Raw genomic sequence first — 94,230 nt, forward strand, 5'->3', positions numbered from 1 at the left:
AAGGGTGGCAGGTAATAGTTAAATTGCGGCTGGCGAGATTTTTATACGTGCCTTAAGGCATAATGCTGGTAAAGTGCCCTTATAGGGCTTAAGAAAAACCACCAGCTAAGCTGGTGGATATTTATTTATTAATTTCTCTTATTAAACTTGAAAACGTTAAGTATTAAGGATTTTATAATCAAACGTTGAATATGAAAAGGAAATCAAATATAAAAAAATTATAGCCCTAAGACAAGCTATTTTCTCTTTTGGGTAGTCATTACAAAAAAAGTTAAAATAAGGGTTGAAAAGTATACTTTTTTAGTATACAATAAAACTATACGGTTCAGGTATACTTTAAAAAATATTTCAGAAATATAATTTATACAGTAAAACCTATTGATTTAGGTGCCTTTCAAAGGTAGAAGCTTTTGATGACATGCCTAAACTAAGGAAGTTTACTAGCTACAATTTATTAAACCGTGTTAATTAAAGGGGAGGTGTATTTATGTTTTTTAAGACTAAAGAACAACATGAAAATTTGAGGAAAAAAATTAGAGAGTTTGCTGAGGAGGAAGTTAAACCTATTGCATTTATGTTGGATCAGGAAAATAAATTCCCTTCAGAAGCAGTTAATAAGTTAGCTGATATGGGTATGATGGGAATTCCATATCCCAAAAAATATGGTGGAGCAGGGCTAGATGTAATCAGTTATGCAATTGCTGTTGAGGAATTATCAAGAGTAGATGGAGGTACAGGAGTAATTCTTTCTGCTCATACATCTCTGGGTGCATATCCAATTGCTGCCTATGGAACAGAGGAGCAGAAGAAAAAATACTTAATTCCATTAGCAAAGGGAGATAAACTTGGAGCATTTGGTCTTACTGAAGAAAATGCTGGTAGTGATGCTGGTGGTACAGAAACTACTGCTGTCTTAGAGGGAGATTACTACATTTTAAATGGTGAAAAGATTTTTATTACTAATGCAGGAGAAGCTGATATTTATATTATTTTTGCAGTTACTACTCCTAACATAGGTACTCGTGGTATTAGTGCTTTTATTGTGGAGAAGGATTGGGAAGGATTTACTTTTGGAAAACATTACGACAAGATGGGTATCCGTTCTTCTGCAACTGGAGAATTAGTTTTCAACGACGTGAAAGTTCCTAAAGAAAATTTACTAGGAAAAGAGGGAGACGGTTTCAAGATTGCTATGTCTACTCTAGATGGTGGCCGTATTGGTATAGCATCTCAAGCTCTTGGTATCGCTCAGGGAGCTTATGAAAATGCTCTAGAGTATTCAAAAGAAAGAATTCAGTTCGGTAAACCAATTTGTCATCAACAGACTATTGCTTTTAAATTAGCAGACATGGCAACAAAACTTAGAGCAGCTAGATTACTTATTTATAGTGCAGCAGAACTAAAAGAAAATCATGAGCATTATAGTATGGAAGCTGCTATGGCAAAACAATATGCTTCTGATGTTTGTCTTGAAATTGTAAATGATGCTCTTCAAATATTTGGCGGAAGTGGATACATGAAAGGTATGGAAGTTGAGCGTGCTTATAGAGATGCTAAGATTTGTACAATATATGAAGGAACTAATGAGATTCAGCGTTTAGTTATCGCTTCTAGCATCATAGGTAAGATGCCTAAGAATGAGGGCTCAAATAAAATTTCTCAAAATCAACCTGCTACAGGATATCGTAAGAAAGTAATTTTCAAAACAGGAACTGCTGAAGAAAGAGTTAATGCTCTTGTAGAAGCGCTTAAGGCAGATGGCTATGATTTTACAGTTGGTATTCCTTTAGATACACCTATTAATAAAGCTGAAAGAGTAGTTAGTGCCGGTCTAGGTATAGGGGAAAAAGAAAATATGAAGCTTATAGAAGAATTAGCAGTTCAAGCTGGTGCAGCTATAGGTTCTTCTCGTCCGGTAGCTGAAACTCTTAAATATGTACCATTAAATCGTTATGTTGGTATGTCAGGTCAGAAATTCAAAGGAAATCTTTATATTGCTTGCGGTATTTCAGGAGCAGCTCAGCACTTGAAAGGTATAAAGGATGCTTCTACAATTGTTGCTATAAATATTAATGCTAATGCTAAAATTTTCAAGAATGCAGACTATGGTATTGTAGGAGATATAATGGAAATATTACCATTACTCACTGCTGCTTTAGATAATGGAGAACCAAAGAAGGAAGCTCCACCAATGAAGAAGATGAAGAGAGCAGTTCCGGAAAAAGTTGCTCCAACTTGGAAATATCATGTATGTAATGGATGTGGTTACGAATACGATCCTGGTGTAGGTGATCCAGAAGGTGAAGTAGCTCCAGGTACACTTTTTGAAAATCTACCTGAAGAGTGGACTTGTCCTGCTTGCGGTGAAGAAAAAGATGTGTTTATAGAAGTATGATGTTTATAAATAAGTGAATATAATAATATGTTTTTAATGTAAAGGGGGATTAAATGTATGTATTGTGTTAGAAATATAACTGAGGATCTTTATTGGGTTGGTGGCAATGATCGTCGCCTTGCCCTATTTGAAAATATTCATCCTATCGAAAAAGGGGTTTCTTATAACTCTTATCTACTTTTAGATAAGAAGACAGTACTCTTTGATACTGTGGACTGGTCAATTTGCCGTCAGTTCCTTGAGAATATTAAAACAGTTTTAGGTAACAGAACTTTAGATTATATGGTAATTAACCATATGGAGCCAGATCATGCAGCATGCATTGAAGAGATTATTCTTCGTTATCCGGATGTAAAGATTATATGTACTGAAAAAGCTTTCATGTTTATGAATCAATTTGGTTTTGGTGTAGATGGAAAAGTTATAGAAGTTAAAGAAGGCGACACTATGTCTTTTGGAAAACATAAAGTTGTATTTGTGTCTGCTCCAATGGTACATTGGCCAGAAGCTATGGTAACATACGATACTACTAATGGTGTGCTATTTTCAGCTGATGCTTTCGGATCTTTTGGTGCTTTAGATGGTAAGCTATTTAATGATGAAGTTAACTTTGACCGAGATTGGATTGATGAAGCAAGAAGATATTATACAAACATTGTAGGTAAGTATGGTCCTCATGTTCAATCTCTTTTAAAGAAGGCAAGTAGTATAGACATTAAGACTATTTGTCCCCTACATGGACCAGTATGGCGTAATGATTTGGGGTACTTTTTAGATAAATATGACAAGTGGAGTCGTTATGAACCTGAAGAAAAAGGTGTAATGATTGTTTATGGAACAATGTATGGAAATACAGAGGCAGCTGCCAACGATTTAGCAACGAGATTAGTGAAAAAGGGAATGAGTAATGTAGTTATGTATGATGTTTCAAAAACTCATGTTTCCTATTTGATTTCTGAGACGTTTAAATATAGTCATGTGGTTCTTGCTTCTGTAACTTACAACTTGAAGATTTATCCACCAATGCTAAACTATATAACAGATATGAAGGCATTGAATCTTCAAAAACGTACTTTTGCCCTTATAGAAAATGGTTCATGGGCTCCTCAATCTGGTAAATTGATGCGTGAACTTTTAAGTGATATGAAAGAAATGACTGTTTTAGATAATGAGATGTCAGTAAGCTCCAGTATGAAAGAAGAAGATGGAGACTTAATGGATTCTCTTGCTGATAGCATTATAGAGTCAATGAAGTAGAGAAATTTGGCTTCCCAATGCTAGTTTTTAATTATGCAACTTCCTCAAGCAGTTAATAATACGAATTTAGGATCAATTCATGGATAAAATCCATGAGTTGATCCTTTAATGTTTAGAAGTAAATAGTTATCATTATGGATTTTAAATAAAGAATATAGTCAACTAGAGTATTAATGAGTATGAAATATAAAGTAAGGATAGATTGACATAAGAACATGTGTTTGATACTATAAGTTATAAATTATTTTAATAAATAAGGAGGATACTAATGGATATGGATACAAAACATAGAAAAATAATACAAATTGTTAAAGACAAATTAACTTGTTCAGCTCATAATCTAGATCATGTATTTAGAGTTTATAATCTTTGCCTGTTACTTTCAAAATATGAGAAAGATGTTGATTTAGAGATTTTGATTCCAGCAGCATTATTACACGATATAGCAAGAGTAGAAGAGAGCGAGGATAAAACAGGAGAAATTGACCATGCTGTTTTAGGAAGTAAAATTGCTGAGGATATATTAAGAAAATTAGAATATGAAGAAGAAAAAATCCAAAAGATAAAGCATTGCATTGTAGCACATAGGTTTAGAACTGGAAACGAGCCTAATACAATAGAAGCAAAAATACTTTTTGATTCAGATAAGCTTGATATTATTGGTGCGACTGGAATTGCTCGCTCTTTTATGTTAGCAGGACAATTTGGACAAAGATTAACAGTAGATGAGTCACTTGATGACTATTTAAATAATAACACTGTAGAAAATGGTAGATTAAAAGATGTTTCTAAACATACACCTTTTATTGAATATGAAGTAAAATTAAAAAAAATTCCTCATAAACTATATACACAAAAAGCAAGAGAAATGGGAAATGAAAGGCTAAAGTTTATGGAAGAATATTTTAATAGGTTAAAATTAGAAATAGAAGGTACTGAATAGAATTAGTTTATAAAGAAAGTTTTCAAATATACTAAGTTAGAGTATTTTTATTCAAATAACAACTAAATTAATTATTGTAAAATTAGTTTTGTTTGAATCCATTAAAATCGAATTAAAGAATAAATCTCTATGGATGATAATGTTCATCTTTAGAGATTTTTTTAATCTAAAGAGGAATTTATATAATGAGAATAAATTATTTTTTCTTGAGAAAAATAAACATTAATTACATATTAAGAACAAAAGCTATATTAATGGAATTATTCCTACAATAGACAATAGAAAATTTATTAATAAAAACATATTTCAATTTGAAAATTTTATATAACATAGAATGCACGGGAGGAGGAAGGTATGCTAAAAAGGCTACTTACAAAAATGAAATATAAGAATTTAAATAAAATGCATAATTCCTTAAATAATTCTTCAAGAATTAAAGCTGTTAACCAAATTGAACCTATTCCAGAATCTATGATACAGATTAAAGAAAAATTGAATCAAGTATTTTCAGATACTAATGATTTTATTACGAGAGAAATTACTTTGTGTAATAAATTTAATACAACTATTTTAGTTATATATATTGATGGAATGGTTAATATAGAGCTACTTGATGAAAATATCTTAAAGCCTCTAATGAATGAAAAAGTAGATTCATATTTTCAACAAGAATTCACATCAAAGGATAGTAATATAAATATTCTAAAAAAAAATGTTTTAACTTGCAGTCAGATTGAAGAGATAAAGGATTTTAAACAAATTATAAATAAGATTCTAGAAGGTAATGTTATCTTATATGTAGATGGTACCACAGTTGCATTAAGTATAAATTTGATAGAAGTAAAATCTAGAGATATTTCTGAACCTTTAACAGATCCTGTTATTCGTGGCCCAAGGGAAGGTTTTACGGAACTTTTGAGTACTAATAAAGTTATGATACGTAGAATAATTAGAAATCCTAATTTGAAATTCGAGGATATAACTTTAGGACAACAGACAAATACAACAATCACAATATGTTATATTAAAGGGATTACTAATGAACAGATAATAGAAACTTTACGAAAAAGATTAAAGAATATTGATACTGATGCGATATTAGAATCTGGTTATTTAGAAGAGTTTATTGAGGATGCTCCTTTTAGTGTATTTCCAACTGTTGGAGCATATGAAAAGCCGGATGTTATTTGTGGAAAGATCTTAGAAGGAAGGGTAGCCATCCTTTGTGATGGTAGTCCATTTGTTTTAACTGTTCCGTATTTATTGATTGAATCAATTCAGACTTCAGAAGACTATTACATTAAGCCAATTGTTGCTACTTTTTATAGAATAATTAGGATTATTGGTTTGTTTATTTCTATAAACTTACCTGCTATGTATCTTGCTTTAATTTCTTTTCATCAAGAAGTTATACCCTTTAAACTATTATTAACAATAATTTCCTCAAGACAGAAAGTCCCCTATTCCGCATTTACTGAATCATTTTTAATGTTACTGACATTTGAGATATTACGAGAATCAGGAATACGGATGCCTAGACCAGCAGGGTCAACAGTTAGTCTTGTTGGAGCTTTGGTGCTTGGTCAATCTGCAGTGCAAGCAGGCCTGGTCAGTACGCCTATGGTTATTGTTACTGCTATTACAGCTATTGGAGGCTTTATGTCAGGTTCTTTACTGGGAGCTATTCCAATCATACGATTAATATTATTGATTGTATCTAATTTCACGGGATTATTAGGAATTATGGTTGTGAATATTATGATTTTAATTCATTTAAGCTCAATAAGATCTTTTGATGTTCCTTATTTATCTCCATTTTCATCATTTAGTGGAACGGAATTAAAAGATACAGTGGTCCGTTTACCATTATGGGCTATGATTACTAGACCAAGGTCTTTAACCTGGGGAAAGATGAATAATGTAAAATACAGAACAAAAAATAATTTCCCTAAGAAAGAAGAATGAGGGATATGTTATGCGATGCAAAAAAATTAAATTATTTATAATTTGTTTAATGTTTTTTGTTCTTTCAGGTTGCTGGAATAATAAGGATTTAAGAGAAATGGGGATAGTTGTAGGAGTTAGTCTTGAGAAAGTAAACAATGACGAAATAGAAATTACTATACAGTTAATTGAGCCAACTTTAGATGAAAAAGGGAAACAAGGAAGTAAGCATAAAACATGGCGTTCACTGTCTGCTCGAGGAAAAACTGCATTTGAAGCAAACAGAAACTTATTAACAAAGGTGAACAAACAATTAAATTATTCAAATATTCAGGTGATGATCATTGGAGAAAAACTTGCACAAGATGGTATAGGGGATATTTTAGATTTTTTTCAGAGAGTTCATGAAATAGATAAAAGAGAAATTGTACTTATTTCAAAAGGAATAAACCCTAAAAAATTACTTAATATAGAGCCAGCAGAAGAAGATGCTTCTGCCTTAGAAATTATTCAAATAGTAAAAAATACTTCTAAATTGGCATCCATAAGAAAAACAACTATACATGATTTAATACTAAATGTTGCTGAAGAAAATAATTCTGTAATTGGTATGGTGAAAATTTTAGAAGTAAATGAAAAGTTGACAACGGAAAATTTAGATTTTATGGGAGCGGCAGTTTTTAACAAGGATAAACTAGCTGGGTGGTTAAGTCCAAGTGAGAGTTATGGTTTTTCCATTATAGATAATAAATTTAAAAACCCAATTATAAATGTCTTAAATCCACTAAATTCTGATAAAAAGGTAACAATAGAAATTACCAAATGTGTGACTAAAAAAAGTGTATTATTTAATAATACTAAACCTATCCTTTGTGTAGAAGTAAGTGCAGAGGGGAAAATGGTGGAACAACATGGAAAGGGAGATTTAACTTCAGCTAATAAAATTAAGGCTTTAGAATTAGAAACTGCAGAAGAAATAAAAAAAATAGTTGATAACTCAATAAAGAATGCTCAAGAAAACTTACATATTGATATTTTTGGTTTTAGTAAAGTTATTCATAGCAAAGATTTAACCTATTGGAGAGAAGTTAAAAATAATTGGGATCAAGTATTTTGTGATTTGCCTGTAGATATAAAAGTACAATATAAAAATAAGGAGATGGGATTTATAAAGAAGCATATATGACAATAAAGATTTAGATATATAGTTCATAAGTAAATATATTTTTGATTGGAGAAGATATATGAAGAAATTTGAAAAAATATCTGCTTTTCAACTATTTTTATGGATGTTAACTTTTACTTTTGGAGATATGTCTATTATAAATCCTGCTGTAGGCTATGGGGCAGGGCAAGATAGTTGGATAGGATTTGGTATTGGTTGGATTTTAGGAATTTTTATAATGCTAATGTATATGACAATAATTAAATTAAATCCATCTAAAACTATTATTGAGATTTTAAAAGATTGTTTTGGTAAATGTTTAGGAATTATGTTAGGGATCTGTTATATTATTTACTTTATGTATGCTAATTCTTTAGTAGTAAGAGAGTTTGGTGAATATATATATATAATAAATTATCCGGATACTCCCATTCTGTTTATTATGGCATCATTAGTTTTTTTAGTTTCTTTTGCAGTTAAAAAAGGACCGGAAAGTATAGCTAGAGTATATGGAATCCTTGTTTATGTATTTATTTTTTTTGTTATAATGGTGTCTTTATTATTAATACCCCATATACAGTTGACGAACATTTTTCCTATGTTAGAGAATGGATGGTACCCCATTTTTAGGAGTAGTATATCCTCAGTTGCATTTCCTTTTGGAGAATTGGTAATTTTTATGATGATTTATGATAATGTTAATAATAATGAAAATATAAAGAAAGCTGCCTTTTCAGCTATGATGATAGGAGGAAGTATTATATTTATTACTATATTGCGTGACATAATGGTTTTAGGACCAAGTTTATTAGAAAACTTAACTTTTCCTGGGCAGACATCATCGGAATTAATACCTGATCCTATGAATATTTCACCTCTTATTGCTATTAATTTAATAATTGGAAGTAGTGCAGAATCATCAACTTATCTTTATGCTTCAACGAAGGGAATTGCTCAATTGTTAAATTTGAATGACCATAGACCATTTGTGTTTCCTATGGCTATATTGTTGCTTATTTTATGTATGTGGAATTATCACGATATTTTTCAATTTTTTAATAGTGTATCAGAAGTATATGTTTATTTTGCTATACCTTTTCAAGTAATCATTCCATTTATTATTATGATTATTTCATTGATTAAGAAAAAAAATTTAAGTCAAAACATTTAAAGAAATAAGAGGAGTTGTATTAAAGAATGTCTGATAATGTTGGTATCAAAATATTTGGAGTGATTTTTCTATTAATAATCATAGTGTTGGCTGATTTTAATGATTTACTAAATCCAAATTATCCACAAAAAGCTAGAGTAGTTTACTTTTCTATAATTGCTATAAATTTAATTGTCAGTATACTTTTAATTAATGGGGTGGAAATAATTAGTCCTGGAATGGTTTTAGAAAAAATAGTAAGGCTTTTTGTACCAGGGAGACCGGTTCAATAAATTCAATCTATACATATATTTTATAAAACTTACCATATTTATTTAAAACTATAAAAATTGAACTTTTTATAAAGCTATATCGTATTAAGGATGAAGGGGGGATAAACTTGGTACTAAGTGATGAAGAATTAATTAATGAAATTCTTAAGGGAAACCAATCGGCTATGGAAGTACTTATAAATAGAAATTACAAATTAGTGTATGCGTTTGTATATAGAAACATAGGAACATACCATACTGCACTGGACTTGACTCAAGAGAGTTTTATAAAAGTTATGAAAAACCTAAGAAGTTTTAAAAGTTATAAGGGAAATTTTCAACCTTGGCTTTTAAGAATTGCTTTAAATGTTTGTAAAGATTATTGGAAAAGCGCTTATGTTAAACATAGTGCTGTTGATGATAGCTGTTTAGAACAAGCTTATGAAGAGGAAAATGTTATAAATTATCTAGAAAAGGTTGAAGAAAGACAAGAAATTAAAAATGCTATGATGCAATTACCAGAAGAACAAAGAGAAGTAATTATATTAAGATACTATAATGATTTAAAAATAAAGGATATAGCTAGTATAGCAAAAATAAATGAATCTACTGTAAAGTCTAGATTGAGGCTTGCCATAGGAAAGCTTAAAACATTACTACAAAGGGGGGATAATAGTGAAAAAAGCAAGAAAACTATTTGAGGATAAGGAGTTTTTAGATATTTCAGATGAAGAAATTGAAGAACTTATATGTAAATTTAATAGCTATAGTATTGAGTATCCTACTCAGAATCAAATAGATAAATGTATAGAAAATTTAAGTGTTTATGTTCCTAAAAAGAAAAGTTTAATACAGTGGTTTGAAAAACTATTATTGAGAGGGCAAATACAAATAACTTATATAAATAAATTATATTGGCTTATAAGTATCTTAATATTTTTAACAACCTTTAAATTGGCTATAAATATGAATACTAATCCTTATAAAATTATTATGCTAATAAGTCCCATTCCTTTGTTATTGGGATTTATAGAAATTTTTAAAGGAAAAGAAAATAATATGCTAGAGCTAGAATTAAGCTTTAAAATTTCAGGTAAACAAATAATACTTAGTAGAATTATAATAATAGGAATTTTCAACATTATTTTAAATACTGCTATGAGTATATTGTTTTTTCAAAGTGGAATAGATGTACAATTATTAAAAATTAATATCTTTTGGATGGTTCCTTTTGTTTGGATAAATCTTATAGCATTTGTTATAGCAAAAAAATTTAGAGGACATTATGTATCATTAGGGGGTATAAGTTTTTGGATTTTATTAGTATCTATTTTGTCTAAAAATGAAGACTTTATAGAAAAAATTATGTATTTGAATATAGGGGTTTATATTGCTATGGCACTTGTTGGAATGTACTTATACTATAGGGTTCTAAAGAAGTATATGAAAACAGAAGCAAAAGATTTTGAATATGAAAAATAAGATAAGTATTATGTAAGTTATTTTATGATACTAGAAGAAGATTTTTATAAGTAAATTATGACTTTTAATAAAGAAGTAATTTAATAGGAGATAATTATATGAAACTTAAAATAGATAATTTAACTAAAAAATATTCAGACAAGGTAGCTGTAAAAGACTTTTCTATAGAGATGACTGAAGGTGTTTATGGACTTTTAGGTCCCAATGGAGCAGGGAAAACCACATTAATGAGGATGATTTCTGATGTACTTAACCCTACTAGTGGAAAAATTTTAGTGGATAATATAGACAAAAATGATTTAGGAGAAAATTATAGAGACTTATTAGGATATTTACCTCAGGATATGGGATACTATAAGAATTTTACAGCAGAAAGGTTTTTAAAGTATGTGGCAGCCTTAAAAGATATTGATAAAAAAATAGCTAAAAAGAGAATAGAAGAGCTTTTAAAAGTTGTTGGGCTTATAGATCATAAAAATAAAAAAATAGGTAAATTTTCTGGTGGTATGAAACAAAGATTAGGTATAGCTCAAGCATTATTAAATAACCCTCAAATTTTAATATTAGACGAGCCTACATCAGGTTTAGATCCTAAAGAAAGAATACGTTTCAGAAATTTAATTTCAGACATATCCAAAGATAGAATTATTATTTTGTCTACCCATATTGTTGGGGATATAGAGTATATTGCAAAACAGGTTATTTTAATAAAAGATGGACAACTTATTAAAGCTTCAACAGGAGATATACTTCTAAAAGAAATGCAAGGGAAAGTTTGGAAAGTAGAAGTGGAGGAAAAAGATATAGTTAAGTATGAAGAGAGGTATCAAGTAGTAAATATTATGAGAAAAGGAGACAAAGTCCAGCTTAGGATATTAACTAATCATAAGCCAGAAGAAAATGCTATAGATGTTGAAGCTAATTTTGAAGATATGTATATGCATTATTTTAATGAAAAAATAGAGTAGATATTATTAATAATATCAAATTAAATTTTAAAATCATATGAAGTTATTATAAGAATTCCTAGGAGTTTTACTCTTTAGATATTTTCTATGGGTATTTTAAAGAAGATATGAGATTAGAATGGATGGATATAGGATAAAACAGAGATTGTATTAATTATAAAAAATTAGCTTTACAAATTACATAATAGGAGGATTATAGATGGAGTTATTGAAACAGGAGTTATATAAAATATTTTCTAGAAAGTATTTATTTTTAATACTAGCTTTAATGCTTTTTCTAGCTCATGGATATACTGTAGCTATGATATTTCACCAAGGTAATAAAACAAATATACTATACGATTATACAAAACCTTTTGAAGGAAAAATAACCAAGAAAAAAGAAGAAAAGATATCTGATCTTCTTAAAATTAATAAAGGCAAAAATAAAGATAAACAAATTACAGAGGTATATGAAACTATATGGCATAGTTATAACGAACAAAAAAGGCCAAGATTTGTAGCTATATCTGATGTTTTAAGAAAGGCTGACCCACTTTTTTATAATGAAAAGCTGGATAATAGATTACATGATTTTAAAGGATATAAATTAGATGAATTAGATAATAATTTAAAAGAACTTAAAAAAGCAGGGAAAGAAAATACTTATGAATATAAAAATAAGAACGTTGCTAATAATATGTATAAAAAACTTTCAGATCCTAAATTTTTTTATGTGGATAGTTGGGAATATATAGTCACCTTTACGAATAATTCAAATTTGAAGATCATAGTTATAATGCTCTTACTAGGGGTTTCTCCCATTTTTTCAGAGGAATACAAAACTAGAGTATCTACAATAATTTTATCTAGTAAAAAAGGTAGAAGCAAGTGTGTTACAGCAAAGATATTGGCAGCTATTATATATGCTATATTTGTAGCTTTTATATGTAATTTTATAAGTACTATTTTAATAACTAAACTATATGGAATAGAAGGATTTAATGCACCTATGCAATGTTTATTTAATTTTAGTTGTTCCCCTTATAATTTTACTATAGCACAGTTTAACCTTGCTTTATTTTTTACAAGCATACTTGGAGCTATATTATTTGTAATATTGATACTATTGATATCTAACATTACCAAATCTTCTATGATGACTTTCTTTATTTCTGGATTTATATTTGTATTTCCAATGTTATTAGAAAAGTTTGTTAGCATGATTGATGTTTGGTGGGAAAAACCTTTGATAAGTCTAAGTATTACACAAATTCTTAGTGCTACAAAAATATATGAGGTATTCAGTACAATTAATATATTTGGACATCCTTTAATTTACCCATATTTTATTTTAATCTATTCTATAGCATTAGGAATGTTATTAACTTATTTTTTACAAAAGAGATTAAAATATGAAGAGGTAAAATAATTTTATATGAGAAATGTAGATGTATCCAAGTTACATTGTAGAGATTATATTATAATTAAATAATCATAAAAATGGTTTTGGTTTAATATGTGAATTGTTATGTATATATTGTGAAATGCTTGGATAAAATACAATAAAATAGGCAAAATAATTTAATTTTATAATTATTTAAATTAACATAGTAGGATAAACTTTTATAGAAAGGGTGCAATTGTACTTGAGCAATATAAATACAATTGGTGTAAGTATACCAAGAAAAGAAGCTCTTGACAAAGTTACAGGAGTAGCAAAATATACTGATGATACAAACTATTTTGGTATTTTGCATGCAAAAATACTCACGAGTCGTTATGCACATAGAAAAATTAAATCAATTATGTAATTGCCAAGTATTAATATATAATAGTTCTTTGGAATATAGATAAAAATTATACATTTTTCTAAATTCTTAGGATATAATACTAATTTTTATGTTTAATTATCCATATAATTTATAAAATTAAAAATAAATCAAAGGCACATTTTTTCCTGTTATAGAGGAAAAAATGTGCCTTTGATTATGTTTACACTAAAGATATCATAAAGTCAACATTAAGTTAAAGTATAGCTAAAAAATTAATATATATTGTGGGGGAAAAGAAATGTATCCAATTAAATTTGAAAATTTATATTATTATAAAATTTGGGGAGGAAGAGGCTTTGAAAACTTTAGAGATAATTTACCAGATGGATATATAGGAGAAAGCTGGGATGTAGCATGTCATAAAAATGGAATTAGTGTTGTAGCTAATGGAGCCTTAAAAGGAAAACGTTTTGATAAGGTTATTAAAGAATATGGTCACTCTTTAGTTGGTACAGAAGTAAGTATAGAAAAATTCCCTTTACTAGTTAAACTAATAAATGCCAGAGAAGATTTATCTGTTCAGGTTCATCCCAATGATGAGTATGCTAAAAAATATGAAAATGAATATGGGAAAACAGAGGCATGGTATGTAATAGAAGCAAAACCAGGTGCGAAACTAGTTCTTGGAACAAAGAACTGTTCTAAACAACAATTTGCAAAGGCTATTAAGGAAGAAAAAAGTGATAAATATTTAAATGTTGTTGAAGTTAAAAAAGGAGATTACTTTTTTATAAATAGTGGATTAGTACATGCTATAGGAGAAGGGTTAATAATTGCAGAAATACAACAAAATTCAGATGTTACTTATAGAGTATATGATTATGGACGAGGAAGAGATGTTCATATTGAAAAATCATTAGATGTAATAAATTTTGATCTTGAAGCAAAAAAAATTTCAAAAAATCAAGTGGAAGAATTTGATGGATTTTCTAGAGTAATATTATGTGAGAATGGGTATTTTGGAATGGAAAAGTATAGTATAAGAAAAAAATTAAAAGATAATAGTGATGTGAAAAAGTTTTTTATTATAACTTGTGTTGAAGGAAATGGCAAAATTATATTAAATAATTTAGAAGAGAAAATAAAAAAAGGTGATAGTTATTTGATCCCAGCTACTTTAGGAAAATATTTTATAGAGGGCAAACTTGAAATTATTAAAACATATCCAAACTAAATCTATAAAATAATTAAAGAAATTTAATAATTAAATAGAATGGTGCAAAGGTGATTTTAATATGATAAGTAATTTTAGATTACAAAAAATTCTAGATATATTTATAGATACCAATAGGGTAGTTACAGGAAAAGAATTGTGTACTAAATTGGGAGTTTCATCTAGGACTATTAGAAGTGACATAAAAGAGTTAAATGATATATTAGAAAATCAAGGAGCAATAATTTCTTCGAAAAAATCAAGAGGATATAGTATAGAAGTTTTTGAAGAAGAGCGGTTTAATAACTTTTTACAAACTATTGATAGAAATGACAACGATAATGATATAGAAGGTAGGGCTGAATCTGTAATAATACGGCTATTAATAAATGAATTAAAAGGTATAGAAGGAATTACTCAGATAGAATTAGCAGATGAGTTATATGTAAGTATATCATCAATAAAAAATGATATAAAGTTAGCTAAAAGCATATTAATAAATTTTACTTTAGATATTGAAAAGATAGGTAATAAGGGAATAAAAATCAGTGGTGATGAAGAAAGTATAAGATGTTGTATAAATAGATATATTTTTTCTAATAATGAGCTAAAAGAAAATTTGAATTTATTATTTAAGGAAAGTTTAGGTGATAAAAATAAGCTATTTGTAAATAGCATACTAAAAGACAATATATCAAAGTTTAAATTTAGATTTTCCGATATAGCTTATAGAGATATAGTATCGTATATAAAGATAATATTGGTAAGAAATTATAAGAATAAAACCATTAATTATGATAAAGCCACAATAGAAAAGTTGAAAAATGAACCTAAGTTTAAGATGGCACAAAGTATTTGTGAAGATATAGAAAAAATAGTTGGAATCAAGATATTAGAAAATGAGGTTTTATATCTTACTAAGCATATTATAGCCAGTAGTTCTATTGGAATTGATAACGAAAGTGGAATAAATTCTTTAGAAAAACAAGATGAAATTTTAATAGATATACTAGCTTCTATTAATAATATATTCAGTATAGATTTTACTAAAGATAGTATGCTTATAAATTTTTTAGGCCCACATCTTAAGGCATCTATTAATAGAGCTAAATATGGGATTAAAATAGAAAATTCAATGCTGAGTTTGATAAAAAACAACTACCCATTGGCTTTAGAACTTGCCGTATTGGCAAATAGTATTATTAAGCGGAAAGAGGGTTTTGACTTAACAGAAGATGATATTGGGTTTATAGCACTACATTTTGCAGCAGCTCTTGAGAGAGTAAAGTATAAAAATAAGACTACTGTTAAGAATGCCATAATAGTTTGTACTACGGGAGTTGGAACTTCATTGCTACTTAAAGTTAAATTAAAGACACATTTTAAGGATAGATTAAACATAGTAGATACTATTCCATGGTACGAATTTAATGACAATATATTAAACAAAGTAGATTTAATAATATCTACTATTCCTTTAGAAAATAAGTGTGATAAAGTAATTCACATTAAAAGATTATTAGATGATGAGGAAATAAAAATGATGGAAGATAAATTATACAATAATAATTTAAATAAAAATGGATTTATTACAAAATTTAATAAAAATTTATTTTTTATAGATGTTGAAGTTAGTGATCGTGATAGTCTGCTAAATTTTGTGACAGATAAGTTAATTAAAAGTAATTATATTACTGAAATTGTAAAGAAAGAGGTATTTAAACGTGAAAAATTAGCTGGCACTGAAATAGGAAATTTAGTAGCTATACCACATACAATGCATAAAGATATTAAGGAATCTTTTATATCAGTATCAATACTAAAAAAGCCAATAGATTGGGATAAAGATAAAGTGCAATTGGTTTTACTTATAGGTATGGCAAATAGTTATAATAATAATTGGAAATTATATTTGGAGAAGTTATATAAAAATATTATAAATATAGAGATAGTACAAGAAATGATAAAAGCTCGTACTTTTGAAGATTTAAAAAAGGTAATTGATAAGTTTTGATAAAAGAATAAGGCACTATATTGCCACTATAATAGGAAAAAGTCTGCCTGTGAATGCGTTTACAGTAAACGTATAATAAAGATAGCAAATAAAGCATATAGAAAAATTAATTTTATAGGTGGGGGAGATGAGAATATGAAATTATTAGCAGTAACATCATGTCCAGTTGGCATTGCTCATACTTATATAGCAGCAGAAAAACTAAATAAGATGGCAGAAAAAATGGGAGTAGAAATCAAAGTTGAAACTCAAGGATCAACTGGTGCAGAAAATGTAATAACAGAGGAGGATATTAAAGAAGCAGATGGTATAATTATTGCAGCAGATAAAGCAGTTAGTTTAGAAAGATTTGCAGGAATGGCAATGATAGAGTGTCCAATAGCTAAAGCTATAAAAGAACCAAATACTTTAATCCAAATGTTCTTAGATGGAAAAGTAGAAAAGAAAAAAGTAAAAACTATGAAGAGTGTTGATGAAGCTAAAACGGAATTAAAAGCTAAGCAACCTGGTTTTTATAAACACTTAATGGGTGGCGTTTCATATATGATTCCAGTTGTAGTTGTTGCAGGATTATTGATAGCAATAGCATTAGCATTTGGAGGGCAACCGACTAAATCGGGGCTTGTAATACCAGATGATTCAATATGGAAGAAGGTAGAAATGATTGGTGGAGCGGGATTTACATTTATGGTACCAGTGCTTTCTGGATTTATTGCTTACTCAATAGCTGATAGACCAGGTTTAGCGCCAGGATTAATTGGAGGATATATAGCAGTAAATGGTTCTTTCTATGGATCAGAAGCAAATGCCGGATTTTTAGGTGGTATAATAACAGGTTTTTTAGCAGGATATGTGGCTAAAGCATTAAAATCAATTAAAGTTCCAAATATAATTAAACCAATAATGCCAATAATTATAATACCAATAATATCAACCCTAGTAACAGGATTAGCATTTATATTAATTTTAGGAGGACCAATAACCGCAATATTTGAAGGATTAACTAAATTCTTAGCTGGGTTATCAGGAGCAAGTTCAATAGTGTTAGCTACTATATTAGGTGCTATGATTGCATTTGATATGGGTGGTCCAGTAAATAAAACAGCATTTTTATTTGGAGTTTCAATGATAACTGCAGGTAATCCAGAAATAATGGGTCCAATAGCAGCAGCAGTAGCAATTCCACCAATAGGAATGGGTATTGCAACATTTATAGGTAAAAAGTATTACAGTGAAGATGAAGCTGATGCTGGTAAGGCAGCATTTGCAATGGGGCTTTGTGGAATAACAGAAGGGGCAATTCCTTTTGCATCAATGGATCCTATAAGAGTTATACCTTCACTAATAGTAGGTTCAGTAGTTGGGGCTAATATAGCTGTATTAGGAAAAGTTGCAGATAGAGTACCTCATGGAGGACCAATAGTTGCTTTAATGGGAGGGATTGATAGCATAATAATGTTTTTGGTGGCAATAGTAGTAGGATCAATAATAACAGCTTTAATGGTTAATGCTTTAAAAGGAATAAAAATGAAGAAGAATAAAATGGCTTAATTAGTGCATATTTAAAGGAGACATAAAAATGAGTAAACTATTTGATGTAAAGTACATGGATTTAGATTTAGAAACAACTGAAAAATTTGAAACGATAAAACATTTATCCAATTTAATTAGTGAAAGACTAATAGACTTAGATAAATATGTGGAAGATGTTAAAGCAAGAGAATCAATGTCAACAACTGGAATAGGAGATGGTGTAGCAATACCACATGCAAAATCAACATGGGTCAAAGAACCAACAGTTGTTGTAGGGAAAAGCTCTAAAGGAATAGATTGGAAAAGCTTAGACGATGAGCCTGTAAATATAGTATTTTTAATAGCTGTCCCAGAAGGAGAGGGAAATGAACATCTTAAGATTCTCCAAACATTAGCTGTGAGTCTAATGGATGATGAGTTTAAAGAAAAGATACAAAATGCAACAGATAAGAAGAGAATAGAAGAGTTATTAATTAAAAAAACAAATAGTTAATTGATTTTAAAAGTCTCTAACTTGTAAAGGGTTGGAGACTTTTTTGTATACCTATTTTATAAATTTGAATTCCAAATATTGTTTGTTGACAATTTTCATTGATTAGAATAAAATAGTTCGCATAGAAACTATTTTGTTTGCGTGCAAACTATTTTACATATAATGATGGGAGATGAGATTATGAATAATAAAAAAAATCTCATATTTAAAGTAAAAAAGAGAACTTTACTATTAGTAGGAGGAGTAGTTTGGGGAGGGATTTGCAGGACTGTTTTTCTTAATAAGTTCATTAAAATTTGAAAATATTAAATTAAAGTACAGAAATTAAAATTGGAGGAAATTTGATATGAAATACGATTCATTTGAAATAGCAATGCTTATAAAAGAAATATATGCAAGCACAATGGGAATAGTTAGTGATAATTTAAAAGATAGTGGGTTTACTCATCAGCAAATTATGGTTATTAAATTAATTGCACATAATGGACAGGTTAATATATCTCAATTATGTGATGAAATGTTTTTAGCCAAGGGAACTGTATCTGGTATAGTGACAAGATTAGAAAGTGCTGGATATGTGAAAAAAATTAAAAATGAAAATGACAAAAGGAATACTTATGTTACATTTTCAGATAAAGGATTAAAATTTGCAAAGGAATTTAGAGAAGAAATCAACAAAAGCTTTGATAAAATATTTAGTAATTTTACAGATGAAGAAATAATGGAATTAAAAAATAACTTATTAAAAATAAAAAATAAAATCAAAGGATGAAATTAAAAATGGATGGAAAATTAATTTTTGCAATTATTACAATAACTTTAGCTCTAGTATTTTATACTGTAGGTGTGTGGTCTGAAAGAAAATCAAATACATTAAAAAAATGGCATGTAATCACATTTTGGGCAGGGCTAGTTTTTGACACTACTGGTACATTAACTATGGGTAGAATTGCAGATTTAGGCGGTATACAAAAATCTATCACTGAACTTGCCATACATGGAATAACAGGGTCATTAGCCATAATATTAATGTTATTTCATGCACTATGGGCAACAAAGGTATTATATCGGAATGATGAAACTAAAAAAGCTACATTTCATAAATTTAGTATAACGGTATGGTTTATTTGGTTGATTCCTTATTTTGTTGGAATGGTTATAGGAATGTCTTAATTTATATAAGTGGAGTTTTGATGTATAGTTTTTAATTGATAAAATTGCATAATTATACAAGTACATAACTTTATGCAATTTCTTCAATTATGTAATTTACTACTATTTACTATAGCAACTAAGGCTATACTCATTAACAAAATACTTAATGTTTTTTTCATGTTGTTCACTCCTTTTCTATATACAAGTGTAAAGGAGTAGTGTCTCATAGTTTTCTATTAGTTGTTACAAAGTTGTAAACTGTTAGTAAAGTTGATATGAGTAGGATTTAACTTAGAGTTTTCTTCTGTTTACTTTAAAAAACTCCTTTATTATACCTAAAATGGAAATTGACCATTTGTTTTATAATATTTACTATAAATATATAGTTTAGGAAATTACATAATTAAAAACTAAATTTCAATGGAGATATAAGGTTTGGAAATTATGCAAATTTCTTAGGTAAATACAGAGGTTAACTCTTCTATAAAAGTACTTAAGGAGATGTAATAATGGAAAAATTATTTTTGAAAAAATTTTTAAAAAGCATATTCTCAGACACCTTTGAAGTACAATTCTGGGATGGAACTACTGAAAAGTTTGGTGAAGGCGATACGAAATTTAAGATACTAATAAATGAACGTTTATCTAAAAGTGATATTTTAAGAGATCCATTTTTAACTTTTGGTGAAGCATATATGAATAATGCTATAGATTTTGAAGGTAATATTCAACAAATTATAGAGTCTATATATAGAAATAAAGATAGTTTTCTACACAAAGCCTCTATATTTGCAAAATTATATAGAATCACTCCACACTCTATAAAAAATAGTAAAGAGGATATACAATATCATTATGATTTAGGAAATGATTTTTATAAATTATGGCTAGATGAAACTATGAGCTATTCTTGCTCTTATTTTAAGTCACCTGAGGACTCACTATATGAAGCTCAACTAAATAAAGTTGCTTATATTTTAAAAAAGTTAAATTTACATCCAGGACAAAGGTTATTAGATATAGGTTGTGGATGGGGAGAGCTTATAATAGATGCTGCGAAAAAATATGGAGTTAAAGCGCTTGGAATAACTTTAAGTAATGAACAATTTAATAAAGTAAATGAACGAATAAAAGAAAATAATCTTGAAAATCAAGTGGAAGTTAGATTGATGGATTATAGAGAATTATTAAAAACAGGAGAAAAATTTCATAGAATTGTCAGTGTAGGTATGATAGAACATGTTGGTCGAAAAAATATACCTATTTATATGAACAATGTAAGTGAATTATTAGAAGAAAATGGAATTTCTTTACTCCATTGTATAACAGCTCAAGTAGAAGGAGAAGCTAATGAATGGATTAAAAGATACATATTCCCTGGTGGATATATACCATCTATAAGGGAGTTGGTTTATAATATGGCAGAAAATGATTTACATTTAGTAGATTTAGAAAGCTTACGTCTACATTATTGTAAAACCCTAGAATGTTGGGCTAAAAACTTTGAAAATTGCTTGGATAAAGTTAGAAAAATGGGATTTGATGATAATTTCATTAGGATGTGGAGATTATATCTAAATTCTTGCGCTGCTTCATTCCACTATGGAGTAGTAGATTTACATCAATTCTTATTTACAAAAGGACTAAATAATGAAATACCTATAACAAGAGAGTATTTATATAAATAAATATAGTTTTGTATAGCCTTATTAAATGAGGAATTTGAATAAGTTACAAACTGTATAGCGAAATGCAAGTTTCATTATTCACTATTAACAAAAGAATAGTAAAGACACCCTTTTTATGTTTGATTTAATTACTTAGCTATTATTAAAAGGGAGTCTTTTTCTATTTTTTGATTCAAAATATTCTATATTAATTGCATACTAATTATAAATTTATAGTTAATAATAAATATAATTTATAAAATTGAGAATAATTAAGAGGCACATTTTTCCCTATTATAGAGAAAAAATGTGCCTTTGCTTATGACTACATTAAGGATATCATACAGTCAACATTAGGTTAAAACATAGCTAAAAAATTAATTAAGAAGTATGAAAATAAATATGGAAAAGCGGAGGTGTGAGGTGTGGTATGTCATAGAAGCAAAGCCAGGTGTAAAATTGATTCTTGAAACGAAGAATTGTTCTAAAGAATAATTTGAAAAGGCCATTAGAGAAGAAAAGAGTGAGGAATATTTAAATACTGTGGAAGTTAAAAATTGAAGGCTCTATTTTTTATGCATAAAGAAAATTCGTACCTGAATTAGAATTATTAGAAATCTACATAATTATTACATAATTTATTGATAAAATTAAGCAGTGAGAGAATGAAAACTTTGAAAAAGCCAAAAAAATATCAGCTAGGGATTAATTTCTCTAGCTTTTATTATAAAAATAAGTAAGTTAATCATAATAGAATTAAAGGGGAAATTTTTTAACTATAGAAGAGGTGAAAATATGGAGGAAATAAAAAGAATACTAGTTGTAGATGATGAAGAAAAAATTTTAGAAGTAGTAAAAGCTTATTTAAATAAAGAAAAATTTCAAGTTGTAACTGCTAAAGATGGTGAGAAGGCGCTAAAGTTATTTAAAAATGAAGAGTTTCATTTAATTATATTAGATTTAATGTTACCCAAAATTTCAGGAGAGAAAGTATGCAATAGAATTAGGGCAGTTTCGGATATACCTATAATTATGCTTACTGCCAAAGTTGATGAGGATGATAAAATTGAAGGGTTAGCCATAGGAGCAGATGACTACGTAACAAAGCCTTTTAGTGCTAGAGAATTAGTAGGAAGGGTTAGAGCTTTACTAAGAAGAGCTTATCGTGACAAAAATCCAATGGCAGAATATTTGATTTTTAATAATGGGGATTTAGAGATTGATATAAAAAGAATGAAAGTAAAGAAAAAAGGAGAGTATGTATTTTTAACTCCAAAAGAATTTAAAGTTCTTGTGGCATTATTAACTAACCCATGTCAAGTGTTTACACGAGAGCAGTTAGTTATAAAAGCTTTTGGTATAGAATACGAAGGGTTTGATAGAAATATTGATACTTATATAAAAAACATTAGAAAGAAGATAGAAGAAAATTCAAAAGAGCATAAATACATATCCACTGTTTATGGTGTTGGATATAAATTTGAAGGAGAGCAATAAAATGACTCTAGTAAAGAGACTATCGTTAGGAGTTTTACTTGCTATAACAATTTCTATATCAATAACTGGTTTGATTTCAAATTACATGATTGATAAAAAATTTGATCAGTACTTAGTTGATGAGCACGAAACTAAGGTTAATAAAATAAGGTCAATTATTTCAGAATTATATAGTGAACAAAATGGTTTTTCAGATTTAAATACATCAGAAATCTTTAGATATGCTGCGCTAGAAGATTTATATATAGAGGTTAGAGATAAATTTAATAAACGTATTTTAGCTACAGATACTATGAATCTTTATCATAAAAAAATGATGGAATCTATGATGCCTAACACTTCTAATTTAAAGTTAGGTGAATATATAGAAGAAATATATGATTTAAATAAAAATGGAAGTAAGATTGGCACTATTATAATTGGATACTTTGGAGTATCAAATTTAACTTCAGGAGGGTTAGAATTTAAGTATACATTGAATAAATCCTTCTTTGTATCAATTTTTATAGCACTAATTATAGGATTATGTATAAGTATTGTTATTGCTAAACAATTGGCAACGCCATTAGTGAAAATAACAGAAGCCTCGAATGAAATGAGACATGGAAATTTAGAGGCACGTGTTAATATAAAAACAAATACTAAAGAAATAGGTGAGTTATCAAATTCTATAAATTATTTAGCAGAAACTTTACAGCAGCAGGATAGATTACGTAAAAGACTTACATCAGATATGGCCCATGAAATTAGAACGCCTCTTACAACTTTAAAAACTCATATAGAAGCATTGATAGACGGAATATGGGAGCCTACTAAGGAGAGATTTGAAAGTTATTATGAAGAGATTGAAAGAATGATAAAGTTAGTTGAAAACTTAAGGAACATTGCTAGATTAGAAGAAACAAACCTGAATTTAAATAAAACAAAATTTAATATATCTAGTGAAATAGAAAAGGTAATAGAATCATTCAGACCATCATTTCATAAGAAAGGAGCACAAATTATTTCTAAAGTAGTTCCAAACTCATATGTTAAAATGGACAGAGATAAGTTAAAGCAGATTATGTATAATTTAATTTCAAATGCCTATAGGTTTATAGATGATGAAGGAACTGTTAAAGTATCACTAAAACATATAAAAGAATATTTGGTTATTGAAGTTAAGGATAATGGTTTAGGTATTTCAGAAGAAAACCTACCTCATATATTTGAAAGATTTTATAGAAGTGATGTGTCAAGAAATAAGGAAACTGGTGGTACAGGAATTGGATTAACCATAACAAAAGCATTTGTAGAGGCACACGGAGGTATTATAGATGTTAAAAGTAAACTAGGAAATGGAACTGTATTTACAATTAAATTTCCAAAGAACTGATTTATGTATAGATATGAAGATTTTAATAGTTAAGCTTATGTACTTTTAGTGGTAAATTATTTTGTAAGAAAACATTTTAGTAAAAATAATATTCTAAATATAATCTCCTTAATTGCTCCATAATTCTTTACTATAATGAAATTGTAAAAAAGAGACACACAATAATTAGAATAATAGAATATCAAAAATAATATTTTAGGAGGTACAGATTATGAATAAAAAATTTGTAGTATTAATGCTATCAGGAATATTGACTGTAGGAGGTTTAACAACAAGTTTGGTTTACGCTAATACTGTTAATAGTACTAATAATAATATAAAGAGTACACAAGTGCTAAAAAATAAAATTGAAAAGGATGAAGTTGAAAAAGATAAAATTGAAAAAGAAGAAAACAAAACATTTAATGATATGAAAAATATTATGACAAAAAATAGATATGAAAACATGGTTGATTATATGAAAAATAATGATTATGAGGCTATGAATAGATTTATGGATAATATGACAGATGAAGATTATCAAAATATGATTGAATTTATGAGGAAAAATGGTTATGAAAATATGGCTGATATGATGGAAGGTATTAGTAGAGAAGAAATGATAGAAATGCATGAGTCTATGGGTGGTTCTGTAGGATGTAATTCAGGTAATTTCAATATGATGAGTGATTCATAGTTATAATAAGTTATATCAAATATAGAGGATATTTTTCCCTCTGTTAAACAGATTCATAAAATTTTTAAAAATAAATATTATAAAAAAATCTATATTTAGAAATAAAATAAAAAAATCATCATATTATTGTACTGTACAAATAAAATAGGAGGGTACAGTATGATAAAAAATCAATTAATGAAATTAGTAGCAGGTTTTATGGCAGCTACATTCTCATTATCTCTTTTTACAACAAAGGTACAAGCAAAGAACATTGAAGATAAAAATACTAGAAATGAAGTTAGAGAAATCGTTAGCAAGGATTTAAAAAGAAAATTAATTGGATATTTTCCAGAATGGGCATATAAGAGCGAGGCTCAAGGGTATTTTAATGTAACCAATTTGCAATGGGACTCTTTAACTCATATTCAATATTCATTTGCAATGGTGGATCCATCTACAAATAAAATCAAATTAGGGGACGAACATGCAGCATTAGAAGAAGATTTTAAAAATTATGATTTGTCATATAAAGGGAAAAAGATAGAATTAGATTCTAATCTTCCATACAAAGGACATTTTAATCTACTACAAACTATGAAAAAACAGTATCCTAATGTTAATTTACTTATATCGGTAGGTGGATGGGCTGGAAGTAGAGGGTTTTATACAATGATAGACACAGATGAAGGAATTAATACATTTGCAGATTCTTGTGTTGATTTTATAAGAAAGTATAATTTTGATGGTGTTGATATTGATTTTGAATATCCATCTTCAACAAGTCAGTCAGGAAATCCAGCAGACTTTGATTTGTCCGAGCCTAGAAGAGCTAAATTGAATGAAAGATATAATATATTCATGAAAACATTGAGAGAAAAAATAGATATAGCTTCTAAGAAGGATAATAAAGACTATCTATTATCAGCTGCGGTTACAGCATCACCTTGGGTACTTGGTGGGGTTAAAGACAACACATATGCTAAATATTTAGATTTTTTAAGTGTTATGTCCTATGACTATCATGGTGGATGGAATGAATATGTGGAAAATTTAGCAGGGATCTATCCAGATCCAGCAGACAGGGAAACTGCTACTCAAATTATGCCAACACTTTGTATGGATTGGGCTTATAGATATTACAGAGGTGTTTTACCACCTGAAAAAATATTAATGGGAATACCATACTATACTAGAGGATGGGAGAATGTACAGGGAGGTAAAAACGGACTTCATGGATCAAGCAAAACTCCTGCAACTGGTAAGTATAATGTTTGGGGAGATGATTTAGACAATGATGGGAAGTTGGATCCAGCAGGGGCTAATCCATTATGGCATGTATTAAACCTTATGGAAAAAGACCCTAACTTAAAAGTATATTGGGATGATGTAGAGAAGGTTCCATATGTTTGGCAAAATCAAGAAAAAGTTTTCTTATCTTTTGAAAATGAAAAGTCTATTGATGAAAGATTAGCATATATCAAAAATAAAAATCTTGGTGGAGCTTTGATTTGGGTTATGAATGGTGATTATGGATTAAATCCTAACTACGTTGAAGGTTCAAGTGACATAAATAAGGGAAAATATACATTTGGAGATACTTTAACTAAGAGATTAAGTAATGGTTTAACTAATATGGGGTCATGTAATAAAACACCAGATGATTCTAATAATTCTTTAGAACCTCTAAATGTTTCGGTAAATTTTGATGGTAGTTATGATCACCCAAATTATACTTATAGTATAAAGGTTACAAATTATACAGATAAAGAAATCAAAGGCGGTTGGGAAGTATCCTTTGACTTACCAAAATCAGCATTATATAAATCTTCTTGGGGAGGACAGTATACTTTAAAAGATAATGGAGATTTTACAACAGTTACAATAAAATCTGGTAACTGGCAGAATATTAGCCCTGGTGCCACTGTTACAATTCAAGGAATGATAGGACTATGTTTTTCAGATGTTAGGAATATCACATTTAACGGAATGAATCCTGTAGGAGACAAAAAAATCACACAACAAAAATAATAAAGAGTCTATACTAAAATGAATTTTATACACAATATACGAAAGTAATATATGCTAAACAATGTAGTATCTTCATAAAGCCTTCAAAATATTTTGATATGATTGGGGTGTAAATTGATAATATGAAGAGGAAATACAAATGAAAAATAAATTTTTAGTATTAATTATTGGAGCTGGGATATTAGGAGCATCCTCTTTTACAGCATTTGCTACAAGGGGACACAAATACGAACAATGAATCTAATAATATATCTAATACCGAAGTGCAACCATGTTGTATACAAAATGCACAATGTTGTGTACAAGGAGCTTCATGTTGTAGATAATAATAAAAACATATTCTCTTTCTATTTGGAGAATATGTTTTTTATATGCTATATAAAATTATAAAATATGAGATAAACTATAATAATGGTTTAGTAAATTGTATAATTAAAATTAGATATATCATTTTAAAATTATTGAATTTTTTAATTAATAAATATATTTTAAGGGGAAACAAAATGAATAATAGTATTTTAGTTATTGAAGATGAAAAGAGTGTAGCAGATGTAATAGAAGCTTATTTAAAAAAAGAAGGTTATAAAGTTTATTGCACTTATAAAGGAATTGAGGCGATGGAAATATTTAAATCTAAAGAATTTAAGTTAGTAATTTTAGATTTAATGCTTCCAGATATAAGTGGTGAAGAAGTATGCAAAAGGATAAGAAGTATTTCAAATGTTAATATATTTATGCTTACAGCAAAGGGGACATTGACAGACAGAATTGAAGGATTAAATATGGGGGCAGATGAATATTTAGTAAAACCTTTTAGTCCAAGAGAACTTACAGCTAGAGTAAATGCTTTATTTAGAAGGTTAAATTCAGAGGTTAAATATGATAAATTAGTGTTTAATAATGGGGATTTAACAATTGATAAGAGTGCTAGAGAGGTTAAAGTAGAAGGAGAGCAAGTAAATTTAACACCGAATGAATTTGATATTTTGTATACTCTTGCTGTAAATAAAGGAAAAGTGCTAACAAGAGAACAGCTTATAGAAAAAGTATTTTCATCAGATTTTGATGGATTTGATAGAACCGTTGATGCACATATAAAAAATATAAGAAAAAAAATAGAAGAGGATTCTAAAAATCCTAAATATATAACTACTATTATAAAAGTAGGATATAAATTTATTGGAGAAAATTAAATGATAACAATTAGAAAAAAAGTCACTATATTATTAATTTCATGTTCTATCATAGGAATTTTTTTAGCTTCTATTATTGTTAATTTAACAGTAAATAATAAATTCAATAAATATGTATCAGATATACAAGATAAAAGGAATTTAAGAATTGTTGAATACTTTGAACAAGTATATAAGAAAGATGGAAAATGGACAACAAATTCAGGGGTCGAAGTTATGCATGAAGCTTATATGGGTAACTATTGTGTAACTTTATATGATAGTAATAGAAATGTAGTATGGGGAATGAATCCTAATGATATTAAATATAAAGAAAGTTTACAACATATGAAAAGTAAAGATAAAGGTGTTTATGAAACTAAAAATTTTCAAATAAAAAATAATGGAAAAATTGTTGGATATATAAGTGTTGGACAATATACGTCAGTACTATTTTCAGAAGAAGATTTAACATTTAAATATGATATTAATAAAGGAATTATTGCAAGTGGCTTATTTACTGTATTGATAATATTTTTAATAAGTATATATTTTTCAAAGCAATTTTCCAAACCTGTTAAAGAAGTTGCTAATATGTCTATGAAATTGTCAAGAGGAGATTTTAAATTTCGATCTACTACTAAAAGTAATATTGAAGAGCTAGAAAATTTAAGAACTAGTATTAATATATTAGGAGAAAAACTTAAATACCAAGATATGCTAAGAAGGAGATTATTATCAGATGTGTCTCATGAAATTAGAACTCCCTTAAATGTATTACAAAATAATTTAGAAGCTATGGTGGATGGGATTTTTCCAATAACTACTGAACGATTAAAATATCTTAATGATGAAGTTATTAGATTTACCAATTTACTTGGAAGTTTAGATATTCTTAAAGAATTTGAATGTAAAAGTATAAAGCTTAATTTTGAAAAAATTGATCTTAATGAAATTATATTATCTATTTGTGATGAGTTCAACATGATAGCTAAAAATAAAAACATTGATATAATTTGTGATGTAAAAAAAGATAAGAACTATGAGACTATAGGTGATAGAGATAAATTAAAACAGGTGTTTATAAATGTAATATCTAATGCTATTAAATTTAATAAAATCAATGGTTTTGTAAGAGTTAAATTATTTAAATATAAAGGAAATATAGTCGTAGAAATTAAGGATAATGGGGGAGGCATTAGTGAAGAAGATAAACCTTTTATATTCGAAAGGCTATATAGAGGAGATAAAAGTAGAAATGATATAGAAGGTAAGGGGATAGGATTAACTATTGTAAAAAATATAGTGGAATTACATTCCGGATATGTACATGTAGAAAGTAAAGAAAGTGAAGGTACAAAATTCACAATAATATTGAGTGCTTACACTAATTAATAATTATCTAAGATTGTTTTTTATTTTAGAAGATAGGTTTATATAATGGGAAATGGTGAATTAATTGAAAAATATATCTAAATGTTATATCATAGTAAATACAATTATTAATTTGTAAAAAATATATTTTGTAGCAAAGAATATAATATTGTGGAGGATAATTATGTACGAATCAGGGGAAAATTATTTAGAAACAATTTTAATATTACAGAATAAAAATGGTAGTGTAAGATCTATTGATATTGCAAGGGAACTTAATTTTAGCAAACCAAGTGTTAGTCATGCAGTAGGGTTGTTAAAAGAATCTAAATATATTGAAATGGATAGTAAAGGGTATATAAGTTTAACTGATATGGGACGTAAAAAAGCAGAAGGTATATATGAACGGCATCAGGTATTAACTAAATTTTTTGCTGAAATAGCAAAGGTATGTGAAGAGGTAGCTGAAAAAGATGCTTGTAGAGTTGAACATATTATTAGCGAAGAAACCTTTCAAGGAATTAAGAAATTTTTAGAAAAGTTTAATAGTCAAGTAATTAAAGATAAATTTTGAATGAATGGGTTGCTTTAAATAATATATAAATAGACTTGATTAAGTTTCGCTAATCAAGTCTATTTATCAGTGTTTTTAATTTTTAATATTTAAACTTTGATACATCTATTTGCATGTCTTCTGCTAGTTTGGCTAAAGAATTACTAGCATTAGCTAAATCTGAAATAGAAGCATTTTGTTCTTCTACTGCAGCTGCAGTTTCTTCTGTCCCAGCGGCAGTTTCCTCTGAAATAGCAGATAGATTTTCAATCATTGTAATAATTTCATTCTTTTTGTCTTTCATATTATTACCTGATTTATTTAGCTCTTCTACTACTTTTTTCATTTCATCAATGGCCATTGCAATACCTTCAAATTTCTCATTTGTATTTTCAACACTTTTAGTTTGTTCTTTTGTATTAGTACTTACTTTTTCCATACTTTGAACTGCTTTTTCCATCTGAATTGCTAGTTCTTTAATTACTAAAGCAATTTCGTCTGTGAAGGCATTAGACTGTTCCGCTAATTTTCTAATTTCATCTGCGACTACCGCAAAACCTTTGCCTGATTCACCTGCCCTAGCTGCTTCAATAGCTGCATTTAAAGCAAGTAAGTTAGTTTGAGATGCAATATTTTTTATCATTTCACTAGCTGCTTCAATTTTCTCTGCACTATTATTGCTATCAATAATAATTTTATAAACTTCCTTTGATATATTTTCACTATCCCTAGTTTTTGTTACTAAATTTTTTAATGTAGTTATTCCTTCATTTTTTAAAGAGTCTACTTTTTCTATTGAATTGTTTAAGATAACCATAATCTGTTGATCGTTTGAAATAAGTTCTCCAAGCTCATTTATATTCATAGCACCATTTTCGGTTTGTTTCGCCTGAGTTTCTGCAGTGTTAGCCATTTCCTCCATAGTTTTAGAAATTTCATTTGCTGCTTCTGCAGTTTGTTGGCTAGTAGAGGTAAGTTCTTCTGATGAAGCTGCTACATGTTCTGCGTTTTCTAAAGTTTTCTTAGCAAACTCCCTTAAATTTACAGTAATATTATTAAAAGCTCTTGCTAATAATCCAATTTCGTCTTCCTTTTCAACTAACTCTTTTGATATATCTTTGGTAAAATCTAAATCTGCCATTTTGTGTCCATATTTTTCAAGAGCCTTAATAGGTTTTACTATAGCTTTTCCTATTAGGAAGATTAATGCTGCAATAATAATTGCGCCTATTACATAGCAAATAATAAGTAAGTTTCTTATCATAGAAATTTTTTTATTAAACTCACTTTGATCTATTACTGCAGCAACAGACCAACCGTTAGATGATACAGGATAATAACCTACATATTTATTTTGATCTTTATAAGAATATATTCCTGTACCTTGCTTTTGAGCAACCATATTTTTCCCGATTTCACCCATTCCTCCATTTTCTTTTGTTATATTATTTTTTAAAACCATTTCTTTTGAAGGATGATATACTAATTCACCTTTTTTGCTTACTAGAAACACGAATCCAGTTTCACCGATTTTATATTTACCCATTATATTAGGTAATTCATCAAGGAGTATATCAACACCAACTACCCCTAAACTAGTTCCTTTTTTGTCATATATCACCTTTATAATACTAATTACCATCTTTCCGGTTACAGAATCTACATAAGGTTCCGTATAGAGTACCTCTTCAGGTTTTAATTTTAAAGCTTCCTTATACCAATCTTTTTCATTGATAATCCAATTTGCTGGAGAGTCCCACTGATCTTGAGTAACTAAATAGCTGGCATCATGTAATCCAATCCATACTAAAGAAACATTTTTGTCCGTCTCTTTTATTTGTTTTAAAGAGAGTATTACATCATTGTAATTTGGATGATTTCGAATTTTGTCTTTAGTCTTTGCATCATTCATAAGTTTTATAACATCTTGATTTGTAGCCATTTGTCTTACTAAAACCTCATTTTTTTTAAAGAACTCGTTGTTCTGATTAGCGGCAGATTTAGCTTCTGTCAAAAGGTTTTCATAATTCATTTTGGTTACAATATCTTTAGTTTTTAATTCTAAAAAAATACCAGAAACTACAAAGACAACGAATACTGTTGTAAGTATATACAACATCATTTTGACAAAAATACTTTTTTTGATAACGTTTTTAACATGCATACCTTTTCCCTCCTTCATATTGGTAAATCTTAAGTTGTTTTACCTTTTAAATAAGGTTTTTGTCAAACTATTTTATGTTATTTATATTATATATTAGAAAAAATACAAAATAAATAATTTTATTTAAAAATATGTCTATTTTTCGGTAATAATTTAAAATAAATAGTATTTTATGTTTTATTTCACGATAAATTACCTAAATAAAATAGAATATGTAATAAAATCTTGATTTAATAAAATTTTTTTATGAATAATTATATATAATTCTATATTATAGAAAAAAATATAAATATAAGATATAATGGTATCAATAATATTGTTGAAAAAAGCATTCTTACAAAATACGCAAAATATAAAGAATTTTAATATTTTTTGGAATGAAAAATTTTCAAAATGGTTGAATGATTAAAAAATATAAGATTAAAAGGGGAGATGTTATGTGAAATCATTAAAAACCAAATTAATAGTTATATTTACATTAGTTATATTTGCTTTAACAGTAGGATTAGGAGTTATATGTATGAATATTGTTAGCAATAATTTAACTAAGGATTGTTACAAGGACTTAAAAAATTTATCTGTGGAAAAAGCCAATTATATAAAATCTAAGGTTGATGGTCAAATATTTTATATAGAAGCTATAGCGCAGGATGACAAAATTATTAATGAGAATATTCCTTGGGAGGAAAAGGTAGCTTATTTTGAAAAAGAAGCTAAAAGAGCTGGATATATGCGCTTTGCTTTTGCTGATAAAAATGGGAATGCTACTGTATTTAATAAACAAAGGGATACTGTAAATGTTAAAGATAGGGATTATTATCAAAAAGCTATCTCAGGTAAATCAGCTATATCAGATGTTATTATAAGTGGTGTAACAAAAGAACCAATAGCTGTTGTTGCATCACCTGTTGTAAAAGATGGTAAAATTTATGGAGTTTTTTATGGGGTAAGAGAAGGAACTTTTTTAAATGATGTTATTAGTAAAATTAAATATGGACAAACAGGATTCGGGATTATTATAAATGATAAAGGAACAACAGTTGGACATGCTAATAAAGAACTTGTTTTAAAGCAAAGTAATACTATAGAAATTGCAAAAAAAGATACAGCTTTTAAAAGTTTAGCAGATTTGATACAAAATATAATTTCAAAGAAAGAAGTTGGTAATGGAGATTATAGTTATAAAGGAATAAAAAACTCAGTGGGGTTTTCTCCTATAGAAGGAACTTCGTGGACTGTGGTATTTGGAGTAGAAACATCTGAGGCATTAAGTGAAGTACAAGACATTAGAAATATTATTCTTATATTATCTATAATAATAATAACAATAGGAGGTATAATTACTTATTTTGTTAGTAAGACTATATCAAAACCAATTGTTGCTACAACAACTGCAATGAATAAATTAGCTAAACTTGATTTTATATATGATGAAAACCATCCGTGTTTAAAATATATAAATAACAAGGATGAAATAGGAAATATGGTAAATGCTATAGTGCAGATGGAAAAAAATATTAGAGAATTTATTCAAAATACTTCTTCAACAATACAACAAGTATCTGCTTCTTCACAAGAACTAACAGCTACATCACAACAATCAGCTACAGCTGCTCAAGAAGTAGCAAAGACTATAGAAGATATAGCAAATGGTGCAGGAAATCAAGCAAAGGATACAGAAACAGCAGCTTTAAGTGTAGAAGATATGGAAAGATTGCTAGAAGAAAATAAAGAATACGTAAAAGAATTAAATGATGCAGCAAAAAATATAGAAAAAGAAAAGGAAGAAGGCTTTAGTATATTAAAAGACCTTATTTCAAAGACAAAAGAAAGTAATGATGCATCAAAAGATATATATGAAACTATACTTAGTAATAATAAAAGTGCAGAAAAGATAGAAGAAGCTAGTATTATGATTCAATCAATAGCAGAACAAACAAATCTATTAGCTTTAAATGCAGCAATTGAAGCAGCACGAGCAGGTGAACATGGAAAAGGATTTGCAGTAGTAGCGGAAGAAATAAGAAAACTAGCTGAAGAATCTAATAACTTTACAGAGGAAATAAAAAAGGTAATAGAAGAATTAAAAGAAAAATCTCAAAATGCAGTAGATATAATAGAAGAAGTAAAAGGAATATCAGAGGCACAATCAGAAAGTGTAGGAAAAACAAAAGAAAAATTTGATAGAATAGCATCTTCTATAGAAGTTACTAATAATGTTATAGAAAAGTTAAATGAATCAGCGGGAGTTATGAATCAAAATAAAGATAAGCTTGTAGAAATAATGCAAAATTTATCAGCAATAGCAGAAGAAAATGCAGCGGGAACAGAACAATCTTTAGCATCTATAGAAGAGCAGTCATTAAGTATAGAGAAAATAGCAAATGCTAGTGAAAGATTAGCACACATTGCACAGGAATTACAGAATATTATTAATGAGTTTAAAGTGTGAACTTAAAAAGAGGATGTAGGTTAAAAAAACCTACATCCTCTTTACTTATTATAATTTACACAAATCTATGGACAGTTTAAAATTTAATTTATTTAATTTCAAATGGAACTCTTGTTGCTTGGCTAAGTACTGATCCGTTATCTGATTTTACATCTTTACTTATAAATAGAGTGTATTTTTTCCCTTTTATATAATTCTCTACTGGTGTAATTTTAATTGCTCCTGTTTCTTTATCAAAAGCTATTTTAGTTTCAACAAGAGTATTATCAGAATCAACTACAAATATATTTTTTCCGTTAAATGATTCTAATTTAAGATTTTTATTAAATCTTATTGTCCAAGTTTTATTAGTTTCAACTGATTTATTTTTAGGAGTATACTCTTTTTGTTCAGCTATTTTATTTTTTAATTTTTCCAAAACAGGACTTTGGAAATTTTTTAATTTTTCCACGTTATCAGAAATATCTTTTTTTAGTTTAACTATTCTATCAACTATTTTAGCATATTCTTCACTAGTTTTATCAAGTTTACCTGATGGAGAATTTAATTGTTTCTTTATTGATTCAATTCTATTATTTAATGAATTTAGTTTTCCAATAAAGCTATAGCCACATATATTTTCTTCTTCCTCAGTATTTTCTTCTGTAACATCTGATACTTCCTCATTTATAGCATCTTGATCTTCTTCGGTAACGGTTTCTGTATCTGTGTTTTCTAATATTGGATTTTCTTCACTAGTTGTAGTAACTACATCCTCTGTAGTTTGATTTTCTACTTCATTATTAAGTTCTTCTTGATCTACTGTAGCTTGGTTTTCGGATTCTTCAGTGATTATTTCTTGATTTACTGGATCTTGGCTTTCTACATCTTGATTAGTTTCTTCTTGATTTATTGGATCTTGGCTTTCTATATCTTGATTAGTTTCTTCTTGATTTATTGGATCTTGGCTTTCTATATCTTGATTAGTTTCTTCTTGATTTACTGGATCTTGGCTTTCTACATCTTGATTAGTTTCTTCTTGACTTACTGGATCTTGGCTTTCTACTTCTTGATTATTTTCTTCTTCATTTACTACATCTTGGTTTTCTGTATCCTGGTTAGTTTCTTCTTGATCGACCTCGTCTTGATTCTGTGCTTCTGTACTAAAATATTTATTAATTCTTTCTGACGTGTATTTGATATCCTTTTCAATTTTATCTAATTTAATATTTATTTTTTGTAATTCCATTGCCATTTTGTCATTCTTTTTCTGTTTAAGCATTTCCTCAGTTTTACTATTTTTCTGTTGAATTTTGGGCATTGGTTTTGCTGAAGCTATTGTAGAAAATGAGAATGTAAGTATTAATGCTCCGACAAATCCTTTTATTTTGACAATTTTTTTCATTTTATAACCTCCCTTAGTAATTATTAGTTAAAAAATAATTTACATTATTAATTATCGTTAAAAAAATTTTTAAATTTAATTATTTTTTAAAAATTAAATATATTTTTTAGTTTAATTAACTTTTATAAAATAACAATTTTGATTATTGTTACAATACCTAAAGGTAAAGAATATAAAAATCAAAAACAAAATACAAAACTTAACAGTCAATATAAGTAAGAATATGTAATTATATAAGATAAGAGTTAGAGTATAATCAACATATAAATTTATTTAGAATATCTCAATATTTTGTCAAGAGCTATTTTAGTAAAACAAAGCAAAATGAAGATATTGTCAGAAAAGTATAAAAATAGATAGATTTAAATGATTACATGAATTAAATTGAATTAAATCCAATTTTTATCATTTAATATACAATGTTATAATAAAAATTGTAATTAGGAAAACGATTAATTAATAAATTATAAATATTAATTAGTGTTTTAAAAGTTATGAAATGTTTCCCAAATATTATAAATATGTCAAGTGGAGTAATAAATAATTATAAAGGAGGAAACTTTTATGACAAATTGTAAAAAAAATAAGCTAAAAGGGTATATGGGGTGGATTCTATCTTTATTTATCTTGTTTAGCATTATTTCTGTGAGAGGGGGGGATGTTAAAGCCAGTGAGAATAATCAATCTAAAAAAAGAGTTGTAGCCTATTTTACAGAATGGAGTGTTTATGGAGGACATAATAATTACAAGATATCTGACGTGCCTTGGGATAAAGTTACTCATATAAATTATGCATTTGCAACCATAAAAAACAATAAGATTGCTTTGTTTGATAAATGGGCTGCTACCGAAATGAATTTTGGTGATGGTTGGGATTCACCTTATAATGGCAATCTTGGACAGATAAAAAAATACAAGAAGTTATATCCAAATGTAAAAGTGCTTATATCTATAGGTGGATGGAGTCAATCAGCCGGATTTAATGGTGTAGCAAAAACTCCAGAAAACAGAAAAATTTTTTCTGATAGTGTTGTAGAATTTATTCGTCAGTGGAATTTAGATGGAGCTGACATAGACTGGGAATATCCTACTTTTAAAAGAGAAGGAGATACTATAGATAATCCTAATGACCAAGGAACACCTTGGGCAGATGAAGGAGAAAAACAAACCTTTACACTTCTTTTAAAGGACTTAAGAGAAGCATTAAATAATGCTGGCAGAGAAGATAATAAATACTATGAACTTACTGCTGCAGTTGGATGTGGAAAAGATAAAATAGAGAAGACTGAACCTGAAAAATATTCAGAATATTTAGATTTTATAAACATTATGACATATGATATGAATGGTGCTTGGGAAAATGTAACAGGGCATCAATCACCTTTATATAAAAATCCTTATGATAATCATGAGAATCAGTTAGTAAGAGAGTATTATAATGTAGATACAGCAATGAAGTTATTTGAATCTTATGGTATACCAAAAGACAAACTTGTAGTTGGATCGCCATATTATTCTCGTGGATGGAAAGGCGTAAAAAATGACGGACCTATAAAGGAACTTCCAGGGTTATTTGCTACAGCAACTGGTGGAGCAAAAGGAACATGGGATGGTGGACGTGCAGCAGGATGCAATCCGTATCATTATATAAAAGGCACTTTAGAGAAAGATTCATCTTTTAAAAAATACAGAGACCCTTATTCAAAAGTTCCTTATTTATATAGTGAATCCAAAGGAGAAATGTATACTTATGAAGATGAGATTTCTTTAGGTGAAAAAGTTAAATATGTAAAAGATAACAATTATGGTGGAATAATTTTCTGGGAATTAGCAGGAGATGCGCCTCTAAAAGGAAGCAGTTTAACAGATGTCATTTATAAAGGATTTTTTGGAGGTGGAGATATACCTTCAGACGACAAATTACCTGAAGCGCCAGTATTATCTTTGAAAAATAATGATACCTATGGAAATTATGATATTAATATAGCTATACCAGCAGCTAGTAGAGGCGATAAAGTTAAGTTATATGAAAATAATGAATTGATTTTAGAAGAAAAGTTAAGTGATTCATCTTCTAAAGATATAATAAAAAATTTCAAGGAAAAGAAAAAAGGAACATATACTTATACTGCAGAGATTATCAATAAGTATGGTAGTTCTAAAGGCAACAGTATAGTAGTAGAAGTATTAGATCCTAATGCTTTAATTGCACCTGTTATTTCTGTAGATAAGGAAATTAACATAGGAAATTACAAAATATCTATAGAAGTTTTAGAAAATAATAAAGGTAACTTAATTAAACTATATGAAAATGGAGTAGAGGTTTTAAGCGAGAGTATTGATGGGTTAAATAAAAAAGTGTTTACTAAAGAATTCAAAGGTAAAAAAATAGGAGAATACACTTATAAAGCGGAGATAGTAGGAAAAGACAATAAGATAGAAAGTAATACTTTAAAAGTAATTGTAAAAGAAGATAATCCATCATCTAAAGAAAAACCAGCAAAACCAGTATTAACTCATGATAACTGGGAAAATAAAGATAGTTATAATATTACTATGAATATGTGGTGGGGAGTTAATGGAGACAAAATAAGATTATATGAGAATGGGGTTTTAGTTAGTGAAGCCAATTTAGTTTCTAATACTCCTCAAGCTCAGACGTATAGCTTCAAAGTAACTGAAAGAAAGACTGGTAAATATACCTACTATGTAGAGCTTATTAATGAAGCTGGTGCAACTAGAAGTGATGATTTAGTTGTAAATGTAACTGGAAAGTAATAAATAAAGTAGCTAGATTTAATATAAAAAGCTCTTAAGTGTAAAAATGCACTTAAGAGCTTTTATATTTTAACACACAATAATTGTTGTACTATCTAACAGCATAGTAACTAGATCTTACACAATAATATTGGTAAATTAACTAGCCAATATTATTAGCTGAGTTTATTTGTTCTATCCATGAAGGTCCAGATGGAGCAGGTTGTTTGTTTTCAGGAAGATGCTTTTCACAAACTCTTAGAAGTGTTAAGAAATCATACCTTAAAGATACATGGTCTCCACCCCAATGCTTAGAAAGTACATCATAAGCTTTTTTAACATCCTCTTTCATAGCATTCCATTCATCATCACTTGGTATGCTTCTTCCATAATATAATCTTAATTCTTTGAAGTAGTTTTCCATATCACTCCAAGTTATTTCAGCATCATAGAAGTTTTCTGTTTCTGAATCCATGGCTTTGATAACATTTTCGATATTTTCAATATGATTAGCAAATCCAGAGAGATTAAACTCTTTATTTATGTCAGAGGAGTTAATAAGCTGATCTCTATGCTCTGTGAATAATTTTCTTTGAAGTAAGCCATAAACACCTCTATTGTAAGCATTATCAACTAAAACGAATTCTGCCCAAGGATCTTTACATTGCTTTAAGCAACCTTTAAAATCATTATTTGGGATAGCATATAAAAGTTCTCTTGTCATTGTAAGACTCATGTAAGAAGACATAGCAGCATGCACATAAGATGGATCATCAGGTTCACCAGTTTTTAAAGTTACATAATTTCCGTGTTCTGCTGAATCAGGAAAATAATCAGGGTATTGTTTTTTTATTTCGTTAAAGTTACCTTTTTCTTGTTGAAAAGGACCATCTGGATGTTTCTTTTGAATCGGCCATGACCAATCTTCGCCATCAATTGTAACAATATTTTCTGTGTAACCGGACTTTAAGGGAGCTAGTCCACAAGTGAAGTTTTCTTTTATTGACAAACCAATCATAAAGTTTGGATTTAATCCAAAATACTCAGTGCCTGTACCAATTCCCATAGCTAAGTACTTAGAAGGCATCCAGATTCTTAAACCATCTACGCCATTTACAGGAACAGGCATTTTCTTTGGAAGTGGTAGTACAAGTTGAGTACTTGATGCTGGATTATCATACATAAGTTTATTTCCAGTATTAACTTTAACTTTAGGATTATAGTAATCATCTTTGTTAGATATTAAATCCTTTTCATTTAAATCAGGTTTATTTTTAGTAAAGCTTGCAGGAAGAGAAGCAAAAGTAGGATAAGAAATATCTCCTCTAATTAAGTTTGAATTAAAGTTTGTAGGTACTTTTGAAGAGTTTTTTTTGCCTTTAACCACAAATATTCTAGTAGTATCATAAGGTAAAAATCTTTCTTCTTGTTTTACATTAATAATTACCTTTTTACCATCTTGTTTAAAAGAGGCTGCATTAGAAATTGAGGTTATTTCATTATCAGTTTCAAAAGACATTCCCCATAAAGAAAAACTACTACCTTCCCATACATACTTTTTATTAGGATTTGAAACAAATACTGCCCACTCAAAATTGGTATCGTCTTCATTTAAAACAGTATATCCTACAGCAGGTTCTCCACTAGCAGATTCAGGTAGTGGAACTTCGATAGGCTTATCATTCTTAGTTACTTCATGAACTATAGTATTTTGGGATTTTGTAACACCAGCTGAATTTATAAGTTCAGCAGTATACTTATATGTTCCATTGCTTTTATCAGTAAATTTAACTTCAGCATGTTGGGCATTTGGTGAATTGTTTACAAGCTTAACTTCTTTGACTAATTTGCCATTTTCGTAAAGTTTCCAAACATCACCATTAGTACCATACCACAGATTCATTGAAATTGTGTAATTTGGAGAACCATCCCAGTTATCTTTAGAAATTTGGAAAGTAGCAGGAGCACTAGTTTCGGTACTTAAAATTTTTGAATTCCCCTTTAAAGTATTAAGTATATAAGAATTATCATTGGATGTAACTTGTGCTTTAGCATCTTTTTCCCATTGAGTTTTTTCTAAAGCACAAACAGGTGTAGATGCACCTAATAATATAGCTGCTGAAAGAGCTAAGGCATTTGCTTTCTTAACAGATTTAAATTTATTATTCAAAAAAAACACCTCCTTATATTACCTACATAGTAAATGTTTAGAATAATATTGTCAATATATAACATTAATGAAAATAATTTCTCGGAATAAATTAACTCTAATTAGCTAATTTATTTACAACCAAAAGTTATTTATTATAAAGGATGAGTAATAAATAAGAAAAAGAATATTGACAATATCCAATGTTGAATATAATATATAAATATACAATGTTGGATATTATGGAGGGTAAAATAAATGATTAAAGCATTTATATTATATTATTTAAGTATAAAGCCAACTCATGGATATGAGATTCAAAAATTCATTCAAGCTAATCATATGGATAGCTGGACTAAAATCCAGTCTGGTTCTATTTATTACGCTATTAATAAGCTTGAAAAAGAAGGGTTAATAGAGCTTTTAAAGAAGGAAAATATAGGAGCTAAAGAGAGAAAGATTTATAAGATGACTTCTAAAGGACAGTTAGAACTTCAACAATGTTTAAAAGAAGAACTGAATAAAGAAATTTATGATATAGGGTCAGATAAATTTATTATTTATCCTATCTTAAATGGTATTGAGAAAAAGGAAATCGTAGCACAGGTGCAAAGGCATATTAAATTATTAAAGGCGAAAAAGGAAAGAACTAGGGAATGGCAAAAAATTAAAGTAAAAGAACAAACCTTAAAAGTAGAGGCTGTTTGTTTTGAAATGATGTTATCAAGTTTAGATTATCAAATTAAGTGGCATGAAACACTACTCGAAGAAATTGATTCTTGTATGTTGTTAAGCAAACAAATTTCTGATTTTATTAAAGAAGTAGATTTTTCTACGGTAGAAGATATGGATAAAGTCATGAAGTGTTCTAACCAACAATTAGATATTGAAGGATTTAAACAGGAGATTCTTGATACATCAAATCCACAGAAAGCAGCTGAAAAACTTGAAGAGCTTATTAAAATGCTTAAAAAATAGAATTAACCTATCTAGAAAGTGAAAGCTAGATAGGTTAATCTTAAAGCTACGATATCCAACATTGGATATCGTAGCTTTAAGATTAACTATATTATAAAATAAATGGAGGGTTATAAATGAATATACTAATATTGATGGGAAGTCCACGTAAAAAGGATGGGTACAGTGTATGTAAACTAATAGAAAATAAGATTAATGAAAGAAATCAAAGAAATCAAACAAAATTTGAATATGTGTATTTAAAAAGTCTTAATATTGAAGATTGCAGAGGGTGTAGTTTGTGCTTTCATAAAGGAGAAAATTATTGTCCTATTGAAGATGATTTAAAAACAATAAAGCAAAAACTTATAAATGCTGATGGTATTATTTTTGTATCACCAGTATATGCGTGCCAAATAACAGGCTCATTCAAAAGAATGATAGAAAGATTTTCTTATTTGTTCCATAGACCAGAACTGGTTGGAAAACCTGCACTAACAATTGTAACAACAGCAGGAGGAGGTCAAAAAGCAGTAACAAAATATCTTAAAATGACAGCTTGTGGATGGGGATGTAATTTAACAGGTTCTATAGAAATTATTTCACCTATGTTTTTTAAGGAAGATGGCAACAATAGGCTTTTTAAGAAAAAATATTTTGACAAAAAATATAAAAATATTGAAAAGTTGACTACAAACTTTTATGAAACAATACAAAGTAAAAGATTACCTGTACCAGGCTTCTATGAAATTTATATGTTTAATGGTTTGAGAAGCAAGACATATACTTCAATGTTAGATTATAAATATTGGGATAGCAAAGGATGGCTAGATTCAACATATTACTATGATATAAACATTAGTAAAGTTAAAAAGTTGTTTGGTTCTTTTATAAATAAAATTATAAAATATATGTGGGAAAAGATGCAAAGTGAATAAATCTATATATGAGGCAAGTCTTTTATATCATTTTTAAAAATTATAATTTAATAAGCTTTTTTCTTTAAGGTTTTTGTAATTAATGATATTATATTTATATTATACTTGTTATTTAAAGGAATTGCATAATTGAACAAGTACATGACTTACACTACGTATTTCAAATTACTAATTATGCAGTTTATTTATTAAAAAAATAGTAACAGATTAAAATCAATACAATACAATCTAGACTTTATAAATATAATTAAAGTTAAAAGGAATGTGGTTAATTAATATGAAATTTATGGGATACAGGACATTAAAAACAGGTATAGGTAGTGTTATTGCTATGATTATTGCACAAAAACTTGGGATTGAATACGCAGCATCTGCAGGGATTATTACTATTTTGAGTATTCAAAGTACAAGAAAACAATCTATTGAAATGGCTTTAAAAAGAATATATGCTTGTTTTTTAGCTTTATTAATTTCATTTATCCTTTTTAAATTAATAGGCTATAATTATGTGGTTTTTGGTTTGTTTTTGTTAATTTTCATTCCATTAACAGCTAAATTTAATTTACAAGAGGGGATAGTTGTAAGTTCTGTTCTTGTAACTCATTTGCTTGTTGAAAAATCAGTTTCTTTATTTTGGATTAGAAATGAGTTGGCACTTATGGTTGTGGGGATAGGAGTTGCACTTTTATTAAATCTCTATATGCCAAATACAGAGAACAAAATTAAACAGGATCAAATTTATATTGAAGAAAAGATGAAGGAAATTCTTTTTCACATGGCAGAAGCTTTAAAAGAACATTATACATCAATAAAAGATGATGAATTATTTAGTGTTCTCGAAAAAAAATTAAAGTCGACTAGAAAAAGAGCATATAAAAATTTAAACAACTATTTTTTATTAGATGTAAGTTATTATGTACAGTACATAGAAATGAGGATAAAACAGTTTAAGACTATGAAAAGGATGAAAGCACATTTTCAACATTTTTTTATGACTTACGAACAAACTATTATGATTTCTGATTTTACAATAAAGGTAGCTAACTCAATATATGAAGAGAATACAGCAGAAAATTTATTAAATGATGTAGAGATATTGAGAAAAAGTTTTAAAGAAATGGCTCTACCTTCAACTAGAGATGAGTTTGAAAATAGAGCTATGCTTATTCAGTTCTTAAATGATATGGAAGAATTTATAAAAATAAAAAATGAATTTAGAGAGAATTTATTATAAATTTTTTCCCTTTGAGTGAATAACATCTTTATACCAATAAAAGCTATCTTTTTTTATTCTTCCTAAATCCATTAAATCATCATCAGTTCTATTTATATAGACAAATCCATAGCGTTTACGAAATCCACTAGTGGTACTTAATAAGTCCATAAAAGACCATGGACAATAACCAAATAATTTAACACCATCATTAATAGCTAAATTACATTGAGTTAAATGGTTTTTATAAAAATTAATTCTATATTCATCATGAATTTTATTATCATCTGTTAAAGTTTCAATACCACCTATACCATTTTCAGTGATTATAATGGGCAAATGATATCTATCATTTAAATCATTTAACAATACTCTTAATCCTATAGGATCCAATTCCCAATCCCAATCTGTTTTTTTTAGGTAAGGATTGGGGAAGCCCTCATAAAGACCAGGAATAATTTCAAAGGAAGTTGATCCTTTTTTTCCTTCAGTATTAAGAGTAACATCTCTATTTTCTGCATTTTCTGGCGCATATCCAACAACTCTGCTTTGGTAGTAGTTAATACCTAAAAAATCTGGTTTTGCAGATGCGATTAGTTCCATATCTCCATTTTTTATGGTTGGTGCAATGTTGTTTTCTTCCATGTACTTCCATACATTTTTTCGATAATATCCATGTACATAAAGGTCTGTAAATAGATAAGTACGAAAGTCATCTGCTTCTTTTGCAGCTTGAATATCTTCAGGTTTACAACTTTTAGGATAATTAGGTGAAATACCTATAGCAGGTCCAATTTGCCCTGTAGGAACAATTTCCCTAAAAAGCTTAATGGCTTTAGCATGTGCTAACATCATAATGTGATTCATTTCATATTTTTGTTTTTCTAGGGAAATTTCATTATTAAAAATCATTAGGTAGGGGAGAAGAAACATATTACTTTGTTCATTAATGGTAAACCAATATTTAATCTCCTGTCCCAAATTTTTAAAAAGAACTTCACAATAATAAGCAAAATCATCAATAATTTTTCTATTAGACCATCCACCATATTCTTCTTGTAAACAAAGTGGTAAATCAAAATGATAGATAGTTACTAAAGGTTCAATGCCATTATCTCTTAACTCTTTTACAAGCTGTTTGTAAAATTCAATTCCTTTTTCATTGACTTTACCTCTTCCGTTAGGTAACACACGTGGCCAAGATATAGAAAATCTATATGCTTTCATTCCGAGTTCCTTCATTAATTTTATATCTGCTTTAAAATGGTGATAATGATCAGAGGTTATGCTTGTATTTGCATAGTTGGAATTAATATTGGCATCCACAATCGACATGGTTTTCCCATCTTCCAAGTAAGCTCCTTCAAATTGATAGGCAGCTGTAGCTGCTGCCCATAAAAAATCATCTGGAAAGGCTCTAGGATTTTTATATCTCATCTTTATTTACTCCTTTTTACAACTAATCTATTGTCCACTTTCTAGTTTTTTCAAACGAGCATCATATTGTTTAAATAATTTTATAAAACGTCTAGCTGTATTCCATTCACTCATAACTACCATCAATGTATCTTGAGCATGATTAAAGAGTACAGAAGAAGGTATTTTTTCCCCCATAGCTTCTCCTTGGATAGCGTTTGTTTGGCTAGAATGAGAAAGGGAAATCTTTTTCTTTGCTTCATCCATTTTTTCATCAGCTTCATCAAAATTACCTTCTTCAACACTTATTAAAGCTTCTTCAATTATTGCTCGTGCATCTCCTGCATTTAAAATAATTTGCATACTTATTTGACTTAATTCTTCATAATCTAACATATGACTAAACCTCCCGGCTGTTTTTTATTACTCTTCTACTAGTTCTTTTTTTGTTTCTTGAATATCGTAAACCTTAAAGAATGGATACCAAATTATAAATGATGCTAAAATATTTGCAGCTAATAATAACAATCCTCTAAAATCAAAATTAACTAAATAGGTAGAAATCCCCACTGGTAAATACCAAAGTTGCATAACCTTAGAAGGTATTGTAACCATGCCCATATTTAAGACAATATAAGTTATAGATGGTATAATTAGTCCATTGAGCCACATTGGAATCATTAAAATAGGATTAAATGCAACTGGTGCACCAAATACCACTGGTTCATTAATATTAAAAAGTGATGGTATTATGGTTACTTTTCCCATAGCTTTTAGTCGTTTTGATTTTGCTACAAATAACATTAATAATACAAGTGTTAATGTCGTTCCCATACCACCTATCCATACCCAACCCATTAAAGTTTCAAAGGTGTGAATGTTTTGTGGTTGCAATCCTGTAGCAATATTTTGAGCATTAGCCTCAACTCCTGCAACCCATATAGGAAATATAATTGGATATAGAGCCCAAGGGCTTACTCCAAAAGAGTATAGGAATACACAAATAAATGTACCTAGAACAAATCCAGCAAAGCTTTGTCCGATTAAAGATAATGGCTGAAAAATTTTTAAAATAGCTGCATATAAATCAAAATGTAATTGGAAGGTAAAAATCCAACCTATAACAAGTAAAATTGAAATTGGAATAATTGTATCAAACCAAACAATAATGAAATCAGGTAAAGAACTTGAATCACTAAATAAGGATATTTTGCTAAATAGATACATAACTGCTCCTACTATAATTCCTACGAAAAGAGCAACGAACATTCCATTAGCACCTAATCTCTCAAAACTAAAGGTAATATTTCCCTCAGATAAATTTGGTTTTAATAACATTAAGAATAATGCTACACCTGTTAATGCTGAAACTAGTTTTCTATCATTTTTCTTTTGTTTTTCCATAATAAAATAAGGTGTTAAGAATACAATAAAAATACTCATTAATCCAAAAGAAAAAGATGAAATTGGCGAAAAATCAGGCATGTTAGGAAAATATTGATTCAGAATTGATATCATAGTTATTAGGGAGCCTACAAGAATTAAAGGTAATACTCCCATAATAGAGTCTTGAATAGCTGATACCCATGGATTTCGTGTGATTTTATTCATAGCTGGGGCAAATTTTTCGTTCATCCATTCAATAAATTTTTTCATAGTTTTGCTCCTTTCTATGGGTTATTTTTGTAGTAATTCTAAAATTAATTCTAAGGCTTTATCTCCATTTAAACTTCCATAAATCATTTGGTCAATCATTGCAACAGGCACATTATTAGCTTTACCTTTACTCATTAAGTCATCTTCCATATATTTTAAATGAGGGCCAAATAATAAAACATCAATATCACTAATATAATCATCTACTTCGGATTCACTACGTGCTTTAATATTAATTGATATACCTTTCTTTTTTGCTGCCTTTCTAATACTTTGAGCTAGAAATCCACTTGATGCTCCGCCACCACATACAATTAGAACGTTTTTTTCATTCATTATAATTCCTCCTTTAAAATCTTTAGTTTGTTTAATTTATTCTTTGATTTATTTTCTCATTTTATAGTGTTGTCATCAAATAAAAAAAATTCCTATAAGTAGGAACCTATTTAATAGTTTTATTATGAAGGATTTCTTGTAATGATTTTATATTTTTTAAATTGACAATGTTTATTCTATGATGTAATGTTAATATAATTAATTTTAAAGAAAAGTTAGGTGTTGTTATGAATAACGAGAGAGAAAAAGCATTCATTGATTTTCTATTTAAAAAAAAACAGTGGATAAAAGCAAGTGTGTTAGCGAATCATTTTGGTGTATCCTCTCGTACTATTAGAAAATATGTAAATGCTATTAATTTGAAATATGAAAAAAAAACTCTGATTGTTTCATCAAATTTAGGTTATAAATTAGATTATTATACTTATATGGAATATGGAGCCCGTAACTCCCAGATTTTAGATAAACCTCAAACTCCAGATGAACGTATGTATTATCTCTTAAATCAGATGGTTGTACACGGTGAGGGTGTTGATCTTTTTGATCTTTGTGATATTCTCTATGTTAGTATGCCTACTTTAGAAAACGATTTAAGAAAGTCAAAAGCCATTTTAAAAAGCTTTGATTTATCCTTCCATAGGGAAGGGGACTTAGTAATTCTTGACGGAGTAGAGCAAAATAAACGAAAACTTATGAGTCATATATTTTATGAAGAATCTAATAATAAATTTTTAAATTTAGAAACTATTGAGGAATTTTTTGGTTATAGCTTGGGGGAATTTAAACAAAAGATGATTGATATATTAAGTTCTTATAATCTTTATGTTAATGAATATGTTATAGGAAATATTCTTCTTCACATAATGATTTCAACTTATAGAATTAAGAATCATCTTAATATTCATAGTGAGTCTATTGAAGTTTTAAATAATAAAAGGGAATACAAAGCAGCAAAAGAAATAGCTAAATTTATTGAATCTGTTTTTGATGTAATCTATGATGAGTCAGAGATATACTATTTAACAGTATTACTTGTTGGTAAAACTACTATTTTAAGGCAGGATGTTCTAAATAAAGAGAATTTAACTGAGTATATTGAGCCTAAACAAATTCAATTGGTTAATGATATTCTTAAAGAAGTTTATGAAAACTATATGGTAGATCTTTATGATGATCAATTTTTAATAAGATTTATGTTTCATATCCATAATTTAATTAATCGTGCTTATCATAATCGGTTTTCAAAAAATCCTCTGACACAACAAATTAAATATACTTATCCTTTGATTTATGACTTGGCTGTATTTATATCTAACTATATTCAAAAGGAAGAACACATTACTATTAGCGAGGATGAAATTGCTTATATAGCTTTGCATATAGTTGCCTTTCTTGAACCTAAAAAGAGTAGTAATAAAAAAATAACAGTTACTTTAATTTATCCAGAGTATTACAATCTTCATAAGAATATGATAGATACTATTAATCATTATTTTGGTGCACAAGTTGAAATACAAAAGGTTTATAAAACTATTGATATAGATTATAAAAAAATAGATACAGATTTAGTTATCTCAACAGTGGAGTTAAATATTCCATTAGAAACAGATTTAATAATAGTACCACCATTTTTAACAGAAAGAGAAATTGATAATATTAATAATAAAATTTTGAATTTTAAAAGAAAAAAAGAGCAATTTTATTTAAAAAAGCAGCTTATCCAACTTTTTAACCCTCATATTTTTTATGAAAATTTATATTTAAATGATGCATTTGAAATGATTCGACATATTGGAAAGGGTATGGTTAGATATGGATTTGTAAATGAATCTTACATTGATGATGTAATTGAAAGGGAAAAGATGTCTTATACTGTATTTAATAATAATGTGGCAGTTCCTCATTCTATGCATATGAATGCATTAAAATCATCTATTTCTATAGTAATAAATCATAAACCTGTGAAGTGGGGAGAGAGTTATGTTCAAATTATTGCAATGATTGCTTTTAATAAGAAAGAACGTAATTTATTTGTAAACATTTTTGATAATTTTATTAGTATTATTTCAGAACCAGAAAATGTGGAACAACTTATACGTTCCACTGATTATAATACATTTATTAATACATTAGCTTCATTAATGGGCTAATTTAAGTTACATTGTTATTTTAAATAGCTTGTTGTTTCCTAAGTAAAACGCCTTATAAGCTACTTTCCAAGTAGTTTATAAGGTGTTTTTAGCGTTTACAAAACAATTAATTAAATACTTAGAGAAAATGCAACTTCATAAATTATAAAAAATTTTACAATATGGAAGTAAAATTATTGATAGTAAATTAGATAAGTAGTAAAATATACATAACTTAGTTATTCATTAACTAAGTTATGTATATTATTGCAGGTATAAATTATTTGGAGGCGAGTTATTTATGGACATAAAAGAAAGTATTCATGTAATAGGAGCTAGAGAAAAAAATTTAAAAAATATTGATATTGAAATACCCAAGAAAAAAATCACTGTCTTTACTGGAGTTTCTGGATCAGGTAAGTCATCCTTAGTTTTTGATACTATTGCTGCAGAATCACAAAGACAGCTAAATGAAACTTATTCTAGCTTTATCAGGCACCGTTTGCCACATTACGGGCAGCCAGATGTAGATTCAATTAAAAATTTATCCGTTGCTATTATAATAAATCAAAAAAGAATTGGTGGGAATTCAAGATCCACTGTAGGGACTATCACAGATATAGCGCCACTATTAAGGCTTCTTTTTTCCCGTATAGGCAAACCTTTTGTTGGATATTCTAAAAATTTTTCTTTTAACAATCCTGCTGGAATGTGTATGCATTGTGATGGATTAGGGAAGGTTGATAGCATTAATATTGATAAATTATTAGATAAAAATAAATCTCTTAATGAAGGGGCTATCTTGTTTCCTACCTTTAAGCCTGGTGGATGGCGATTAAAGAGATATATACATTCAGGTTTGTTTGACAATGATAAAAAAATAAAAGATTATGATGAAAAAGAACTAGATTTACTTTTAAATAAAACTGATATAAAAATTGAAACAGATGATCCAGAGTGGCCAAAGACATCTTTGTATGAAGGTCTTATACCAAGAATTGAAAGAAGCTTTTTAAAAAAAGAGGGCGGAGAAAAGGATAAATATAAAAAAGAAATTAATAGAATTGTTACTAAAGAAATATGTCCTGTGTGTAAAGGGGCAAGATTAAATGAAAAAATATTATCTTCCAAAATTAATGGGAAAAATATTGCAGATTGTACAAATATGCAAATAAATGATTTAATAATATTTATGAGAGAAATTAAAGAACAATCTGTCCAAACTGTAGTAAAAGCATTAATCAGTAGGCTAGAGTATTTAGAAACTATAGGATTAGGATATTTGAGCTTAAATCGTGAAACTTCATCACTTTCTGGTGGTGAATCGCAGAGAATTAAAATGGTTAAACAATTAGGAAGTAGTTTAACAGGGCTTACTTATATTTTTGATGAGCCTAGTATTGGATTACATCCACACGATATTGGCAGAATAAATAAATTAGTAAAAATGTTAAGAGATAAAGGGAACACTGTTCTTATTGTTGAACATGATCCTGATATAATAAAGATTGCAGACTATATTATTGATATGGGACCAAAAGCTGGTATAGAAGGTGGTAACATTGTTTACAAAGGAACTTTAAATGGATTATTACAATCCAATACTTTAACGGGTAACTTTTTGCAATATAGACCCAAAATAAAACTTAATACTAGAGAAGCAAAGGAATGCTTGTCAATTAAAAATGCAAATTTGCACAATTTAAAAAATATTAATGTAGATATTCCTAAAGGTGTTATGACTGTAGTAACTGGTGTAGCTGGTTCAGGAAAGAGCACTCTTATTAATGGAGTAATACCAAAGATTTATCCAGAAACAATTTTTATAGATCAAGGACAAATACATGCTTCAATACGTTCTAATATTGCAACTTATACAGGTATGTTTGATTTTATAAGAAATTTATTTGCAAAAGAAAATAATGTTAAACCATCTTTTTTTAGTTTTAATTCAGAAGGAGCATGTCCAGAATGCAAAGGATTAGGTGTTATTTATACTGATTTGGCTTTTATGGATACTGTTGTAGGTACTTGTGAAGTGTGTAAAGGAGAGCGATTTACAGATAAAGTATTAAATTTCAAACTAAGGGGAAGAAACATAAGCCAAGTTTTAAAAATGACTGTTGACGAGGCAATTCACTTTTTTAAAGAAGAAGAAATATATTCAGTATTAAAAAAATTAGCTGATGTAGGAATTGGCTATATAACTTTAGGTCAACCTTTAAATACTTTATCTGGAGGAGAATTACAGAGACTAAAGTTAGCTGCTAGATTGGATAGTAAAGGTAATATTTATGTATTAGATGAACCAACTACAGGACTTCATGTATCAGATGTAAGAAAGTTAATAGATATTATGAATAGGCTAGTTGATCAAGGGAGTACTTTAATTGTGATAGAACATAATTTAGATGTAATAAGTCAAGCGGATTGGATAATTGATCTTGGCCCAAAAGCTGGAGAAAATGGTGGTAAAATTATCTTTCAAGGAGAACCGAAAGATGTAATTAACAATAAAAATTCAGTTACCGGAAAATATTTAAAAGAGTATATTTTCTAAAAGAAAGGGTGAAAACAATGGCTAGAAGAGAATTAGAAGAAAATTATATACCTTTTCAGTGTATGATTATTAGTAGTATAAATAGATTTAATATTGAAGGTATATCAACTGCTCAATACTATATATTAGATATTTTAGATAAGCAAGGTCCCAAAACAACTAAAGAGTTATCCGAAATAAGAGGAATAACACAGCCGGGTATATCAAAATTAAACAAAAGTCTTTTAGAGAAAGGCTACATAAAGCAAGAACGACAAAAAACTGACCGTAGATATTATAGTATTTTTATTACATCTGCAGGAAAACAGTTTCTCGGAAGGACAGAAAAATTTGGAAAAGAGATAATGGATTTAATAGAAAAAACACTTAATGAAAATGAATTAAAAACTTTTTCGAAATTATGCAAAAAAATTACAGATTCTTATAATGAAAAGTGATTACGTAATAAACACACCTATAAGCTACTTTTAAGGTAGTTTATAGGTGTGTTTTATGCATATAGCAAAAACATACAATATATAGTGAAAAAATAAGGTGTTTATACAATATATATAGATTATTTTATGAAATAATGGTTTTATAATGTTGATTTTAAAGATAAATACTTATATAATTTATTTAAAAATAATTATTTTATAATAAAATTTATTAATAAAGAAAAGGTAAGGTTTGGACAATGAATATTAAAATAAGAAAAAGAAATGGACAATATGAACCACTACAAGTAGAGAAAACGAAAAAAATGGTTAGGTTAGCTTGTGAGGGTATAAAAGACTGTGATCCTCTAGAACTAGAACTAGATTCTAGAATTCAATTTAGAGATGGTATGAATACAAAGGAAATTCAAAAAATTTTAATACAAACAGCTATTGAAAAGGTTATTCAAAACAGTAAAGACCAGAATGGAAACAATATTAAAAAGACCAATCCCAATTGGCAATATGTTGCTGCAAGACTTTTATGCTGTGACTTATACAAGGAAGCTAAGATTAGTAGAGAATATAATAACTTTGGTTATGGAGATTATTATAAGTTAGTAAAAAAATTAGTTAGTATGAGACTTTATGGAGATTATTTAGTGCAAAACTATTCTGATGAAGAAATAAAAGAGTTAGCAGATTACATAGTGCCTAAAAGAGATGAACTGTTTAATTATGAGGGCTTAAAATTACTAAAAGACAGATATCTAATTAAAGGGCATAATGGAGAGATATTAGAGCTTCCTCAAGAACGTTTTATGACTATAGCTATGCATTTAGCAATCCCTGAGGGGAGTAAGAAAGTTTTTTATGCAAAGAAATTTTATGATATTTTAAGTGAACTAAAAGTTACAGTAGCTACTCCTACATTAGGAAATGCAGGTACACCGTTTTATCAATTAAGTAGTTGTTTTATATCTGTTGTGGGAGATAATTTATGGTCAATTTATGATGTTAATCAAAAGTTTGCGCAAGTTTCAAAACATGGTGGAGCATTAGGCATCTACATTGGGAAGATAAGAGCTTTAAATAGTGAAATAAGAGGTCATAAAAATGCATCTGGTGGAGTTATACCTTGGATAAGACTCTATAATGACACAGCAGTAGCTGTTGATCAGCTTGGCAGGAGAAAAGGTGGTGCGTCTATAACCTTAGACATATGGCATAAAGATATATTCGATTTTCTTGATGTTAAAACTAATAATGGAGATGATAGAAGAAAGGCTCATGATATTTTTCCCGCTGTAAGTATCCCGGACTTATTCATGGAAAGATTAGAAAAAAGAGAAAATTGGTCTTTATTTGATCCATATATGATAGAGAAGATAATGGGATATAAGCTAGAGGATTATTTTGATGATGTTGATAATAAAGAGTTTACAAAGAGATACTTAGAATGTGAGAAAAATACTTATATTAAAAGAGATACAGTACCAGCACTTGATATTATGAAAAAATTAATGAAAAGTGCAGTAGAGACAGGAACTCCTTTTATTTTCTTTAGAGATACTGTAAATAAAGCAAATCCTAATAAGCATGAAGGTATGATATATTCATCAAATTTATGTCATGAGATAGCTCAAAATATGAGTGAAAGTGAATTGGGTAAAGAAGAGATAATTAATGAAAATGGTTTTCCAAAGGTTATTCAAAAAATTAAGGCTGGAGATATGGTAACTTGTAATCTTAATTCAATAAATCTTAGCAAAGTTAAAAAAGAGGATTTTGATAAGTGCATTCCTCTTCAGATAAGAATGCTTGATAATGTTATATCTCTTAATGAACTACCTGTTAAAGAGGCCAGAGTTACTAGTGATAAGTATAGAGCAATTGGATTGGGGACAAGTGGATATCATCATTTTCTTGCAAATAACAAAATAATGTGGGAAAGTGATGAACATATTAAAGTAGCAGATGAAATTTTTGAGGAGATAGCTTATGTGGCAATAAAAGCTTCTATGGAATTAGCTAAGGAAAAGGGAAGTTATCCTGTTTTTAAAGGTTCAGAATGGGATACAGGAAAATACTTTGAGAGAAGGGGCTATAACTCTGAAAGATGGAAAAAATTGCAAATCGATATTAAAAAGCATGGTATAAGAAATGGTTATATTACGGCCATTGCTCCTACAGCTAGTACTTCTAATATAGCTAATACTACTGCAGGAATAGATCCTGTGTTTAAGAAGTTTTTTATAGAAGAAAAGAAGGGAAGTTTTACACCAAAAACAGCACCAGATTTAAATGAAGAAAATTTCTGGTATTACAAAGAAGCACATACTATAGATCAACAATGGAGTATTAAAGCTTGTGCTACTAGACAAAAACACATAGATCAAGCTCAATCTTTTAATTTATATATAACTCCAGAGATAAAAGCTAGAGAAATTCTAAATATGTATATGGAAGCTTGGAGACAAGGACTTAAAACAATTTATTATGTAAGAAATAAATCTTTAGAAATGGACGAATGTACAAGTTGTTCAAGTTAAGCATATCTTTAAAATAATTATATTTAAAGAGGATATATGTGAAGACGAGGGGGAGTATAGTTTATGCTTAAAAAAATGATATTTAACGAAAATGGTCAACGTGGAACAGAGTCAATGATAAATGGTAATACTACTAATTTAAGAGAGTGGAATAGAATAAAATACAGTTGGGCAAGGGATTTTTATAGAACAATGCTTAACAACTTTTGGATACCAGAAGAAATATCCCTTAATGAAGATGTAAAGCAATTTCCATATTTAACAGATGGAGAAAGAAATGCTTTTGACAAAATTATTTCTTTTTTAAATTTTTTAGATTCAATACAAAGTGAAAACCTTCCTAATATATCAAGGTATATAACTGCTGCTGAAGTTTCTTCGCTTTTAAATATACAAACATTTCAAGAGGAGATACATGCACAGAGTTATTCATATATACTTGATACAGTTACAAATCCAATTACTAGGGATAAAATATACGATGAATGGAGAGAAGATAAAACTCTTCTTAAAAGAAATAAATTTATAGCAGGTATTTATGAGAAGTTTAATAAAGAACCGGAAATAAATAATTTTTTAAGAGTAATCATGGCAAATTATATATTGGAGGGAATATATTTTTATTCAGGATTTAGTTTCTTTTATACCTTAGCAAGGCAGGGTAAAATGACCGCAACTAGCACAGTTTTCAAATATATAAATAGAGATGAAGTTACTCACCTTGTGCTATTTCAGAATATCATTAAGGAACTCAAAAAAGAAAATTCAAATATATTTACAGAAGAATTGGAAGAAGAATTTAGACAGATGATGAGAATGGGGGTAGAGCATGAGATACAGTGGGGGCAATATGTAACTAATAATGAAATTTTAGGACTTAATGATGAATTAATAGATAAATATATTAAGTATCTTTCAAACCTAAGACTAACAGCCATAGGGATAGAAACTTTATATCCAGAAATAGATAAGCATCCTATGGAGTGGATTGAAAATTTCTCAAAATTAAATAATACAAAGACTGATTTTTTTGAAGCAAAGGTTACAAATTATACAAAAGCAGCAGCGTTTGATTTTGATGATCTTGATTAATGAGATTTAATGAATAGGCTATATTTCAAGAAATTCGAAAATTATACATAATGAACTCAACAATTTAAAATATAGCCTAATGAATACTAAAATGAAGTTTTAAAAATAGCTAGCTAAGTGTTGAGATATATTTTAGCTGGCTATTTTCAATATAGATATCATCTTTAAGTAGTAAATTAAACAGTAATTTTATATTATATATCAGATTTTAATCCAGATCCACATAAAGGAACTACTACTTTACCTTTTAATTTATTTTCTTTATAGTAATCTAAAAATCCTGCAAAAGTTGCTGCAGTAGTTGGTTCTACATAAAAACCTTTTTGTGATAAGTAAACTTTTGTTTCAATAATTTTATTTTCGCAAGCTGTGATAATTTCTCCATTTGAATCTTTTATAGCCTCTAATATTTGCTTTCCACGTTTTGGATCTGCAATTGCTATACCTTCAGCTAGAGTACCTGTGTTAGTAACTTCTTTCACATTAATGTTTCCTTCCTTAAAGGCTTTATATATTGGGGCACAACCTTTAGATTGAACTGCAATAATTTTAGGGATTTTATCTATAAGCTTAAGAGCTAATAATTCTTTGAAGCCATAATAAGATCCTAAAAGTAAAGTACCATTTCCTACTGGAATCACTAATGCTTCTGGTACTTCACCATTTAATTGCTCATAGATTTCATAAGCGTAAGTTTTTGTGCCTTGGTAGAAAAAAGGGTTATAAACATGACTTGCATAGAATCCATCTCCTCTTTCTACAGCTTTTAAAGCTTCTTTTGCAGTATCTTCTCTAGTTCCTTTAACTATATTAACAGTTGCACCATGAGAAGTAATTTGTTTGATTTTCTTTGAAGACGTATTTTCAGGAACATATATGGTGCACTGAATTCCTGCTCTATTAGCATAAGCGGCTATAGAAGTACCGGCATTTCCACTGCTGTCTTGAATAACTTTTTTTATTCCAAGTTCCTTAGCTTTAGCAATTAATACTACAGCACCTCTATCTTTAAAGGATAGAGTAGGCATTAAGTAATCAACTTTTACTAACAAATTAGGATTGTCTTTTTCAAGTGGTACAATAGGAGTTAACCCTTCCCCCATAGTGATATCTTTCCAAAAAGTAAAATTATCATCAAAGGGAAGAGCTTTTAAATATCTAAATAAACTCCATTCATTATTTAAAATATCTTCTTTTGAAAATGTAAAATTAAATTTTTCAAGATTTAATAATCCTCCACAGTCGCATCTAAAAACAAGGGATTTAGGATCATATTTTTTACCACATTCAGAACATACATATTTAATTGACATAATATTCTCTCCTTTTAATATAGCATGTACCATAAGTTAAATATTTTATATTAAATTTCTTTGATTTTATTTATAATAGTAATTATGATTTAGATTTCAGAGTCAGCTTTTCTAATTTCATCTAAGTAACTATAAACATTAATTCCATCCATTGAATATGTATAGTACAATAACTTATTATAACATTTTATTATATTATTTAGTAAAATTTAATGTCATTTCATATTGCTGGAGGAAAGTTAGTAAAAGGTATACAAATTTTGATTATATTTAATTACCATATACAGGTTAAGTTGGATTCTTATCTAGCTTAGGATATAATAACATAGTAATGATTTAGCTTGTCATATTAAAGTATGCCAAAGGTTATATCTATAGAGAGAAGCAAAAAGCTATGATCAATAGTTAAAAAAAGATTTAAAGGAGGGGTAAAGTGGAAAAGACGATAAGAGAACAAATTTTTGAATTAGCTGATGAAGAATATAAAAATTTTCAAAGTAAATTATGCCCTGGTAATGACAATATTGTTGGAGTAAGAGTGCCAGTATTAAGAAAACTCGCAAAGCAAATTGCTAAAGGAAATTGGCGAGAATATATGAGTACAGCAGAAGATAAGTATTACGAAGAAGTTATGTTACAAGGAATGGTACTTGGTCATGTAAAAGCTGATATAGAGGAAATTCTAAATTATGTTAAGAATTTTATACCTAAAATTAACAATTGGGCTGTTTGTGATAGTTTCTGCACAGGCTTAAAATTCACAAAAAGAAACATGGAGCGGGTTTGGGATTTTATACAACCATATCTATCATCTAGTGAAGAATTTCAAATACGTTTTGCTGTTGTAATGCTACTTGACTTTTATATAGAAGAAAACTACATCGATAGAGTATTAAAATTATTAGATGAAACAAAGCATGAAGGTTATTATGTGAAGATGGCTGTTGCTTGGGCAATATCAATTTGTTATGTTAAGTTTCCTGAAAAAACTATGAAATACTTAAAAAATAATACATTAGATGATTTTACATATAACAAGGCATTGCAAAAGATTATAGAATCTTTAAGAGTAGACAAACAAACTAAAATGCTCATTCGTAGTATGAAACGTAAATAATTAAGGATATTGCATAATTAACAAAGAAACTTTAATAATCTTGTGTTATAGTTTCAATTATGCAATTTTTTATTTAAAAATAAACTAGAATTATTCATCTTATTATAATAATAAGTAATGAATTTATTCTATACCATATTTACCATGTTTCTCTTTATTAACAGCATTTTTTCTAGAGAAATAGAGGATGTTTGTATTATCTATACCGGCATAAAATACATCTGCAATATCTTTTATTCCACTCATATTCAGTTGAGATTTAAGCCAATTCATATCTAATCCTGCATCTTTCAGATTTTCGCTCATAACATTTCCATCTATTATGATATCTTTCATAAGACCTTTATTGGTAGTAGGAATATTCATGTGCGAAGGGGTAAGAGGAGCTTTATCTGATTTAGGCAGCACAGATAGTTTTCCATCTACTTCTAAAATAGCAAAATCCACATCACCTAAGTTAAAAATATTTTTTTCACGTAATTTCATAGTTAGTTGTTCTAATGTAATACGTACACGTTTCATATTATTTTCTACTATAGTTCCACTAGCAATTAAAACAACTGGTTCTGAGTTAATTATCTTTCTAATCTTAGAACTTTTAATATGAGCAAGTCCTGTTAATATTGTTAATATTGCAAATATGATTAGAGATATTGATGCAGTAGCTGCAGTGCTATTTTTACCTATTGATAGGTTAGCAACCATAGAACCCATAGATACACCAACTACAAAATCAAAGAATGTCATCTGAGAAATAACTTTTCTCCCCATTAGTCTAGTAAGAACTAAGGCCAAGATATATGTAATAGTTCCTCTAAATATTGTAGGTAATACTTGCTGCATGTATATTTCCTCCCTTATCACTCTGATAAATAACCGTAATATTATTTCCTCAGTTAACAAAAGAAATATGTATTAATATATTTCTTTTCTAGAACTCATGTTGGATTTTTAATTATACAATTTCCTCAAAATACATATTTTAAGAATTTATATAGCATAATAATTTTAGATTAATATAGTCCATGGAAAAACATAAAGCAAAATATTTAAGTATACAAAGATATACTTTTTTAAAAAAATTAAAAACATAAGATTCAAGACTCAGAACAATAACGTATTTTAGGGAGTGATCATATGAAAAATAGTACAGTAAGTATTATACTAGTTACTGCTATTTTAGTTATATTTGTAGGATATTTTTCAATTTTAAATTTAAATTTTGAAAATGAAATAGGAGAAAATCTAAAATTAGCAGAAAATTATACAATGAAAGAAGATTGGAATAAGGTTTTAGAAATTTCTACAGCTATTAAAGAGTCATGGAATAATGAAAAGCATTTTATAATGTTTAATTTTGCTGAAACAGAATTTTCAACTTTTGAAAATCATCTTAATCATATTATAGGAGGAGCTAATGCAAAACAATTAGACATAACTTTAAGTAATATATTAGCGGCAGAAGATATATGGAAAAACATGAATCGAGTTGTTCCTGAACCATAAGGAGGAGTATTATGGATATAATCATTTATGTATTAAGATGCATTATAATGTTGCTGGTGTCTTGGACTGGGGTAAGGTTAGTAGGAAAAAAATCAATTGCTGAGATGACATCTTATGATCTAGCTGCAATAATGCTTTTAACTACAGTAGCAGCAGAACCTTTAGTATATAAGATAACCTCTAAGGCGACAGTAGGGGTTTTTGCTATATTACTAGCTACAGCTTTTCTAGGAAATTTATCATTAAAAAAATTTTTTTATAATATAGATGCTAGACCAACTATAGTTATTTCAGAAGGAAAGATTATAGAACAAGAACTAAAAAAAGCTCGTATGAATTTGCCACTACTTTTGTCTGAACTTAGAATAAAAGGTTATCAAAATGTATCTGATGTAAGGTATGCAATAATAGAGCCTAGTGGAAAAATGTCTGTTATACCTACTTCACAATCTAGCCCTGTTACTCCTAAAGAAATGGGCATACCTACAGCACCAGTAAATTTAAGTTTTCCTCTTATTATTGATGGAAAAATAGACAAAGTAAATCTTACATTTCTTCAAAAAAATGAAGAGTGGCTATTAAATCAGCTTAAGGCATTTTCGGTTTCTAATTTTGATGAGGTACTTTTAGCTCAATATGATTCTTCAGGGCAATTATTTGTTAATTTTAAAAATAAGAAAATAAATACACCAAATATTTTTTAATATTTAAATAAAGTTTTGTAAATAATAATAGTTGTAAATCTCTGGAGGTGATAACATGGCTACAATAAACAAATTAGAAAAGGCTTTGGCAAGTGCTAAAGGACTTTCCGCAGATTTAAAAACCTTCTCTATGGATACTAATGATAAAGAAGCAAAACAAATGTTTGATATGCTATCTACAAATGCAGATAATATAGCTCAAATGTTACAAAATAGAGTGAACTTTGTAAAGTGTGAAGAACCTCAATACAATCAAAATCAATAAAATAATTGGAGGGCTAAATAATGTTTAAGCATGAGAAAAGCTTATTAAGGAATGTACAAGTAGAAAAACCTAATCCACAATATGCAGCTTTGTTGCAAGAACAACTTGGAGGTCCAAACGGTGAACTTAAAGCTGCACTTCAATATATTTCTCAAAGCTTTAGAATTAAAGATGTTGCCATAAAAGATTTATTTTTAGATATAGGTGCAGAAGAATTAGGTCATATGGAGATGGTAGCTGAAACCATTAATCTTTTAAATGGTCATGATTTAGCAGTTGAAAAAGTAACTGAAGGACAAATTGAAAGTGCTGTGCTTGGAGGGCTTTCTCCAATGTTAGCTAATGCTTCAGGGGAGCCTTGGACAGCTAATTATGTGAATGTTACTGGAGACTTAGCCGCTGATTTATTATCTAATATTGCGGCGGAACAAAGGGCTAAAGTTGTATATGAATATCTTTATAGACAAATAAATGATAAATATGTAAGAGAAACTATAGACTTTTTGTTAAATAGAGAAGAGGCTCATAATGCTTTATTTAGAGAAGCTTTAAATAAGGTTAAAGATACAGGTTCAAATAGAGATTTTGGTGTAACTAATGATTCTAAACTTTATTTTGATTTTTCTACACCGGGAAAATATTTTGAATCTCCAGAACCAACCCCGCCTAGCTTTGAAAATCCTAGGATGACAACTACACATTGATAATAAAACGTTCGTAAATGAAATTTTTACGGACGTTTTTATTTTTAAATTAGAAAGATAAAGTGAAAGTATGTTACAATGGTTAAAAATCTTTTACTTAAGAGGAATCTGCATTTTTATTAATAATGTTTATATAATAACTAAAAAATAAATAAAAGTGGTGAGAAAAATGACAAATGTTTTTTGTGGTATGGATCATGTACTCTTAGTAGATGACTATAGCGACCCAGAAAAGCACAAACATTGGGCAAAACATTTATTAATTAGTTTAGATGGAAAAATTAATTGTTTTATTCAAAATGAAAAGGTGATTTGTGAAGGAATTATGATTTCTTCTAATGTACTCCATACTGTTGAAACTAATAAAAATGATGTTTTAGTATATCTATTTGATGAAACTACCGACATAGCTAAGGAAATAGAAGAAAAATATTTAAAGGATAAACTATACCATGTTATTGAACTAGATACTGTACAGGAAATTAAAACAATTTGGAATGAGAATATGAAAAATTTAAAAGATGCTCACCAAGTAGAAAAGGCTTATTCTAATACATATGAAAGAATATTAGGAGCTTGTAATTTAAATACAAAGAAACCATATATAAAAGATGGTAGAATAAAAGAAGTATTGTCATTACTTAAAGATACAGAAGAAATTACAGAGGGCATCATAGGGGAGTTAGCTCAAAGAGTATACTTATCTCAAAGTAGGCTTTCTCATTTATTTAAGGAAGAGACGAAGATATCCTTAAATAGTTTTTTAGTTATCATGAAAATAGCAAAAACATATGACTATATATCCCTAGGAGAAAATATAACAGAAGCATCTATAAAGGCTGGATTTAATAGTCCATCTCATTTTGCTACAACTAACAAAAATATGTTTGGAATATCAGCAAATGAACTTCGAAAAGATGTAAGATTTATTCAGGTATAGAAATAAAAAATTTTTGTAAATATGATAAAAGCATTGTAGTGTTTAAAACTTTAGCTATTATTTAGAAGTTTTATTTTCAATTCATAATTATAATAAAGGCATAGTCAGATTAATAAAAGACTATGCCTTTTAAGTATAGTTATGATAGGAGAGAAAGCAAGATGAAAAAAGATAAGATTACTTTTCAAAAAGGATTGTACAATTTAAATGAAGAAGATAATTTCAATTTTCAATTAAATCGTGTAGTAATGTGGAATGATGGGGACTTAGAAGATATTAAGAAAATTGCTAATAAAATTAAAGATAGTACTACGTGGAAAGAAGAGTTAATTGAAATAGGAAATCAAGCTGTAAATCAAGGGCGAATAAAAGAAGCTATTGCATATTATCGCATGAGTGAATTTTTTATGTATGATGGAGATCCAGATAAAGTAAAGTATTATAAATTAGCTACAGATATGTTTTATGATTATTATAAAGAATATTTTGAAGATGGAACTGTAATACAGTATGAAGTTCCCTATGAGGGAGTAAAACTTCCAGTATTATATACAAAAGCAGTAGGGGAAAAGAAGGATACGATTTTGCTACATGGTGGAAATGACTCTTATATGGAGGAATTATTTTTCCCAATGCTTTATTTTGCAGAGAAGGGTTTTGATGTATATCTTTTTGAAGGACCAGGTCAAGGTGGTGTTATGCGTACTCAAGGAAAACATTTTACTTATAAATGGGAAAAGCCTGTAACAACGGTGCTTGATTATCTTGGAATTGGTGATATTACTATTATAGGTGCATCATTAGGAGGAATGTTAGCACCAAGAGCAGCAGCTTATGAAAAAAGGATTAAGCGAGTTATAGCATGGTCTATTTTCCCTAATTTCTTTTTAGTTGCATTAGGTACGGTTCCTTATTTGTTAAAAAAATTAGTGAAAATGTTAATGAATTTTGGTGTTGCGCCAATATTGAACTTGATTTTTAATATGGAAGCTAAAAAAGATCCTACAGTAGATTGGGCAATTAAACATGGTATGTATGCTTATAATGCAAAATCTCCTTATGAGTATTTAGTAAAGCTTAACCAATTTCAAATTATGGATGTGGGACACTTAATTGATCAGGATGTGTTAGTATTAGGAGCAAATCAAGATCATTTTATTAATTATAAACTTTTTAAAGAGGAGCTAGATTCTTTAAGTAACGTACGTTCTTTAACTTTTCGTCTTTTTACAGAGAAAGAAAGTGCTTCTAATCATTGCAATATGGGGAATACAAAACTTACACTTGATACTATGATAAATTGGATAAAAATGACTAAAGAGTCTGCAAAAGAGTTTGTGTAAAGTCACAGACTCCTTTGTAGATTTTTTATTGTTGTTAAAATTTTGTCATTATAGTTGTTTTAGGGATATATATAGTGTTATAATGAGGTTGATATAAATGTTAAAAAAATCTATTAAAGTTTTATAATGTATATTTATACTTTGTTTAATCAAATTTTTAAAATCTCAAAAATTATTGATTGGATAAACATTTTGTGATTTGTTAAAGATTTATAGATAAAGTAAATCAAAGAATTTCAGAGTATTGTGAGGAAAATTTACTTTTTACTGAAGATTGTGTAAGTAATATATACACAAAAATGAAATATAAATATACTAATTGAGTTAAGATTAAATGTATTTTTATTAATTTGTAACTCTTTGTTTTATATTTGTCAAGGCTTATTTTGATATTATTTTAACTAATGTAGTGAGAGTAATAAAATATTTTAATATTTTTTATAATATAAGGAGGAATCACAAATGGAAAGATTTACATTACCAAGAGACCTTTACTTTGGAGAAGGTTCTTTAGAAGTATTAAAAACATTAAAGGGTAAAAAAGCCGTAGTAGTTGTAGGCGGAGGCTCAATGAAGAGATTTGGCTTTTTAGATAAAGTAGAAAATTATTTAAAAGAAGCAGGAATAGAAGTTAAATTAATTGAGGGAGTAGAACCAGATCCTTCTGTAGAAACTGTTATGAATGGTGCAGCTGTTATGAGAGAATTTGAACCAGATTTAATAGTTTCAATAGGTGGTGGATCACCAATAGATGCAGCAAAAGCTATGTGGATATTCTATGAATACCCAGATTTTACATTTGAACAAGCTGTTGTACCTTTTGGTATACCAGAACTAAGACAAAAAGCTAGATTTGTAGCTATACCATCAACTAGTGGAACTGCTACAGAAGTTACAGCTTTTTCAGTTATAACTGATTACAAGAAAAAAATAAAATATCCTTTAGCTGACTTTAATTTAACTCCGGATATAGCTATAGTAGATTCACAATTAGCTCAAACAATGCCAGCAAAGTTAACGGCTCATACTGGAATGGATGCTTTAACTCATGCTATAGAAGCTTATGTGGCAGGGTTAAGATCTGTATTTTCTGATCCTCTTGCAATGCAAGCCATAGTTATGGTAAAAGAACATTTGGTTAAATCTTATAATGGAGATAAGGAAGCAAGAGGACAAATGCATTTAGCACAGTGCTTAGCAGGAATGGCTTTCTCAAATGCATTACTTGGAATTACACATTCAATGGCCCATAAAACAGGAGCAGTATTCCATATTCCTCATGGATGTGCTAATGCAATTTTCTTACCTTATGTAATTCAATATAATACTAAATCATGTGGAGAAAGATATGCAACTATTGCAAGGAATCTTGGACTTGCAGGCGAAAATCAGGATGAATTAATAAAATCATTAATAGAAATGATTAGAGAAATGAATAAGACTATGAACATACCATTAAACTTAAAAGATTATGGCATAACAGAGGAAGAATTTAGAGAAAATGTTAAATATATTTCTCATAATGCAGTATTGGATGCTTGCACTGGATCAAATCCGAGAGAAATTGATGATAAAACTATGGAAAAATTATTTACTTGCACATATTATGGACAAGATGTGGAATTTTAATTAATTTTGAAGAAGTGTATTTAGAATTTAGTATATTATTAAAATAAGATATAATATTTTGTAGACATTTTAATCATCATTTGTAAGTGTTTTGTTGAAAAAATATATTGCAATATGATGATTGATATGTCTATTTTTTATTTTTATGTATTGGAAAATTTATTAGCTAATATATTTTTATAGTTTATAATATGACATACTGTTGTCAGTTTATAAATGGTACACTAATTTTATTAAATGAAAAGAGGTGTATATAATGAATTATGAAATAGTTGAATTAAATGAGAAAACAGTGGTAGGTATAACTACACGAACAAGTAATACTGATAGAAACATGACAAAATTAATTGGTGGATTGTGGTATAAGTTTTTTAATAATGGTATATATGAATCTATATCAAACAAGAAAAATAACTGCAGTATTGGACTTTATTCTAATTATGAAAACAATGAAAATGGATTATATGATGTAACTGTTTGTTGCGAAGTTAGTACATGTGAAAATTTACCTGTGGATGTTCAAGTGAAAAAAATTCCTGCAGGAAAATATGCAAAATTCGTAGTAAACGGTCATGTTCAAACTGCAGTTTCTGAATTTTGGACAAAATTATGGTCAATGGATTTAAATAGAAAATACAGTTGTGATTTTGAAGAATATCAAAGTGATGGCGATATGGAAAATTGTGAAATACACATGTATATTTCTATTAACTAGGTGTATTATATTGTATAAATATGTTACAAAAGAAAGCTATATTAGATTGTCTAAAAAATTTTTATTAAAGTGATTTTATTTTCCCTTAAACTATGAGTTTGAGGGATTTTATTTTAAAAAACAGCTATGTCTTAGTAAATTGTTAAATAAAATTATTTTAATTTTCTTAAATAACTTTTAGTAGCATAAATAGAATCTTCTTTAGATTTATTTTCATTTTGTTGCATTTCAGTAATCATAAGCATATCTAAGGGAGTCAAATTTTCCACTTGAGCTAAAATTGCTGGGCTTGCATCTTTTAAAGGAATTGTTTTAATACAATCTTTTTTTATTCCATTTTCTACAATGTATAATTTTATTACACCGCCTTCTAAAAAATATTTATAAGTTCTAACCTTGGGGTTATTTGAAGAAGATCTTTTAACATCAAAAATTTTCTTTTTTTTAGTATAGTCATGGTTGTTTTTAAGATTATTTACAATTTGTTTATGAAAGATTTTATCGGATTGAATTTTTACCATTATATAAATTCCTTTCTATATTAAACTATATTTTACATAATTATTATCGTATTATAAAATATAGTCTTTATTGTAAGTGATAAAATTAATAGAGATACTAATATTAAATAAAATATTTATAATATGACATTATGTTGTCATATAATTAAAGTATAATATATATTAGGTGATGAAATATGCAAATAAATAGGTTATTTGAGATAGTGTATATTTTGCTTGATAAAAAAACAATAACTGCAGGGGAATTAGCTGAGCATTTTGAAGTATCTATTAGGACCATATATCGCGATATTGAAGTACTTTCAGGGGCAGGTATACCTATTTATACAAGCAAAGGAAAAGGAGGTGGCATCAGTATAATTGAAAATTTTGTTCTTAATAAATCTATGTTATCTGAAGAGGAACAAAATGATATATTGATGAGTTTGCAGGGATTAAATGCGACAAAATATCCTGATACAGAACCTGTACTCAAAAAACTAAGTCTCCTTTTTAATAAACAAGGTATGAACTGGATTGATGTTGATTTTTCACATTGGGGAAGTAAAAACAGTGAAAGAGAAAAGTTTGATATACTTAAAAGGGCAATACTTAATAGAAATCTTATAACTTTTGATTATTTTAGTTCATATAAAGAAAAAACTGAAAGAACTGTTGAACCATTAAAGCTTATTTTTAAAGGACAAAGTTGGTATTTATATGGTTATTGCAGAGTTAAAGATGATTTTAGGATATTCAAAATTACACGTATTAAAAACTTAAATAAATTAGATATTGCTTTTATGAGGGATATTCCAAAGGATATTTGGACTGAATCTGAAACTTGTAAGAATAAATTAGTAACTCTTGTACTAAGAATTCACCCCAAAATGGCTTATAGAGTATATGATGAATTTGATGAGGAATGTATCCAAAGAAATGAGGATGGAAGTTTTAATGTAACAGTAACTCTCATGGAAAATGAGTGGGTTTACGGATATATTCTGTCTTATGGTAATTATGTAGAAATTTTGGAACCAAAGCATATTAGAGAAATAGTAAAAATAAAGCTGAAAGAAGCATTGAAAAAATATTTGTAATATGATATATAGTTGTAAAGCCATAAACATTATACCCAAATAAATAGGTTCTTATTATGGTTATGGAACTAATCTATTAAAGAATAAAGTATTAATGGTGGGAAATGTTATATAATAAGGGGTTTATCCAATGTCTAACCATCATAATACTCCTATTTTCTTTAAAGTAGGAGTAAAGAATGTTAGATAGCGGATAACAATTACTAACTTCTATATGGAGCAAAAACTCCACCTTAAACCAAGAACCCTGTTTATGTTCTTAAAGTTAAAGATAAAGTTATAGAGTACAAAGGAGTGTAACATGAAGTATGTTCCAGCAAAAACCATTATTTCAGGATATACAGATAAGAATAGTTGGTTTGGCATTAATTATAACATGAATATTTATAAAGGCTGCTGTCATGGTTGTATTTATTGCGATAGTCGTAGTGAATGTTATAGAATTGATAATTTTGATGAGGTAAAGGCAAAAGATAATGCATTACTATTAATTGCACGTGAACTAAAATCGAAACGAAGGAAAGGGATAATTGGAACAGGTTCAATGAGTGATCCATATAATCCTTTTGAGCAAGAATATTGTTTAACAAGAGGTGCCTTAAAGTTAATTAATACATATGGTTTCGGCGTTTCAATTGCCACTAAAAGTGATTTAATTACTAGAGATTTAGATATACTAAAGAAAATACAAAGACATTCTCCTGTACTAACTAAAATTACTATAACAACTTATAATGATGATATGTGTAAAAAGATTGAGCCAAATGTGGCAGTATCATCAAAAAGGTTTAAAGTTATTAAAGAACTTTCAAAGGAAGATATATTTGTAGGTATATTACTTATGCCAGTATTACCGTTTTTAGAAGATAATGCAGAAAATATAAAAAGAATAGTACAGTTAGCCTATGAAAGTGGTGCGAAATTTATATATCCTGCTTTTGGGGTAACATTAAGACAAAATCAAAGAGAATGGTATTATAAAAAACTTGATGAAAATTTCTTTGGTATCAAACAAAAATATATAAATTATTTTGGAAATGAGTATGAATGTTCTTCACCAAAAACAAAGATGTTATGGCAATTATTTAAAAAAGAATGTGAAAAGTTTGATATTCTTTATAAAATGGAAGACATTACGAAAGAATACAAGAGAGGATATATTAATAATCAACTTTCATTTTTGTAGAGATTTTTATTTAAGAAAGTTTAAAATATTAATTATAATTTATAATACATTTGATATTTTAAAAATACAAGACACCAAAAATGGGGAGGTATCAGAATGCAAAAAAATATTGCAGTTGTTACACTGGATGCAATGGCAGGAGCGTTTTATGCACAACAATTAAAGAATTTATTTGGTGATTGTATTGTAACCAATGAATATAGTGTGAGAGGAAATACAATCCCCAATATTCAAAAGGCAGATCTTTATCTAGTATCTACAGATGCTTTTGATAGTAATGAAGAATATAAACGATATATTCCTAAAGATGCGCCAATGGTAAAAATAAATATGACTTTTACAAAGGAAACCATTGAGGAGCTTTCTATGATTCCTAAAGGAACTAAGGCAATGCTTGTAAATTTAAGTTATAAAATGACAAGGGAAGTTATTGCTTCTTTAAGTAGCCTAGGAATTAATCAGATTGAATTTTATCCTTATCATCCTGGAATGAAAGATATACCAGGCATTGATTTTGCTATTACGCCTAGTGAAAACAGGTATGTTCCCAAAAATGTAAAGAGAATTATGGATATTGGGCAGAGGGTGATGGATTCTTCTACAATTGTAGAAGTAGCACTAAAATTAAAGTTTGATGATTTATTGGAAAAAAAGGTTTTTCAAGAGTATTTTGCTTCTATAGCAGTTAATAACTATAGTATTCATCGTTTGTATGATCGTTCAGTTAGCATGGAAAGTCAATTTGAGATACTATTAAGTATTTTAGATGAGGGAATTATAGGGATTGATAGCGAAGGATATGTTTTTTCATGTAATCATAAAGCAGAGAATATTGTTGGAATTAAAAGTGAAAATCTAATGGGAAAGTCGGTGCTAGAGTCATTACCAAAGATTCCTTTTGAAGAGTGTAAAAAAAACATGAAGACAATAGAACCAAAACTAATAAAAATAAATAAAGTTTATATTAATATGAGTATTTTTCCAGTCATTAGAAATAGAAAGTTTATTGGAGCTTTTGTTATTCTTACTCGTTTTTCGGAGGAAGAGCATAAACAGAATAATTTGAGAATTCAGTTATGTAACAAAGGTCATAAGGCTAAATATACATTTGAAGATATTATAGGAAAAAGTCAGGCTATTGAAAAAGTATGTAAGATTGCAAAAAAGATGGCAAAAACAAAAGCCACCATTTTAATTACAGGAGAAAGTGGAACTGGAAAAGAATTATTTTCTCAAGCTATCCACAATGCTTCAAGTAGAAAAGATTATCCATTTATAGCTATTAACTGTGGAGCTATGGCTGATAACCTTTTGGAAAGTGAATTATTTGGTTATGAGGAAGGTGCTTTTACAGGAGCTAAGAAAGGTGGCAAAACAGGTCTATTTGAGTTTGCTCATAGAGGTACAATTTTTTTAGATGAGATTGAAGGAATGAGTCCTGCTCTGCAGATGAAACTTTTAAGAGTAATCCAAGAAAGAGAAGTTACAAGGATAGGTGGACATTCTATTATACAAATTGATGTTAGGATTATTGCTGCTACAAATGAAAGTTTGGAGAAGTTAGTTGAAAAGGGAAGTTTTAGAAAGGATTTATATTACCGTTTAAATACTTTACCTATTGAGTTACCACCTTTAAGAGATAGAAAAGAAGATATTATGTTGCTTTTGGAGGATATAAAAAGTAAAGTAGGCGGAAATTTTGAGCTTAGTGAAGAAGTGAAAGATATTCTCTTGTCTCATAAATGGGATGGAAATGTAAGAGAACTTCATAATTATGTTGAATATTTTACTTATATGGGCGAGCCTTTAATTACTATTGAGGAATTACCTGCAGGATTAGAAAAACAAGAAAAAAAACAGGTGGTTTATGAGGAGCATAGTGATTCTTATGATGACGTTTATAATCAAGTACTGAAAAAATACAAAGATTTGACAGTTGGATACGAAAATGAATTTGAGTTTATTTTAGGCAAATTAGCTGTGGCTTATGAGCAAAGAAAATCAATAGGAAGAAAAAGATTAGCAGATTATGCTGATCATGAAGGATTATTTTTGACAGAACAAGAGATACGTAATATGTTGTCAAAGCTGGCTGAAGTGGGACTAATAAGTTCATCAAGAGGGCGAGGAGGCAGCCGTATTACAAAGCTTGGTATGATGATTTACAAAAATGAAATGCTCCCTAATAACGCAAAGTATTAAGTTATAAAATAATTAGGATTAATAGGATTATTAGTTTTAGATGGGGTCCTAAATCCTATGTGAAATTTAATTAGTGAGCCTAAATTTTAATAATTGTATATAAAAAGAATCAATAGGTTTATTTGGTAAATGTGGTTAACCAAATAAACCTATTATCTTTTAAAAGTGGATTGTTTTTTAGTGAATAATTTATGACTTATAATTTCAAAACAATTCTAAATGAAGGAATCTTTAAAAGAAAGTTACTCTTTACATTCTTCTAAAAGAGAGCCAGAAATAAAATAATCAGATATAGAATATAGCCAATAAAAATTGGCATAATTATTGCTCATTGTATTTTGTGATGATAATATTAATAACAAATTGGCAACAAGGGAAAGGTGATAAAAATGATTTATGATTTTGATAAAATAAGTTACAGAGAAGGAACTAATTGCGCAAAATATGATGAGCGTATAAAAAAATTTGGAACAGATGATGTAATTCCTTTATGGATAGCAGACATGGATTTTGCTACAGCTAAACCAATTACTGATGCTATAAAAGCAAGAGCAGAACAAGAAATATTTGGATATGTTTCAAGACCTGATGAATATTTTGATTCTTTGTGTAGATGGCAAAAGAAGAGAAATAATTGGGATATTGATAAAGAACTTTTAAGCTTTAGTGTTGGAGTTGTACCAGCTCTTGCAGCTCTTATAAGACAGTTAAGTGAAATTGGTGATGAAATTTTAATTCAAACACCAGTATATCCTGAATTTTATGACATAGTAGAAGCTGCAGATAGAAAAGTTTTAGCAAGTCGTCTTGTAGAAAAGGATGGGGCATGGAGCATTGATTATACTGATTTTGAAAATAAATTAAAAAGACATCCAAAAGCTTTTATTCTTTGCAATCCACAAAATCCAACTGGACATCCATGGTCAAGAGAAGAGCTTACAAAAATGGGAGAGTTATGTATTAAATATGGAGTAACAGTAATTTCTGATGAAATTCATGCTGATTTAATGTTATGGGGAAATAAACATATCCCTATGGCAAGTATTTCAAGAGAATTTGCAGCTAATACTATTACATGTACTGCTATAAGCAAGACTTTTAATTTAGCAGGACTACAAGCTGCTTCAGTTATTTTTAATAACCAAGAAGAAAAGGCAAAATTCGAAAAGTTATGGCATAGTTTAGAAATTCATAGAAACAATAGTTTTAGCCTTGTGGCTTCAATTGCTGCTTACAATGAAGGTGAAGAGTGGCTTGAGCAATTACTAAAGTATTTAGAAGATAATATGAAATTTATTCATAGTTATTGTAAAAAATATATTCCAAAGATTAAACCTAACATCCCTGAGTGTACTTACTTAGTATGGATTGATTGCCGTGAATTAGGACTTACAGATGAAGAGCTAAATGAATTTATGATTAAAAAAGCTAAAATTGGATTGAATGCTGGTAATGGCTTTGATAGAGACTTAACAGGATTCATGAGATTGAATGCAGCATGTCCGCGTTCTATTCTTGAAAAAGCCCTTGATCAATTAAAAGATGCAGTTAATAATTTATAATAACAATAGAAAGCCTTTAAAAAAATAGCATTTTAAAAAAGTAAGAAATAAATATTATAATAAATAAAAATTTTTAACTAAAGAGAGGAGAAATAAAATGAGCATTATTATGTATGGAAGTGAGTTATGTGAAGATACTATGGAGGCAAAAAAATTATTTGAAGAAAATAAAGTTGAGTATGTTTTTAAAGACATTACAAAAGAATTATCAAATTTAAAAGAATTTTTAGCTATAAGAGACACTAATTCTTGTTATAGTAAAATAAGAGAAGAACATGGAATTGGTATGCCATGTATTGTAAAAGAAGATGGAAGTATAACTTTAGAGCCTAAAGATGTACTTTAATTTGAAATTACATGTTTTAACAAATTAATGATTTTATATAATCTGAAAAACGATATTAAAAGCATAGTTCTAAAAAGAAATTGTTTAAAAAGACTGGTGGGGTAACTGCCAGTCTTTTGTTGTATATAAAATAAAATTATCACACAATATATTTGTAAAATAATCCAAAATGGTATAATATTATGAAATAAAAACAAACTTATACAAGAATTGAATTAAATACTATGAAGGAATTAACAAGAAAGAGGAGTTGATAAATGAATATTTATTATTATATTTAGAAATAAACTATAACGAATATGCAAAATCCATCCGTGTAGCTTATACTATACGAGATATAGAAAGGAAAGTTGTATAATGGTTGGGGAAAAAGTAAAGTCTACTAACATATGGAATAAAGTTGCACATGATTTTAGTAAAGGTGGACCTGATTTTTGGAATGAATTTGGAAAGCGATTAGTGGAACTTTCTAGTATTAAAGAAGGAGCAAAAATATTAGATGTAGCAATGGGAAGAGGTGCTTCATTATTTCCTGCAATAAAAAAGATTGGTAAAAACGGTTATGCTATAGGGATAGACATTTCAGAGAATATGGTAAATGAAACATATAATGATATAGTAAAACAAAGTATAAATAATGCGGAAGTTAGAAAGATGAATGCATTGAATTTAAGATTTAATGATAATTTTTTTGATAATGTTATCTGTGGATTTGGTATTGGCTATATTTTACCTAGTGATATCAAATTAACCGAAATAATAAGAGTTCTTAAGAAAAATGGACAAGTTGGATTTAGTATTTGGGGAGTGCAAGAACAGAAAAAATGGTTAGTTGATATAACTAATAAATACATAAATATAAAGTCACCTAATAAAAAGAGTGCTGAAAAATCAAATATTACAGAATTTAATACAATAAATGATGTAAAAAGAATATTGGAAAACTCAGGATTAAAAAATGTTAAAGTATATCAAGAAGAATCGGATATTATTTATAAAAGCAAAGAAGAGTGGTGGAAAGAAATGAATTCTAATGAAGTAAGAATGGCTTTTGATGAGATAGAGAAGCTAGGTTCTGACAAATTTAAAGAATACAAAAAAGAGATATTTAATATTCTTGAAAGATATAAAAAAGAAGATGGCTTTCATCTTAACATGCCTGTAATATATGCATTTGGAGAAAAATTTTTTTGATGAAATTTGGGAGGATGAATTATGAGAATTTTAACTTTAAATTGCCATTCTTGGCAAGAAGAAAAACAAATAGAAAAAATAAAATATTTGGCAAAGATAATCTATCAGAATAATTATGATATCATTGCCCTTCAAGAAGTTAGTCAGAGCATTAATAGCAAAGTATTATTTGATAATATAAAAGAAGATAATTTTGGGTTTATATTAATGAAAGAACTTGAAAAATTAGGGGAAACTAGATTTAAATTTCTGTGGGAGTTTTCCCATATAGGTTATGATAAATATGAAGAAGGTATTTCTATATTAACTAAACATCATATAAAAGAAAAAGAGTCTTTCTATGTTTCTAAAAGTAAAGATCAAAGTTATTGGAAAACTAGAAAGATAATAAAATGTAAAATAGTTTACAATAATAAACCTATCTCAGTTTACTCCTGTCACTTAGGTTGGTGGGATGACAAAGAGGAAGATTTTAAATTTCAAGCAAATAAATTACTTGAACATGTGAAAAAAGATGAAACATGCATACTAATGGGTGATTTTAACAATGATGCATTCTTAAGTAATGAAGGATATGATTATATTATAGATAAAAACATTAAAGATATATACAATTTAGCTAAAATGAAAGATAATGGTGTAACTATTATTGGAAAGATTGATGGTTGGGAAGGTAATACAAAAAATATGAGGTTAGACCTAATATTATCTAATAAAAATTTAAAAGTAGAATATTGTAAAGTTATATTTAATGGAATAAGAGGAAAAACAATTTCAGACCATTTTGGGGTTGAAGCAAAAATAGAATTTTAAAATAATCAATAAATTATTCTAGTATAAAGATGTGTATTTAAAAAATAAAAACCCACAAGGTAGTATTATAATAATTTTACTTAATTTTAAAAACTTATTATAAATAATTGTCATTTAAGAATATACTTCCAAATAATATATGATATTATAATATATGTAATAAGGGTTAATTAATGTAATAGAATTGCGTGGGGGAGAAGAATGAAAAGAATAGATACAGTATATGAAGAACTCAAAAAAAATTGTATAAGAAATTTTAGAGAGAAAGGTAAGGTTATTGGATTTTCTACCCAAAATTTAGCTGAAAGACTAAATATTCATAGAAGTAATGTATCTAGTGATTTAAACAAACTATACAAAATGGGGAGAATCATTAAAATACAAGGTAAACCTGTGTTATATAAAATAAAAGATAAAGAATTGAGTGAAGGTTACTTTGAAGGTATAAATACAGATGTCTTCGACAATATAATAGGTTCCAATTTAAGTTTAAAGAACTCAGTGCAGCAAGCAAGAGCAGCTATAATGTATCCGCCTAAAGGGCTTCATACTATAATTCTTGGGGAAACAGGAACAGGAAAATCTATGTTTGCAGAAAGTATGTATAATTATGCTAAACATATAGGAAAAATTAAAGATAATGCACCATTCATAATTTTTAATTGCTCAGATTATGCCAATAATCCCCAATTGCTTATGAGTCAACTTTTTGGAGTGAAAAAGGGTGCTTATACTGGAGCTAATAAGGATAAATCAGGGCTTATAGAAAAAGCTAATGATGGAATTCTTTTTTTAGATGAAGTACATAGACTACCACCAGAAGGACAAGAAATGCTATTTTATATAATAGATAAAGGAGTATATAGAAAACTTGGAGAAGTGGATATTCAACACAAAGCTAATATATTAATAATATGTGCTACTACTGAAAATGTTGAATCTGTCCTTTTAAAAACTTTTATAAGAAGAATACCTATGATAATTAGATTACCATCATTAAAAGACAGAACAATAGAAGAAAGATACTCGCTCATAAGTAATTTTTTCAAGGAAGAAGCAAGATGTATAAAATCAGATATAAAAGTTACAGCAAATGCTTTAAAAGCTTTGTTGTTATATGATTGTCCTAATAATATAGGTCAATTAAAAAGCGATATAAAATTATGCTGTGCTAAAGCATTTTTAGAGAGTATGCTAAAGAACAGCAAGGATATATGTGTCCAAAGTGAGGACTTGCAAAAATATATAATACAAGGACTTTTATTATATAAATCTTGTAGAGAAGAAATTGATAAATTTGTAAATATAGATATTACAAAATTTCAAGTAGAGAATAAAGATTCTTCGGAGAATAAAGATATAAAGGTTTATAATTTTTATGAATATCTGGAAGGTAAAAGGAAATCATTAGAAGCTAAAGGAATTAATGAAAAAGATATAAAGCTTATAATGAGTTTAGATATAGATACTTATTTTAAAAAATATATTTTAAATATTGATGAAAAACATTTAGATAAAATATATAAAGTGGTAGATAAAAAAATCGTAAATATAGTGGATAAATTTTTGAACTATTGCGAAGAAAAAATGTATAAAAAATTTGAAGCAAAAATATTATATGGATTATCAATGCATGTTGCTAGTTCCATAGAAAGAATAAGAAGTGGTAAGGAAATAAAGAACCACCAATTAGAATATATAAAGAAAAATTATGTTGAAGAATTTAAGTATGCGTACTTATTAAAAGAAAAAATAGAAGAATCATTTAACATAAAAGTACCTGAAGATGAAGTTGGATTTATATGTATGTTTCTATGTGTAAATAAAGAAATTATTGAGTCTGATGGGAAGGTTGCTGTTCTAGTAGCTATGCATGGAGAAAGTAGTGCAACCTCTATAGTAGATGTAGCAAATAGGCTTTTAGAAGAAAATTATGCAGTTGGATATAATATGCCTTTAGAACAAAAACCAGAAGATGCACTAGAAAATCTAATTAGTATATCAAAAAAAATTAATAAAGGAAAAGGCATTTTGCTTTTAGTTGATATGGGATCATTGGTTTTTTTTGGTGATCTTATATATGAAAGAACTAAAATACCAGTTAAAACTATAGAAATGGTATGTACACCCATGGTTTTAGAAGGAACAAGAAAAGCTTTGGTTAATTCCTCTTTAGAGGAAGTATATGAGGCTTGCTTAAATTTAAGTCCTTATATAGGAAGAATATATATAGAAAATTTTGATTTCAATCATAAGCTAAAAAAAGATGTGATAATTACAGCTTGTATTACAGGTGAAGGAACTGCAGTTAAGTTAAAATCTATAATTGAACATAAGCTTAATACGAAAGACAAGGATGTAGATGTATTATGTATTGATATACTTAGCAAAGATAAGTTTAACAAGGACATAGAAAAAATAAAAGAAGATAAAAATGTAATAGCTGTGATCAGTGCTATAAAACCCCTTGATGACTCTATATTATATATATCTACCTCTGATATATTTAATGAGGAAAAAATACTTATTTTAGATGAACGCATGAATATGCTAAAGACGATAAACAATATGAAAAGTGTAATAGAGGAAAATATAAATATAGATTCATCTAAATATATTGAGAGTTTTAAAAATTTTTATATGTATTTATTGGGTGAAAAAGTGCAATTAGATGAAAATTTGATAGTTGGATTAATACTACATATAGGATGTGTATTAGAACGTGTGTTAAGTAATAAAAAAATGAAACACTTAAATACAAATATACAGATTCCTAGTGGATATGAAGAAAATATAAAATTAATCAAAAATGCAGTATTACCCATAGAACGGAAGTTTTCTGTATCTATGACTATGGAAGAATATATAAATATAACAAAAATTATATATTCTATTTAACACACACATGTGTATTAAAATAGAATAAAATGAAACACATAGCGTAGAAGCTCCTTATAAAAGAGCTTCTATTTTTTGGCACAAAATATGCTGAAATATATGTAACAATTATAATTCTAATAGGAGGGTTATTTTATGAATGGATTTATGGATTTTTTTCAGGAGAAAATGGTACCACCATTAGTTAAGATGGGTAATCAAAAACATTTAAAGGCTATTCGTAATGGAATTGCTGCCGTTATACCTTTTATAATTGTTGGAAGTATGTTTTTGATAATCACTAACTTACCTATACCTCACTGGCAGGATATGCTAGGAGACTGGGTAGGAAAATTAGGAGCTGCTGTAAATGCTAGTTTTGGAGTAATAGCAGTTTTAGCTACTATAGGTATAGGGTATAATCTATCTAAAGAATACAATTTAGAACCCATAAGTGGTGCTATGATATCTTTAGTAGCATTTCTTCTTACTCAAATGAATGAAAAGTATGTATTAGATACAAGTAAATTTGATTCATCAGGACTTTTTACATCAATAGTTGTTTCTATAATAGGAGTTGAAATTTTAAGAGTATTTGTAAAAAAAGGAATTATTATAAAATTACCAGAAGGAGTTCCACCAGCAGTAGCAAATTCTTTTGCTTCTTTATTACCAGCAGCAGCAGTGATAGTACTTACATGGTTTATAAGAATTGTAATCGGTTTCGATATAACGAGTTTCTTAACATTGGTATTTAGTCCACTAGTATTTGCTTTGAATACTTTACCTGGGATAATAGTATTTAGCATATTTGTATGCTTGTTGTGGTCAGTAGGAATACATGGAGATACTATAATGGGAAGCATAGCTGAACCTATATTTCTTCAATATTTAGCAGCTAATACAAAAGCATTTGCATCTCACCAACCTATACCTTATATTACAGCAGCAGGTTTTTGGTCTGTATTTATATGTATAGGGGGAACAGGAGCTACTTTAGCGTTAGTATTATTGATGTTAAAATCTAAAAGTAAAGTTTATAAATCATTAGGGAAATTAGCTCTTCCTTCATCTATATTTCAAATAAACGAACCAGTAATTTTTGGGTTCCCAATAGTTATGAATCCTACAGTACTTATACCTTTTGTATCTATACCTCTAATTTTAACAATATGTACTTATATACTAATGTATTTTAATATAATTGGAAGACCAGTGGCTATGGTACCATGGACGACACCACCTATAATAGGCCCTTTCCTTACAACAGGCGGAGACTGGAGAGCAGCAGTATGGGCAATTTTAACAATAGTAATTTCAGTAATAATTTATATACCGTTCTTTAAGGTTGCAGAAAAAGAACAACTTCAGTTAGAAAAACAAGAAGCTTCAAATATAAGTGTTGAAGTTTAATAGAATATTTTAGGGGGATTTATTATGAAAATTTTGTTATTATGTTCAGCAGGAATGTCAACAAGTTTGTTGGTAAATAAAATGCAAAAGATTGCTAAAGAAATAGGTACTGAAGATATTGAAGTATCAGCAGATACCGTGGAAAGTTTTGAAGACAAAGTGGAAGAATATGATGTGTTTTTGTTAGGACCGCAAATAAAATATAAAGAAAAATATGTTAAACAATTAGTTGAGAAAAAAGGCAAAAAATGTGAATGTATTCCACCTCAAATATATGGAAGGATGGATGCTAAGAAGGTACTAGAACTAGCTATAAATCTTATTAAATAGTTAAGGGGGACTGATAAAGGTGAGCACTGAAGAAATTGTATTCAATATAATAAGTCATGCAGGAGATGCACGTTCTATGTGTTTTGAAGGGTTGAATTTTGCTAGAAAGGGTGATTTTAAAAAGGCGGATGAACTAATTGATAAAGCTAAAAAAGAGCTCTATGAAGTTCATAATATACAAACTAGTTTGATACAAAAAGAGGCAAGTGGAGAAGGATGTGATGTATCACTACTTTTAGTACATGCTCAAGATCATCTTATGACAGCAATGCTTGCTAAGGATTTAATTATAGAACTTATGAGAATGTATAAGTTGAATTATACTAGAAAGAAAGGTGAGAGTGATGAGTAAAAATGGTATAAAAATTGCAACAATAGGAGGAGGATCAAGCTATACTCCAGAGCTTATAGAGGGATTTATAAAAAGGTATGACGAGCTTCCAGTAAAAGATATATATCTTGTGGATATTGAAGAAGGAAAAGAAAAATTGAATATAGTTGGTAACTTAGCCAAAAGAATGGTAGAAAAATCTGGATTAGATATTAACATACACCTTACTCTAGATAGGCAAGAAGCTATAAAAGATGCAGATTTTGTTACAACTCAATTTAGAGTAGGGCTTTTGGATGCTAGGATAAGTGATGAAAAAATACCATTAAAATATAATGTGATTGGGCAAGAAACTACAGGACCAGGTGGATTTGCAAAAGCTTTAAGAACTATACCTGTTATATTAGATATATGCGAGGATATAAAAAGATTAGCACCTAATGCATGGCTCATAAACTTTACGAATCCTTCAGGAATTGTGACAGAAGCAGCTTTAAAGTATACAGATGTAAAAACTATTGGACTTTGTAATGTTCCTATAGGTATGGTTAGTGGGGCAGCGGATATATTGAATGTAAGTATGGATAGAATAAAAATTGATTTTGCAGGTCTTAATCACTTAGTATGGGGAACAAAGGTTTACTTAGATGGAGATGATGTTACTGAGCAATTAATAGAAAAAATGGCTGATGGGAAATCGATGTCTATGAAGAATATCAAGGATTTTCCATGGCAAGGTGATTTTATAAAATCATTAGGTATGATGCCATGTCCATATCATAGGTACTATTATCAAAGTGATCAAATGCTTTTAGATGAAAAGAAAGATGCGGAAACTGTGGGTACAAGGGGTGAAGTAGTAAAGAATGTAGAAAAAGATTTATTTGAACTTTATAAAGATGAAAATTTAAGTGTGAAACCTCCTCAATTAGCTAAAAGAGGAGGAGCTCATTATTCAGATGCAGCATGTTCATTGATCAATGCTATATATAATGATAAAAAAGAAATTCATACAGTAAATGTTAAAAACAATGGAACTATATTAGATTTACCAGATAATGTAGTAATAGAAACGAATTGTGTTGTAGATAAAAATGGTGCTCACCCAACAAATATAGGACACGTACCTTCAAAAATAAGAGGTCTTATGCAGGTAGTTAAAGCTTATGAAGAATTAACTGTTTTATCTGCTGTCGAAGGAGATTATTTTGCAGGTCTTCAGGCGCTTACAATACATCCACTAGTGCCATCATGTGAAGTAGCTAAAAATATATTAGATGATATATTAGAAAAAAATAGAGAATATTTAACTCAATTTAAATAGAAAATCAATAAAATTTTTACATTTACTCTTAAATTTTTAAATTATTAATAAAGATAGATTACTAAAAATCTGCCATTTTTTAGCCCAATAGGGCTTATTTTTTTGCCTATAATGATGAAGTTTCTAATCAAATTGTATTAAATTGTTAATTGTTTTTGTAATTATATAAATAATATTATTATTTTACCATTTTTGTATAAAATTATTATGTTACAATATAATTAAATAAGGTTCTGTTTTAAATAAGAGTTATTTTTTACACTCTTTTAAAACTTTCTTTAGTGTTCCTAAGGCTATATTTTTAAATTGTTCAGTTCATTATAATAATAAATTATAATTGTTTTTGAAATTATACAAAATTAACAATTTATTGAAAGTCTTAAAGAAAATTGGTAAACGGGGGATATAAATGAGCAGAATTGATGAAGTGTATAAGGCTTTAATTGAACTAGAGACGGAAAATAATGAATATATTTCGGCTGCTAGATTAAGTGAATATATGAATTTAGATAGGGCAAATGTAAGCAGATATCTTAATCAGTTGTTTAAAAATAATAAAATAGAAAAAACTGATGGTAGACCTGTATTATACCATTCTTTAAAAGATAAAAAGGAAGAGGAAAAGAAAATAGATATAGGTAATAGTTTGGACAGAATGATAGGAGCGGAGGCAAGTCTAAAAATAGCGATACAGCAAGCAAAAGCTGCCATATTCTATCCGCCTAAGGGACTTCATACTCTTATATTAGGAGAAACTGGAGTAGGAAAATCTATGTTTGCAGAACTTATGTATCAATTTGCTAAAGAATCAGGAATGATTGATAAAAATGCTCCATTTATAAGATTTAATTGTGCAGATTATGCTGATAATCCTCAATTAGTAGTAGGACAAATTTTTGGAGTTAGAAAAGGTGCTTATACGGGAGCAGAACATGATAAGGAAGGGTTGTTAAAAAAGGCAGATGGAGGAATTTTGTTTTTAGACGAAATTCATAGATTATCTCCTCAAGGGCAAGAAATGCTTTTTACATATATAGATAAAGGATACTTTAGGCAATTAGGAGATACTGAAAATTTAATAAAGGTTCAAGCACAAATTATTGCAGCTACTACGGAAGACCCACAATCATACCTTTTGAAAACATTTACTAGAAGAGTGCCTATGATAGTAACTCTCCCAGCACTGAGAGATCGTACAATTAAAGAACGTTATCATTTATTACAACAATTTATAACCATGGAATCCAAAAGGTTAGAAAAAAATATTTATATAGACAAAAATGCTTTGATATCATTTTTATTATATGATTGTCCTAACAATATAGGTCAGTTAAAAAGTGATATACAGCTATCTTGCGCAAAAGCGTTTTTAGATTATAAAACAAAAAATTTAGATTATGTTTTTATTGAACAAATAGATTTACCTAAAAGTGTAAAAAAAGGATTAATGAAAATTCAACAATATAGAGAAGAGGTAAATGACTTACTTAATGAAAAGCGTGATATACTAATTTTTTATTATGATAACAATATTGAGTATAATTTCTTAGAGGAATCAGACGAATGCGATAAAGATAATTATTTTTATGATTTAATAGAAAAAAAGTTTGTAACACTAAAAGATCAAGGAATAGATGAGAAAGATATAAATGATATTTTAAATATAGATATAGAAGCTCACTTTGAAAAATATATGAGTCATTTGCCACAAAATTTTCGAAAAGAAGAGATAACAAAAGTAGTTGGTAAGGATATAATCAATGTTGTAGATAAAATCTTGAATTTAGCAAATAAAAAACTAAATAGGGAATTTGATGAAAAGATTTATTTTGGTTTATCACTTCATTTGCAAAGAAGTATTGAAAGAATTAGACAAGGAAGCAGTATATATCATCCTAAACTTAATTTTATAAGATCACAATATGCCAATGAATTTATGGTTGCAATAGAGGTGGCAAAGATAATAGATAATGAATTTAGTATTGAAACACCATTGGATGAAATAGGATATTTAACTATGTTTTTAGCATCAAATCAATACGAAAATAATATAAATAGTGAGAAGAGGGTAGGAATACTTGTAATAATGCATGGAAAATCTACAGCTAGTAGTATGGTTCAAGTATCTAATGAGTTATTAGGTGAAGATTGTGCAAAAGCTATAGACATGCCTCTAAGCATGAAAGCAGAAGAGGTGTATGAAATTGCAAAGATTAAAGCTAGAGAATTAGATGTAGATAAAGGTGTTTTATTATTGGTAGATATGGGGTCTCTTAATAATTTTGGGCCTATGATTTCAGAAGAGACTGGAGTAGAAATAAAAACTATAGATATGGCTAGTACTCCTGTAGTAATAGAAGCATGCAGAAAGTCTCTTTTAGGAAGAGATTTAGAATATATATATAATTCTTGTAAAGAACTGAGTAGGCTTGGAATTCAAGTAAAAGTTAAGGATAAAAACGTTAGAAAATTTTTAATAATAACAGCATGTTTCACTGGTGAAGGGGCTGCTGAAAGATTGAAAGATATAATATCTAATTCATTGAATATAGATTCAAAGTTAGATATAGTCCCTCTTAATATATTAGACAAAAATGATTTCTTATCTAATGTAGAGAAGCTTAGTAACAACTATAAAATTATTGCAGTAGTTGGCACTATAAATATATTTATTAAAGATGTACCATTTATATCAGCAGCAGAAATTTTAAGTGGAAATGGTATAAATTTATTAAAAGAGTTAGTCAATATAGAGGAAAATTTCTATAAAATAAGAAATTCTATTCAAAATCATATTAATTTAAAAGATTCTGATAGGTTGGTAGACCTAGTAAGAGGAACTATTGAAGTTACGGAAAAAGAATTGAATATAAATCTTCCTAATGATGTAAAAATAGGAATGATACTTCATATTAGCTTTATGATAGACAAACTTAAAGATGGTGGAGTAGAAAATAATTTTGAGAACTTAAAAGATTATATAAGCAAATATAAAAATGAATTTGAAATAATAAATAAGTGTTTTAAACAATTAGAGAAAATTTATGATGTAATTATAGGAAATAGTGAAAAAGCATATATATTAAGAATGTTTATTGAAAACAGTGTAATTGTGTAAATTGAAAACAAATTGTGTAAAAGTGTGTATGTTGAAATACACACTTTTTTCTTGTAAACGCTTAACTTTACACATATAAAAAGTGGCATGCAATTTGCTATAGAATATATGTAAACATTTACTAAAAACATTAAAAAAAGGAGGAATTGTAAATGAAAAATATTTTATTAGTATGTACCGCAGGAATGTCTACCAGTTTATTGGTAACAAAAATGAATACAGCAGCTGTAAGACTTGAAGTGGATGCTAAAATAAATGCTGTTTCAGAAGCAGACTTAAAAAACCATATTGATGGCGTAGATGTGATTTTGTTAGGACCTCAAGTAAAATTTTTATTAGGTAAGATAAGGGATCAAGCAAAATCAACTGGAGCAAAAGTGGAGGTTATAAATAGTGTAGATTATGGAACCATGAATGGCGAAAAAGTTTTAAAATATGCATTAGATTTAATTAATAATAAATAAAGGTTATATCAATTAATTATGAAAAAATATAAGGAGGTATATTTATGCAAAAGCTAATTGATTTTCTTGAAAAACATTTTGTGCCTGTAGCTGGAAAAATAGGTGCTCAGAGGCATTTGGTGGCTATAAGAGATGGTTTTGCAGTTATTATGCCATTAATTATTGCTGGATCATTAGGAGTTTTAATTAATTCTTTTCCTATTAAAAGTTATCAAAATTTTATGATAGGTATATTTGGAAAAGGTTGGACTAATTTTGGGGGGAATCTCTCAAATGGAACAATTGGACTAATGTCATTATTAATAGTTTGTACTGTAAGTTATAATTTAGCTAAATCTTACGATGCGGATGCATTATCATCGGCTATGGTATCTTTTGCAAGTTTGTTTATGTTGTATGCACCTTCTTTAAAAGATCCAGAGTCAATACCACGTGGATTTATGGGAGCTACAGGATTATTTGTTGCATTATTTGTTGCACTTATAACTACTGAAATTTTTGTAAGACTTATGAAAAATCCTAAGTTAGTAATAAAAATGCCAGATGGAGTTCCACCAGCAGTTAGTAGATCTTTTGCAGCTTTGTTCCCTGGAATAATAGTACTTGTAATATGGGCTATTTTCCAATGTATATTATCTGGCACTGGAGTTGGAAGTGCTCATCAACTTATATATGATGCAATACAAGCACCTTTAATGGGATTCGCAGATTCATTAGGATCAGCTATAGTAATATCACTTTTAGTTCATGTGTTATGGTTCTTTGGTCTTCATGGTACAAATATACTAGCACCTGTATTTAATACAGTTTATCTTACAAATGCTGAACAAAATATAAAAGCATTCCAAGCTGGAGCTGAAAAGTTACCACATATAGTTACTAGTCCGTTTTTCGATGCTTTTGTACACTTAGGTGGAGCTGGAGCAACTATAGGTTTAGTAATAGCAATATATATATCTTCAAAGAGAAAAGAAAAGAGGATGGTTGCAAATCTATCAGCAGCACCAGGTATATTCAATATAAATGAACCAATGATGTTTGGATTGCCTATTGTATTAAATGCTTGGTTAGTAATACCATTTATATTAATACCTATAATTTTAACTATAATAACTTATTTCGCAATGGCAACAGGATTAGTACCAAAAACAATAGCTTTAATGCCTTGGCAAACTCCACCTATTATTGGAGGATTTATAGTAACAGGTTCTATAAAAGGAGCTTTACTTGCAGCGTTTAATCTTTTCATATCAGTAGTAATATATATTCCATTTATATCTTTAGGAGAAAAAATGGAGGATAAAAAGAATAGAAATAAAGAAAAAACAGTAAAAGTACAGAATGGTATTTCTCAAAATAAATAAGAACAGGAGTGAATTTTCAGCATGGAAGAAATGATACTTAACATTATAACACACAGTGGAGAAGCTAGAAGTTGTGCAATGGAAGCAATACAATATGCGAAAAAAGGTGAATTTGATAAAGCTAAAAAGTCTATAGAACAGTCTAACGAAGAGTTAGGGCATGCTCACAATTACCAAACTAATTTAATTCAAGAAGAGGCTAAAGGTAATAAGGCTGAAATATCACTATTATTAATTCATGCACAAGATCACTTGATGACTACTATGACATTAAAAGATCTTGCTAATGAATTAGTTGAACTTTATATGAGGTTATAAAATTATACAATAAGGCTCTAATAAATAGATTTCTAAGGAGTTTTACTCCTAGAAATCCTTATCCAGGGTCGTACCATTTTTAACTTCCACTTTGGGGGGGATTATAAGGGTTAGAGATCTGATAAAGGATATTTGTTAGAGTCTTATTTATGCTACAGGGGGTTGAAGTATGGATTATGTAATAGGCGTAGATGCTGGTGGAACAAAGACAGAAGCAATAGCTTATGATTTAAGTGGAAAACAATTGACGATGTCAGTTACTGGATTTGGAAATTTAGTATTAAAAAAGGATGAAGCTATAAACAACATACTAGAGGCTATAGGAAATTGTATAAGTAGATTAGGCAAAGAAGGATTAAAAAAGATATATGTAGGAGCAGCAGGAATGGAGGTAGGTGATAATGCAGATATAATATATAAAAGCGTAACAGAAAAATTTGATATAGATGTAGTTGTCATAAACGATGGAGAATTAGCATTAAAGGCTGTTTTAAAGGGAGAAGATGGTATACTTACTATAGCTGGAACTGGTTCTATTTGTATAGGAATTCAAGATAATATTAAAGAGAGATGTGGTGGATGGGGACACTTATTAGGCGATGAAGGTAGTGGATATTCTATCGCTATAAAGGCATTTAAAAAGATGATTTATGAGAAAGAATGTAATTTGGAAAAAAGCAAATTACATAAAGAAATTCTTAAAGAGTTAAATATAGAAAGTGTTGATGATATTGTAGGAATTGTTTACTCTTCTACAAAAGATAAAATAGCTTCTTTAACTACTTTGATATCAAAGTTATCAGAAGAAGGAGAAGAAAATGCAATATCCATATTAAAAGAGGAGGGAAAACTACTTGCAATAACTACAGAAAGAGTCTATAACAGATTAAATTTTAATAACAAATGTATTATAGGAATAAAGGGAAGTGTTATAGAAAATTCCAAGGTTCTAAGACAAGCTTTTGATGAATATTTGTTATCTAATCTAAAAAATATAGAAATAGTTCAAGAAGATATTTCATCAACTAAGGCAGCTTATTATATGTATTTAAAATAAAGATAAAGTTTGGAGGAGATTATATGAAAAAGTTAGGAATATCTATATATCCATCAAATTCAGATAGCGAAAGAATAAAGGATTATATAGCTCTTGCAGCTAAATATGGATTTAAAAGAATTTTTACATGTTTAATATCTTCAGAAGACATGGAGATAGATGAACTAATTAAAAAATTTGAAGATATAGTTAAGTTTGCTAATAAGAATGGAATGGAAGTTGTAGCAGACGTTGAACCAAGTGTGTTTACAAGATTTAAAACCTCTTATTCAGATTTATCAATTTTTAATGAAATGGGTCTTTATGGCATAAGATTAGACCTAGGATTTAGTGGAATTGAAGAATCTATAATGTCTTTTAACAAATATGGTATAAAAGTAGAGCTAAATATGAGTAATGGTACAAAATATATAGATAGTGTTTTATCATGTAAACCTAATTTAGAAAACATATTAGGATGTCATAACTTCTATCCACATAGATATACAGGATTAAGCTACAAACATTTTATAAAGTGTAGTAAACAGTTTAAGGATTTAGGAATAAGAACAGCAGCATTTGTAAATTCAAAAAATGCAGAGTATGGACCATGGCCTGTGTCAGAAGGATTATGTACTTTAGAGATGCATAGAGAATTACCTATAGAAGTTCAAGCTAAACATTTATTTGCTACTGGACTCATAGATGACGTTATTATTGCTAACGCATTTGCTTCAGAGGAAGAACTTAAAGCTTTAAGTAAAATTAATAAAGACATGCTAGAATTTAAAGTTAATCTTGCAGAGAATATTCCAGATGTTGATAAAAAAATAGTTCTTGACGAATTTCATTTTAATAGAGGAGATGTATCTGATTACCTTGTAAGATCAACTCAAAGCAGAGTTAAATATAAAGGCCATAATTTTGAATTATTTAATGCTGTAGATATAAAAAGAGGAGATATATTAATAGAGTCCTCATTATATAAGAGATATGCAGGGGAATTACAAATTGCTCTTAAAGATATGAAGAATTCTGGGAAGACTAATGTTGTAGGTAGAATAGTAGATGAAGAAATATTTCTTCTTGATTATTTAGAGCCTTGGATGAAATTTAGTTTTACAATATGATATATTATAACTTTAATTTATTTAGAAATCCTAAGTCGGTATGTAAAAAATGTAAATTAATATATTATAAAAACTTAATTCGATGAATTGAAAAAGATATAAATAAAAGCTGAGAATCGTAGTTAAATTCTCAGCTTTTATTTATATTTAATCTTTACAAAATTATATATTAAGGATATAATTGAATTTTGTACACAATTATAACAATTTTATCACATATTATCTATTTACACAATAATTATATCATAACCAAATAATGATGTCAAGAATTTTAAAAAATATGGGAGAGTGGTTAGATGAGTAATTTTAAAGAAAATCAGAAAGAGGAATTAATGTATCTTGAAAAAACTTTATCAATTATTGAATCCGAACTTGAAAAAGAAAAAGAGGTTTTAAATAAAAGATTGAGTAAGGTTATAGCTTCAAGAAAAGAGATGTGGGAGGAAAGTGCACACTCTTCGGAAGATTTTGATGGAATACCAGAAATGAATCAATATCTAAATGAAGTCAACATGGAAACAAGAGATTATATAAGTACAGAAAAAAGAGTTCATAGATATAATAAATTGCTTAAATCCCCTTACTTTGGAAGATTTGATTTCATTGAAGATGGTTTTAATAAGACAGAGAAGATTTATGTTGGTTTATATAATTTAATGGACATAAAAACCGATGACATTTATGTTTATGACTGGCGAGCACCCATATCAAGTATATTTTACAGAAATGAGTTAGGAAAAGGATTTTATAGATCTCCATCAGGTGTGATTTATGGTGATGTTTTATTAAAAAGGCAGTATAAAATTAAAGACTCAAAGATTAAATATTTTTTTGATAGTAATATAAAAATAAATGATGAGATACTTCAGGAAGTACTGGGTAGAAACTCTTCTACTAAAATGAAAAACATAGTTGAAACTATACAAAAAGAACAGGATATCATCATAAGGGATATTGAGAATGATCTTTTAATTGTGCAAGGTGTTGCAGGAAGTGGAAAAACTTCTATTGCACTTCATAGGATAGCATTTTTACTTTATGAAGGTTTAAATTCAAAATTAGATATAAATAATATTATAATAATTTCTCCAAACTCCATATTTAGTAAGTATATTTCTAATGTACTTCCAGAACTTGGTGAAGAAAATGTAGAACAACTAATTTTTGATGATTTTGTTGAAGGTGAGAAAAGGCAAGAACAGATGGAAAGCCTTATAACTCTTCAGGGAAGTAAGCAATTTAATATAAAACTTGAAAGTATAAAATTTAAGGGATCAGATGATTTTGTAGAAATACTTGATAGACTACTTAAGTATTATGAAAGAAAATTAATTCCGTTTAAGGATGTGTACTATAATGGTGAAATAATTGAAACAAGTCAGGAGCTAAAGAGCATATTTCTTGATAATAAAATTAATATGCCTATAGTTAAAAGACTAAAAAGAATAGAAAAAATGATATTAAATAAGATTTATCCATTAAGAAAGAAAAGGCTTGAAATGATTGAGAAGGTTGTGGAGAGAACTACAGAAACTCATATGCTTGAGATAAAATCTTTCAGTAGGCTAATATCAATTAAGGAAGCTAATAAGCTTATGAAATATATTCATAGCTTCACTGAGGTAAATTATATGAATTTATACAAATTACTTTTTAGTGATAAAAATCTATTTTTTAGATTATCTAAAGGTATAAAATTACCGAAAAATATAGATGGAATTATATCTGAAACAAACAAAAAACTTAATTTAGGTTATATATCCTATGAGGATTCTGCTTCACTTTTATATATTAAGCTTAAGCTAGGTCTCAGCGAAGAATATCCTGAAATTAAGCAAGTAGTAATAGACGAAGCACAAGATTATTATCCAATACATTATCATATTTTTAAGCTTTTATTTAAAAATGCAAGATATACTATAATGGGGGATTTTAATCAGACGCTTGAAAAGCATGGAGATAAAAATTTATATGATTATGTAGAAGATATACTTTACAAAACAAAGTCCGTAAAGCTTACATTAAACAAAAGTTATAGGTCATCTTTTGAAATTAGTGCTTTTAATCAAAAATTGCTTAGCAATAAACAGGAGTTTTTATATTTTGAAAGGCATGAGGCGACTCCTAAAGTTAAATTTATGGACAATTTAAGTAAAATGAACCAATCTATTTGTGAAGATGTAATCAAGTTTTACAAAATGGGCTATAAGTCAATAGGCATAATATGTAAGAGTGAAAAAGAAGCAGAGCATATACAGGGTAAACTAAGTGATACTATTGATGTAAAAGTTTTGAACAGGGAAAGTTATGAAAATAAAAATTCGGTGCTAGTAGTACCTTCTTATTTAGCAAAAGGTTTAGAGTTTGATGTAGTGCTTGTGTATAATGTCTCAAAAGAAAATTATAAAAGTGATTTTGATAAAAGGTTGCTTTATATAGCTTGTACTAGAGCACTACATCAATTAGTTTTATATCATGTAGGTGAGAAAAGTGAGTTTATTAACTAATTTTTTAATGTAGTTTTATAGAAACATCATTGGGATGAAGATAGACAATAGAGGATTAAGAAGCATTTTATTTTAATAGGTTATTATATAATGTGTAAAGTTTACATGTGTCTATACGATAACACACTATAGTGACAATTTATATAAATAAAATAAAAATTATTAAAAATTTTAATAATTAAAAATACATTTTAATTGTTTTTTGTAACAAATAATTATAATATATAGAATATATAAGTAGAGAAGTATACGCTTATGTAAATTCAAATAAGTAATTTTTAGATTTTACTTAAAAAGGAGTGAGATTGAGTATGACACTAGAAATTAATAATAATCTTGATTCAACAGGCAAATATTTCAAGGACCTTTGCAAGAAATTCCCAAACATTAAATTTAATATGACTACAGAAAAAGTAGGATCTGGAACTCAATTAACTGTTAACCTTTCTCCAAAGTTAGTAGAGAAGATGTCAAAAAACCAAAAGTTAGCTGAAGATATTGAAAAAGCGCTTAGTACAGAACCAGCTACATTTGAGTGGCTTAAGAATATGTGTAAAACCAATGGACAAGAGTTGAGTACTCGTTATGTTGTATATGACGAAAATGGTGAATCTGTTTCTAGCAGTGAATTAAAAAATATAGATGACAATAATTCTAGTAAGATACATAAATATGATGAAAATAGGAATAGTAATATTGAAAAAAAATAAAAATGTGGAAATTTTAATAATACAAAAAATGTGCATTAATACCATAAAAGATAGGATATACATATATAATATATCCTATCTTTGCTTTTAGAATTAGAGATATAATAAATCAATATTTTTTACTAATTGTTAGTACCAATATCCGTAATATGGTCTTCTACGTCTTCTACGCCTTCTACGTCTTCTACGTCGCCCTGATAGTTCTCTAAGGAATAGTATTCTTATTAAATCATTTATATCTCCTCTTCTACCATAAGGGCGCTGTCTATTGTAATGATTATTATCATCGTCATCAAGTTCATCTAGATAATCTTTAATATTTTCATATATATCCTTACAAATATCATCCATGTCTTTTTCTGTTGGAGAATACATCCAACCATATCTTCTTTCCATTTTATCACAATGCATTTTAATCATGGGATAAATTACGTGATAAATTCTAGGATACATTTCTTCTAAATCTTCATCGTTATCATATATATTCATATATGGCATGTAGGGGTAACAACAATTATACATTAAAAACCTCCAAAGAAATTTATTCTCCTATAAATTATATGATATATGTATGTGTACTGTTACAAGATTAAGATGATGTATATTAATTTCAAAATCATAAGAAGTGATTGGTAATAGATTATACACTAGTAAAAAAGAGTCCCTTAAACAAGAGACTCTTTTTCAATAACTACGCCTAGAAGTCCAGGGCCTGTATGAACACCAGCAACTGGACTTATATCTCCAAAGCCTATATGTGTTATATTTGGGTTGTTTTTTAAATCTTCATAGAATTTTTTACCTTCTTCATAAGCCCCACCATGCATTACCCAAATTTTTGATTTAGATGTATTTAAAGTGTTTTGAATTATTTCCATAAGTTTATTTTTTGCTTGTTTTTTTCCTCTTACTTTAGCATAGGTATAATAAACACCATCGCTATTTATAGAGATTATTGGTTTAATATCTAATAATTGTCCAAACATACCAGAAACTTTTCCGATTCTTCCACCTTTTATTAAGTATTCTAAAGTATCAACTATATAGTAAACACTAATATTATCTCTAAGTAATGGGAGAGCTGAGACAATTTCCTCATAACTCTTACCATTCTTTATCATTTCACCACAATCTTTTACAAGAGCACCACATCCAAGAGTCAAAGATTTTGAGTCAAAAACTGTTATATTTAAATTAGAATGTTCACTTGCTGCTAGTCGTAATGTATTATAAGTGCCAGATAACCCAGAACCTATAGGAATTACAATAGCATGAGTATATCCTTCATCTTCAAGTTTATAAAAAAGATTATGCATATCTTCTAGAGAGGGCAAGGATGTATGAGGTACTTCTATTTTTAAGTTATCGTATACTTGTTGAGGAGTTATATCTACTCTATCAATATATTCTCTGTCTTTATAAATTATTTTTAAGTTAAGTATTTTTATATCATAGGTGTTTATAGTTTCTTTATTTAAATCACATGTACTATCTGAGATTAAAGCTATTTTTTCCAAAATAAATCCTCCTTATAAAGTAATTCGATATGCGGTTTTGAAAACTACATATAGGTATATTAATATAATATCACCTAGTAAACAACATATCAACTAAAAGTATAAAATTAGTTATGTAAGGTATTATTTGTTAGAATGCATAGCGATTTTACGTATGTACCTTTAAAAAATTTCTAATTACCTAGATTTCGTACAAATATAAAAATTATATTTTCATATAATTACCTGTTAATATTATTCAATATATTCCATAGTCGCCCAGATTTTTAGGCGGAGCCTACTGGAATAATTCCACAGAATTAAATTTGACAACACTAAAGAAAAGTAAAAGTCCATTTACTGTTTTGGATAATATTACATTAATTAATTTATTGTATTTAACTTCATATATTAAATTTTAATTGTATATATTTAGGGGT

Annotated in this window: 76 protein-coding genes and 1 pseudogene; 65 read left to right on the plus strand and 12 right to left on the minus strand. The window is 28.3% G+C overall.

Annotation, left to right across the window (positions count from 1 at the left end):
• The first annotated feature begins 487 nt into the window (after window positions 1–487).
• From OW729_RS14670 to OW729_RS14795, 26 genes are all read left to right on the plus strand, one after another.
• A complete protein-coding gene (locus tag OW729_RS14670; protein WP_268062300.1) occupies window positions 488–2,395 on the plus strand; it encodes an acyl-CoA dehydrogenase family protein in 1,908 nt (635 codons plus the stop codon).
• 57 nt (window positions 2,396–2,452) lie between these two features.
• Complete coding sequence (locus tag OW729_RS14675) at window positions 2,453–3,652, plus strand: FprA family A-type flavoprotein (RefSeq protein ID WP_268062301.1); 1,200 nt, start codon at window positions 2,453–2,455, stop codon at window positions 3,650–3,652.
• A gap of 274 nt (window positions 3,653–3,926) precedes the next feature.
• Window positions 3,927–4,595, plus strand: coding sequence for an HD domain-containing protein (locus OW729_RS14680; RefSeq protein WP_407647689.1), 669 nt, complete (start codon window positions 3,927–3,929; stop codon window positions 4,593–4,595).
• A 354-nt stretch (window positions 4,596–4,949) separates the two neighbouring features.
• Entirely contained in the window at window positions 4,950–6,560 is a 1,611-nt protein-coding gene (locus OW729_RS14685) for a spore germination protein (protein WP_268062303.1), read from the plus strand.
• 10 nt (window positions 6,561–6,570) lie between these two features.
• Window positions 6,571–7,725 carry a Ger(x)C family spore germination protein gene (locus OW729_RS14690; protein ID WP_268062304.1) on the plus strand — a complete coding sequence of 385 codons (1,155 nt, stop codon included), beginning with the start codon at window positions 6,571–6,573 and terminating at the stop codon, window positions 7,723–7,725.
• Window positions 7,726–7,783: 58 nt separating this feature from the next.
• Window positions 7,784–8,875 (plus strand): GerAB/ArcD/ProY family transporter, encoded by a 1,092-nt coding sequence (locus OW729_RS14695; protein ID WP_268062305.1) that lies wholly within the window; start codon window positions 7,784–7,786, stop codon window positions 8,873–8,875.
• Between the two features lie 26 nt (window positions 8,876–8,901).
• Window positions 8,902–9,147, plus strand: coding sequence for a hypothetical protein (locus tag OW729_RS14700; protein ID WP_268062306.1), 246 nt, complete (start codon window positions 8,902–8,904; stop codon window positions 9,145–9,147).
• A 107-nt stretch (window positions 9,148–9,254) separates the two neighbouring features.
• Window positions 9,255–9,827, plus strand: coding sequence for an RNA polymerase sigma factor (locus tag OW729_RS14705; protein WP_268062307.1), 573 nt, complete (start codon window positions 9,255–9,257; stop codon window positions 9,825–9,827).
• Window positions 9,802–10,608 (plus strand): hypothetical protein, encoded by an 807-nt coding sequence (locus OW729_RS14710; RefSeq protein ID WP_268062308.1) that lies wholly within the window; start codon window positions 9,802–9,804, stop codon window positions 10,606–10,608. The genes OW729_RS14705 and OW729_RS14710 overlap by 26 nt, the downstream gene beginning before the upstream one ends.
• A 98-nt stretch (window positions 10,609–10,706) precedes the next feature.
• Entirely contained in the window at window positions 10,707–11,576 is an 870-nt protein-coding gene (locus tag OW729_RS14715; protein ID WP_268062309.1) for an ABC transporter ATP-binding protein, read from the plus strand.
• Window positions 11,577–11,775: 199 nt separating this feature from the next.
• Window positions 11,776–12,987 carry an ABC transporter permease gene (locus OW729_RS14720; protein WP_268062310.1) on the plus strand — a complete coding sequence of 404 codons (1,212 nt, stop codon included), beginning with the start codon at window positions 11,776–11,778 and terminating at the stop codon, window positions 12,985–12,987.
• A 217-nt stretch (window positions 12,988–13,204) separates the two neighbouring features.
• Complete coding sequence (locus OW729_RS14725) at window positions 13,205–13,369, plus strand: hypothetical protein (protein ID WP_268062376.1); 165 nt, start codon at window positions 13,205–13,207, stop codon at window positions 13,367–13,369.
• A gap of 259 nt (window positions 13,370–13,628) precedes the next feature.
• Window positions 13,629–14,564 (plus strand): type I phosphomannose isomerase catalytic subunit, encoded by a 936-nt coding sequence (locus tag OW729_RS14730; RefSeq protein WP_268062311.1) that lies wholly within the window; start codon window positions 13,629–13,631, stop codon window positions 14,562–14,564.
• A 61-nt stretch (window positions 14,565–14,625) separates the two neighbouring features.
• Window positions 14,626–16,557 carry a BglG family transcription antiterminator gene (locus OW729_RS14735; protein ID WP_268062312.1) on the plus strand — a complete coding sequence of 644 codons (1,932 nt, stop codon included), beginning with the start codon at window positions 14,626–14,628 and terminating at the stop codon, window positions 16,555–16,557.
• A 135-nt stretch (window positions 16,558–16,692) separates the two neighbouring features.
• Entirely contained in the window at window positions 16,693–18,108 is a 1,416-nt protein-coding gene (locus tag OW729_RS14740; RefSeq protein WP_268062313.1) for a PTS fructose transporter subunit IIC, read from the plus strand.
• 28 nt (window positions 18,109–18,136) lie between these two features.
• Window positions 18,137–18,583: a PTS sugar transporter subunit IIA gene (locus OW729_RS14745; RefSeq protein WP_268062314.1), complete on the plus strand. Its 447-nt coding sequence runs from the start codon at window positions 18,137–18,139 to the stop codon at window positions 18,581–18,583.
• Between the two features lie 346 nt (window positions 18,584–18,929).
• Window positions 18,930–19,355: a MarR family winged helix-turn-helix transcriptional regulator gene (locus OW729_RS14750; protein ID WP_268062315.1), complete on the plus strand. Its 426-nt coding sequence runs from the start codon at window positions 18,930–18,932 to the stop codon at window positions 19,353–19,355.
• Between the two features lie 8 nt (window positions 19,356–19,363).
• On the plus strand, window positions 19,364–19,756 hold the full coding sequence (locus OW729_RS14755) for an HsmA family protein (protein WP_268062316.1): 393 nt from the start codon (window positions 19,364–19,366) through the stop codon (window positions 19,754–19,756).
• A 491-nt stretch (window positions 19,757–20,247) separates the two neighbouring features.
• Window positions 20,248–21,426: an SAM-dependent methyltransferase gene (locus OW729_RS14760; protein ID WP_268062317.1), complete on the plus strand. Its 1,179-nt coding sequence runs from the start codon at window positions 20,248–20,250 to the stop codon at window positions 21,424–21,426.
• Between the two features lie 774 nt (window positions 21,427–22,200).
• Window positions 22,201–22,902 carry a response regulator transcription factor gene (locus OW729_RS14765; RefSeq protein WP_268062318.1) on the plus strand — a complete coding sequence of 234 codons (702 nt, stop codon included), beginning with the start codon at window positions 22,201–22,203 and terminating at the stop codon, window positions 22,900–22,902.
• A 1-nt stretch (window position 22,903) separates the two neighbouring features.
• Window positions 22,904–24,277, plus strand: a complete 1,374-nt coding sequence (locus OW729_RS14770) for a sensor histidine kinase (protein WP_268062319.1) — start codon at window positions 22,904–22,906, stop codon at window positions 24,275–24,277.
• A gap of 211 nt (window positions 24,278–24,488) precedes the next feature.
• Window positions 24,489–24,953 carry a hypothetical protein gene (locus OW729_RS14775; RefSeq protein ID WP_268062320.1) on the plus strand — a complete coding sequence of 155 codons (465 nt, stop codon included), beginning with the start codon at window positions 24,489–24,491 and terminating at the stop codon, window positions 24,951–24,953.
• 159 nt (window positions 24,954–25,112) lie between these two features.
• The gene (locus OW729_RS14780; RefSeq protein WP_268062321.1) at window positions 25,113–26,963 is read left to right on the plus strand and encodes a glycosyl hydrolase family 18 protein; all 1,851 of its coding nucleotides are present in this window, start codon (window positions 25,113–25,115) and stop codon (window positions 26,961–26,963) included.
• 503 nt (window positions 26,964–27,466) lie between these two features.
• On the plus strand, window positions 27,467–28,156 hold the full coding sequence (locus tag OW729_RS14785; RefSeq protein WP_268062322.1) for a response regulator transcription factor: 690 nt from the start codon (window positions 27,467–27,469) through the stop codon (window positions 28,154–28,156).
• A complete protein-coding gene (locus tag OW729_RS14790; protein WP_268062323.1) occupies window positions 28,157–29,530 on the plus strand; it encodes a sensor histidine kinase in 1,374 nt (457 codons plus the stop codon). It abuts the gene before it with no gap.
• Window positions 29,531–29,693: 163 nt separating this feature from the next.
• Window positions 29,694–30,083, plus strand: coding sequence for a metal-dependent transcriptional regulator (locus tag OW729_RS14795; RefSeq protein WP_268062324.1), 390 nt, complete (start codon window positions 29,694–29,696; stop codon window positions 30,081–30,083).
• Window positions 30,084–30,165: 82 nt separating this feature from the next.
• On the opposite strand, the gene OW729_RS14800 is transcribed toward OW729_RS14795, so the two are convergent.
• Complete coding sequence (locus tag OW729_RS14800) at window positions 30,166–32,226, minus strand: methyl-accepting chemotaxis protein (RefSeq protein WP_268062325.1); 2,061 nt, start codon at window positions 32,224–32,226, stop codon at window positions 30,166–30,168.
• 439 nt (window positions 32,227–32,665) lie between these two features.
• Here OW729_RS14800 and OW729_RS14805 point away from each other — a divergent pair, with 439 nt between their 5' ends.
• A complete protein-coding gene (locus OW729_RS14805; protein ID WP_268062326.1) occupies window positions 32,666–34,678 on the plus strand; it encodes a methyl-accepting chemotaxis protein in 2,013 nt (670 codons plus the stop codon).
• An 88-nt stretch (window positions 34,679–34,766) separates the two neighbouring features.
• Here the strand turns inward: OW729_RS14805 and OW729_RS14810 are convergent, their stop codons facing one another.
• Window positions 34,767–36,062, minus strand: coding sequence for an Ig-like domain-containing protein (locus tag OW729_RS14810; protein WP_268062327.1), 1,296 nt, complete (start codon window positions 36,060–36,062; stop codon window positions 34,767–34,769).
• A gap of 564 nt (window positions 36,063–36,626) precedes the next feature.
• Here OW729_RS14810 and OW729_RS14815 point away from each other — a divergent pair.
• Window positions 36,627–38,847: pseudogene (locus OW729_RS14815) on the plus strand (glycosyl hydrolase family 18 protein).
• A 135-nt stretch (window positions 38,848–38,982) separates the two neighbouring features.
• On the opposite strand, the gene OW729_RS14820 reads toward OW729_RS14815, so the two are convergent.
• Complete coding sequence (locus OW729_RS14820) at window positions 38,983–40,989, minus strand: chitinase N-terminal domain-containing protein (RefSeq protein ID WP_268062329.1); 2,007 nt, start codon at window positions 40,987–40,989, stop codon at window positions 38,983–38,985.
• 237 nt (window positions 40,990–41,226) lie between these two features.
• Between OW729_RS14820 and OW729_RS14825 the strand changes: the two genes are divergently transcribed.
• From OW729_RS14825 to OW729_RS14835, 3 genes are all read left to right on the plus strand, one after another.
• On the plus strand, window positions 41,227–41,946 hold the full coding sequence (locus tag OW729_RS14825; RefSeq protein WP_268062330.1) for a PadR family transcriptional regulator: 720 nt from the start codon (window positions 41,227–41,229) through the stop codon (window positions 41,944–41,946).
• A 116-nt stretch (window positions 41,947–42,062) separates the two neighbouring features.
• Window positions 42,063–42,863 carry a flavodoxin family protein gene (locus OW729_RS14830; protein ID WP_268062331.1) on the plus strand — a complete coding sequence of 267 codons (801 nt, stop codon included), beginning with the start codon at window positions 42,063–42,065 and terminating at the stop codon, window positions 42,861–42,863.
• Between the two features lie 277 nt (window positions 42,864–43,140).
• Window positions 43,141–44,097 carry an aromatic acid exporter family protein gene (locus tag OW729_RS14835; protein WP_268062332.1) on the plus strand — a complete coding sequence of 319 codons (957 nt, stop codon included), beginning with the start codon at window positions 43,141–43,143 and terminating at the stop codon, window positions 44,095–44,097.
• Here the strand turns inward: OW729_RS14835 and OW729_RS14840 are convergent.
• Genes OW729_RS14840 through OW729_RS14855 form a run of 4 tightly spaced genes read right to left on the minus strand, consistent with a single transcriptional unit; the run spans window position 44,092 to window position 47,484 of the window.
• Window positions 44,092–45,513, minus strand: coding sequence for a glycoside hydrolase family 1 protein (locus OW729_RS14840; RefSeq protein ID WP_268062333.1), 1,422 nt, complete (start codon window positions 45,511–45,513; stop codon window positions 44,092–44,094). The two genes, OW729_RS14835 and OW729_RS14840, sit on opposite strands and share 6 nt — an antisense overlap.
• A gap of 27 nt (window positions 45,514–45,540) precedes the next feature.
• Window positions 45,541–45,888, minus strand: coding sequence for a PTS lactose/cellobiose transporter subunit IIA (locus OW729_RS14845; protein ID WP_268062334.1), 348 nt, complete (start codon window positions 45,886–45,888; stop codon window positions 45,541–45,543).
• A gap of 27 nt (window positions 45,889–45,915) precedes the next feature.
• On the minus strand, window positions 45,916–47,148 hold the full coding sequence (locus tag OW729_RS14850) for a PTS sugar transporter subunit IIC (RefSeq protein WP_268062335.1): 1,233 nt from the start codon (window positions 47,146–47,148) through the stop codon (window positions 45,916–45,918).
• A 21-nt stretch (window positions 47,149–47,169) separates the two neighbouring features.
• On the minus strand, window positions 47,170–47,484 hold the full coding sequence (locus OW729_RS14855) for a PTS sugar transporter subunit IIB (protein WP_268062336.1): 315 nt from the start codon (window positions 47,482–47,484) through the stop codon (window positions 47,170–47,172).
• Window positions 47,485–47,711: 227 nt separating this feature from the next.
• On the opposite strand from OW729_RS14855, the gene OW729_RS14860 reads away from it, so the two are divergent.
• From OW729_RS14860 to OW729_RS14880, 5 genes are all read left to right on the plus strand, one after another.
• Entirely contained in the window at window positions 47,712–49,634 is a 1,923-nt protein-coding gene (locus tag OW729_RS14860) for a BglG family transcription antiterminator (protein ID WP_268062337.1), read from the plus strand.
• A gap of 280 nt (window positions 49,635–49,914) precedes the next feature.
• The gene (locus tag OW729_RS14865) at window positions 49,915–52,173 is read left to right on the plus strand and encodes an excinuclease ABC subunit UvrA (RefSeq protein WP_268062338.1); all 2,259 of its coding nucleotides are present in this window, start codon (window positions 49,915–49,917) and stop codon (window positions 52,171–52,173) included.
• 17 nt (window positions 52,174–52,190) lie between these two features.
• Window positions 52,191–52,610, plus strand: coding sequence for a MarR family winged helix-turn-helix transcriptional regulator (locus tag OW729_RS14870; protein ID WP_268062339.1), 420 nt, complete (start codon window positions 52,191–52,193; stop codon window positions 52,608–52,610).
• Between the two features lie 239 nt (window positions 52,611–52,849).
• Window positions 52,850–55,141, plus strand: coding sequence for a ribonucleoside-diphosphate reductase subunit alpha (locus tag OW729_RS14875; RefSeq protein WP_268062340.1), 2,292 nt, complete (start codon window positions 52,850–52,852; stop codon window positions 55,139–55,141).
• Window positions 55,142–55,204: 63 nt separating this feature from the next.
• Window positions 55,205–56,233, plus strand: a complete 1,029-nt coding sequence (locus OW729_RS14880; protein ID WP_268062341.1) for a ribonucleotide-diphosphate reductase subunit beta — start codon at window positions 55,205–55,207, stop codon at window positions 56,231–56,233.
• 194 nt (window positions 56,234–56,427) lie between these two features.
• Here OW729_RS14880 and OW729_RS14885 read toward each other — a convergent pair whose 3' ends face one another.
• Window positions 56,428–57,546, minus strand: a complete 1,119-nt coding sequence (locus OW729_RS14885) for a threonine synthase (RefSeq protein ID WP_268062342.1) — start codon at window positions 57,544–57,546, stop codon at window positions 56,428–56,430.
• 433 nt (window positions 57,547–57,979) lie between these two features.
• On the opposite strand from OW729_RS14885, the gene OW729_RS14890 reads away from it, so the two are divergent.
• Window positions 57,980–58,663: a DNA alkylation repair protein gene (locus OW729_RS14890; RefSeq protein WP_268062343.1), complete on the plus strand. Its 684-nt coding sequence runs from the start codon at window positions 57,980–57,982 to the stop codon at window positions 58,661–58,663.
• Between the two features lie 123 nt (window positions 58,664–58,786).
• On the opposite strand, the gene OW729_RS14895 is transcribed toward OW729_RS14890, so the two are convergent.
• On the minus strand, window positions 58,787–59,506 hold the full coding sequence (locus OW729_RS14895; RefSeq protein ID WP_268062344.1) for a YetF domain-containing protein: 720 nt from the start codon (window positions 59,504–59,506) through the stop codon (window positions 58,787–58,789).
• A 294-nt stretch (window positions 59,507–59,800) separates the two neighbouring features.
• Between OW729_RS14895 and OW729_RS14900 the strand changes: the two genes are divergently transcribed.
• From OW729_RS14900 to OW729_RS14935, 8 genes are all read left to right on the plus strand, one after another.
• The gene (locus tag OW729_RS14900; RefSeq protein WP_268062345.1) at window positions 59,801–60,169 is read left to right on the plus strand and encodes a hypothetical protein; all 369 of its coding nucleotides are present in this window, start codon (window positions 59,801–59,803) and stop codon (window positions 60,167–60,169) included.
• 11 nt (window positions 60,170–60,180) lie between these two features.
• Window positions 60,181–60,873 (plus strand): DUF421 domain-containing protein, encoded by a 693-nt coding sequence (locus tag OW729_RS14905; protein WP_268062346.1) that lies wholly within the window; start codon window positions 60,181–60,183, stop codon window positions 60,871–60,873.
• 55 nt (window positions 60,874–60,928) lie between these two features.
• Window positions 60,929–61,138 carry a DUF1657 domain-containing protein gene (locus OW729_RS14910; RefSeq protein WP_268062347.1) on the plus strand — a complete coding sequence of 70 codons (210 nt, stop codon included), beginning with the start codon at window positions 60,929–60,931 and terminating at the stop codon, window positions 61,136–61,138.
• A gap of 20 nt (window positions 61,139–61,158) precedes the next feature.
• The gene (locus OW729_RS14915; RefSeq protein ID WP_268062348.1) at window positions 61,159–61,842 is read left to right on the plus strand and encodes a manganese catalase family protein; all 684 of its coding nucleotides are present in this window, start codon (window positions 61,159–61,161) and stop codon (window positions 61,840–61,842) included.
• Between the two features lie 169 nt (window positions 61,843–62,011).
• Window positions 62,012–62,782, plus strand: coding sequence for an AraC family transcriptional regulator (locus OW729_RS14920; protein WP_268062349.1), 771 nt, complete (start codon window positions 62,012–62,014; stop codon window positions 62,780–62,782).
• Between the two features lie 161 nt (window positions 62,783–62,943).
• On the plus strand, window positions 62,944–64,125 hold the full coding sequence (locus tag OW729_RS14925; RefSeq protein ID WP_268062350.1) for an alpha/beta fold hydrolase: 1,182 nt from the start codon (window positions 62,944–62,946) through the stop codon (window positions 64,123–64,125).
• A 462-nt stretch (window positions 64,126–64,587) separates the two neighbouring features.
• Complete coding sequence (locus tag OW729_RS14930) at window positions 64,588–65,754, plus strand: iron-containing alcohol dehydrogenase (RefSeq protein ID WP_268062351.1); 1,167 nt, start codon at window positions 64,588–64,590, stop codon at window positions 65,752–65,754.
• Window positions 65,755–66,010: 256 nt separating this feature from the next.
• Window positions 66,011–66,469 (plus strand): GyrI-like domain-containing protein, encoded by a 459-nt coding sequence (locus tag OW729_RS14935; protein WP_268062352.1) that lies wholly within the window; start codon window positions 66,011–66,013, stop codon window positions 66,467–66,469.
• Between the two features lie 152 nt (window positions 66,470–66,621).
• Here OW729_RS14935 and OW729_RS14940 read toward each other — a convergent pair whose 3' ends face one another.
• On the minus strand, window positions 66,622–66,990 hold the full coding sequence (locus OW729_RS14940; RefSeq protein ID WP_268062353.1) for a hypothetical protein: 369 nt from the start codon (window positions 66,988–66,990) through the stop codon (window positions 66,622–66,624).
• Between the two features lie 176 nt (window positions 66,991–67,166).
• Between OW729_RS14940 and OW729_RS14945 the strand changes: the two genes are divergently transcribed.
• The 20 genes from OW729_RS14945 to OW729_RS15040 all read left to right on the plus strand — a co-directional run bounded on the left by OW729_RS14945 (window position 67,167) and on the right by OW729_RS15040 (window position 92,294).
• Window positions 67,167–68,069: a helix-turn-helix transcriptional regulator gene (locus OW729_RS14945; protein ID WP_268062354.1), complete on the plus strand. Its 903-nt coding sequence runs from the start codon at window positions 67,167–67,169 to the stop codon at window positions 68,067–68,069.
• Between the two features lie 301 nt (window positions 68,070–68,370).
• Window positions 68,371–69,255 carry an SPL family radical SAM protein gene (locus tag OW729_RS14950; RefSeq protein ID WP_268062355.1) on the plus strand — a complete coding sequence of 295 codons (885 nt, stop codon included), beginning with the start codon at window positions 68,371–68,373 and terminating at the stop codon, window positions 69,253–69,255.
• 96 nt (window positions 69,256–69,351) lie between these two features.
• The gene (locus OW729_RS14955) at window positions 69,352–71,457 is read left to right on the plus strand and encodes a sigma-54 interaction domain-containing protein (protein WP_268062356.1); all 2,106 of its coding nucleotides are present in this window, start codon (window positions 69,352–69,354) and stop codon (window positions 71,455–71,457) included.
• Window positions 71,458–71,846: 389 nt separating this feature from the next.
• Entirely contained in the window at window positions 71,847–73,019 is a 1,173-nt protein-coding gene (locus OW729_RS14960; protein ID WP_268062357.1) for a MalY/PatB family protein, read from the plus strand.
• Window positions 73,020–73,116: 97 nt separating this feature from the next.
• The gene (locus OW729_RS14965; protein ID WP_268062358.1) at window positions 73,117–73,365 is read left to right on the plus strand and encodes a hypothetical protein; all 249 of its coding nucleotides are present in this window, start codon (window positions 73,117–73,119) and stop codon (window positions 73,363–73,365) included.
• Window positions 73,366–73,722: 357 nt separating this feature from the next.
• A complete protein-coding gene (locus OW729_RS14970) occupies window positions 73,723–74,559 on the plus strand; it encodes a class I SAM-dependent methyltransferase (RefSeq protein ID WP_268062359.1) in 837 nt (278 codons plus the stop codon).
• A gap of 21 nt (window positions 74,560–74,580) precedes the next feature.
• Window positions 74,581–75,372 carry an endonuclease/exonuclease/phosphatase family protein gene (locus tag OW729_RS14975; RefSeq protein ID WP_268062360.1) on the plus strand — a complete coding sequence of 264 codons (792 nt, stop codon included), beginning with the start codon at window positions 74,581–74,583 and terminating at the stop codon, window positions 75,370–75,372.
• 201 nt (window positions 75,373–75,573) lie between these two features.
• A complete protein-coding gene (locus OW729_RS14980; RefSeq protein ID WP_268062361.1) occupies window positions 75,574–78,270 on the plus strand; it encodes a sigma-54-dependent transcriptional regulator in 2,697 nt (898 codons plus the stop codon).
• A 135-nt stretch (window positions 78,271–78,405) separates the two neighbouring features.
• Complete coding sequence (locus OW729_RS14985) at window positions 78,406–79,662, plus strand: PTS sugar transporter subunit IIC (protein WP_268062362.1); 1,257 nt, start codon at window positions 78,406–78,408, stop codon at window positions 79,660–79,662.
• A gap of 24 nt (window positions 79,663–79,686) precedes the next feature.
• Window positions 79,687–79,992, plus strand: a complete 306-nt coding sequence (locus OW729_RS14990) for a PTS sugar transporter subunit IIB (RefSeq protein WP_268062363.1) — start codon at window positions 79,687–79,689, stop codon at window positions 79,990–79,992.
• Between the two features lie 13 nt (window positions 79,993–80,005).
• On the plus strand, window positions 80,006–80,344 hold the full coding sequence (locus OW729_RS14995) for a PTS lactose/cellobiose transporter subunit IIA (RefSeq protein WP_268062375.1): 339 nt from the start codon (window positions 80,006–80,008) through the stop codon (window positions 80,342–80,344).
• Window positions 80,337–81,647 (plus strand): 6-phospho-beta-glucosidase, encoded by a 1,311-nt coding sequence (locus OW729_RS15000; RefSeq protein ID WP_268062364.1) that lies wholly within the window; start codon window positions 80,337–80,339, stop codon window positions 81,645–81,647. Before OW729_RS14995 ends, OW729_RS15000 begins: the two co-directional genes overlap by 8 nt.
• Before the next feature lie 409 nt (window positions 81,648–82,056).
• Window positions 82,057–84,765, plus strand: coding sequence for a sigma 54-interacting transcriptional regulator (locus OW729_RS15005; RefSeq protein ID WP_268062365.1), 2,709 nt, complete (start codon window positions 82,057–82,059; stop codon window positions 84,763–84,765).
• 152 nt (window positions 84,766–84,917) lie between these two features.
• On the plus strand, window positions 84,918–85,229 hold the full coding sequence (locus OW729_RS15010; protein ID WP_268062366.1) for a PTS sugar transporter subunit IIB: 312 nt from the start codon (window positions 84,918–84,920) through the stop codon (window positions 85,227–85,229).
• A gap of 44 nt (window positions 85,230–85,273) precedes the next feature.
• Complete coding sequence (locus OW729_RS15015) at window positions 85,274–86,593, plus strand: PTS sugar transporter subunit IIC (protein ID WP_268062367.1); 1,320 nt, start codon at window positions 85,274–85,276, stop codon at window positions 86,591–86,593.
• Between the two features lie 21 nt (window positions 86,594–86,614).
• Window positions 86,615–86,911: a PTS lactose/cellobiose transporter subunit IIA gene (locus OW729_RS15020; RefSeq protein ID WP_268062368.1), complete on the plus strand. Its 297-nt coding sequence runs from the start codon at window positions 86,615–86,617 to the stop codon at window positions 86,909–86,911.
• Window positions 86,912–87,080: 169 nt separating this feature from the next.
• Window positions 87,081–87,968, plus strand: coding sequence for a BadF/BadG/BcrA/BcrD ATPase family protein (locus tag OW729_RS15025; RefSeq protein WP_268062369.1), 888 nt, complete (start codon window positions 87,081–87,083; stop codon window positions 87,966–87,968).
• 23 nt (window positions 87,969–87,991) lie between these two features.
• Window positions 87,992–89,077, plus strand: a complete 1,086-nt coding sequence (locus OW729_RS15030; protein WP_268062370.1) for a DUF871 domain-containing protein — start codon at window positions 87,992–87,994, stop codon at window positions 89,075–89,077.
• 296 nt (window positions 89,078–89,373) lie between these two features.
• Window positions 89,374–91,584, plus strand: a complete 2,211-nt coding sequence (locus tag OW729_RS15035) for a HelD family protein (protein ID WP_268062371.1) — start codon at window positions 89,374–89,376, stop codon at window positions 91,582–91,584.
• A gap of 311 nt (window positions 91,585–91,895) precedes the next feature.
• Window positions 91,896–92,294, plus strand: a complete 399-nt coding sequence (locus OW729_RS15040) for a DUF6033 family protein (protein WP_268062372.1) — start codon at window positions 91,896–91,898, stop codon at window positions 92,292–92,294.
• A 129-nt stretch (window positions 92,295–92,423) separates the two neighbouring features.
• Here OW729_RS15040 and OW729_RS15045 read toward each other — a convergent pair whose 3' ends face one another.
• Window positions 92,424–92,816: a hypothetical protein gene (locus OW729_RS15045; protein ID WP_268062373.1), complete on the minus strand. Its 393-nt coding sequence runs from the start codon at window positions 92,814–92,816 to the stop codon at window positions 92,424–92,426.
• A gap of 143 nt (window positions 92,817–92,959) precedes the next feature.
• On the minus strand, window positions 92,960–93,811 hold the full coding sequence (locus OW729_RS15050; protein WP_268062374.1) for a DegV family protein: 852 nt from the start codon (window positions 93,809–93,811) through the stop codon (window positions 92,960–92,962).
• Window positions 93,812–94,230 lie beyond the last annotated feature (419 nt).

The sequence above is a fragment of the Clostridium brassicae genome, from assembly GCF_026738875.1.
In the GTDB taxonomy this organism is placed as follows: domain Bacteria; phylum Bacillota; class Clostridia; order Clostridiales; family Clostridiaceae; genus Clostridium_H; species Clostridium_H brassicae.

Bases quoted from the DNA above. Each gene is read 5' to 3' on its own strand.
- OW729_RS14670 (WP_268062300.1), top strand. From the start codon at position 488: ATGTTTTTTAAGACTAAAGAACAACATGAAAATTTGAGGAAAAAAATT.
- OW729_RS14675 (WP_268062301.1), top strand. From the start codon at position 2,453: ATGTATTGTGTTAGAAATATAACTGAGGATCTTTATTGGGTTGGTGGC.
- OW729_RS14680 (WP_407647689.1), top strand. From the start codon at position 3,927: ATGGATACAAAACATAGAAAAATAATACAAATTGTTAAAGACAAATTA.
- OW729_RS14685 (WP_268062303.1), top strand. From the start codon at position 4,950: ATGCTAAAAAGGCTACTTACAAAAATGAAATATAAGAATTTAAATAAA.
- OW729_RS14690 (WP_268062304.1), top strand. From the start codon at position 6,571: ATGCGATGCAAAAAAATTAAATTATTTATAATTTGTTTAATGTTTTTT.
- OW729_RS14695 (WP_268062305.1), top strand. From the start codon at position 7,784: ATGAAGAAATTTGAAAAAATATCTGCTTTTCAACTATTTTTATGGATG.
- OW729_RS14700 (WP_268062306.1), top strand. From the start codon at position 8,902: ATGTCTGATAATGTTGGTATCAAAATATTTGGAGTGATTTTTCTATTA.
- OW729_RS14715 (WP_268062309.1), top strand. From the start codon at position 10,707: ATGAAACTTAAAATAGATAATTTAACTAAAAAATATTCAGACAAGGTA.
- OW729_RS14720 (WP_268062310.1), top strand. From the start codon at position 11,776: ATGGAGTTATTGAAACAGGAGTTATATAAAATATTTTCTAGAAAGTAT.
- OW729_RS14730 (WP_268062311.1), top strand. From the start codon at position 13,629: ATGTATCCAATTAAATTTGAAAATTTATATTATTATAAAATTTGGGGA.
- OW729_RS14735 (WP_268062312.1), top strand. From the start codon at position 14,626: ATGATAAGTAATTTTAGATTACAAAAAATTCTAGATATATTTATAGAT.
- OW729_RS14740 (WP_268062313.1), top strand. From the start codon at position 16,693: ATGAAATTATTAGCAGTAACATCATGTCCAGTTGGCATTGCTCATACT.
- OW729_RS14745 (WP_268062314.1), top strand. From the start codon at position 18,137: ATGAGTAAACTATTTGATGTAAAGTACATGGATTTAGATTTAGAAACA.
- OW729_RS14750 (WP_268062315.1), top strand. From the start codon at position 18,930: ATGAAATACGATTCATTTGAAATAGCAATGCTTATAAAAGAAATATAT.
- OW729_RS14755 (WP_268062316.1), top strand. From the start codon at position 19,364: ATGGATGGAAAATTAATTTTTGCAATTATTACAATAACTTTAGCTCTA.
- OW729_RS14760 (WP_268062317.1), top strand. From the start codon at position 20,248: ATGGAAAAATTATTTTTGAAAAAATTTTTAAAAAGCATATTCTCAGAC.
- OW729_RS14765 (WP_268062318.1), top strand. From the start codon at position 22,201: ATGGAGGAAATAAAAAGAATACTAGTTGTAGATGATGAAGAAAAAATT.
- OW729_RS14770 (WP_268062319.1), top strand. From the start codon at position 22,904: ATGACTCTAGTAAAGAGACTATCGTTAGGAGTTTTACTTGCTATAACA.
- OW729_RS14775 (WP_268062320.1), top strand. From the start codon at position 24,489: ATGAATAAAAAATTTGTAGTATTAATGCTATCAGGAATATTGACTGTA.
- OW729_RS14780 (WP_268062321.1), top strand. From the start codon at position 25,113: ATGATAAAAAATCAATTAATGAAATTAGTAGCAGGTTTTATGGCAGCT.
- OW729_RS14785 (WP_268062322.1), top strand. From the start codon at position 27,467: ATGAATAATAGTATTTTAGTTATTGAAGATGAAAAGAGTGTAGCAGAT.
- OW729_RS14790 (WP_268062323.1), top strand. From the start codon at position 28,157: ATGATAACAATTAGAAAAAAAGTCACTATATTATTAATTTCATGTTCT.
- OW729_RS14795 (WP_268062324.1), top strand. From the start codon at position 29,694: ATGTACGAATCAGGGGAAAATTATTTAGAAACAATTTTAATATTACAG.
- OW729_RS14800 (WP_268062325.1), bottom strand. From the start codon at position 32,226: ATGCATGTTAAAAACGTTATCAAAAAAAGTATTTTTGTCAAAATGATG.
- OW729_RS14810 (WP_268062327.1), bottom strand. From the start codon at position 36,062: ATGAAAAAAATTGTCAAAATAAAAGGATTTGTCGGAGCATTAATACTT.
- OW729_RS14825 (WP_268062330.1), top strand. From the start codon at position 41,227: ATGATTAAAGCATTTATATTATATTATTTAAGTATAAAGCCAACTCAT.
- OW729_RS14830 (WP_268062331.1), top strand. From the start codon at position 42,063: ATGAATATACTAATATTGATGGGAAGTCCACGTAAAAAGGATGGGTAC.
- OW729_RS14835 (WP_268062332.1), top strand. From the start codon at position 43,141: ATGAAATTTATGGGATACAGGACATTAAAAACAGGTATAGGTAGTGTT.
- OW729_RS14840 (WP_268062333.1), bottom strand. From the start codon at position 45,513: ATGAGATATAAAAATCCTAGAGCCTTTCCAGATGATTTTTTATGGGCA.
- OW729_RS14845 (WP_268062334.1), bottom strand. From the start codon at position 45,888: ATGTTAGATTATGAAGAATTAAGTCAAATAAGTATGCAAATTATTTTA.
- OW729_RS14850 (WP_268062335.1), bottom strand. From the start codon at position 47,148: ATGAAAAAATTTATTGAATGGATGAACGAAAAATTTGCCCCAGCTATG.
- OW729_RS14855 (WP_268062336.1), bottom strand. From the start codon at position 47,484: ATGAATGAAAAAAACGTTCTAATTGTATGTGGTGGCGGAGCATCAAGT.
- OW729_RS14860 (WP_268062337.1), top strand. From the start codon at position 47,712: ATGAATAACGAGAGAGAAAAAGCATTCATTGATTTTCTATTTAAAAAA.
- OW729_RS14865 (WP_268062338.1), top strand. From the start codon at position 49,915: ATGGACATAAAAGAAAGTATTCATGTAATAGGAGCTAGAGAAAAAAAT.
- OW729_RS14870 (WP_268062339.1), top strand. From the start codon at position 52,191: ATGGCTAGAAGAGAATTAGAAGAAAATTATATACCTTTTCAGTGTATG.
- OW729_RS14875 (WP_268062340.1), top strand. From the start codon at position 52,850: ATGAATATTAAAATAAGAAAAAGAAATGGACAATATGAACCACTACAA.
- OW729_RS14880 (WP_268062341.1), top strand. From the start codon at position 55,205: ATGCTTAAAAAAATGATATTTAACGAAAATGGTCAACGTGGAACAGAG.
- OW729_RS14885 (WP_268062342.1), bottom strand. From the start codon at position 57,546: ATGTCAATTAAATATGTATGTTCTGAATGTGGTAAAAAATATGATCCT.
- OW729_RS14895 (WP_268062344.1), bottom strand. From the start codon at position 59,506: ATGCAGCAAGTATTACCTACAATATTTAGAGGAACTATTACATATATC.
- OW729_RS14900 (WP_268062345.1), top strand. From the start codon at position 59,801: ATGAAAAATAGTACAGTAAGTATTATACTAGTTACTGCTATTTTAGTT.
- OW729_RS14905 (WP_268062346.1), top strand. From the start codon at position 60,181: ATGGATATAATCATTTATGTATTAAGATGCATTATAATGTTGCTGGTG.
- OW729_RS14910 (WP_268062347.1), top strand. From the start codon at position 60,929: ATGGCTACAATAAACAAATTAGAAAAGGCTTTGGCAAGTGCTAAAGGA.
- OW729_RS14915 (WP_268062348.1), top strand. From the start codon at position 61,159: ATGTTTAAGCATGAGAAAAGCTTATTAAGGAATGTACAAGTAGAAAAA.
- OW729_RS14920 (WP_268062349.1), top strand. From the start codon at position 62,012: ATGACAAATGTTTTTTGTGGTATGGATCATGTACTCTTAGTAGATGAC.
- OW729_RS14925 (WP_268062350.1), top strand. From the start codon at position 62,944: ATGAAAAAAGATAAGATTACTTTTCAAAAAGGATTGTACAATTTAAAT.
- OW729_RS14930 (WP_268062351.1), top strand. From the start codon at position 64,588: ATGGAAAGATTTACATTACCAAGAGACCTTTACTTTGGAGAAGGTTCT.
- OW729_RS14935 (WP_268062352.1), top strand. From the start codon at position 66,011: ATGAATTATGAAATAGTTGAATTAAATGAGAAAACAGTGGTAGGTATA.
- OW729_RS14940 (WP_268062353.1), bottom strand. From the start codon at position 66,990: ATGGTAAAAATTCAATCCGATAAAATCTTTCATAAACAAATTGTAAAT.
- OW729_RS14945 (WP_268062354.1), top strand. From the start codon at position 67,167: ATGCAAATAAATAGGTTATTTGAGATAGTGTATATTTTGCTTGATAAA.
- OW729_RS14950 (WP_268062355.1), top strand. From the start codon at position 68,371: ATGAAGTATGTTCCAGCAAAAACCATTATTTCAGGATATACAGATAAG.
- OW729_RS14955 (WP_268062356.1), top strand. From the start codon at position 69,352: ATGCAAAAAAATATTGCAGTTGTTACACTGGATGCAATGGCAGGAGCG.
- OW729_RS14960 (WP_268062357.1), top strand. From the start codon at position 71,847: ATGATTTATGATTTTGATAAAATAAGTTACAGAGAAGGAACTAATTGC.
- OW729_RS14965 (WP_268062358.1), top strand. From the start codon at position 73,117: ATGAGCATTATTATGTATGGAAGTGAGTTATGTGAAGATACTATGGAG.
- OW729_RS14970 (WP_268062359.1), top strand. From the start codon at position 73,723: ATGGTTGGGGAAAAAGTAAAGTCTACTAACATATGGAATAAAGTTGCA.
- OW729_RS14975 (WP_268062360.1), top strand. From the start codon at position 74,581: ATGAGAATTTTAACTTTAAATTGCCATTCTTGGCAAGAAGAAAAACAA.
- OW729_RS14980 (WP_268062361.1), top strand. From the start codon at position 75,574: ATGAAAAGAATAGATACAGTATATGAAGAACTCAAAAAAAATTGTATA.
- OW729_RS14985 (WP_268062362.1), top strand. From the start codon at position 78,406: ATGAATGGATTTATGGATTTTTTTCAGGAGAAAATGGTACCACCATTA.
- OW729_RS14990 (WP_268062363.1), top strand. From the start codon at position 79,687: ATGAAAATTTTGTTATTATGTTCAGCAGGAATGTCAACAAGTTTGTTG.
- OW729_RS15000 (WP_268062364.1), top strand. From the start codon at position 80,337: ATGAGTAAAAATGGTATAAAAATTGCAACAATAGGAGGAGGATCAAGC.
- OW729_RS15005 (WP_268062365.1), top strand. From the start codon at position 82,057: ATGAGCAGAATTGATGAAGTGTATAAGGCTTTAATTGAACTAGAGACG.
- OW729_RS15010 (WP_268062366.1), top strand. From the start codon at position 84,918: ATGAAAAATATTTTATTAGTATGTACCGCAGGAATGTCTACCAGTTTA.
- OW729_RS15015 (WP_268062367.1), top strand. From the start codon at position 85,274: ATGCAAAAGCTAATTGATTTTCTTGAAAAACATTTTGTGCCTGTAGCT.
- OW729_RS15020 (WP_268062368.1), top strand. From the start codon at position 86,615: ATGGAAGAAATGATACTTAACATTATAACACACAGTGGAGAAGCTAGA.
- OW729_RS15025 (WP_268062369.1), top strand. From the start codon at position 87,081: ATGGATTATGTAATAGGCGTAGATGCTGGTGGAACAAAGACAGAAGCA.
- OW729_RS15030 (WP_268062370.1), top strand. From the start codon at position 87,992: ATGAAAAAGTTAGGAATATCTATATATCCATCAAATTCAGATAGCGAA.
- OW729_RS15035 (WP_268062371.1), top strand. From the start codon at position 89,374: ATGAGTAATTTTAAAGAAAATCAGAAAGAGGAATTAATGTATCTTGAA.
- OW729_RS15040 (WP_268062372.1), top strand. From the start codon at position 91,896: ATGACACTAGAAATTAATAATAATCTTGATTCAACAGGCAAATATTTC.
- OW729_RS15045 (WP_268062373.1), bottom strand. From the start codon at position 92,816: ATGTATAATTGTTGTTACCCCTACATGCCATATATGAATATATATGAT.